We start from the raw sequence: 100,617 nt of genomic DNA, 5'->3' as shown, positions 1-100,617 counted from the left end.
TCGGGCGACATCCTGGTCGCCGATCGCGGTTTCTGCTCGTATGCCCACCTGGCGTTGCTCTGGCAGCAAGGCGTCTTCGTCGTGTTTCGCCTGCATCAGAAGCAACTCGTGGACTTTCGGCCACACCGCTCGGCCGCGCAGCCTGGCCGTGAACAGGGCCGGCCGCGTTCGACCCGGCTGGCCCGCTGCGGACACCAGGATCAACTCGTCCTGTGGCCGCGGCCCCAGAACGTGTCGCGGACGATGACGCCGGCGCAGCACGCGGCGTTGCCGGAGTACGTCGTGGTGCGGGAGCTGCGGTATCGCGTGACCACGCCCGGTTTCCGCACGCGGCAGGTCACGCTGGCGACGACCCTGCTGGATCCACAGCGTTATCCCGCCGCGGACCTGGCCGAACTGTACCGCCAGCGCTGGCAGGTGGAGACCAACCTGCGGCACCTGAAGCAGACGCTCGGCCTGGCCGTGCTAAAAAGCGAGACCGTGGCCGGCGTGGAGAAGGAAATCCTGGTCTTCGCGCTGCTGTACAACTTGGTGCAGAGCGCCATGGCCGCGGCCGCGGCCCGCCAGGGCGTGGCTCGTGAGCGGATCAGCTTCGTGGACGCGTTGCGGCACCTGCGCTGGCCGCTGGCGGCCACGGCTCCGCCGGAGCTCTGGGTCAATCCACTGCGGCCCGACCGTTACGAACCCCGCGTCCGCAAACGCCGCCCGTTGGAGTACCCGCTGATGAAGCAACCCCGCGCGGCCCTGCGCAAAGCCTTGCGGAAAAACAATGATGCAGCCTAAATTAATGCCATTCGGGACATTCTACTTTTCCCCAAGCACAAACGGCGAAAGTCCGAGCATCCCAATCTCACGCAGTTGGGCATATTCCGCACCTCCACCGCCACCAAGCGCGCACAAATTTCCACCCACCCCGCCATACACCGCCGTTTCCAGCCCCAACCTTCGCCCCCGCCGCCCGCGCCCCTATCTGTCCTAGGATGGACCGCGGTCGCCGCCCCGCTTCGGTCCCTGGACCCAATCCCGCGCACCGGCCGCCAATCCCCGCCCAACCCCGACAATCTCGCGGTCCGCGACCCCATGCTTGCCCCCGCAGCGCATACTCGCAATGTCGCACGACACTCGCGACCGCTCTTTGACAACCGATGCCGGCCAACTCCCGCATCGCTGCGTCGCTCCGTCGCTCCTCTGTTCCCTGTTCCCTGTTCCCTCCTCTTCGTGGCTGCGTGGCTCCGTCGCTTCGTCGCTTCCCTTCTGGCTGAGGGCCGACGGCTGAAGGCTGACGGCTTTGGGGTCCCGATGACGAAGAGTGCCAAATGGGCCGCGCGAAAAAAAACGCGCTTGGCACCCTTGGGCGGATAGCACCAGAATCGCGGTTCCGACTGCCGCTGCCGTAGGGGACATTCTGCTTTCTTGACCCGACTTTGTCGTGCGGGTGCCCGCGGGGCGGGGGTGCCCCGGCTTGACGCGCTGGCCATCTGCCGCGGACAATGAACGGGTTGTTGCAGCCGAATCCCCGGTTGACGCCGGGGAGCGGGGAACCCGACGCCGCGCCGCCTGAATGGCGTGGCCGGGGCGCAGGGATCGGTCGGTCCCGGGCCACTTTCAGGGCCTAGCCCGTCAGCTAACCTCGCAGGCCTGTGAAAGAGCACGACGCGCAGCTCTCCTGAGACAGCCGGTCGACCGACCGTGTGTTTCCCGGGCTCACGATTGTGCGTGGCTGGTGTTCCGTCTGCGCGTGCAGGAGCGCGCGGTAGGCGGGACAGCAGCAAGCGGTCATCCCCATGGAGCCCTCAGCTTCCCGCCCAGAACAGAAGTCTCAATCCACCACTCGACCCGGCGACCGGTCCCCTGGAAGGCAGCGTTGGCGCCGTGCACTGGCGATTGTCGGTCGCCGCGCTGCGCTGGCCGTCCGCGTGCCGCTGCGTCGCGTCGTGGCCGCTTGGTCGCGCCTGCGCCCGGCGCAACAGTTGACGCTCGGCTTCGCCTCGTATGCGGCGATCGGCACGGCGTTGCTCTGTTTGCCCTGGGCCCAGCAGAAGCCAGCGGGAGTCGTCGATCACCTCTTCACTGTCACCAGCGCCATCTCGACCACCGGACTGTCAACCGTCAGCGTTGGCGAGACGTATAGCTTTTTCGGAGAACTCGTCATCTTGGCCTTGTTCCAACTCGGCGGGGTCGGCTACATGACGCTCTCGTCGGTGATCATCCTGGCGCGGGGCAAGCCACTGTCGCAGGCGCGCACCGAGGTGCTGCGGGCGGGCTTCTCTGTGCCGCACTACTTCGTGATCTCGCGGTTCATCGTGCATGTGGCGGTGTTTACGCTGGCGATTGAGTCGATCGGTACGGCGGTCCTGTGGTGGCGGTTCAGCGCGCTGGGCCTGGCGCAACCACTCTGGTCGGCGCTGTTTCACACGGTCTCCGCGTTCGCGACGGCCGGATTCAGCCTGAACAAGAACAGCCTCGAGTCGTTCGCGGGCGACTGGATCGTCAACCTGACGATCGGAGTACTGTGCTATCTCGGCGCGATCGGGTTCATTGTCGTGCAGGACGTGTGGTACTCGCTCAAGTGGCGCGAGCACATGATCACTTTCACCTCGAAAGTGATTCTCACCATGACTGCGCTGGTCTTCGTGGTCGGGACCGTGGCGCTGTTCCTGATCGAGCCGAGCGTCAGCGCACTACCTTTCGGGCAGCGCCTGATGGTGTGCAGCTTCCAGGTGATGACGGCGTCATCCACCGCCGGCTTCAACACGATTCCGATCAGCACGCTCTCTGTGGCCACGCTCCTGGTGCTCTCGCTCGCGATGGTGATTGGGGCATCGCCGAGCGGCACCGGCGGCGGCATCAAGACCACCTGCGTCTCGGCGCTGCTGGCCAACTTGGGGAGCGTCCTGCGCGGGCGTGACCGGGTGCTGTGGCTGGGGCACGAGGTCCCGCTGATCCGCGTACTCTACGCAGTGGCCGCGACCACCCTCTACCTGAGTCTGCTCGCCGGCGGGGTCATCGTCCTTTCGCTCGTGGAACGGAGTGAGCTCCTGTCGCTCCTGTTCGAGGCGGCGAGCGCGCTGGGTACCGTGGGGCTGTCCCTGGGGATCACCGCCGATCTCTCGACGGCCGCAAAGCTCATTTTGGTGATACTGATGTTCGCCGGACGGTGTGGACCACTGACGCTGGGCTTGGCACTGCTACGACCGGACCATCCGGCGGGCAGTCCGCCGTGCGATGACTTGGCAGTCTGAGACCGTACGCTTGGGCTCACACCGGTTGTGGTCGTTTGGGTTCCGGACGAATCAACCGGGTGGTGCGACCGCAGTCGCCGTGCGCTACGGACAACTAGAACGCGGGCAGCTCCGGACGCGCGGTGGGTGTTATGGCGAGGCCTTCAAGCTCGACCAGCCAGGCCGGGCGGCAGATCGGTGCCACGACGACCTCGAGCGGCAAGTTGCCGCATCGAGCGCGCAACTGCTGCAGGACCGGCGCCTGGTCGCGCTGGTTGCGCACATACGCGATCAGCATGGCCAATGTGCTGAGGTCCGTTCCCGCGTTACGCAGCAGGGCCGACACGTTCTCCAGCGCACGCTCGAGTTGTCGCGACAAGTCGCCGGCGTGCAGGAGCCGGCCGGTGGCGTCGATGCTGGCCGTGCCGGAAATGAAGATGTGCCGGCGATCGCGATAGGCGACGGCCGTGCCGCGCTCGAAGGTGACCCCGTAGACGTGCGTCGGGCACATGTGGTCGGGGGCGGTCAGGAATTCGATCTGCTCCGGCCGGACCCCGGCCAGGGCGTACGCATCCAGCGTGACCGCGGCGCGTGGATCCGGGCCAGAGCCGGCGATGCCGGTGCTGGCAATGTAGTGCGTGCTGGGCGTCAGGCCGTGCTCGCGGAACAACATGCGTCGGCTGGCTGCGAAGGCTTCGTAGTCCGCATCGATGTCGCGGATGAAGAGCCAGGTGCGGATCACATGCCGCGCGAGCGCCAGGCGGCGCTGCCGCAGCAGGGCGGCGTACTGCGCGAAGACGTCGCGCGTCTGCGTGTCGCAGGTCGGTGCCGTTGGGGCCGACAGGCCGGTGGTCCAGCAGTGCGTCAAAGGCGGTCGTTGCCAGGTCAGCGTGGCGCCGTCCAGCCGCTTGTCGAGTGCCCCGCTCGGGTCGCTCGCGTGGTACGCCCAAAGTGCGATGCGGGCCGGCGGTGCTGGTGGTTGCTGAACCCAGGAGACAGCGCAGGGCTCCTCATGCCCGTCCCGAGATGCAAGCGGTTGCGCGGCCAGTGCCGCGGAATCATGCTCGAGCTCGTCGCAGAAGAAGCGCCGGAACAAGGCCGTGGCCGTCGTCAGTCCCAGTGTGGCCAACGCAGCGCGGTAAGCGTCCAGCAGCCAGTCCAACTGTGCCGCGAAAGAACCATCCGCGGTCGGGCGGACAAGCAGATGGTATTCATTGACGTTGTCGCTGCCGCGGAAGCAGGCAACCTGTGCGACGGCGGGGACGTCCGTGGGGCAATACTCCAAGTGCTCCATGCGCGTTGTCCCTGAAGTCCGACGCGCGGACGGCTAGGGCGCCACGACCTCGATCGGGATCGCCGGGAGGAATCCGCCGGAGACCCGCGACTTTTCCGCTCCCGCTTTCGGGTTCCGCCTCGGACGCGGGACCTCGACGAAAGCTTCGACAATGAGATTATCGGCAAACCCCGGCTGAACCACGTCGGCCTTCGCGCTCAACACGAGCGTCACGCCGTCGGGCTGGGGCGCCATGCTCTCCAGCGTGATGCCGGCCGGCGGGGTGTTGAGCTCGAGCTTCACGATCCGCTGCGACGCGCGCGCGGGCAGGCGGACTTCCACGCTGGCCGTGCCGCCGACGCTAATCCGCACGGGCGTGGCGTCGCCGGCGATTGTCCCGGCCGGAAAACGGTTGCCCAGCACGGCGACGACGAGTTGCTCGGCGGGCGTCAGGTGGCGATACAGGAACGCCTGCATCATGTCTTCGGCCGGAACAGCCGGGTGCCGGACCTCGGTCTCGTTGATCACGGCGCGGCCCTCCAGGTGCAGAACGATAAGCTCGTCGGACGGCTTGGCCGGCGCGGTCAACGTCATGCGGATCCGGTCGCGTCCGGCGGGGACGCGCGCCCCGCTGAGCTGAAACCCACGCGGGGCGCCGCGCAGCGTGATCTCGATGTCGCCGTTGAATCCATCCTTGCGCAAAGCGTACACGCAGATGGGCACGGTGCCGCCCGCGGGCACGTTGATGCTGGCGGGTGTGACGCGGAGCGCGAAATCCGGACTGGGCGGTCCCACGCGCAGCCGGTAGCCGTACGCCGGTCCACCTTGTCCCTGCGAATCGGTCAGTTGCACGAAGTACTCGCCGTCGGCGAGGAGCTTGAAGCGGAGATACGAATCGGCGCTGTGCGTGAGCAACCCCGCGTCCATGTAGAGCACGCCGTCCACCTGCTCGTGGTCATCGTTCCAGGCGAGCACGCGTCCCGTCGCGTCGGTCAGGCGCAGCAGGGAGTCCAGCGGCGAATTCAGCCGGCGGGCCTGCACTTCCGCGACCACCTCGTCACCCGCGCGGCCCTTGAATCGAAACACGTCGACGTCGCCCGGTGGCGCAATGCGCCCGTCCAGGATGCGCGGCAGGGTGACCAACTGCGCCTCCGTCGGCGTATCGTTCGTTTCGGCCTCCGGGCTGGCCGCGAGCTGGTCCACGGCGTAGGTCAGGCGGTTGGAGGCGCGCCGGCCCGTGCCCCAGTGTTTGTGTTGCGGACCCTCGGCGTCCGGCTGCGGGTCCAGGTACAGCCGATCGGTCGTCAGGTTCCAGCCGTCGATTGCGACGTAGCGTTTGTGCCCGGCGCGCGTGCCCAGCGGGAACATGGACGTGATGAACGGGTGCGCGCCTACGCTGATGCGATAAACAAAGTCCGCGCGTCCGCGATAGAGCGCGTCGCGGATTTCGACCTCGTACTCGCCGTCGGCGGCGATTTCATAGCACAGCACCGGGTCGGGATCGAAGCGGTAGTCGTCCGCGAAGGCAACTTCGTGACCCTCAGAGTCGTACAGTGCAACCGTGGCCTGGAACCAGCCCGGAACGGCGTCGGCCAGGTAGGGGATCAGCCGCCGGGCGGACGTCGCGATGACGAGCTGCTGGCCCGCCTGTGCGTGGAAGCGGAAGCGGTCGACGTCGCCGGGCATGACTTGACCGTTGAGGACGACAGGCAGCGTGAGCGGCGGCTCCGGCGGCAGAATCGCGGTCGCGCCGGGGTCGTTGCTCTCCAGTTCGATGGTCTCCGGCGCGGCCCCCACTTCAAAGACCATCGGGTTGGTCAGGCCCTGGCGCCCGCGCAGCCGCAGCTCGCGGTCACCCAGCGCGGCGTCGCGGTCGATCGTGACCTCGAGCAGCACCGACTCGGCGAGCTGCGCGTTGAATTGTCCCTTGCGCAGGTTGACCATGGCGTGCCGGATGTGCAGTAGCTCGCGCAGGCTTTTCTTGTCCAGGTCGTACAGCAGCGGGTGCTCGGGCAGGGCGGCCGGCGCTGAGGTGGCGGACTCCTCTCCATTCGCGCGTCGCGGGCGGTTTCCGCCGGGCAGCAGCAGTTCCCGCCAGGGTGGTCGGGGGCCGACGCGACCCGCAGCGCGCAGTTCGTCCCAGCGCTGCGCGATCAGTACCCGAAGCTTGCGGACGAGTGCTTCACGTTGCTCGGGCTGAATATTGATGACCGGTGGATACGTGGCGAGGACCTTGGCATGTACCCCAGCGCCCGTGAAGTGCGCGCGCGTGATGCTGCGCAGACTCTGGCCACCCACCGTGACCTGTACGACCGTGCCCCGGCGCCCGCCCGCGGGGTACAGATAGCTGATGTGTGGCTCACGGCGCTCCTGCTGGGCCAACGCCGCCGCACCGCACAGCCACAGCACTGCCAGGCATGCGTACCGGATACGACTCATATATTCATGATCTCCCGCAGCCGGCCGCCCGACGCCATGCCCTCGTCGGCGGGTGCCAGGACCGGCACGTCCAGTCCGCGCGCGTTCGGCAGCGGCCCGTCGGGATCAATCCCCAGCAGCTCGTAGAAGGTGCCGATCAGGTCTACGGGATGCACGGGTCGCGTGGCCACCGTCTCGCCGGTTTCGTCCGATGCGCCTACGACGTGCCCGCCCTTGAACCCGCCGCCGGCGACCACTGTGCTGAAGCACGGACCGAAATGGCCGCGGCCGCCATTCCACGGCGGCTCCCACTGGACGCGTGGCGTACGTCCGAACTCGCCGCCCCACCAGACGATCGTCGTCGCGAGCAGATCGCGGTCGGCCAGGTCCTGCAGCAGCGTGGCGAAGCCCTGGTCCAGCTCGGGCAGCTTGCGGCGCATGGTCTGAAAATGCTGTTTGTGCGTGTCCCAGCCTTTGTAGTTGATGGTTACGTAGGGCACGCCGGCTTCGACCAGGCGGCGCGCGGCCAGGCACGACTGTCCGAACGTGTTGCGGCCATAGCGGTCGCGCAATTCGTCCGATTCTTCCGCGAGGTCAAAAAGCTGGCGCGCTGCGCCGAACAGCAGGCCATAAGCGTCTTGGCCGCATTGGTCGAAAAGCGCGAACTCGGGATGACCGGGCAGGGCCGCGCCCAGCGTATCGAGCGCCTGCAGCAGCTCGCGCCGGCGTAGCTGGCGCTCGTCCGAGATCCCCGGCGCGATGATGCCCTCGACCGCGAAGCGCTGCTGATTCGGATCGCCGCCGGTGGCGAACGGCTTGTAGCGGTGCCCGAGGAAGCCGGCCTCCGAGAAACGTCCCTGCGGCTCGGTCAGCACGATATAGGGGGGCACGATGCCCGCGTAGCCGTGATCGTAGCCCTTGAACAGTGATACGACGGCGCCGACGCCGGGATAAACCAGCCGACCGGGCTTGCGCCCCGTTTGCACGAGGTAGGCCGCCGTCTCGTGGGCGTTCACGCCGTGCGTCATGCTGCGGATGATGGAATACTTGTCGGCCTGTTGAGCGAGCTGCGGCAACAGCTCGCCGATCTGGATGCCGTCCACGTTGGTGGGGATTGGCTTGTCCAGTGGGCCGCAGTAGTCGTAGCCCGCCTTGGGTTTCGGGTCGAAGGTGTCCAGGTGCGCCGGGCCGCCCCACATCCAGATCTGGATCAGCGCCTTGGCGGGCGCCGTCCGGGTTACCGACTGTGCCACGACGGGTCTGTTCCTCAGGCCCGCGATGCCGGCGGCGCCGAGCAGCCCCCAGCGCAGCAGCGTACGGCGCGTGAGCTCGCTCGCGGGAGACTTGGGATTCGTGCTGGCGGCTTGGTCGGCCACGGCGATCTGGCTCCACTCAATGCCGGTACAGGAATTCCTTCGTATTGATCAAGGCCCAGGCCAGGTCGTCCAGAGCCTGCCGGGGTTTCACGCGCGGCGTGTTGAAGTACGCCTCCGCGGCGCTCAGCTCAGCCGCTGTCGGCGCACGCGATAGCATCAGCAGGTACAAGGTGCGGACCGCGGCCCGCCGATCGCGCCCGCTGGACCTGAGGATGGCGCGCAATCGCTCGCTTTCCGCGATTTTCTTCTGGATGTGGCTCGAGTTGAGCAGGTGCAGCCGCTGGGCGTCGCTGGGCTGGTTGTTGCGTTCCGAGAACAGGCCCGAATCCCGCGCTGGCCGGCCGAACAGCTCGAGGAACGGACTGGTGATGCTGCCATCGGCCAGCGCGATGGTCCGCTCGCGTTCCGGGATATGCGTGAACGGTTCGGGGATCGCGCTGGAATAGCCCTCCGTCGCGCCGAACACCTGGTTCAGCGCGTCGATCAGCACCTCCGCGTCGAGCCGGCGGATCGGATAGCACGCGCACAGCCGCTCCGCGTCAGGGCTGGCAGTGCGGGGCTTCGCGGATTGCTGATAGGTCCGCGAGTTCAGGATCAGGCGGTAAACGTGTCGCAAGTCATAGCGGGCCTGGACCAGTTCCTGCTCCAGGCACGCAAGCAGCGCGGCGTTCACAGGTGGATTGTCCGGTCGGAGGTCGTCCGGTTCGTGGATGATCCCGCGGCCAAACAGCCAGGCCCAGATGCGATTCACGACTGCCCGCGCAAACCACGGATTCCCAGGCTGGATCAGCCAGTCGGCGAACACGCGGCGCGGGTCGCTGCCCGCCTCCAACCGCACCGCCGTGCCGTCCGGCAGAACCGCCGCGCGCGTTTTCGCCGGCGTCGGATCCAGGTAGACGATTTCTTCCTTCCACTCGGCCGTCGTCTTGTACGCGACGCGTGCGAAGAACACCTCCAGGTCCCGCCGGCGGTCCGCCGGCCAGTGCTCCACCCGCGTGCCCATGAACGTCAGCGCCACGGCGGCGGCGATCGTCGCCGGCTCGCGTCCCTGCAGCGCGCGGTAGAAATTCACGGGCGCCACGCGGAAGTTGCTGCCGCTGGACGTCAGGAGCTGACGGGCGAATTCATCGTAGGGCATGTTCCGCGCGAGCGCGTCGTGTACCCAGCGGTGGTACGCCTGCACCGCGTTCGGCCAGAGGTTGATGGGGAACTCCGCCTTGACCCGCAGCAGGTCGCACCATTTCAGCGACCAGTAGTCGGCGAATTCCGGGCGCGCCAGCAGCGCATCGATCAGCATGGCCCGCTTGTCCGGCCGCGTGTCCTCCAGGAACGCCGTCACCTCCGCCGGCTGCGGCAGCGTACCAATCACGTCCAGGTACACGCGCCGAACGAACACCTCGTCTGAGCACGGGTTGGCCGGCGTTAGGCCGCGCTTGGCCAGCACGGCGAGTACGTGTTCGTCGACCGCGTTCGCGGGGGTTGTCCAGTCCGTGCGTTCGTAGGGTGAGTCCCCGGATGCGGTCGCGGCCAGCATGCAGACCGCCGACACGGTCACGATGGTGAAGCGCAGACGCATGATCTGTGACCCAACGGGGCTCATAAGAGAGTAATCGGATGTTGCCGGCGATGCGAATGCACCCAGCCACCAGAAGCATAACGCCGGGCGCACGCGGCGATTGCGGCCGCGCAGGGGGGGCGAATGGGGGGCTGTGCATGCGGAGTCGCGCGGTACAATGTTGGTCGGTGCGTCCGGAGGCCACGTCATGCCAGTCCGGGCTGGCCAGTTCATGTCGCGCTGCGGATGGTACACGGGCGGACCTGGAGTTCCTGCATCCAGTGGGGGCCGGCGACTTCAGGCGCGACCTTGCCGCGTCGTGGTGGCCACCGCGTTACTGGTCGTTATCGGGCCGGAATGGTCGCTTCTGCCGCGCAGCGTCTGCGCGCAGGTGCCGGAGGTGCCCACCGACAGCCGGCCGGCTTCGCCGGGTGTGGCCACGACGCAGCCGGCGGCCACTCAACCGACCGCGGAGCTGCCGCTGGTGACGCGCGACGCCGATGGCCGGCTGGAGTGGCCCCGGCCGCGGGTGACCGACCGGCAGCGCGAGCGCGACGCCATGGTCGCCACGCAGATCGCCGGGGACGATGCCTTTCGCGATCCCGTCCGGGCTGAGCCCGTCCTGGCGGCGATGCGCGCGGTCCCGCGCCACGAATTCGTCCCCGATGAGCGGCGACGCAGCGCCTACGACGACACGCCGCTGCCGATCGGGCATGGCCAGACGATCTCGCAGCCGTACATCGTGGGGCTGATGACCGAGCTGCTCGATCTCAAGCCGGGTGCGAAGGTGCTCGAGATCGGCACGGGCTCGGGCTATCAGGCGGCGGTGCTGGCTGACCTGACGCCCTACGTTTATTCGCTCGAGATCATCGAGCCGTTGCTCAAACAGGCGGCGGAGCGGCTGGCGCGGCTGGGGTACAAGACGATCCAGACACGGTGCGCCGACGGCTACGATGGCTGGGCCGAAGCGGGGCCATTCGACGGCATCATCGTGACGTGCGCGGCCGGTCACGTGCCGCCACCGCTGTGGGACCAGCTCAAGCCTGGCGGCCGCATGGTGATTCCGATCGGCGGCGTGTACGAAACGCAGCGACTGATCGTGCTCACGAAGCAGGCAGACGGCGGGCGTCGCAGCCGGACGATCATCCCGGTACGTTTCGTGCCCATGACGGGCAAGATGCAGGCGAAATGAGGCCGGGGCCGGCGAGCCGGGCTGCATCCGGGGGCGGGGCCGCGCTCAGCGTGGCTGTGGCGCTGATCAGTGCGGGGGTCATTGCCTATGAAGTCGCGCTCATGCGCCGCCTGTTGCTCGAGCATTGGCACCATTTCGGGTACCTGGTCATCAGCGCGGCGCTGCTGGGTTTCGGGGCCAGCGGCAGTGTGCTGGCACTGGTCGAACGCCGCGTACGAGCGTGGCCGGCTCGGGCCCTGTACTGGCTGGCGTGCGGCCTGTTTGCGGCGCTCATGTGCATGCCACGAGTCGCGGCCGTCCTGCCGGTGAGCGCGCGTTTCATTCCGGGGGACTTGTGGCTGCAGGCGCGCTGGTGGGTCCTGTACTGGCTGGTGGTGCTTGTGCCGTTTCTGGTGGGGGCGCTGTTTCTCGGGGCGGCGCTGCTGACGGCAGGGGAGCGCGTGGGGCGCGTGTACGCCGGCAACCTGTTCGGCAGCGGCGCCGGCGCGCTACTGGCGGCGGCGCTGGGGGCCACGTGCGGCGCGGAGCAGGGATACTGGCCGGCCCTGGCCCTGGCGGGTGGCGGGGCGCTGGCTGCGGCGCTGCAGCGGCGGGCGCCGCGACACATCTGGCCCGTGCTCGTCCTGGCGGCAGTGGCGCTAAGCGCGGAAATCGTCTGGCCGCTGGTGCCGCGCTATGACGAGTACAAATACGCTGCCCACCTGCGGCGCCTCGCGGCGCAGGGCTCCGCACAACGCGTGGATCGCCGTGCCGATCCGCATGGCTACGTCGAGCTCTACGAAAGTCCGCTGTTTCACGACCTGCCGTTCCTGGCGCTGCGGGAAGCCCCGCCGCCGATGTACAGCTTGGTCGTCAACGGCGACCCGGCCGGCTCGGTGCTGCGCATCACGTCGGCGGAACAGGCCGGTGTGCTGGACGGCACGCTGATGGCGCTGCCGTATCGGCTGATCGAGGGCGCGCCGCGCGTACTGCTGCTCGGCGAAACGGGCGGCGCGAATGTGTGGCTCGCGCGGCGGCGGGAAGCGGTAGGCATCGACGTCGTACAACCCAATGCGGGCGTGGTCGCGCTGGTGCGCCGCTGGGGTGGTGGGGTGTACGACGCTCCGGCCATCCGCGTGATGGCTCAGGATCCGCGCCAGTTCCTTGCATCGCTGTCAGACTCGCGCTACGACCTGATCCAGATCGTCGCGCTGGAGGGATTGGGCGTCGGCAGCGCTGGCGTGCGGGGGCTGGCTGAGGATCATCTGGCGACGGTGGAGGGGCTGGCCGCGTGTCTCCGCGCGCTGCGTGATGACGGCTTGGTGGCCGTTGCCCGCGGTGTTCAGGAACCGGCGCGCGAAAACATCCGCCTGTTTGCCACGCTGGTTGCCGCGCTGGAGTCGATTGGCGTAACCGAGCCGGCGCGGCACATGATCCAGGTCCGCGACTACCTCGGCGTATGCACGCTGGCCGCGCGGTCGCCGTTGACCGATGCGCGCCGCGAAACGTTGCGGACCGCGATTCACGATTTCAACCTGACGCCGGTGTGGTACGACGGCTTGCCGCCTGACGAGGTCAACCAGCCGGACGCGTTGAGCGGTCCGCCCGGCGCGCCGGTGGACTGGCTGCATTTCGCTGCCGCGGAGATTCTGTCACCGCGCCGCGTACACTTCTTCGACGCGTGGTTGTTGAATGTCCGGCCGACGCACGATGACCAGCCGTTCTTCTGGGACTTCTACAAACCGGCGGCGCTGCCGGCGTTACGGGCGGCGTACGGCGATCTGTGGCTAACTCGGGCGGAGATCGGGCGGCTGTTCCTGTATGTCTCGCTGGTGGTCGGGACGGGCGCGGCGCTTCTGTTGGTTTTGGTCCCGCTGCTGATTTGGCAATTGCGCTGGCGCCGGGTTCGCACGCCAGTAGCGGACAACCCGGGAGGCGGCGCGACCGATGCGCCGCGCTCCGGCGTCGCACTGCTGGGAATGATCCTCTACTTCGCCGGCATCGGCTGCGGGTTCATGGCGGTGGAGATGGCGCTGATTAGCCGGGCGATTCACTGGATCGGCGATCCGGTCCGCGCGAGCGCGTTGGTGATCGGCGGGTTGCTGGTGGTCAGCGGGCTGGGCAGCCTCACGGGGCTGCGGCTCGTCCGGCGGCACCTGTGGCTGGCGCCGGCCGCGGTGGCTGCGCTGGTCGTCTTGTTGCGGCTGGTGGGCTGGGCGCCTGCTGCCGCGGCTTGGGAGGGGCTGCTGAGCTTACTAATTGTCGCGCTGGCGGCGGGGTTCTGCATGGGCCTGCCCATGCCGGCTGCGATACGTGTACTGGACCGGCAGCGTCCCGAGTGGGTCTGCTGGGGATGGGGCGTGAACGGCGTCGCGTCGGTCGTCGCGACTTCGGCGGCGATCGCCGTGGCGATGACGGCCGGCTATCGCGCCGTGGTCATCCTGGCCGCGGTGGCCTACGCCGTGGCTGCATTGGCGGCGGGCGGCGTGTGGTGCCGACCTGTCGTGTCGCCGCACGCGGCGCGGTAATCGCCAGCCGTGTCAGCCTCGCGCTGCAGCGCGCCGGGGCTGCGGCGCCGTGCCGGGCGTGGGTCGTCGATCCGATGCGGCCGCGGGCACGCGCTCCGCGCTGTGCTGCTCCACGAACGCCAGCACCTCCTGGAACGGTGTTGTCTCGAGCAGGCCGAACGCGGGGTGCGTGCGCAGCCTGGCCCGCGTGGTTGCCGGTGACGACAGACCGCAAAGAAACCGGGCGAGCTGCCGGGGCGTGGCCAGTGCGGCGTGCTTTTCGGCGCGGAGCGCGCGCAGGCGCGCTGCTTCCGGCTCGCGCACCGGATTCCGGTGTGTCAGCGGCAGCGGACGGGCGGCTTCACCGTCACAGCGCGCACAATGCCCGCAGGCGTTGCGCTTCTCGCCAAAGTACTCCAGCAGATGCTGCGTCAAGCACCCGTCATGTGCGGCCCACGCGCACACGCGGCGGATGCGCGCGACGTCGTGCTCTTCCCGGCGCATGAAGCGCGTGGCCAGCGCTGCTGCCAGCGCGGCACGGTCACTGGACCCGCGCGCCCGACGGTAGCCGTGGCGCAGTCCGGTGGCTTCCAGCACCAGGTCGCCTTTTTCCTCCAGGTAGCTGAGCGCTTTGACGATGCGCTCGCGCGGCTCGCCGAGCGTGCGACTGACCTCGTCGACCTCGAGCGTGAACCAGGTGCGTCCCTGGCGCGCATGCTGCAGGACGCCCCGCAGGAACGCGGCACGCTCCGCATCGAAGCCGCGCAGGATCTCCTGTGTCGGCCGCCGCGGCTGGAACTTGAACGTCGTGTAGAACGGCCCGGTGGCGTGGATCACGTGCTCGAGCTCCAGGTAGGCCAGCAGCGTTTCGACGACGAGGGGACGCACGTCGTACTGTTGTGACAGCTCGTCCACCGAGATGTCGAATTGCTCAGCGCCGTCCAGGAACTCGGTCAGCAGCGCGTCGATGGCCGCCTGCGTGGGTGTGTCGCCGTAGGAGAAGTTCTCGAGTGTCGTGACGTCGTCGGTGCAGGCGAACAGCTCGCACTGCGCCGGTGCCCCGTCGCGGCCCGCCCGCCCGATTTCCTGCATGTAGCTTTCGAGACCCTTGGGCAGGTTGTAGTGGTAGACGTGCCGAATGTCGGCCTTGTCCACGCCCATGCCGAACGCCATGGTCGCCACCACGATCATGTGGTCGGACGCCATGAACGCATCCTGCACCGCGTGGCGCGCATCGGCCTCCATCCCCGCGTGATACGCTCGCGCGGTGAACCCCGCCGCGGACAGGCGCTGCGCGACTTCCTCCGCCGTGCGCTGCAGCGTGACGTAGACGATGGTCGGCCCGGGCGGCTGCGCGCGCAGCCGCGCCAGGAGCAACTGCGGGCGCTCCTCGGCCGCGCACGGCGTCACGCGGAGCCGCAGATTCGGTCGGTAGAAGCCGGTATGGACGATGTTCTCGGCCGCAATGCCGAACTCACGGGCGATGTCGGCGGCGACCACGGGTGTCGCGGTTGCCGTCAGCGCGAGAACGCGCGCAACCCGGAGCTCCTTTGCCAGGCGGGCCAGCTTCAGATAGTCGGGACGGAAGTTGTGGCCCCACTCGCTGATGCAGTGCGCCTCGTCGATCGCGAGCAGCGCGATGCGACGCCGCTGCAGCAGGTGCACGAAGCGCTCGCTGCCGAAACGCTCCGGCGAAACGTACAGGAGTTTCAGCCGACCGGCGCCCAGGTCGCTGTACACGGCGCGCGCCGCCTCGTGGTTCAGGCTCGAATCGAGCCGGGCCGCTGGCACCGCGTGGGCCGTCAGGAACTCCACTTGGTCTTTCATCAAGGCGATCAGCGGCGAGATGACCACCGTGAGCCCGTCCAGCAGCAGGGCGGGCAACTCGTAGCAGAGGCTCTTGCCGCCGCCGGTGGGAAAGACCGCCAGCACGTTGTCGCCGGCGCACAGCCGCGTGACGACGGCTTCCTGGCCATTGCGGAACTGGTCGAAACCGAAGACGCGTTTCAATACGTCGCGCGCCTGGGCGGAAGCCGCCGCTGGAGCCGGCTCGCCACGCGGCGTCGCGCGATTGGCTGCGAACCCGGCCGAAGCGCCGTGGCCGGTGGGAGCAGCGCGGGCACGTGATTCGGCCGACCCGCGCTGGATGACGGCTGGGGTCAGGGCCGGGGCCGGGTTGGCCGTCGAACCGGCCGTCCGCGGTGCGCTTGGCCGGGCCACTCGTTCATGCACTCCGTCTGCCATGTACCATTCCCCGTACGCGCAAGGCGAAGCTCGTCCCCGGCAACGTCCAGGGGACCGGCGGGCCGCGCGCTGCCAGTTGGGTACTGCCCTCATCCGGCCCCGGGGACTGCATGCTAACAAAAACCTAATATAGCACGGAATCTGCGGACGTCAAGCGGATTTGGGAGTTCCTGTACGCAGGCGGACAAGCGACTTGCCGTATCCGGCGGCTGCGTCTCACCGAAACCATGCTTCGCGTGCACCTTCCGCCGCCAGACGCCGGTGTCGTGGGCGTTTTGCCGCGCGTCAGTGTCCTTGAGGCCCAGCAGGTGCGGCGCTATGCTGCGCGCGACTTCTGTCGCCACAACCACCCGGAACCCAGAGGAGCCACCCGCGATGATCAGCGCGTACCCGCTTCATGATCGCACGCCGTCCCACAGGCCGCAGCCCCGCGTGCGGGGAACAGGTTCTGCAACCGTGCTGCTAGGGTTGCTCTGGCTGGCGGGCGCCTTCGCGCCTGCCGGCGACCTCGACGATCTCGCCCGCCCGCAGGAAGGCCGCAGCAGGCGCGCCACGTCGTCGCATCGCCGCGGACCCGACGGCAAGTATGATCCGCACGGCGAACTTGATCCCGACAGCAATTCGGACAACCAGAGTGTGCCGCCCGGCGTGACCAAGGTCCTGCTCGACGAGCAGGGCCCCGGGGTCATCACGCACATCTGGATGACGTTCCTCGGCCCGGAGCCCCAGGACTGGGCAAAGAACGGATCCGCGAACCACCAGGAAATGCTGCTTCGCATCTACTACGACGGGCGCGAGCGCCCCGGCGTCGAGGCCCCGGTCGGTGACTTCTTCGCCAACGGATTTGGCCAGCGCCGCGCGGTCATTAGCGTGCCCGTAGTCGTCGAGGACGCCGACTCGTACAACTGCTTCTGGCGCATGCCGTTTCGCAAATCGATCCGCATCGAAATCGTGAATGAGAGCGAGAAGCCGATCAGCCTGCTGTACTACAACATCGACTGGATCAAGCTGAACACACTGCCCGATGACACGCCCTATTTCTACGCGCAGTACCGGCAGGAATACCCGGTGGTCGGCGGGCGCGACTACCTGATCCTCGAGACACAGGGCAAGGGCCACTACGTCGGCACCGTGCTCAGCGTCCGCACGCGCAGCCCGTCGTGGTTTGGCGAGGGGGATGAGAAGATCTATATCGACGGCGAGTCGAAAGCCTCCATCTGGGGCACGGGGACCGAGGACTACTTCCTCTCGGCCTGGGGCCTGCAGACGACCAGCACGCCGTACTTCGGAACGCCGTATTTCGACCAGTGGGGCGTGGTCGGCAGCCGCACCTGCGCCTATCGCTGGCACATTCACGACCCGCTGGTGTTCAACACCGGCATCAAAGTCACGATCGAACATTACGGCTGGATTTCGCCCGACGAGAACCCGGAGTACAAGACCCACAGCTGGAACGAGCGGCAGGACGACTATTCCAGCGTCGCCTTCTGGTACCAGCAGGGTGAGCCGACGTTCGCGGCCCGCGCCCCGCACGCCCGTGACCGCACCTTGCCCAACCTGGACACGATCTTCTACGCCGCCGATGTCCCCGGCGGTGTGCGCCACGGCGACGGCGTGACCGAGGTTCAGCAACTGCTGGGTTACACCAAGGGCCAGGTGCTTTACAGGCCGTCCCAGGTCGCAAACGCGTGGATCGAGATACCGTTCACCGTCGAGGAGAAGGCCCCGTTTCGCCTGCTCTTGAACATGACCCGCAGCAATGACTTCGGCCAATACCAGGCCACGCTCAACGGCGTCAAGCTCGGCGGCCCCCTGGACTTCTACAAGGCCGACACCGACAACTGGGAATACCACCTGCTGGATTTCTGGCCTGACCCCGGCGAGTACGTGCTGCGGCTTGAGTGTGTCGGCAAGCACAACGTGTCCACAGGCTACTACCTCGGCATCGAATCCGTGCGGCTCCGCGAACGGCGGCCACGGGTGCTGGAGTGGGGCCACGAGAAGGACCATGATTGGCGCCAGGGCCCCAAGTTGTACCAGTAGGGACGCATCACTCCGCGAGCGCGTCGTGGCCGCGTCTGACGCCGAGGGGCAGTGGTTGCGGCGGAAGCTCTGGCTGGTGAACCGCCGTCGGTCGCAGGAAGTTGGCGAACACCCACTGCCCCAGCGCCAGTCCGGCCGCGGCCACGTTGTCGTACTGCCAGTGAATCCCGCCGTAAACGCGGCTTCGACCCGCCTCTTCGGCCGCTTCCGACAACGACGTGAAGCTGCACCATACGCCCGGCAGGCTCTCGGACGCTGTGGTGAACGCAATGTTGTCCCGACCGAAAAATCCGCGGGGCTCGTTGCGCACGCGCTGCTGAACGTGCTGTGGCGGCTGGTATGCGTCGGAAACGGGGGCGTCGTGACCAGCGGCGTCCAGTCTGGGTTCGGCTGCGTCGCCGGGTTGCCATCCAGGTCCGCGCTGCGAATCGCGGTTACCGGTCGCCAGTGGCTGAAGTGGTACTTGTTGTCCCAACACAGGATCGACGCATCACCGGCGGTCAGGCCGAGGAGTGCGAACAGCCGCGCGTTCTCGATCAGCGTCAGACCGGCCTGCACCGACAGCTCCTGGGCGATCACCATCCAATGCGCGCATCGAATCCACCCGTGTTGCCAAGTCCGCGTCACGAGCGGTAGAAGCTCGGCGCGCGCGATTCTATGATGGCCTCGTGGCTTCCGAGGGCTTCCTGGGGACCGGTCTGTATCACCCGCATTTGGAGGTACGAAGGGGGGCGCTTCAGGGGTGTGCTTTCTGGGGGTTCGGCGGGGCAGCGTGCGACCTCCGGGGGCGTCAGCCGGTAATTACCGGGTGCCTTCCTCTTGGGGCCGCACCGCCCTACGCCGGGCGGGTACGCTAAGTCATGCGTTCGGCTACACTTACGTGATCGGAGTGACAGGATTTGAACCTGCGACCTCTTGGTCCCGAACCAAGCGCTCTAGCCAGGCTGAGCTACACTCCGTCTCGTCCCGCCCTTACGGACGGACTTCTCATCCTACCAGATTCCGGCCTCGACGCAAGGTCCGCGAGTCCTCCACGAACAGCGACCTGACGAGGTCGCCGGCGGGCCCGGACCGATATCGCGCGGCGGGCTGACGACCGCGGCGCCGGGCGTCGCCCCGCCCCGGCGGGCGTCACGCCGTCCCGCACCGCCGTGCGTTACGCCGTCCTGTCCCGCGGCGCGCCGCGCCGTCTTGCCCCAGCGTGCGACGAGCACTCACACGCCGGCGGCTGCGCACCGCATCACTGCAAATCCGCCAGATTTCGCTCGATCGACGCCAGCCGATCCTTCATCTCCGCCAGCCGCGCCCGCTCCTGCTCGACGACCGCCGCCGGGGCCTTGGCGACGAAACCCTCATTCGACAGCTTGCCGGCCAGTCGCTCGCTGTGTCCGCGCAGCTCGTCGAGGTCCTTCTGCAGCCGTCGGCGCTCGGCGTCCAGGTCCATCAGCCCGCGCAGCGGCACGTAAACCTCGACGCCGCGGAGCACCTGCGTCGCCGACTCCGGCGGCTTCGTCACGTCCGCGCCGATTTCCAACTGCTCGCAGCGGCCCAGCCGGCGGATCACCGCGATCTGGTCGCGCAGACCCTCGGATATCGCCGGATCGGTCCGCAGAACGGCGTGCGGAATCTTGCCGATTGCAGGCGTCTTCGCGGCGGCGCGGCTCGTGTTGATGCGGGCGAGCGTGTCGCGCAGGGCGCGGATGATGTCCTGCAATGCCTCCATCTCGCGTTCGACTTCGGGCTCGCGGCGAAAAGCGGACGCATCCGGCCACGCGGCCTTGATCAAAGCGGGCTCGCCGGGGCGGATTTCAGTTACGCCGCGCTGCGGGGCGCGCTCGTTGAGCTGCTGCCAGAGTGCTTCGGTGAGGAACGGAACGATCGGGTGCAGCAGGCGCAGGGCCCGGTCGAGCACGCAGGTCAGGACCTGCCGCGCGGCGTTGGCGGAATCGTCCGTGTGGACCTGCACGACGCCGGCGTCGTCCTTGCCGAACAGGCGCGGCTTGACGAGCTCGACGTACCAGTCGCAGAAATCGCTCCAGAAGAACGAGTACAGCGTGTTGGCGACCTCGCTGATCTGGTAGCGAGCCAGCCGGCGATCGACCTCGGCGATGCACCCGCCGAGCCGCGAGAGAATCCAGCGGTCTTCGATGGCGAGCTCATCGGGCCGCAGCGGCCGCGGCCAGCCGTTTCCATCTGCGGCACCGGAGCACTGCTCAAGAGCAGTGGCACCCTTGTTCCCTTGATCCCTCGATCCCTTGATCCCTTCTATGTTCGGAAATACAAACCCCGTCGCCGCCTGCCAGATCTTGTTGCAGAAGTTGCGGCCGAGCTCGAATTTCTCGCTGCTGTTGACCTGCCGGCCGTCGGGCAGCTTCACCGGCTTGACGGGCATGCGGACGTCCTGCGTCTCGGTGTCCATCTGGGCCATGGTGAAGCGGAGGGCGTCGGTGCCGTAAAGCGCGATAATGTCGAGCGGATCGACGCCGTTGCCGAGCGATTTGCTCATCGTCCGGCCCTGGCCATCCTGGATGATCGGGTGGATGTGGACGTGCTGGAACGGGACGCGCTTGGTGAAGTAGAGGGACGTGATGACCATGCGCGCGACCCACAGCGTGATGATCCCGCGCCCGGTGACCAGCGTGTTGGTGGGGAAGAAGTAGTCGAAGTCGGCGCGGGAGGGAGCGGGGGAGCGAGGGATCGAGGGATCGAGGCCCGCGCCCGGCGCAGGTCCTCCTTGATCCCTTGATCCCTCGTTCCCTTGATCCCTGTCGTCATGCGGCCACCCCAGCGTGCTGAATGGCCACAACGCCGAGCTGAACCAGGTGTCGAGGACGTCCGGGTCACGTTCCATTCCGATCGACTGCGCGAACGTCTCGAATTCTGCGATGAAATGGGGTGCTGGACAGAAATAGCTGTGTATTCGGGCCGAGTGAATTTCGAATACCCCGGCGTGGGGCGTGATTCCCCGCTCTGTCAGTACTTGGTGTGCCAACAGCCCCCCAGCAATGTATCGGTTCAGTTGCTCGGTAAGTTCGTGGCGGTCGCAGCGCTTGAGGAACGTGTCGACGGCCGTACCACGCAACGTCCACACCGGTATCCGGTGCCCCCACCAGAGCTGCCGGCTGATGCACCAGTCGCGCTTTTCACCGAGCCAGTCGAGATACATCTGCGCGTAGCGCGCGGGGAAGAACTGCACGCGGCCGTCGCGCACCGCTTCCATCGCCATCTCGGCCAGGTCGCCCATCTTCACGAACCACTGCTCGCTCAGCATCGGCTCGATCGGCGTCTTGCTGCGATCGCTGTGGCCGACCTCCGTCACATACGGCTCGATCTTCTCCATCAGCCCGAGTGCCTCGAGATCCGCCACGACCTTCTTCCGCGCGTCGTAGCGATCCAGACCCTTGTAGCTCCCGCCGTTCTGATTGATCTTCCCGTCCGGCGTAAGGATGTTGATCGCCGCCGCCTCGGGATGCCGTTGCCCGAACGCGTAGTCGTTCGGATCGTGCCCGGGCGTGACCTTCACGCAGCCGGTGCCGAACTCTTTCTTGACGAGAATGTCGTCGGCGATGATCGGAATCGCCCGATTCACGAGTGGCAGCAAGCAGTACCGCCCGATCAGGTGCTGATAGCGTTCATCGTCCGGATGCACCGCCAGCGCGGTATCACCGAGCATAGTCTCCGGCCGCGTGGTCGCGATCGTAAGGTAATCCACGCCCAGCCTGGCATTCGGCACGACGGCTTGGGCTAGCGCGGTGCGAGCGACGTCTTCCGGCAGACTACGGCCGACTCGGGGGTCGGCCGCTACGGATGCCGGGAGGATCGGGTAGCGGTAGTGCCACAGATGCCCCTTTACCGTCTCATGCACGATCTCGTCGTCCGCGACGGCGGTCTGCAGAAAGGCGTCCCAGTTCACGAGCCGCGTGCCGCGGTAGATGAGCCCGTCCTTGAACCAGCGGAAGAACACCTCGTACACGGCCCGCGCGCAGACTTCATCGAGCGTGAAGCGCGTGCGTTCCCAGTCGCACGAAAAGCCCATCCCGCGGAGCTGCGAGAGAATGCGCTCGCCGTACTGCTCTTTCCACTCCCAGATCTTCTTGACCAGCCCCTCGCGGCCGAGGTCGTGCCGCGTCAGGTTCTGCTCCTCCTTCAGCCGACGTTCCACGACCGCCTGCGTCGCGATGCCGGCGTGGTCCATGCCGGGCATCCACAGGGCCTCGTAGCCGCGCATGCGCGCGTGCCGCGTGAGGATGTCCTGCAGCGTGTTGTTCAGCGCGTGGCCGAGGTGCAGCGCGCCGGTGACGTTCGGCAGGGGGATGTCGATGACAAACGGCCGCTTGTCCGGATTGACGCGGGCGTGGAAGTAGTTGCCCGCCTCCCAGAACTCGTAGATCTCGCTCTCGACCGCATGCGGATCGTAACTGCCGCCGGTACTCATACGTGCTCCCTGGCGCCGCGGGCACGGATTCACGCGGCGCGTGAATACGACACCGCCCACGCCGAAACTCTCGCGGCTCGGCGCGGGTGCATCGGGTTGAGCTTCAAAAGACCCCTAGTTTATCCGCGACGGCGTACGGCGCAAACCGAAAGATTGGGTCAGGTGGCTGGCAACGGGGAGTACGCCGCATATTGGTTCTGGGGGACCGACCTCTGGTCGGTCATCAGACAGGCCGGAGGCCCGTCCCCCATAGTCCGGTGTCTCATGGCCGAACAGATCGCGGCAAAAGTTCACCGCGGCCGATCCTCCCGCAACGCCACCGGCGGCGCCAGGATTTCCGATAACACGAACGCCGTCCGCAGGTCCGTTCGATTGCGCAACATATGCAGGAGCTGCTGATGGGAGCCGGTCGGCACAGGGGCAGTCGGCTTTGGCGCGGGCCGCGCGACCAGGGTAGCTGCGCTCGCTATGGGCACCGGGGGTGCTTCCGGCATTACCTGCTGGACTTTGCGCTGCCGTACGCTGCGGCGCAGTCGCTCCGGCGTATAGACCTCGATGGTCGGCTCCGCCTGGGGACGGGTCGGCGGTGCCGGCCGAGCGATGGGGGGTCGTGGCATCGGTGGGCGCGGCGGAAGCGGCACCGTCACCATGAGTTCGGCCTCTGCTTCCCGCGGCGTGGGCTTGGGCTGCCTCGGCCGCGGGAGCGGAGCCGGCCGTGTCGGCGCCGGCTGCGATCGCTCCTTCTTGCCGGATTTCCAGTGCTGCGCCAGTGCCGCGAGGACGAGGATCAGTATGCCGAAGCCGAGCTTCAGCAGCTCCTCCGTCCCCGTTTCGTCGGCGGCGAGGCACCACGTTTCTGGAATCAGCGTCAGCATGTCTGCTATTCAGTCTTCGGCTTGCTCGGCTCGGCCGGCCCGCGCCCGGCGATGGAGTCGCGCATGCCCGTGTCCGCCTGGATGTTCTTCAGCCTGTAATAATCCATGATCCCGAGATTGCCGGAGCGGAACGCTTCGGCCATCGCCTTCGGAATCTCCGCCTCGGCGAGCACGACCAGGGCGCGGTTGGCTTCGACCTGGGCGCTGTTCTCCTGCTCCTGGGCGATGGCCATCGCCCGGCGCTTCTCGGCCTCGGCTTGGAACCGCTTCTTGTCCGCTTCGGCCTGGTCCGCCTGCAGGCGGGCGCCGATGTTGTCGCCCACGTCCACGTCGGCGATGTCGATCGAGAGGATCTCGAACGCAGTGCCGGCGTCGAGCCCCTTGTGGAGGACCGCCTTGGAGATGCGGTCGGGGTTCTCCAGCACCTCCTTGTGCGACCCGGCCGAGCCGATCGCGGACACGATGCCTTCGCCGACACGTGCGATGATGGTCTCTTCGGTGGCACCGCCGACGAGCCGTTGGATATTGGTGCGCACCGTCACCCGGGCCTTTACCTTGAGCTGGATGCCGTCCTTCGCGACCGCGTCGATCGTCGTGCGGCCGGCGGCCGGGCTCGGGCAGTCGATCACCTTGGGATTCACGCTCGTATGGACGGCGTCGACGATGTCGCGGCCGGCGAGGTCGATCGCGCAGGCCGTGCGGAAGTCGAGAGGAATCTTCGCCCGCTGGGCCGAGATCAGCGCCTGGATGACATTCGGCACGCGGCCGCGCGCGAGGTAGTGGTTCTCCAGGTCCTCGGTGGAGATGTCGGTCAGCCCGGCCTTCCACGCCTGGATCTTGGTCAGCACGATGACCGTGCTGTTCACCTTGCGCAGCCACATTCCCAGCAGCTCGCGCATGGCGATCTGCGATTTGGCGGACCACGCCGTCACCCACAGCCGGCCGAAATTCGCAATCAGCGCGAAAAACGCCAGCGCGATGATGACGATGATGATCCCACCGACGATCCACAGCCATTGGCCGGCCTCGGACTTGGCCGCCAGCAGAAGTAGTTCTGGCATACGGTCTCCCTCGTGTTGATGGGCCCTGGATCAGGCCGTGCCATCGTGCGGCAGCGGCTCGACCACGATCGTCATTCCGGCGCGGCGGATCACCTGCACGCGCCGACCCGCCTCGATGTATTCGCCCTGGCTCTGTACGTCAACCACTTCCTGGCCGAAACGCGCCTGGCCGCCGGGGCGGAGGTCACCAGTTACCACGCCCACGTCGCCCACCTGGGCCACGTCGGGATGCGCATCAGAAATTGCCAACGCCGCGCCCTGCGGGTTGGCCGAGATCACGCCGGCCACCATGCGCGAGCGAGGCAGGTAGCGCGCCACCAGCACCATGCCCACCATCGAGATGACGATGCTGCCGATAAGCACCTTCAGCCCGGTCACGAGACCGTCCCAGGTGCCCTGCAGGCTCGGCAGCGAGAACGTCGGCGCCTCGGGCTCCGCGGGCACGAATGACGCCAGCAGCGCCACAACGATCAGCAGAATGCCCAGGATTCCGGCGATGCCGAACCCGGGGATGACGAATATCTCGACCGCCAGGAGCACCGCCCCGATCACAAAGACGATGATGGTCCAGATGCTGGCGAGGCCGGCGGCGTAGGGGGCGGCCAGGAACACGACCAGGGCGATCAGGGCGGTTACGCCGGGCAGGATCAGCCCCGGCGACTGGAACTCCATGTAGGCCCCGATCATCACAATGACCAGTAGGATTCCGCGGATCAGCGGACTATTGAGCCACATCGCGAAACCTTCCCAGCCGGTCTTCTCGTACACCTTCGGTGTCGCGGCCAGGTCGAGCTTCTGCGACAGGTCATCGAGGCTGCTGGCGATGCCGCGCGCGAAGCCGAACGCGACTGCGTCGTATTGTGACATGGTCAGCAGCTCGTTGGCGCGGTCGACGGGCTGCGTCACTGTGATAACCTTGCCGGTCATGGCGTCCGTGTAGCTCTCGACCGGCTTCCAGGCGCGCTCGTCGGCCGCTACATCATCGATCAGCTTGGTCTTCTCGGCGGTGGTAACGAAACGCCGCTCTCCGGGATCGCTCACGTTCTCCAGCCACCAAACTTCCTCGCCGACGGCCACCATGGCCCGCGAGAGCAACTGGTCATAACCATTGCGCACGGCCGAGTCGCGGAATTCCTGGAGGATGGGGCTCTCGGCCTTGGCGCGTTCGGCGTCGCCGAGTTCGGTGACGCCGCCGACGGGCGTGACCATGATGGGCGCACAGTCGCCGATCGAAGACGAAGGGCTCATCCAAATCTCGCGGCAGGCCACCGAGATCATCGCCCCGGCGCTGTACGCCTCGGGATGGACCCAGGCTACGGTGCGGATTTCCGGCGGGAGATTCTTGATCAGCCGGCAGATGCCAAGGGCGCTGGTCACGGCGCCCCCGGGCGTGTCCATCTCGAAGATGATGGTCGTCGCCCCGTCGGCCCGCGCATCGGCGATTCGCCGTTCGAGGCTGTCGCGCATGATGTCATCGATGACGCCGCGGATCGGCAGCACGGCTCCGCGGCTGGGCCGAGTGGCCGGCTGTGCTGCCAGCGGGATGCTCAGCGCCAGCAGGACGCCCAGCAGGCCGCTGACCAGTAAGCCCCGCCGGAGCGGCGCGGACCGCCGGGCGAGGGCCTGACGTCGCCAATCTATCCGCATCGTGCCAACCTCCGTGCAATGCCGGCCGTGGTCGCTGCGCCGCGGCCCCGGACGCCGCGCTGCGGCAGTGTACCTCAATCATAGCCGGCGGGCGAGTCGGTTGGCGCGTGCCCCGCCGGCCCGGCGCGCGGAGCGACAGGGGCGGCCCGGGGTTCCCGAGCCGTCGGAATTTGCGCCGTCGTTATTCAATTCGCCGGACCAGTTACCCGATAACTCGGAGGAGAGTTTTTTCACGGCGAACCGCAGCAGGCCCAAGTGGAGAGCCCTATGCCACCGAGAAAGATGACTTCCCGCAGGAACTACGGCAAGACCTATCGCACTGGCAAGCGTTTCACCCGGACCACGACGAGCTATTCGTGCAACTCGCCGAAGTATCGGGGCATGCGGAACGAGTGCCAGTGGCGGATGGGTTCATACTGGAACGTCTACAGCCAGTTCACGGGCACCGGCCAGAAGACCATCATCTCGCCGACGACCGCGAACCGCTGGATGAAGTACATCAACAACGGCGTGCAGGTGTACAAGTTCACCAATCGCGATTTCTGCACCCACTTCGGCAACCGTTGGGCCTACACCAGCCCCACTGCGGCGTATCGCTATCTGCGGACCCGCTTTGGCAGCGCGATCAAGGATGTCACGCGCGGCAAGGGCAACTGCTGGCTGGTCGCCACGACCAAGACCCCGACGGCCCGTCCGTTCACCAACTACAACTGGAAGTAGTTCGGCCGGTCTGCCCGTCGTGCGGGCGGATACGCAGCATATCGAAAACACGGCCTGCTGTTTCGCCTTCAACGCGGCCTGTCATCGCGAGGTGACGGGCCGCTTTCCTTTGCGGTGGTATGGGCATCTTGCCCGTTCGTGCGACGGGCCGGACGCCCGTACCACCCTGCCGCTGAAACTGCATTGGCCCGGCAGAAATCAGCGCCCCCGCAGCGATACACGCAGCTCCGGATGCAGCACGTGCTGGCCGAACACGTTCTCGAAATCCACCCATAACGTGCAGGTGTCGCCCTTCACCGCCGGCAGCGTGACACGGAGCTGACGCTTGCCCAAGTCCAGCCGGAAGCGCGCCGCCTGCCCGTCCACACGGACCACGACCGAGTCCGGCAGAATGCGATTCTGATCAGCGCCCCACCCGCCGCGCGCGCTGAGGCCGTCATCCAGGCCGACGGTCGCTTCGCCGCCGCGCTTCGCCGCGCCATTGCCGGGCTCCAGCAGCGCCACGCGCGGCAGCCCGGCCTGCGCCCAGCGCGCCAGCCCCAGGAACAACCCGTACGCCTCGCGCCGGTTGTACACCGGATCCCGCAGGCGGCGTTCCTCTTCCGGGTTCGAATGAAACGAGGCCTCCGTCAGCACGGCCGGCACCTCGGCGAGGCGCAGCACCGCGAACCCGTTGCGATCGTAGACGGCGAAGTCGCTGAGCAACGCGCACTCGAGGTGGGTCTCCAGCCGCAGCGCGTCATTCAGGCCGGCCAGCAGAAAGCGCCCCGCCGCCACGCTGGCCGGATTGTCTCCCGCCGCGCCGTGATAGAACACGGACGTGTAGTTCGGCTCGGGCTTGTCATTCGCGTTGTGATGGATGGAGAGGAACAGGTCGGCGCGCAGCTCGTTGGCCACCGCCGCGCGCTGCCGGAAATCCTCCTTGTCCGGCAGGTCCAGGCTGCGGTCCTCGGTGCGCGTCAGCACGACCTTGGCGCCGACCGCGTCCAGGAATTCGCGCAGGAACTGCGCAACCCGCAAATTCACTTCAGCTTCCCGCAGGCCCGTTGGACCGCGCTTCCACGTGCCCCCCGGATCACGCTGCCCGACGTGCCCTGGGTCCAACACGATCTGCACGCCTTCCAGGAAGCGGGCGTAGGGCGGCACGGGGAACGCCGCCGGTGGATGCGTGGTCCACGGGAACTCCCGGGCGGGCGTCCGCAGCGGGTCCAGTGGTCGGAGCGTCTTCGCCCGGTGCCGGTCCAGCAGCGGCTGGCCAACCCACAGCAGCGCAGTCGCGACGATCGCGCCGCCGACCAGCGCCCCAATGAGGTAGGGCCAGGGCAGGAACCAGCCATCGCCGCGCCGCGCCTTCCGTGGCTTTCTGCGTCTGGGCACTTACCGATCCTCGGGCGCACGCTCTGCCGGCGAGGGCTGCGTCGCGGGACGTGCCAGCTGCGCCAACGTCGCCGCGATCGCGGCGTCAAGCTGCGGCTGGCGCGCCTGGGTCTCATCGGCCGGCGTCACGAGTACCTGGACGTCCGGCACGGCGCCATTATTCTCCATATCGACGCCCGCCGGCAACGTGTACCACCCGCGGCCGGGGATGCGCACCTGGGCGCCGTCGATCAGCGTGTAGCTGCCGGTGCTGATCACGCCACCGGCCGTACGTGCACCGACCAGCGGACCACGCCCCAGCGTCTTGAACGCGTGCGCAACAATTTCCGCGTTCGAAAAGCTCTGCTCGTTGCACATCATCGTGGTCGGCTTTGTCCACGCGTAGAAGATCAGCCGGTCCTGCGGATACCCGGGCTCGCCGCCACGTGGGACGGTGAACGCGTGCCGGCGTACGCTCAGGACCGCCATGACCCAGTCCGCCGTCCACCCGCCGCCGTTGTTGCGCACGTCGACGACGAGGCCGTCGCGGCCGTAGCCGGCGGCGTAGAGGTCGCGCTCGAAGACGCGGAAGGAACCCTCATCCATGCCGCGGATGTGCAGGTAGCCGACGCGCCCGCCGGAGTGCTCCTCAACGTACTTGCGGTTCTGCTCGACCCAGGCGTCGTACATGAGGCCCGCGAGCGCGCCGCTGGAGATCGGGCGAATGACCAGCTCCCGCGTCGCCGGCTGCGTAGCGGGTGCGGTCGCGGGCTGCGCCGCCGCCGATTCCGTCGGGCGCCCCGCTGCCGGTGCGTACTCGACCACCACCTCGTCGCCGACCGTGTTGATGAGGGCGGCGTCCAGCGCCTGCTCCGGCCCCACGGGCACGCCGTTCACCTTCAGCAGGACGTCGCCGGTCACCAGGCGGCTGGCAGCGCGATCGGCCGGCGTACGCGGGATCACCGTAGCCACCTTCAGCCCGGGTCCAGTATACGCCCGGTCGAGCTGGCAGCCGAGTTGCCCCACCTGCTCCTCGCCGCCGGCGCCCGGGCCGGAGATCCCCAGGTGCGAGGCATTCAGCTCGCCCAGCAGCAGCGTGAAGATCTCGTTGAATTCGTGGATCGTGCGCGTCTGCAATGCCAGCTCGCGGTACTTGCGGGCCAGCCCCGCCCAATCGAGCCCCTTCATGGTCGGGTGATAGAAATACAGCCCGAGTTGCCGCACGGCGTCGTCAAATTTCTGCCCGGCCTCCTCCGAGCGCACGATCGCCAGCTTGGCCTTGAAAGCATGCGTCTTGGCGTCGCTGCCGCTGTCGCTGCACGATTGCGGCACTCCGCCCCTCAGGTACAGCAGCCGCTTGCCGTCCAGCGACCAGCGCAGTCCGCGGGCGCCGTCGTTGACGATCCGCTTCGTATCCTTGCCATTCCACTTGACGGTGTAAACCTTCTCTTCGCCCTCATGCCGCGATGCGAAAGCCAGCGTCTGCCCATCCGGTGCCAGCGCGAAGGCGCTCTGATCACCGGGCAGCGTCGTCACGCGCCGAATACGCTGATAGCAGGTGGCGAGCTCGTATTCGTACTTCTGCGCCGGCTTTTTCCTGGTTTGTTCCTTGCCATCGCCGTCCGGCTTGTCGGGCTCTTCGAGAAAGCCCTTGAGCCACGCGCGCACCTTGCCCGCCAGCTCGCCCGCCGCGCTCTCCGGCGCGCCCGGCGCGCTGGTTGGGTTGGTCGCGGGCTGCGACTCCACCGGGCGTGATGTCGCCCCGCCAAGCGCGATCGGGCCGCTGGCAACGACTGACTTCGGCGGTTTGCGCTTCTTGAGCGCCTCGCCTTGCTGCTTGAAGTACTCGTCGTGTTCGACCGGGGCGCTCTCGTCGAGCTTGCGCGACAGGAACACGAGATACAGGTCCGTGTCAAAGCCGTCCCGTCGCGACGTAAAGGCCAGCACCTGCCCGTCGGCTGACCATTGGGGCTCGCCGTCGAAGTCGGGATGCTGCGACACGTTGACGTCCGGCTCGTGGCCGTCCGCCGGCCCGACCCACACGTCGGCATTCTCTTCACGATCCTCGCGCCGGTAGGCCAGCCAGCGGCTGTCCGGCGACCACTGGAACCGCGGGCGGCTCCAGCCGGTCAGGCGCACCTGCTCCTGGCCGCTGGCAAGGTCGCGCACGATCAGGTCGCCGCGCCCACGCACGAACGCGAGTTGTTTGCCGTCGGGTGAGATGGCCGGGTCGATCTCCACGGCCGGATCATCGGTGACCCGCTCGATTCGGAAGCGCAGCGAATCCGACAGCGGCTGCGGAGGCTGCTCGGCCGAAACGGCGCGGTAGATGTCCTCCTGGCCGGCCTGGTCCGAGACGAAATACAGCGCCTTGCCGTCCGGCGACCAGGTCACGTCGCGCTCGCGCGCCGCCGCCTCCGTCACGCGTCGTGTCGGCTTGTCCTCCTGCGTCTGCAGCACGAAGACCTCGCCCCGCACGACGACCGCGATTTCCTTGCCGTCCGGCGACGGCGCCAGCTCGTCCGCGTCCTTTGTAAATGTCCTCAGCTCCACGTCATTCTGCGGCGTATCGTCCGGCACCGTGATCCGCACCGCGCGCGCGAGTGCATCCCCGGGCGACAACACGTAGACCTTGTCCCAGTGCGTCAGCGCGAGTGTCCGGCCATCAGCGGCGAGCGAGAAATCGCGCACGTCTTCGCCGGTCATGTGCGTGATCTGCTCCGCCGGGCCGCCGTCCAGCCGCTGGCGCCAGACGTTCGCGCTGCCGCTGCGCTCGGACAGGAAGTAGAGCGTGCGTCCGTCCGCGTCCCATTGCGGATCGCGATCGGGGCCGTCGAAGTCGGTGAGCTGGGTAAACGAGTCGTCGGCGGTATTGTGGATCCACACGTCGGAGGCCGCGCTGCCCCGATAGCCGCGCCGACCCCAGAGTGTCGCGCCGCGAACAAAAGCAAACCGTGCGCCATCCGGGCTCAAACGCAGACTTGCACCGTGACAATCCAGGACGCGCCACGACTGCCCGCCGGCCGCTGGGACGCGGAACGGCCGCGGCTCGCGCGACATGTCGCCCTCACGCCGGGAGTGGAAATAGACCCAGGCGTCGTCCGGCGACCAGTCCGCGGGAATCTCGTCGCGATCAGAGAACGTCAGCCGCCGCAGAGCGCTGCCGTCGCGGTTCATTACGAACACGTTGTCGGCGCCGTGGCGGTCGGACGCGAACGCGAGGCGCGTGCCGTCACGCGACCAGACCGGACAGCGGTCATTAGCGGGATGGACGGTCAGCCGCGTCGCCGCTCCGCCGCCGCTGGGCACCGTCCAGATGTCACCCGCCCAGCAGAACGCAAGCGTGCCGCCGTCGGGGGCGAGCGCCAGGTGCCGGGCGAAGACCACTTCCGCCGCCGCGGCCGGCCGGGTCGCCAGCGCGCTCAGAACCGCCGCGCACAATGGCAGGGCACACGAACTTTCACGCATCCACCGCATGGACTCTCTTTCTCCCCGCGTTCGGGGGCGAGGCATCGTACCAATGCCCGATTGTATGCCGTAGGCCGGCGGCGCCCACCCGGCAAAGCGGGCAGCGCGTGGCCGGGCTGCCCGCCAGCGAGTATCCTTCTGCGTCTGGACTGCGGCGCCGTGTGGGCGGCGCGGCCTGGACTTGAGGACTCGGTATGGCAGTTTCACCCTCCGGCGGCGCCGCATCGCGCGTGCCGCTCTCGGTCCCGCCGCTGAACCTGGCTGGCCAGTTCGCGAGCATTCGTGACGAACTGATCACGGAATTGACCGCGGTCGCCACGTCCGGCTACTACGTGCTCGGCCCCAAGGTCACCGCGTTCGAGGAAGCCCTGGCGCGCTACTGCGGTGCCAGGCACGCGCTCGGCGTTTCGTCCGGCACCGATGCGCTGCTGCTGGCGCTCATGTCCCTGGGTATCGGCTCCGGCGACGAGGTCATCGTCCCCACGTTCACGTTCTTCGCCACGGCGGGCACCGTGGTCCGCGTGGGCGCCCGGCCGGTCTTCTGTGATATCGCGCCGCAGACCTTCAACATCGACGTCGCACAGGTGGAGCAACGCCTTACGCCGCGCACGCGGGCGATCATGCCGGTGCATTTGTATGGGCAACTCGCGGACATGACGCCGCTCATGGCGCTGGCCGAACGACACCAGATCCCCGTCATCGAGGATGCGGCGCAGGCGATCGGCGCGGCGGCGGCGGACGGGCGCATGGCGGGCACGTTCGGCCGCTTGGGTGCGCTGAGCTTCTACCCCACGAAGAACCTCGGCGCGCTCGGCGACGCCGGGGCGCTGCTCACCGATGACGACGCCCTGTTCGAGCTGGCGCGCAAGCTGCGCATCCACGGCAGCGGCCACACGTACTATCACGACCAGGTAGGCGGCAATTTCCGGATCGACGCCCTGCAGGCGGCCTTGCTGACCATCAAGCTGCGGTACCTGGAGCAGTGGACGCAGTTGCGCCGGGGGCGGGCGGCCCGCTACACGGAACTGCTGACCGAGGCGGGCGTCGCGCCGCTGTATGTCCAGCCGCCCCCGGAGATCACCGGTCGCCACGTGTATCACCAGTATGTGTTGCGGGCGCGGCAGCGGGACGAACTGGTCGAGTTTCTCCGGCAGCGTCAGATCGGGGCGGCCGTGTACTACCCGCTGCCCCTGCACCTGCAGAAGTGCTTCGGCGACCTGGGCCACCGGCCCGGGGACTTCCCGCAGGCGGAGCAGGCCGCGGCGCAGGTCGTGGCCCTGCCGTTGTACCCGGAACTGACGAACGCGCAGCAACAGGCCGTTGTAGACGCTGTTGTCGAGTTCTACCGCAAGTAACCCGTCCGTGGCGATTCGCCAACGACCGCGGGTGCCGGACGTTGTTGCCCACGTCCGGCACCCGCGTGGTGTCTCTCCGCAACTCTCCGCTACGGCCGGCCTACGGGCCGGTCAGCAGGCTGACAAACGGGTTGATGTCGGCGAAACCGACCTGCCCGTCGCCGTTGATGTCGCCGTTGGACACTGGGCAGTCGGGGTTCGCCGCCTGCCAGCCCGGCAGATCCGTCATGATCTGCACGAAGGGGTTGATGTCGGCGAACGTGACCTCGCCGTCGCAATTGAGATCGCCCGCGACGGTCGGATGCACGATGCCCCAGATCTCGACGTCGTCGATGTTCCAGCCCGGGTAGGTGACCGAGTAGTCGGTCGGCCCCATGCCCCAGCGGACGTAGACGGCCGCCTGCCGGTCGGCGACGGCGTGGATGTCATACGCCTGCGGGCTCCAGGCCGCCTCGTTGTAGCCCATGCCGAGGCTGTCCCAGACGCTCGTCCAGCTTGTCCCGTCGTTCGAGACGTCGATCGTAGCATGGTCATACTGCTCGACGCCCAGCCAGCGCCAGAAGCGCAGCTCCGCCGCCGTCACGTTGCCGAGGTTGATCGCCGTCGTGGTCAGGTAGCGCGCCGGGTGACTGTTGAGGTAATCGCCGCTCAGGTTGTAGCCGTACACGTTCGCGCCGCTGTACCCGCTGACCGGGTCGCGATTGTGCGTGCCCGCGCCGGCCGGGCTACCGAAGGCCCAGGCGCCCTCGGTGACCCAGCCCGGGTTCACATCGAGCGGGTAGCTGTGCACGAGTTCCGGCGTCGCCACGATGTCGATGGCGATTTGGCCCGGGTTGGAGTTGCCGCCATCCGGCGGGGTGCCACCGTCGTTGGCGACGAAGGTGAAGCTGTCCGCGCCCACGTAGTAGATGTTCGCGTCGTACTCCACCACCGTGCCGTGATTGACCAGCATGTAGGGCACGCCCTGGATCGCGCCCGCGCCGGGGTCGCGCAGCCGCCCGCGCGCCGGCAGGGCCGTGATGATGTAATCGAGCGTGGCCGGCGGGTTTGGCAGCCCGTCATCCACCGCGTGCAGCACCACGTTCAGAACTCCGCCCGGCTCCGTCACGAGGTTCTGCGACTGGGCGATGGGCGGGATCGGCCCGATATTGACCTGCAACTGGATCACCTTCTGATTGATGCGGCTGAGCGCGTCCGTGACCTTGAACGTCGGGGTGAAGGTCCCGGACTCCGTCGGAATACCGCTCAGCACGCCGGCGGGGGTCAGCGTCAATCCGTTCGGCAGGCGCGTGTAGGCGCCGCTTGTCGACACGCTCCAGGTCAGCGGCGGTTGCCCGTTGGTCGCCGTCAGCGTCACCGGATAGTACAGCCCGTTCAGCGTGGCGGGCGGCAGGCTGGTGGTCGTGATCACGGGCGCCGGATACATGACCAGGATGTCGACCGTGGCGATGTTCGAATCGCCACCGTCGGGCGGGGTGCCGCCGTCGTTCGCCTTGAACTGGAAGATGTCGGTGCCGTAGTACCCGGGAGCAGGCGTGTACAGCACCTGGTTGCCGTAGCTTACCAGGCTGTACGGCAGATCGCCGGCCTCGATCACGTGGCCGTTGCCGATGTCGGTCAGCGTGTTTCCGGCCGTCGGCAGCGTCGTGATGATGTAGGTCAGCGCGCCGGGCGGATCGGGCAGCCCGTCGTAGTCGGTCGCCAGCAGCGTCACGGTCAGCGGTGTCTCCACCGGGCTCTGCAAGTGCGCATCACGCGCCCGCGGCGCGCCGGAGCACATGCTCAGGGCCAGGCTCACCGCCTCAAACGCATCCACCATGCCCCAGCCGTAGTTGTTGTCCTTGCCCGTCGCGCCCAGGTCGTGGGCCGTGTCGTACAGGATCTGCTTGATCTCATCCACGCTCAGGTCCGGGCACGCCTGCCGCATCAGCACGATCACGCCGTTCACGTGCGGCGAAGCCATCGACGTACCGTCCCACCCGAACGATTCGTACCCGCCGCCGGGGACGGAGGAGCGCACCGCGACGCCCGGGGCGGCCATCTCGGGCTTGATCGCCGCGCTGCCGTTCGGCGTGCAGTGACTGGGCCCGCGGGACGAGAAACTCGCTACCGGCCACGACGAGTTGTTGGCATCGACGGCCCCGACCGCCAGGGCGTTGTAGCCGTTGGTGGCGCGATCCGCGGGGCGGCGGAGCGTTTCTGCCCCGGGGCCTTCGTTACCGGCCGAGAACAGCAGGACGATGCCGGCGGCCTCGCAGTTGTCGATGTAGCTCCAGAAATTCTGATCGCAGGGCGGATAACCGTGGCTGGTCGTCACGCCCCACGAGTTCGAGTTGACGGTCGGCACGTCCCAGACCGTGCTCGGGTTGCCGTCCGGGTCGATGATCCACTGGAACGCGAGCTTCGCATCGGCGACGGTCGTCGGGATGCTGACGCGGTCGATCACCGCCGCGTGGATCCACTGTGCCCCCGGGGCCACGCCGATCTGCTCGCCGGGCGCGCCGCCGCATACCGTGCCCATCGTGTGGGTACCGTGAGCGCCAAATGACTGCGGGAAGGTCGTGTTTGTCCGCGGGTCGAACCAGGCCCACTGCGGGTGGCCGGCGTACAGCGGGTCCAGGCCGCGCCACCGGCTGGCCAGTGCGGGGTGGTTGCCGTCCACGCCGGTATCCAGCGTGGACGTCAGCATGCCCTCGCCGGTGAAGCCCATCGCCCAGACCTCCGGGGCGCGGACCGCAACGACGCCGGTGACCGGCGTGCGCTGGCCCTCGTCGGGCGCCGTGGGGGTGTCGGGCTTCGCCGCCACCGGCGCGATCGTCTCGATCTCATAGTTGTAGTAAATGATCTCGACGTCGGGGCGCTCAGCCAGCAGCCGGATTTCGGCTGGCGTGGCATCCACGCGGAACGAGTTGTCGATCCAGTATGCCTGTACTTCGGTCGCGCGGCCGGCGCGCACGAGGTCATCCAGGTACGCGCTCAGTCCCGCCTGGGTCGCCTGCGCCTTCTCCTGCAACGCGCGCACGACCGTCTCGTGCCGCGCGGCGAGTGTCGCCCGGCTCTTGTTCAGGCTCGCGTTCAGGGCGGCGCCGTCCACGCGGTCTTTGAGGAATACGAGCGTCGAGACCGTCTCACCCGCCGCCTTGGACGCCATGATCTCGTCCAGGTTCGAATCGATCACCCCGCCGCGCGCCGCCGCGCTTGTCAGGGCCAACAGCGCGGCCAGGCCGCACAGCACCACGCACGTTCTCATACAACGTCTCCATCGTCCCCCTGCAACCGTGCCACACGCGCCAGAAGACTTGTCGGCGCCATCCCGCATCTTGCGCACACGCGCACTCTCACGACCCACCGGTCCCCGGCGTCCCGTATAAACGAGACCCGCCCGGGTCGACCGCCACTCAACCGAAATGGTGATCCGCGGTGGCTGCTTCTTGTCTCCTCCACTCCTGGGTCGGTCGCCACAGCGCCCGCGCCACGCGCCCGCTTACACCACCGCATTCAGTGTAGGCCGGTTGCCGGTCGCGTTCAAGCGGAAAGCCCGGCGCGGGCCTCGTCCAGCGTGGCCACCCCGCGGCCGTTGCGCTTGGCCCAGTACATCGCCTCGTCCGCCATGCGCAGCAGGTTCTCACTTGAGTGCGCCCCGTGCCGTTGCAGACCCGCAACGCCGGCCGACAGCCCCAAGCTGTGGGTCACGCCCTCGAGTGTTCGCGTCCATTGGGCAAACAGCGCTGCCAGACGCCGGGCAATTTCCACCGCCTGGCTCGGGGTCGTGTTCGGCAGCAGCAGCACGAACTCGTCGCCGCCGTACCGCACCGCCCGGTCGCTCGACCCCCGCACCATCGCCCGCAGGAGTGTCCCGACGAACGCCAGCACGCGGTCGCCGACCCGGTGCCCCTGCGTGTCATTGAGCTGCTTGAAACCGTTCAGATCGAAGAGCACTACGGACAGCTCCGCGCACGTGCGCCGGGCGGTTTCGAACGCCGTCGGCAACTCGCGCTCCAGCACGCGCCGATTGTCGAGCTGCGTGAGGGCGTCCGTGTCGGCGGCGCGCTCCGCCATCCGCTGCGCCTGCGTCGCGTGGTGCGTCAGCGCCGCGACGCGCGAGTCGATCGACTGCCGCAAGTCGTCCGCTTCGCTCTGCGTCAGGGCCAATTCGTTATGCAGGTCCGCGAGCGACGCCGCCAGGGCCTCGATTTCCCGCAGGGGCACGCCGTCCGCGTCCACGGCGCCGAGCGAGTCGCGATACAGTACCAGACGCCGATTGAGGTTTCGGATCGGTCGGACCACGCCGTAATGCAGCCACGTAAACGCCGCCAGCAATCCGGCGGCCGCCAGCACCACGGCCAGAACCAGATCGCCCACGCCCGGTTCGTCGATGCCTCCAAGTGCGCTCGGTGCGGTCGTGAGCGCCCCGGCCCCGACGGAGGCACTATCGCGGGCGATGGCGAGCTGCGCGGCAACGTCCCGGGTTGTCTCCGCCCGGACCTGCCGGATTCGCCAGCCGAGCGCGACGTACGCCGGCAACGCCACCGCGGCGATGACAATCGCGATGAGCAGCGCCCCGCGCGCAGCAAGAGTGCGGGGGACGAGCGCGCGCACGATTCCACGCCAAGCCAGCATCCCCCTTTACATCGGTTCAGAATCGAAATCGCGTGATCTGGAGAACCGCAGCGCTGCGCATAGCGGTAACGCTATGCGCCTGCTGCCGCCACCGGGGTTTCCTCGGATGTGGCCGGGCTGACCGGCGGGCGACGCAATGTGAGCGTCTCCATCGGCGGCAGGTCATCCAGGTCGGCAAGGCCGAACACGTCGAGGAACTTGCGGGTGGTCCCATAAAGGATCGGGCGACCAACGATCTCCGCGCGTCCGACGATGCGGATCAGGCCCATCTCGCGGAGGCGGTTGACCACCTCGCCGGACCCGACCCCGCGAATCGCCTCTATATCTGCGCGAATCACCGGCTGCTTGTACGCGATGATGGAGAGCGTCTCGAGCGCGGCCGCGCTGAGCCGCGTCTGCGCCTGCTGCCGATTGAGCTTCGCCAGCCAGGGGCGGTACTCAGGCAGGGTGAGCATCTGGTAGCCGCGCGCGATCTCCTCGATGCGGAACGAAAGACCCGCGCGGGCGTACTTCTCGTTCAGGTCGGCGACGTACCGCTGCACGTCGCGCGACGTGCCGATGCCGGCGAGTTCCGCGAGGCGGGCGGCGCTCAAGGGCGTGTCAGCAGAAAAAAGGAGCGCTTCGATAATTTGTGCGGGGGTGATGTCGGTGGGTGCGGGGGATTCACACACCGCGCTGCTCAGGGCTGGCTCCATCAGCGCGACGTCGGAACCACAGGCGGTCGCCAAGACATCGCCGTCGAGCATGGCGCATTCTTCGCGGTCCATCGCGGCTACCTCGCCATCCGTGACCAAGACCTCGCTTCGAAACCACACATATACTACCCCTGCTCGGACTCCGCGTCCAGAGGATTGTGCCCGGGGAGGCGCGACACACCGCGGATTGTGGTACCCTGCGGCGCAGCGCGGTCCGGCGGCCGGTGGAGCGGCCGTCGCCGCCGCGCCTCGTCCGCTGGAGAGACAGGGACCGATGCAGAACTTCCGCGTGGACCGGTTGGATTGCGAGCACGCCCAGTTGCTCGTGGTGGATTTCCAGGAACGGCTGCTGCCACAGATCGCCGAACATGAGGCCGTGCTGGCGCGGGCGGAGTGCATGATCCGCGCTGCCGTCGTCCTCGGCTTGCCGATTACCATCTCCGAGCAGTATCCAAAGGGCCTCGGCCACACTGCCCCCGCGCTGCTGGCGGCGGCCGAGGGCGCGACACGCCTCGAGAAGATGACGTTCAGCTTCTGCGCCGATGACGCCTGCCGCCGGCGTGTGTCGGCGGTGCTGCGGCCGCAGGTGCTGATCGTCGGTATCGAGGCGCACGTGTGCGTGCAGCAGACCGTCCTCGACCTGCTCGCGATGCAGATGCGGCCGGTCGTGCTCGCGGATGCCGTCGGTTCGCGCCGGCCGTTCGACCGCGATACGGCGCTCCAACTGCAGCGCGCCGCCGGCGCAACGGTCACCACGGTCGAGGCGGCGATCTTCCAGCTCGTGTACGAGTCGGGCACCGACCTCTTCAAGCGTATCCTGCCGATCGTGCGTTGAAATGACTACCCGCGTTGAACCACCCGACGACAGCGACCACGACTGGGACGAGCTGGATCCCGAAGGCCCCCAGGCGCGAGACCTGAGCCGCGACGACGACGAGACCGCCACGGTCCCGTGTCCGCATTGTCGTCGCCCCGTGCCGGATTTCGTCGACCGCTGCCCATACTGCGGCGACTGGATCGTGCAGTCCGCCGGCGAGCCGCGGCGGCGACACATCTGGCTCGTGCTGTGCGTCCTGCTGGCCGGGGCTCTGCTCCTGCTGTGGGGCATACGCTGAGCCGCCGCGCCCGGCGCGTGTACACGTTCCGGAGCGGCGTTACAATTCCGCACGCCAGTGACAAGCAATCGAAAGCAGGTGCCACATGCCGGATATTCAGGACCTTCTCGCGAAGGCTCGCGCCTTGGGTGAGGCGCTGGCTGCCCATCCGACCGTCAAAGCCCATCACGCGGCCCAGCGGGCCGTGCGTGCTGACGCCGCCGCGCAGAAGCTCCTCCAGGACTATCAGAGTCAGATCGCGCACATCCAGGAGCTGGAAGCGACCGGCCGCCCCGTCGAGGTCGCTGATAAGCAGAAGCTCAAGAGCTTTGAGACCCAGATGGCCGGGCAGGACTCGCTGAAGACCCTGATGCGCACTCAGGCCGACTACGTCGCGCTGATGGCGCAGGTCAACGGCGCGATCGACGGGCCGCTCGCCGCCCTGGCGACGCCGGAGAAGCCCGCGTGAGCACCGGCCCCGGCGAGTCGTCGCCGCTCGGGGCGGTGTTGCCGTGGCGGCCGAGCACCGTGGCCTGGTTCCTGGCGCTCTTGGGCTGGACCACGCTGTTGGCGTTCTACGATCTTGGTGCGGCGGTCCGGTTTGAGCCGACCGACGGCTGGGTCGCGCAGACCGCCCGCGAGATGTACACCGGCCCGGCGCCACGCAGCCTGATCATCCCTCGTTTCTCCGGCGAAACGCGCATGCAGAAGTCGCCCGGGCCGTACTGGGCGGTCATGCTGACAACCTGGCTGCGCGGGCAGGCCGCGGTGGACGAAGTCTCCACGCGCATCCCCAATGGTTGCGCAGCGCTGCTGATCGTCGTCACCGTGTTCTGGTTCACGCGGCGGGTGGCCGGAGAGCGCGCCGCAGTCTTCGCGGGCTTCGCGTCAGCCGCGAGCATACTCATACTTTATTGGTCGCATCGCGGCGCCAGTGACCTCGGTCTGGCCGCCCTGACCACGCTCTCGCTGGCGACGCTCTGGGTGGCCGCGGAGCAGGAGCCGCCGGGCCGCCGGCGCATCCTGCTCTGGTTCCTCGGGTACTTCGCCGCCGGCCTGGGCATGCTCTACAAGCTGCCGATGCCGCTGGCGATTGTCGGCGTGCCGGTGTTCTTGTATGTGCTCGTCCGGCGCCGCTGGCGCGTGCTTGTGGACCGCGTCCACCTGTGGGGTCTGCTGCTCTTCCTGCTGCCGTGGCTGCCGTGGGCCATCGCCGTCGTGATTCTCGAACCCACCGCGCTGGCGAAGTGGAAAGTCGAGTTCCTGGATCGCTTCACCGGGGACCTGCCCAACGTCGAAGGGCAGCGGGCGTGGTACTTCCACTTCGTATATCTGGTGCCGCCCCTGGTGTATTGCCTGCCATTTTCGCTTTCACTGCCCCAGGCCGTAGCTCGCGTCTTCCGCCGGCAGCCCGGTCTCGACCGGAATGCCGCGTTGTTTCTCGGGCTGTGGTTCGCCGGCCTGTTCGTGTTCTTCACGGTTTCCGCCGGCAAGGAGTACCGCTATTTCCTGCCGGCGCTGCCCCCGCTGTTGATGCTGCTCGGCGTCGAGCTGGCCGACTTCTTCAACCCGTCCCGCCCGGCGACGCCCGTGCGCGACCGCAACGTGGCGATGGGTGTGTGGATATTGCTGCCGCTGGCGCTGGCCAGCGGCGTCTTCGCGCTCCGCGCCTGGCACAAGCGGCAAGGGCAGTTCGAGGGCTTCACCTGGGCCGAAGTGTGGCAGCCGTACATCGTGGCGGTGGTCATTTTCAGCTTGGGCGCCGCCGTCGCGGCCTGGCTCTATGTGCGTCGGCGCGAACACGCGTCCTTCGGCGCGTTGGTCGGCACGATGTGGCTCACCTGGGCGTGGATCTGGTCCGCCGTGCTGCCGGTGTTCGTGGCGCAGCGGCCCTTCCTGGATTTCGCGGCGCAGTTGCGCACACAGCTCGATCCCGCGCTGATCCCGCGCCTGCGGCAGGTGGGCAGCCATGACGCACGTATCATCTGGTACAGCGACCTCCGCTTCCCGCGGGTCATCGATCAGCTCGCACTCCTGCGCGAGCAGAAGGGCCGCCGCGACCTGGACTATGAAATCCGCCGCACCGGCGAAGAGGTCATTCGCCTGCTCGACGGCGAGGTGCCCGCGCTGCTTGTCGCCACGGTGCCGGACTTCGCGCTGCTGCTGCTCAAGGCGCCTGGCGAGCTGGCAGCGGAGGGCCGCGCCATGCCGTCCGTGCACGTGTGGCTCCAGGCCCGCTGCGGCACGCTCGATCGGCAGTTCGTGCTTTTCGGCAACCGGCCGCCGCCGTTTCCGGAACCTGAATTGCGCGTGCCCGAGAAACTGCGGGCCCGGTTGGCGGCCGCGCAGGCCGTGGCGCCGCCCGCCTCGCGCCCGTCATCCGCGCCCACCACGGTCCCCATGGGGCCCGGCTGATGCTCGCGACGCTCACGCGACCGCTGCTGGAGGTCACCGAGGCGCCCACGCTGATCGTGGCCCTCGGGCGCGTGGCGATCTACGTCGCCGTGCGTTTCTGGATCCTCATCATCCGCTGCTTCCCGATCGAGATGAACCTGGGCACCGCCCGGCTGATGGGGCGCATCTGGTGGGGAGCCATGGCCCGGCACCGCGCGCGGGCCATCGACAACCTGCGCCCCGCGCTCGGCGCGCACTACGACGAGCGCCAACTGCGGCGCATTGCCCGCCGCTCGTTCGAGCATTTCGCCCAGCTTTACCTCGTCGAGCTGGCGATGACGCCGCGCGTGCTTAGCGAGTGGTCCTGGGCCCGCCACGTCGAACTCGACCACCTCGGACCGGCCCTGCGTGAGCTGCTCGCCGACCGCGGCTGCATCCTCATCACCGGCCACTTCGGCAACTTCGAGCTGCTCGGCTACACGATCTGCCGGCTGGGCCTGCCGCTCACCGCGGTCATGCGGCCGCTCGATAATCCGCTGTTGAACCGCTACCTGATGGACTCACGCGCGGCGGGGGGGCTCAGCCTGCTGTACAAAAAGGGCGTCACCGCCATCGCCGGCGACATCATCGACCGCGGCCACGCCCTGTGCTTCATCGCGGACCAGGACGCCGGTCGCAAGGGGCTGTTCGTCGAGTTCTTTGGCCGCCAGGCGTCCACCTACAAGTCGATCGGGCTGCTGGCCATGGCCAAGCGCGTGCCGATCGTCGTCGGCTACGCTGTTCGCGTGCGGCGCGGGTTCCATTACCGCATCGGCGTCGAGCGCATCATCCAGCCGGAGGAATGGGACACGCAGGCCGACCCGCTGCACTGGATCACGCAGACCTTCTCCTACGCGCTGGAAGCGGCCATCTGTCGTTGGCCCGAGCAGTACCTCTGGGTCCACCGTCGCTGGAAGCACCGGCCCAAGTCGGAATGGACCCCGTGCCCGGCGGCGAGCCCCACGCAAAGCAACGGGCCGTCGGCGTGACTGTGCCGACGGCCCGCGAATGCCGCTTAACTTTCGGCTTGGCCGCCTAGAACCGTCTGCGCATGCCGTACAGGGCGAGGGGCACGACCGCGAGGGGCAGCAGCGAGCCGCCGCCGCAGCCAACCGGAGCGACCACATTGCCCGTGTCATCCGCCGCGGAGTCGTTCAGATCGCTCTGCCGGGCCGCCTGCGCGCCCGCGCTGGCGGGCCCCACGTCGATCGTCACGGACGCGGTGGCGCTGAGCGGGCTGAGCCCCAGTGGCGGCTTGTCGGTGACCAGCAGTGCGAAATAGTACGTGCCTTCCGTCTGCGCCACCCAGGAGACGGCGATGCTATTGATGCCCAGCAAGGGCTGGAAGTCGTTCAAGACCTCGTCGGTCATCAGCGCCCCGCCGACTTCGTTGGTTTGACGCCACAGGTATGTGAGTTCGTCGTTGTCCGGATCCGAGGACAACGCCGCGCTGAGGTAGATGCGGTCGCCGACCTTCGCGCTGACCGTTTTCAGCGTCACCACGTTACCCTCGTCATCCGAGATGATCGCGCTGGGGCCCCGGTTCTCGCGGAGTTCCGCGACCACCGTGATGGTCACCGAGTCCAGCGACGGCACGGGGTTGACCCCGTCTTCCACCGCGACCCGGTACACGTACTCGCCGGGTTCCTCGAGGGTCACTTCGGCCTGGCTGGCCTCGTTGCTGGCGGCCGGCACCGGGTCGACGCGCTCCGGGCCAGAAATCCACTCCCAGGTGTAGACGAGCGTGTCTTTCTCGAAGACGTTCGCGTCATCCTGATCGAAGCCCAGATTCGTACTGTCGAACGAGCGGCTCGCATCCAGCGTCACGGTCGTCCCGGCCGCGACGAGCTGGTCCTGGCCGGCGTCCGCGAACGCGGGCGGGTTCGGCGGCACCAGGCTGGCGTTCTCCACCGCGAAGAGCGGGAAGCTCGCGCCGTCCCACTGGCCCGCCTCCGGGGATTCCGAGTTGGAGACGCGCACCTCGACCTCCCAGAACACGTCGTAGTCAATCAATCCGCGCAGTCGGCTCTGGTTGGCGCCGTTGTATTCGGGCACCTGGAGGATGAATTCCATCCGCACGGCGTTCTCGGGGGGCGGCGCCAAGGGGGGCGACACCCCACTCGAAACATAGCCATCCGTCGCGCCGTAAAGCGGCGGTGCGTCGGGCGGGCCGTAGGAGCCCCAGCCCCGCACGTAGCGGAAGAACTCCATGTCCGACTGGTTCTCCGCGTCTGCAAGGTCCTGGTCGACCAGGACCAGGCTCACCAGGACGACGTCCAGTTCCTGGGCCACCTCCGTAAACGGATCGAAGGGCACGGGATCCGCCCAGAGACCGGAGTAGAGCCCATACAGCCCGAAGATGCTGCTGGCCTGGTAGTTGAGATAGTCGCGACCACCGATGTAATGCGCGATCTCGAACTCGATGTCGAATATGTAGGGTGGAAACTCACCCGTCTGCCCGGAGGCCGGAACGCTCAGCGTGACGGCCGCCAACATCAGTCCCACCAGCGTGTACTTTCTCATGGGCATACCTCAGCGATACATCTTCGCCCAGCGTAATTCTAGCACCGCGCGGCAAGCGGCCGGCGCGCCCAGCCTACGGGGTGGCGTCCGTTGTCGTCGTCGTCGTGGCACCGATCGTCACGATGGCGAAGTTCCCATCTGCATCCGCCTGCTCGTTGAAATCGAAGGTGATGTTGTCACCCTCATAAAACTGATTGTCCTGCCGCGCGCCGCCACTGTTGAAAAACAGCCCGGGGCGGAAAGGGCTGCACTCGTAAACGTCGACCTGCGCCAGCGTCTTGAAGCCGCCGGTGCGCGTCGCGCCGGCGTACGGCGCGTCGGGATCGCCCACCGGGACCGCCGTGAGCGGCTCGCCGTTCCGCGAGAAATAGAACGCCACGCTCTCGCACGAGACCGGGGGCTGCGCGTACGCCAGCACGGCATCCGGCGAGTTGAGCGTGAGCGCGAACGTGGTCGGGGTCAGGGCGTCATTCTCGCCGCCGCCGGTCGCGCTGCGGAGCACGATGTGCGTGGAACCGCCGGTCCCGCTGCCGTAGTAGACGAAGGTGCCCACCGGCAGCGTGTGTGCGGTCCCGAGCCGCAGCTCCTGGGTCAACTGCACATATCCGTTCTGGAGTAGCGCGTCCTGCTGTTGGGCCGAGCGGATGCTGCTGACATTCACCCAGGCCATGAGCGAGACGTTCAGGTCGGCGCTGGTGTGGTTATTGCGGAGCGTGATGACCGTGTCGCGGCGAAACCGCCCGCTGGCCTCAGAGCCCGCCGTCCCCGTGCCGCCCCCGGAAGTGTCGTCCTGCGTGCCGGCGATCCCGTATTCCTCGGTGAAGGCCAGGAACGCGTTTTTGTCGTAGCTCTCCGAACAGGCGCTGGCCAGCAGCAGCGCCAGACCCGCGAGCATCAGATGCCGTAGCCGCATGGGTGCGGTCCTTTCTCCAGAGATCATCGGCGTCAGTCTCCGGTCCCGTACAGCAGATATACCTCGCCGGCCCGGGCGCGGTCGCGCGGGGAGGCCCGCACCGAGCCGAACACCAGGTCGCCCCGGCCGTCCCCGTCGACGTCGCCGGCGGGGCCGATGCCGATCGCGCGGTCGCCACCCTCGCCCAGTCCGGCGCCCAGGTAGTCGCCGCTGTTGCGGCCGATAAACACGGCGCCGGGCAGATTCTCCTGGCCCACGTCACGCAGCAGGAGCACGCCGGGGTCGGTCAGCGTGCCATCATCCTGCACGCTCTGTTGGGACGTGAGGTCCGGCGACCCGTAGATCAAGTACACGACGCCGCACCCCTGGCGGTCGACCTCATGGTACCCGTCGTAATCGGCGTCGAGTCGCACCGAGCGGTTGGGAGCGGCGATGAGGATGTCGGCATTGCCATCGCGGTCCACGTCGTCGACCCCACACACGCGGGCGCCCGCGAGGTCGCCCGCCTCCTCGCCGACGAAGATCACGCCCAGGCCCCGCGCGGGGACGTCGGTGTACCGGATCTCGTCCTGCGTGAGGTTGATCACCTCGCGGGAGCCGAAGAAGACCATGGCGCCGCCGGTGCCGTTGTTGAGCAGCGGGGAGCCGATCACCAGGTCGGAGAAGCCGTCGCCGTTGAAGTCGCGCGCGTTGTCCTGCGACTGGCCGAGGCGCTCACCCGCGCTGCCGAGGATTTGCACGCCGTCGAAGAGGCGCTGTGTGGCCTGCGAGGAGCTGTTCATGGGGAGGCCCAGCTCTTCGAGCTGCAGCTCGCCGCTCCACACCAGCTCGCGAATGCGGCCGAAGATCAGGTAGCAGGCGCCGGCCCCGTCGTTGGCCTGCGGGGCGCCGATCGCCAGGTCGAGCAGCCCATCGCCGCTGACATCGCCCAGCCCGACGGCGTTGCTGAGCCGGGCGCCGACCGCCGTCGACCAGAAGCGGAGCGAGCGGTCGGGCGTGGCGATGTGCACGTCGATGACGCGTTCGCAGGGGTCGGAGTCGCCCGGGTCGACCGTGTAGCCGGGGCTGAGGAAGATGTCATCCATGATGTAGTGATAGGGGCCGCCGTGCGGGATCAGGCGGTCGCCCGCGCTCTGCACCGAACCGGGGTAGTTGAACGCCGTGTTGGCCGGCGGGGCCTGGTCGTTGCACCAGGGATAGAAGCCGTCCTTTACGTCGTTGAAATAGACGGAAATCACGCCGCCGCCGGGCACGCTGGGGGCGGCGAAGGCGCTCACTTCGGGATCGCGGTTCGGGGCCGACATGATGATGGAGTCGAAGTCCCACGCCGAGATCGTTTCACCGAATTGGTCGCCGAAGCCCGCGCTCGAGAAGCGGCATCCCAGCCGCACAGAGCCGGTGTTCGGCGTACCGGCGACGCCGGCGAGGTGCTGGTGGAAGTAGGTGCCCGGGCAGCCGCCGGGGGCCGGCGGGGCCTTCGGGCCCACAAAGCCCTCGACGCAGGGGCAGGCCCCCTCCGCGAAGCACGGTCCGCACGACAGGGGTATGTGCGCCAGCGTGCCGAATTCCGCCAGGTTGAATACGTTCCGGCCGGGGAAGCCGAGGTCGGGGCGGAGCGAGGAGCCCGCCGCGATGACCACGGCCCCCGTGCGGAAGTAACCGTTGGCGTCGAGCGGGGCGATGTCGTCCAGTCCAGGACCGAATGTGAACGCGCCGATGCCGGCCGAGTCGGTGAACGGGATGCCGAACGCCATCTCGCGGACGCCGTCCGAGTCCCAGTCGGACAGCAGCGCGAAGCTGGTGATGCCGCGGCTGGGGCGGATCGGGTCAGGCACCTCGGGCACGCCGGTGTAGATTTCGCCGCGGAAGAGCGTGCCGGTGGAGTTGAGGCTGACCGTGCCGCTGAAGCGTTTGGCGCGGCCGTAGACCAGGTAGGCCTCGCCGGCCCCGGTGCGTTGCAAGTTGTACTGGTAGCGCGGCTTGCCGAACTGTGCGACGATGATGAAGTCGTCGAAGCCGTCGCCGTCGATGTCGCCAATGGACTTGACGAAGCTGCCGGCGTTGTCGCGCGGGTTGAAGCCCTCGAAGATCACCCCTTCCACGCCGGCGTTGCCCGAGGCCATGTCGCGCAGATCGTAGAATCCGGCGAGCCGTGCCCGCAGCCGGATCGTGCCGGGTGCGTAGAAGGGGAACGAGTTGGCGCCGTCCGACACGATCGCCAGGAAGCGGTACACGCCGGGCTCGAACTGCATGGTCGGCAGGTCGAAGGAGAAGGCGTCGCCGGTCTGCGACGTGCTATGGTACAGGAGCACCTCGTTGCCGTTGGGCTGGTCGTCAGGATCGAGGTAGATGTCGACCGTGTCGGTCGAGTCGGGGTCGGAAAGGTTCCAGGAGACGGTGAAGCGCGGGTTGATGGCTTCGGTCCGGTCAAACGCGAGGCTGCCGCGCGCGCTGAGGCCCTCCTGGTCCGCCAGCACCGTGAAGTACAGGACGGGGCGCTCGTCGATCGTGACCTGCCCGGGCGCGTAGGCGTAGGCAACGATCTCGCCGACCTCGAGCAGCACCACGCCGATGTTATACGTGCCTTGCTGCAGCGTCGTCGTATCGACCAGCGCGCTGGTGGTGGTCAGCGCCAGGTTCGCGTAGGCGACCGTCTCGTTCGCGTTGTTCGGATCTTCGTCCTCGTCGATGATCACGTCGATCACCGAGGTCCGCGTCCGCGCGAAGGCCTGCCAGTTCACCTCGACCTGCGTCCCGCCGGCGATCGACAGATCGCTCACCGGCGTCAGGACCGCGACGGACGGGGTGTCGCTCAGCACCGTCGTATCGCCCGTGCCGCCCGCGATGTACTCGAGGTTCGACGTCGTGTTGGGACACCCGCCCAGCAGTCCCGCTGCCAGCAGCGCCGCCAGCACCGCGCTTGCGCTTCGTTTTGCGTACTTCATCGCGCACTCCAACGCATTGCTCTCGCCAACCGGCCGGTCGTGCTCGGCCGACTACTCCAAGCGCTCGATATAGGCAAAAATCCGGTATCCCGAAGCCGATTCCGAGGACGTCTGCAAGGTGAAGGTCACGCCTTCGCCACAGTCGTAGTTCACGCCCTCGGTCAACAGTACGCCGAACGCGTCCACCTCGATATAGGGGGCCACGTCCAGAATGGCGGGGTCCGTCACGTCGTCGACCAGGAACACGCGCGCCCCGACCGTAGAGAGGTTGGACACATCGCCGAGCGTAGCTTCCTCGATCGGACAGATCAGCATCTGTGCGCTCTTGTCGTTTGGCGCGACCAGCGTGGTGTAGCTCTTCGCGTCGCCGTCGCCATCGCGGTAGGAGACCAGCATGCGCGCCCAGCGGTCGGTGTTGTTCTGCACGGCCATCAGCAGGCCGGGCGCATCGTCGGGCAGGGACGCCACGTCACCGGACAGCCCCAGGGACGACAGCAGGTTCGGGTTGAAGAGGTTGCTGATATTGCCCGTCAGCACCCCGCAGCCGCACAACAGCACGCCGACTGCCAGCCCGACGCCGGTCACCACTCGTCCACTTCGCACCACCATGCGCGCGCTCCTTCCGCGGGCGGTCAATTGCCCGGAATCACCCGCACCGAAAGCAGGAACTCCTGCTCGTCGCCCACGGTCACCTGCGATAGCCTGATCTCGATCACGTCACCGCACGCAAACGTCGACCCGGACACAAGCGGCGTCCCCTCGTACGCGACGGTGGCGACCGCGGCCTCCCCGTCCGCGACGTCGCTCAATGTGGCGGCGGTGGCGTCAATCGAGAAATCCGTCCCCAGGGTGCCCGGCGAAACCAGGCCGATCGGGCAGTCTAGCACTTCATTCTGGACCTCGCCTGCGGTCACCTCGGCGGAAAAGTTCTTCGCCCCGCTCGTCAGATCGGTGGCGTCGCTCGTCTTGTACGCATAGAAGGTGGCCGTGTAGCGCGTGTTGTTCACGAACGCGACCAGGATCGTGCCCTGCTGTGGCTTGACCGTTGCGGGGTCGAGGCCTAAATCGGCGGCCAGCCCCTCGGCGAACAGGTCTGCCACCAGCGCGCAGCCGCCGGCGGATGTTAGCAGGAGCCCGCCCAACAACCACGGCCAAACCCGCATCTGTGCCAGCCTCATCGAGAGCCTCCTGGCGCGCCTTTCACCGCGCGCCAACTGCGTCGCCTGCCAGCCCGAAAGCGCCGGCCGGGATTGCCCGCCCGCATCCCGCGATTTACCGCGAAACCGGGCACGCGGCAAGCCCGTTTCCACGGCGCGCCTCCGGTTCGGCACCACTTGTATTCTGACTGCCCGGCAAAATCCCAGAGTGTCTCGGAACCCGCGGCGTCGCCGCCCGCCCGAGTTATCGGTAGCTGCCGCGTTGACCGTCGCCTCACGCCCGTCGCCGCACCATGGCCACATCAGTAGGAAATCACGCTGAACACCGGCACGTCTCCCAGGCGCGCCCGGCCGCCCAGCTCCGCCAGCTCGATCAATACCGCCACGGCCTCGATCTTCGCGCCCGCGTCGCGCACCAAGGCACAGCAAGCCCCGAGCGTCCCGCCGCTCGCGAGCAGGTCGTCCACCACCAGCACCTTCTGGTTCGGCCGGAGTGCGTCCGTGTGCATCTCCAGCGCGTCCCTGCCGTATTCAAGGTCGTACTCCCGCCGTCGCGTCGCCGCTGGCAGCTTGCCCGGCTTGCGCACCGGGACGAAGCCCACCGACAGCACCTTGGCGACCGCGGTCCCGAAGATGAACCCGCGCGACTCGGCCCCGACCACCAAGTCGATGTGCTTGCCGCGGAACGGCTGGGCCATCAGCTCCACCGCCATCGCCAGCCCGGACGGGTCCGCCAGCAGGGGAGTGATGTCGCGAAACAGCACGCCCGGCTTCGGGAAGTCCGGCACCGCGCGGATCAGCCGTTGCAGGTCGGCCGCATCGGACACGGCCCGCCACGGATCTTTCTTCGTTGGCTCCATATAACTCACACTGCCACCCGCGGCCCCTGCCAGCAGACAGTCCACCTGCCGGCGTCGCGCCGCGGGCGCGCTCGCCAACCGCCACTCTCACCCCCCCCGATTCGTGCCGGCATCGTAGTCTGGCCCTCCCCAACCTGCAACGGCGACCCGGGGGATTTGAGCCCGGCCGGCGGCCCTGCCGATAGGGCCTTATGGCGCTCACGGCGACCGGCGGCGTGTGGTCGAACCCGCCGCCGCCCCGCGGCCCCCGGCACCGGGTTTCCATCCCGGCGGAGCACGCACGCATGCCCATCTGGTTCTGCATTCTGGCCGCGACAGCGTTCGGTGGGGCGCTGGTGGTCTGGCATGCGGTCAGCGAGGCCAAGCACACCAGCGAGCAGATGCTCGAGAAATATCAGCAGGTGCTCGCCCAGGCCCGCGAGGAGAAGGCCCGGCAGCTCGCCAAGGAGGCGGAAGAGGCGGCCGAGGCGGCCGAGGAAGAGGCCAGCTAACGTGCGGCCTCATCGACAGCGACCGATCACGGGGGTGGTACTCATCACAGGGGTGGTACGGGTGTCCCGCCCGTTCCCGGAACGGGCAAGATGCCCGTACCACCCATTCCACTGATTCCAAGGCGCTATTCCAAGGCTAGGCGATCACCCCGGATGACGCCGCGCCTACGGCGTCGCACGCCCCGGCTGGGTCGTCGGCGCGGGTACCGCCTCGCCTTCTGATCCTGAGTCCTCTGCGTGGGCCGCGCGGCGCTGGGCCCTGGTCGGAAGCGGGTCGAGTCGGGGTTTGAGGCGCTTTTCGAAGATCTCGTCGACTGGCGCCATCAGCTTGCGGCGCTCGACCGCCAGCGGCTCGAACGCCTTCTCGTGCTCGGCCGGCTTCAGCTCACGCAACGCCGCCGTCCGCTGCTCCAGGGCGGCGAACGCGTCCTTGTGTCGGTCCAGGTACGCGCGGGCCTGCGACTGGCAGTCCGCCAGGATCTGCCACGCCTTCTGTGCCTGGTCCTCGTTCAGTCGGAAGCGCGCGATGAAGCGGCGCGTATACGCGGTCCAGGCACTTTCCCAGGTCACCTGCACGGGCTGACTCGCGGACGCGGTGCTGGGGCGGCTCGTCGCGGGTGGGGTTGGGTATCCTTCGCGCTCGGCCCTCTCACGCAGCCGCTCCAACTCCGCCTGCACCGTCGGGCCGCGCTGAAGTTCGCCGCGATCGAGCCGCGCGAAGAACTCCTTCCGCGTGACGGCCTGCGTGCCGTCCCAGTACTGCACGCGCGGCGACACGGCGGGATCCTCGAAGATCAACTGCGTCCCAACCTCGATTCCGATGTCCGCCGGTGAGAGCGCCTGCGCATCGTCCGGTGAGTTGAATGTGGCCGACGAAACGTTGATCACCCGGAAGGGCTGCTGCCCGTCGAAATGGCCCTTCGCGTAGTACACAATCGACTCCGGAAACCATGCTTCGCCGAACTGCTTGAGCTGCGAGACGCTCCATGCCTCCACCACCCCGTCACGGATCAATTCGCTGCGGACGGCATTCCAGCCGTGCTTCGGGTCGATCCACCACCGCAGCCAGGAGCCGTGCACGTCGAGTGTTACCACGTGCAGACCGGCCTCCACTGCCTCGGCATAGCGCACTTCTGCGCCGACCCCCATGCGCAGCAACTCGTACGGGCTACGCGTTGACGGCGTCGGAGTCATCCCGGTCTGACGCACGTCGGCGACGTGAAACTGATCGGCCAGCTTGTGCGCCAGCGGAAAGACGTTCGCGCTGGGAGCCCGATCCACGTGGAATCACGTCTGGCTGTTCTGGTCCAGGAACCGTATCGGCCCCGTGTAGTCGCATTGCTCAACGGGCTTCCCTTCGGTGCCCCGCATGACGACGCCTTCCTCGTCGCCCCAGTCGACCATCGTGAAATCGTCCCCTGCGATCTGTCCGCTGTGGAAGCGCAGCCACCCCGGAATTGCCGCGGTGTCCGCCTGCTCCACCGACCATTCGATGCTCCCGGTGCGCAGGGCCTCCGCGGAGCGCGCCCGCAGATATTCCTCCAGCGCGGGCGGCACAGTCGTCGTCCACTCCGTTGGCGTCGGTGCAATCTGAGCGTTCCAAAGCAGAAGCGCACCCGCCAGCACCACAGCCATGTGTCACCTACCCCTTCACGTGATCCCACATTTGCGGAGGCGGATTCGACTTGCTGCTGCGTTACTGCCCCCGCCCGTGGCATTGCTTGTATTTCTTCCCTGACCCGCATGGGCACGGTTCGTTGCGGCCGACCTTTGGCTGCTCCCGCCGGATCGTCTGCGGCTTGCCGCCTTCGCCTTGCTGGCGCATCGCGGCGGCCTGGTCTTCCGCGGCGGCCGCGAAGCCCGCACCGGTCGCGTCTGCCTTCGCCGCCGTCATCCCGCCCGCGGACGCCGGCGCCACTGCCGCCGGCTTGGCCTCCGCATCGCCGAAGCCGGTGGCCGCCGCGCCGCCGATGCGGACCTTGAAGATCAGGTCCGTGACGCGCTCGCGGTTGTTCGCCAGCATCTCGTTGAACATGCGCGTGCCTTCGCGCTTGTACGCGATCTTCGGGTCCTGCTCGGCGTAGCCGCGCAGCCCGATGGAGTGCCGCAGCAGGTCCATCGAGTACATGTGGTCTTTCCAGACCGTGTCGAACGTGGTCAGCAGCACGTAGCGTTCGAGCTGCGTCAATTCGAACCGCAGCATCTCGTAGCCGCAGCGCTGCAACTGGCCGCGCACGTCGCCGTTGATGTCCAGCGGCTGGCTGTCGAGCACTGTGCCGAAGCGCTGACGGGCCCATTGCAGCAGCGCGTCGCCCTCGTGCTGGGCCACGGCCGCGTCGATCTCGGCGTCGAGCTTCCCGTTGTTGAGGTAGTCCGCGTTGACCGCCTTCAACTCGTGGAAAATCTGCTCCGGCGTCTTGCCCGCGAAGTGCTCGTAGGTCCAGCCGAGGCCGTACTTGCGCTGCGTCCACGCCGCGATGCGGTTGTAGACCTCGTTCACATTCGATCCGCCGCGCTGCAACGCGAAATCGATCACCGCCATCACGGGGTATTCGATCTCGCGCTGCCGGTACGCGGCCCGCATCTTCTCGGTGATCGTCCGCTCGGCGTCGTCGCGGTTCGCCGTCGCCAGCTCATCGAGCGGAATGTCCACCTCGAACTTCTCGCGCGCCCAGCGCACCAGCCGCGCCTTGCCGAACAGCGGATCGACGTATTGCTGGAGCGGCGAAAGGTCCGCCTCCTTGATCTTGCGTATCGCCGCCTCACTGAGCTGCTCGAGCAGCTCGTCCGGGTTCGCCTTGCGGATCTGGTTCTGTGTCAGGCTCAGCCCGTAGTGTGCCGCCCACGCCGCCAACCCGCGGACGTCCCACTCCTCGGGGTCCACGTCGGGGTCGATGTACTCGCCGAAGGTCCGCTGGAGGTTCTGCCGCGACTCGTAGCCCGCCAGGTCGCGCACCTGCGCCTGCAGCGTGTCGAGCTGCGCCGTGTCGAGCTTGTCGGCCTCCAACGCCACGCCCAGGTTCTGTGCGGCCCATTCCGCCACACACAGCGCCGGGAACTTCGGGTCGTAGTAGCGCTCGATCGCATCCGCGACCGACTCGTCGATCATCTCCCAGATCAGCTCGGACAGCCCCCGGCCTTCCACGACGCGCTGCCGCATGCCGTAGAAGGTCTTCCGCTGGTAGTCCATCACCTCGTCGTATTCGAGCAGGTTCTTGCGGATGTGGAAGTTCCGCTCCTCGACCTTCTTCTGCGCTTTCTCGATGCCCTTGTTGACGCGCTTGTCCTCGATCGCCATGCCCTCTTCGAACCCGAGCATGGTCAGCATCCGCAGCACCCACTCGCCCATGAACAGCCGCAGCAGGTCGTCCTCGAACGACAGGAAAAACCGCGAGCTGCCCGGGTCACCCTGGCGCCCGCACCGCCCGCGGAGCTGGTTGTCGATCCGGCGGCTCTCGTGCCGCTCGGTGCCCACGACGTGCAGCCCGCCCAGCGCCGCCACGCCCGGCCCCAGCACGATGTCCGTCCCGCGGCCGGCCATGTTTGTCGCGATCGTGACGTTGCCGACGAGCATTTTCTTCTTGCCGCGCTGCATCTCGTGCTGCTGGCCGGCCTTGGCGACGATCTCCGCTTCGCGGGCGTGGTTCTTTGCGTTCAGCACCTCGTGCTCGATGCCGTAGCGGTGCGACAGCGCCGCGCTGAGCTTCTCCGAGTTCTCGACGCTCACGGTGCCGACCAGCACCGGCCGACCGGCGATTTGTGCGCCCATCAGCTTGCGGTAGCCTTCGGCCAGCGCCTCGTTCGCGCCTTCGTGTTCGCCGTTGCCAAACGCCGCCAGCGTCTCGTCGATGACCCCGATCTGTCGCGCGATCTCGCTGGACTCATCGCCCGCCGCCAGCGCAGTGTTCGCCGTGCCCCCTTCGTGCCGCCGTGCTGCCGTGCCGCCGTGCCTCTGTCCTTGCAGCTCCGCCAAGGTCCGCCGCGCATGCTTGAACATGTCCAGCAGCGACTGCGGGTCGCTCGGCAGGCCGTCCTGCGAATACGCCCGGATCTCCTCCACGATCGCGTCGAACTTGTTGGCAACCGTCTTGTAGATCTTGTCGTTGTAGTCGATGCGCCGCACCGGCCGGTTCGTCGGGATCGCGATGACCTCGAGCTTGTAGATCTTCATGAACTCGTCGGCTTCGGTCATCGCCGTGCCGGTCATGCCGGCGAGCTGCGCGTAGAGCTTGAACAGGTTCTGCAGGGTGATCGTGGCGAGCGTCTGGGACTCCTGCTTGACGGTGACGCGCTCCTTCGCCTCGACCGCCTGGTGCAGGCCGTCCGACCACTGCCGCCCGTGCATCAGGCGGCCGGTGAACTCGTCCACGATGATGATCTGGTCCTGGTTGACCACGTATTCCTTGTCGCGCTGGTAGACCTTGTGGGCGCGCAGGGCGTTGTCGATGTAGTGCGGCCAGTTCATGTTCTTGCTGTCGTAGAATGTGCCGATCGACAGCTCGGCCTGGGCCGCCTTCGCCCCGTGCTCCGTCATGTGCACCGACTTGCGGTCCTCTTCAACGACGAAGTACTGCTTGTGGCCGATGGCCTCGGCTTCGTCAGATGACAGCCAGTACGGGTCCACGCGGAATTTCTTCAGCCCCTCCTTGTACTTCGCGTTGTTGGGGTCCAGCCCGAACCGCAGCGGGTCGGCCTCGATCTCCCCCAGCCGGCCGCGCGTCTCGCGGTTCGCCGCCTCCTGCTTCGTGATCAGCGCCCGGGCCACGTTGTCCGCCACCCGGTAGTTACTCACGTCGTCGTGCGCCGGGCCGGAAATGATCAGCGGCGTGCGCGCCTCGTCGATCAGGATCGAGTCCACCTCGTCCACGACCACGAAGTCCTGGCGGCCCTGCATCTGGTCGCGCGGATGGTGCTTCATGTTGTCGCGCAGGTAGTCGAACCCGAACTCGCTGTTTGTCCCGTAGGTGATGTCGCAGGCGTAGCCCTGCCGGCGCTCCTCGGCCGCCGGCCCCCACGTCTCCATGTCCGAGCTGATGTGCCCGACCGTCGCCCCCAGCAGCTCGAAGATCGGCCGGCAGAAATCAGCATCGCGCTTCACCAGGTAGTCGTTGACGGTCACCATGTGGACCTTCAACCCCTGGAGCACCTTCATGTAGTTCGCCATGTAGCAGACGATCGTCTTGCCTTCGCCCGTCCGCATCTCGGCGACGTTGCAGTCCTCCAGTACCTTCCCGCCGATGAGCTGGCACTCGAATTGCCGGTGGTTCCGCGCCCGCCGCGACGCCTCGCGCACGCAGGCATACGCCTCCGCGCGAATCTCGTCCGGCGTCGCACCCTCCGCGAGCCGCCGCTTGAACTCCGCCGTCTTGCCTTGCAGTTGCTCCGGCGTCAGCGCCTGGATCTGTTCTTCGAGGGGGCTGACCGACCCGCGCACAAAGTCGCGCAGGCCCAGGACGACGCGGTCATTGCGCGACGGCAGGAACTGGAACGCCAGCCAGCCGGTGTACCCGCCCCAGGCCACCACCATCATCGAGACCGCGACGGCGACCAGCTCGCGCCGCAGCCAGGCCACGCCCGTGCCCTCCGGTCCCAGCACGAGCAGCGTGACCAGGAGCGCCACCAGCACCGTCAGCGCAGCTTCGATGACCAGTCGCAGCCCCCCGCGGCGTGCACGATACCAGAACACGGCGGCCGCGCTGGTCGCCTCACGCAGGATATCCGTATCGCCGACGTTCAGCAGCCAATTCACGGCTTAACCTCGCCGCGGGGATGCGCCGGCACGATCAAGCAGGACCGGCGCGGCACGACACCGTTCCCACATTCCCATGTTCCCACGTGCTCACGGGTTATCCCTTGGCCCGCTCCAGGTATTCGCCGGTCCGCGTGTCAATACGTAGTTCCTCGCCCAGTTCGATGAACGGCGGCACGCGCACGCGCAACCCCGTCTCCATCGTCGCATCCTTCGTCTGGTTCGTCGCGGTCGCGCCCCGGACGACGGGCGGCGTGTCCACGACCTTCAACTCGACGACGTTGGGCAGTTCGACGGCCACGATCTTCCCATCGATGAACGAGACCGTGACCTTCTCGTTGCCGCGCAGGTACTTGTCCGCGTCGCCCATGACTTCGGCCGACGCCGGGAACTGGTCGAACGTCTGCTCATCCATCAGGATGAAGTCGTTTCCGTCGCGATAGAGGTACTGGTACGGCTTGGTATCGACGAACGGCGTCTCGACGCGGTCGTCCACGGACATGCGCGCATCGGTCACACGCCCGTCTTTCAGCGACTTCAGCTTTACCTGCAGGTAGCTGCGCCAATTGCCCTTGGAGACCCGCTGAATGTCGCTCACCGTGTACAGCGCGCCCTCATGCTGGATCACACGGCCCTTCTTCAGTTCGCTCGCCTTGATCATCGACTCATGCTCCAGATGCCGTCGCCTGGTCGCTGCCGCCGGCCTGCGGCCCAGTCCCGGCCGCGGTCCCGGGGGTCAGCGACGGCGCAAACCCGGACCTGCCGTCCGAAAGCTCATCAGTATAGCGGATCGGGACACCACTGGCGAATCACGCCTGCCCCAGGTCGCCCCCGCTGGCGCTGCCATCCGCCGGGCGTCCATGCCCGGGCTGGGAGCGCGGCCTGCTCCGGCCCACAGCTCATCCGCTCACGTTCAGCCCCAGCAACCGGGCGAATTCGTGCAGCGCCGCCGGGTGCGCCGGCCAGGCCGGCCCGCTCACCAGCTTGCCGTCGACCACGGCAATCGATAGCCCCGCGTCCGGTTCGACGTAAGTTCCGCCGGCGAGCTCCAGCTCGGGTTGGCACGCCGGGTAACACGTCATCCGCCGGCCGCGGCAGACGCCCGCCGCGGTCAGCAGTTGCACGCCGTGGCAGATCACTCCGATCGGCTTGTCCGTGTCGCAGAAGTGCCGGATGATCGCCAGCACACGCGGGTTGAGCCGCAGATACTCGGGCGCGCGTCCGCCGGGGACATACAGCCCGTCGTACGTCGCCGGGTCGACCTTTTCGAAATCGTAGGTCAACGCGAAGTTGTGCCCGCGCTTCTCGGAGTAGGTCTGCTGGCCCTCGAAGTCGTGCACCGCGGTCGCGACCGTCTGCCCGGCCGTCTTGCCCGGGCAGACCGCGTGCACGTCGCAGCCCAGCAATCGCAGCACTTGGTAGGGGACCATGACTTCGAGCGTCTCGACGAAGTCGCCGGCGAGCAGCAGGATTTTCTTGGCCATCGGAGGCACCTCGCTGGGTTCAGGCGCAACCGCCGCCCGGCGTGCGCCGCCCGGGGATCATATCCCCGCCGCCGGCCGACCGGGTAGGGTCGGCTTCGCAGGTTCGATGGGGAGTGACCGTCAGTGCCGCTGCCACCGGGGCGAGGGCATCGGAGGGTTCCGGCCAGCGCGGGACTTCACGGTTGCTGCGACCGCGCGTGTTCTGGCGTGTGGCACGGTCTGGCGCAGCCAGGCCGTCGTGTGCCGTCACCGTCATCCTGTGCCGGCCGCAATCAACCCGCCGCACTCCGGGCACCGCCCGCTGACGTTGCCGGTCAGGTCGTAGCCGCACCGCTCACAGAAACCGGGCCGCCGCCGTAGCCGGTCGCGCCACCACATCAGCCCTGTTGGTGCGGCGCAGGCCACGAACGTCACCCACAGGGGAATCTCAAAGCTCCAAGAGGGCCAATCCACATGGGCGCGTGGCCACCAGATCAGGCGCTCGTGCTGGAGCGAAGCAATGAGCGCCCGCGCCTCTTCCACAGAGCACGACCCAAGCTTCATCGGTGGCTGTATCAGCACACGTGAATCGTCGACTTGGCCGGGAACCTGCGGTGGCAGTGGACAGTGGGAAATGTTGATGGCTGCCTGATGGAAGCGGAGACGCACGTGGAACGGCAGTTCCGCCTGCCAGTAGTAGGGCGAGATGCAGTAATGCGCGAACGCCGCCCCGATGAGCACGCACAAGATCGTGCCCACCCACTTGCAGACTCGTCGCGTTCTGGAATGGTTCATCACTCCCATCTTGTACGCGGCGCTCGCATTGTGGTTGCTTGTTGCGACGCGCGTACACGCGAGCCCACCTGACGGTCTGGCTCATGGCTTAAGGCTTCGGCTCCCTCGGCAGCCGCCCTTCATCGTACGCCCGGCACAGCCGCTCGTACGCCGTCTTGTATGCCAGAAACCGCACGTGATGCTCCGCGCGCGACTGCTCGTCCGGCGCCTTGTCCGGATGCCACCGCTGCAAGACATCCCGCCAGACATGCTTGAGCTCCTCGCGCGTCGCGCTCGCGTCCAAGTCGAACAGCGCCAGCGCGTCCGCCTCCGGCAACTCCGCCGCCGCCCGGCACACCTGCTCCTGCACCACCTCGCGCTCCGCCGGCGCCGCCGACTCGCGCAGCCACTCCCAGTCCCACACGTCCGGCAGCAGCGCCCCCAGGCTCGACCCCATCACCGTCATGAACCGCCCGAACGGCTTGCCCTTGAGCCCCAGCAGCCCGTCCACGAACAGCCCCGTCGCCGCCGCGAACTTGCCCCCGACCCGCGCCGCCTTCTTCCGCTGCTCCGCCCGCTGGTCGCGCAGCAGTGGCGTCACGTGGTCGCGCCACACGTGGCGGAGAAAACGCCGAAACGCCTCGTTGTCCTGCGGCTGTGCCATCCGGCCACCTGGGCTGGGCGACAATTCGCCGGCGGGGAGCATTCACGACCGGCGAAATGGTTATATCATGCCCGCAACGAATTGGGCAGGAGTCCGGCAGGCGGCGAGTGGAGTGCACGCGTGGCAGCGGCGTGGCTGGCCCAGGTAGGCGCAAGCGGCACCGGCGTCGGCGCGCTCGGCGCCTGGCTCGTGACCGTCGTCGGGTTGGCCGTGGCCATCATCGGCCGGCGGCGGCTCGCACCGGGGGTCAGCGAAGGGCTGTTCGTCGCGGCGATCTGCGGCCTGCTGCTGCTCAATTTCGTCGAGTTCGGGCGAACGGCGCAGGCCATCTTCCTCCTGGCGGCGAGCATGGTCAGTCTCTCCGTCGTGTGGTTCGTGGTCGCAGTCTGGGTGGAACGCGAGAGTGGCCAGAACCCCGAGGCGGACGCCGTGTGTCGCCGCGCCATCCGCCGCAGCCTGGCGGTTCACGCGGCGACGGTCGCGGGGCTGCTCGCCGCGGCGGTGATGATCCTCGAGTCGGCTACCGAGGGGACATTGCCGCCGGGACTGATCTTGCTGTTGGCGCTGCTGTTGATCGTGGCCGGCGGCCTGTATGCGCGGCAACGTGGCGCGCTGAGCCGCTACGCGATCATGGGCGTGCTGTTGCTGCTGTTCTGGCTGGCGACGCCGCCGGAGATCACGATCGGGCACCGCCGGGCGCTGGTGCTGGCTGTTTTGCTCGGCGGGGCGGCGTGCCTGCTCGTTGTCGTGGCGGCCTTGTTGCGCGATTGGCAGAGGCGCGTGCGGCTCTGGCAGGCGAACCCGGAGCAGCTCACGAATCCGCCGCCGGCCCGCCGACGCCTGTACAGTGTGGTTCTGGCGGCGTGTGCGGGGGTGGGCGCGCTGGCGCTGCTCGTGCCGGACGCGGTGGTGACCCCGATCGGTCTGGCCCTGGCGGCGTACGCGGCGCTGACGATCGGGCATCGGTGGCGCTCGAACGCGGTGGGAGAATTCGGCCTGGTGCTGGTGGGGGGGATCGTGTTGACCGTCGTGCAGGCTTGGTTGCCGGCGGCGCCGGCGAACACGCTGCTGGGCTGGGCGCTCGCCGGCGTGTACCTGCTCTGGCTCGCGCGATTCTGGGAGCAGCAGCTCAACGCGGGGCAGCCGTGGACCACGACCGGTCGGCTGGTCCCGGCGGCACGCCGCCTCGGCTACGCCGCAGTGGGGGGTGAGGTTGTGTTCGCAGCGCTCTGGTACTTGACACCCGCCACTGACGGGCCTGGGGGCTGGTTGTGTGGCGTGACGGTGCTGCTGATGCTGCTGCATTGGTCGATGCTGGTCCGCGATGCCCAGATCCAATCGTCAGCGACCGCGGCGCTGGCGGCGGCACTCGCGCTGGTGGCCGCACTCGTGCCGGTTCAGCAGTTGCTGCGGGGCTGGGGAATGGAGCCGGCGCCGGCCGTGTTGCTGGCGGTCGCGGGGCTGGCCTTCGCGGTTCGGGCGACCCCCCGGGGCGCGTCCGCAGACGCCCGCTGGCCGGTGAATGCGTATGTCGGCGGGCTGATCCCCATGGGGGTTGCATACGCTTTGGTCTGTGCGGCGGTGCAACCTGTGAGTACGGAGACGGTATGGATCGCGAGTGCCGGCGTCGTGTTGGCGCTGGCGTGGCGCTGGTGGGCGTGGCGCGACGCCGGGCGCGTCGCATGACGTGCCCACAACCGGCGCACATGGTTGTTGTTCGCGGGCGATGGCGTCCTATAATGGCGGTCAACTTGCACGCCGGTCGAGCGGATCGGCCGGCTTCCCGAGCCGCGACTGACCGGGTCAGAGCGGGCTGACAGTCGCGTAATGGAGGCGGACATGACGGACAACGCGTCCGAGCTTCGCAGCGTGGCGTGGTCGCAGGCATTTCCGTTTACGCGTTTGTTCCGCACGGCACGGATGGCACTGGGCGTCAACCGCCTGCTGCTGGCCCTGGCGGGGATCGTGCTGGCGTATCTCGGTGGGCGCATCCTGGATCGCCTGTGGATCGGCGCCAGCAGCGGCGTGCTCGTCCAGGGTGGTGAGGGGGTGGTGGAGAACGAGCTGCAGATCTACACGCAGTTGCCGCGCAGTGAGTTTGATGTCTGGCGCAGCGCGGCACGCGGCGCGCACGAGGTGTCGGCCATCGCGGCCCTGCTGCACTCCGGCAAGGCGAAGACCCCGGAGGAGGCGCGCCAGACGCTGGCCGACCGCAAGCTGCGGGACGTGCTCGTTGACAAGGAATTCCGCAACGAGCTGAAATCGCTGCGGCAGGACGTTGACGCACGGCTCGCGGCTGGCTTCGAGACCATCGCCAAGGACACCAGCCTCAGCGCCGACGAGCGGAAGGAACGCCGCGCGGCGCTCGTGACTGCGGCGGATACGGTGCAGCGGATGCTGGCGGAGAAGGGGCGCGGCGTACCGGCCACGTCGGGGGCCAAGGCGATCGAGGCCATCGCCGCGACCGACACCCAGGACAAGGGCAAGTTGCAGGCCGAGCTGGTCAAGGCCACGGCGCGGCTGGCGGCCTTGCGCGAGGCCGAGGACCTGGCGCCGCGCGGGCCGTTCATCACGCTGCTGCGCCACGAGAACCACTGCCTGACGATGGCCGTCCGCGGCGCGTTCAGCGGCCGCTGGGGTCTCGGCGGCGGCGCCTACGATGCCCAGCCGTCGCTGTGCGGGAGCCTGGAGTCCGCCGCGCGCGGCGTTTGCTGGCTGTTCAATCAGAAGCCTTGCCTGGGCGTCTTTTTGGCGCTGTGGAACCTGCTGGTCTTCAGCCTGTTCGGCGGCGCAGTGTGTCGCAGCGCGGCGGTGCAGTCGGCACGGGACGAGAGCATCTCCGCGGGCGAGGCGCTGCGGTTCGTGCGCGAGCGCTACAGCGGCTTCGTGCTCGGGCCGCTGCTCCCGGTCGGCGTCGTAGTGCTGATCGGCATCTTCATGTTCCTGGGCGGACTGTTCGGGGCGATCGGCTATGTCGGCGAGCTCGTGACCGGCGTGTTCTATCCGCTGGCGCTGATGGGCGGGTTCGGCGCGGCGCTCATCGTGCTCGTGACGATCGTGGCCTTCCACCTGATGTGGCCGACGATTGCCGTGGAGGGCTCCGACGGCTTCGACGCGCTCTCCCGCGCGTGCAGCTACGTCGGCAGCCGCATCTGGCACGTGGGCTTCTACTGGTTCGTGCTGCTGCTGTACGGTGCGGCGTCGTTTGTGCTCGTGCGGGCCGTGGCCATGGTCACGCTGAAGCTGGCCCACAAGCTCACCGGCGTGGGGATGAATTTGATCAGCAGCGCGGAGCTGAGCGGCACGGGCAAGCTGGACGCCATGTGGAGCATGCCGGCGTGGTCGGACCTGTCGTTCGTACCCGGCCGGAACACGATGCCGCTATGGGGTTCGTTCTTCAACGGCCCGCTGGACGGCACGGAGTGGCTCGGCGCCTGGCTGATCGCGCTGTGGGTGTTCCTATTCGTCGGTCTGCTGGGCGCGTTCGTCCTCAACTTCTTCTTCTGCGGCAGCACGCAGGTGTACTTCCTGTTGCGGCGTGACGTGGACGCGACCGACTGGGACGAAATCTACTACGAGGAGCCGGAGGAGCCGGCGCCGGTCCCGACCGGCGAGAGCGGACCCGCGCCCCAGGTGCCGACGGCGCCGACTGAGCCGCCGCCGGCGGACAGCGCCGACGCGCCGCCGCAGAGCTAGTGTGCCCTCCCGCTGGAAGAGTGGCAGGGGGAGGGTGCTGAGAGTGGCGCTGAGGCCGGCATGACGGAATCCACCAGCGACCCTGGCAAGGACTTCGCCGCCCTGCGGGCCACGGGCGACCCGGTCGGCGCCAGCAAGTCGATCGGCATGGCATTCGTCCGGGCGCGCGACAAGCTCGCCCGGCACCTGCTCGCGGCGGGGGCGACGCCGAACCGAATCACCATCGCCGGCTTCCTCGTGACCTGTGCCGCGGGCTATTGCCTGGCGCGCGGGGCGTCCCACACGGTGCCCTACTTTGCCTCAGCATCCGGTCCGACGAGCTGGTGGCCCGCGCTCGCGGCGGTGTTCCTGATCCTGGCGGGGGCCTGCGACATGTTGGACGGGGCGGTCGCGCGCGTCGGCGGACTCGGCTCGCGCGCCGGCGCGGTACTGGACTCGTCAGTCGATCGCTTCAGCGACATGGCGATCTACATCGGCTGCTTCCTGCATTTCGCGCTGCACGCGCCCATGAACATCACGTACCAGGTGCTCGCCGTCGTGGCCCTGTGCAACGCCTTCCTGATCAGCTATGTCAAAGCGCGGGCCGAGAACGTCATCGACGATTGCTCGGTGGGCTACTGGCTGCGCGGCGAGCGCTTCGCCGCCGTGCTCATCGGTTGCATCGTCGGTCACGTGCCGGCCGTGCTGTGGCAGATGGCGATCTCGTGCTTCTTCACCGTCTGGCGGCGGATGGAGTACACGTACCACACGCTGCAGGCCGTCGATGCGGGTCGGCCGCCGCCGCCGCGCGGACCGGTCCCGGGCTGGCGCGGCGTGCTGCAGCTCTGGCGGCGCCCGCGGGGCTCCGTGGCGTACGACGTCGTCACGGGCGCGCACATCGCCTACATCATTTTCGCCCCCTGCCTCTGGCCGGCATTGCTCGGGACGGGCACCTACGCCGACCCGCTGCGCGGTTGGCTCGCCGGTTGACCGGCGGCGTGGAGTGGGGAATACTGTGTTAGCCGCGGTTCGGGTGGTCACAAGCTGGCCACGCGGCTTGGAGGCACGCTCATGTCTCGAATTGATACCTGTGGCGTCAGGGCTGCCGCGTGGGCGCTGGTTCTGGCTGTCGGGGCGGTGGGCGCGCTGGCGCAGGCGCCGCCGGCGACCACGGAACCGGCGACCCAGCCGGCCGGGCCGACGCCGATCATGGCCCGCGTGCTCGAAGTGCAGGGCGATGTGAAGCACGCCCCGCTCGATTCAGAGGACTTCCAGCCGTGCCAGGTCGATGAGGAGTACCCCCCGGAGACCGTGATCATCACGGGCGTACGCTCCTCGATCAAGTTCCAGGTCGGCAGCGACGACACCTACACGGCCCTGGTCATCGAGCCGGTGACGCGGGCCATCATCAGCGAGGCCTACCAGACGGCGGACACGAAGCGCGTGCGGATCGGCGTGGGCTATGGGCGGATGCGCGCCGGCGTCGCCGAGGGCGGCCTGAAGAGCGACTTCACGGTCGACAGCCCAGTAGCGACGCTGTCGAAGCGCGGCACGTGGGATTTCGGCCTGTTCTATGAGCGCGGCACCGACCGCTTCGAGATCTTCCTGCTCGACCAGGGGCTCGTGGACGCCTTCAGCAAGGTCACGGGCGAGCGCCGCCAGGTGCTGCCGCGCGAACTCGTCATGCAGACGATGCTCCGCTGGGCCGCGCAGGCCCAGATGCAGCGCAACGTGCCGATCGCGGACATGCTGGGCCAGAGCGATTACGCCGTCGCGTTCAACACGCTGTCCTCGAGCGGTCTTGGCGTTGTCGACCCGGGCGGCGGCCAGTCGACCCTGATCAATCTGTCGAGTACGGCGGCCCAGGCGCAATTCGCGGAACTGGCCCAGCGCAGCCTGCCGAGAACGCCGCTCGCGCGGGAGCAGCGCGCCCGGCCGGAGGGGTACTTCGGCACGGGGCGCGGCGATGACCTGATTCCGCTCATCATCGAGGCCAACTCGCCGCTGGCGCAGAAGGGGGCCGCCCGGCCGGGGACGTACACGTTCCGCCGGTCGGCACTCGAGAACTGGCTCGCGCAGCACGGGCGTCGCTAGTGCGGCATCTCAGAATTACGCCAACATGGGTGGTACGGGCATCTTGCCCGTTCCAACGACGGGCGGGACGCCCGTACCACCCCTCTGATGAGTTGCTTTCAACGAGGCAGCACACCAGCTGCGCGTTCCGCCGGGCCGCCGATCCGGAAGTCATATGCCCCTGAAATTCACCAAGCTGCACGGGCTGGGCAACGACTACGTCTACGTGAGTCTGTTTGACCAGCGCGTCGCTGATCCGGGCGCGCTGGCCCGCGCGGTCAGCGACCGCCATCGCGGCATCGGCAGCGACGGTCTGATCATCGTGGCGCCGCCGGACGTGCCCGATGCGCACGTGCGTATGATCATGTACAACGTGGACGGCACGCGCGGCGAGATGTGCGGCAACGGCATTCGCTGCGTGGCGAAGCTCGCGTATGACCACGGACTGGCGCGGCACAATCCGCTGCGTGTGCAGACCGACCGCGGCGTGCTCACGCTGGAGTTGCGGCTGGATGCGGTCGGGCGCGTGGCCGAGGTGCGCGTGGACATGGGCCCACCGATCCTCGAACCGCGCCAAATTCCGATCGCACTGGCTGGACCGCGCGTGGTTGGCTATCCGTTGCCACTGGCGGGGCAGACGCTTTCGCTGACGGCGGTGTCAACCGGCAATCCCCACGCGGTGTTGCTCGTGCCGGATGTCGCGCGCGTGCCGCTGAGCGATTGGGGGCCGCAGGTTGAATGCCACGCGCTGTTCCCGCAGCGGACCAACGTACACTTCGCCGAGGTGCTGAGCCCGCAGCGCCTGCGCATGATCACCTGGGAACGCGGCTCCGGCGCTACCCAGGCGTGCGGCACCGGCGCGTCGGCCGTGTGTGTGGCCGGCGTATTGAACGCGCTGACGGAGCGCGCGGTCACAGTCGAGTTGCCCGGCGGCGAGCTGCAAATCGAATGGGACGCGGCGACCGATCACGTCTTCATGACCGGTCCGGCGACCGAAGTGTTCACGGGCGAATGGCCGGAGTAGCTTGGCTACTGAAGGCCACTCAGGCCAATCGCCGATGCGCACGCGTACTCGCCGCTATGCGAAATCGAGATCAGCACCTGCGTGATTCCCAGCGTGCGTGCCAGCTCCGCGGTGGGGCCGGACAGCGTGACCAGCGGTTTGCCCAGCGGGTCGGGCAGCGTCTCGATGTCGGTCCAGTCGACCCCGCCGCGCCAGCCCGTGCCCAGCAGTTTCATCACGGCTTCCTTCACCGCGAAGCGGCCGCTGAGACGGATGGCCGGGTTCCTGCAGTCCAGGCAGTACGCGCGCTCCGACGGCGTGTAGACGCGCTTCAGGAAGCGCTCGCCATGTTCCTGCCAGATACGCGCGATGCGCGGGCAGTGCACGAGATCAACGCCGTGAGCGACGATCGGCATGTTGAGTCCCGTGGGCCGGTGCGAGCGGCCCACCGGAGATCCTGTCATGAACCGCGCTGACTCGGCAACGGCTGTGTCGTCGCCGGGTCGGCGAGGTCTTTCCGCTGAAACACGTAGACCGTTTCGAACTTGGGTATTTCTTCGACGAGGTAGTATTCCTCGTCGATCCACGGGCCCAGTTTGGAATCCGAAGGCGTCTTGTCCACCAGTCGGCCGTGCAGCCACTCGTATTCCTCGGCCTTGATGGTCAGAACAGCCGGCGGGTGCGCGCGCAGCGTCGCTTCGATCTCATGGAGTATAAAGAGCGCGCCGACCTGGCCAACCTTCTCCGTGGTTGTAAAGCGGCACGCGCTGATCCGCCGGGCCTCCAGGTATACGCCCGGCATGTAGCCCCAGCAGTAAATCTCGTCGCCGGGTCTGGTGAAGCGCTTCACGGCGTCACCGACCACTTCCCAGTGCGCGGCCTCGTAGCGACCCTCGCCGGTGAGCCAGGGATCGATCCGCGGCACCCAGACTTTCGACACTTCTTCAAACTGGAGCTTGACCGCGTCCTGCGCGAAATAGCCCATGATGACGAACGCCACCAGTACCCACGCGCGCTGCTGGAAACGGTGCAGCAGGTGCGACTCGGCCCGCAGCACGTTGATCAGATACGCGTTCATCAGCAGCAGCGGCGGGATGGTCGGCACGAGGTAATGCCGGAAGCCGGCTGGACTGACCAGCGCCCCGTAAAACGCCACGAAGAACCACGTCGTGAACAGGAACATCGGCAGCGGACACGCCGGCCCGATTGCCCGCAGCGGAGCCTCGATCTCCGGCGGGCGATGCTGCGGCCGCAGCCACCACAGGAATGCGTGGATCACCGCCGCCAGTCCCATCAGCAGCGGCAACAGCAGGATCGGCTTGGTGTGCTCACTCAGTAAAGACCACGTCACGATGTTGTACGGGAATCGGCTGTCGCCGGAGGCGAAATACAGCCGGTTGAACCCGAACGTGGCGAAACACGCTTCGGACAGCACGCCCTGGGCGGCGAGCACGGCCGCGGCCACGCCGACCGTCGTGCCGGCGCCCGCCACGAGCAGCACGCCGCGCTTGAGGCCGACGGCCACGGGCAATTGCCGCAGCGCCATCAGCACGATCAGGTGGAGCCCCATGCAGCCCCACGCGGCCAGACCCACCTGCTTGAACAAAAACGCAAGCCCGCACAGCAGCCCGGCCACGTACCACGTCCACCAGCGGTCGCGCGCCCAGCCACGCATGTAGAACGCGACCGCGCTCAGTTCGCACGCGACCAGAAACGTCTCCGTGCGATTGGTGCCGCCGGTGTAGTAGGCGTGGGTGAGGAAGAAGCTCAGGAAAATCGTGGCCAGCGCCGCCGCGCCGCGGTGGAAGTTCGTGGCGCACACGACGAAGAACGCCGTGTGGGCGATCACCAGCGCGGCGACGCACAACGCGATGACGCCATAGTAGCTGTCCAGCCCGACGAGGAACCCGAGTGCGTTCACCCAGTAGATGGCGGGGGGCTTGTTGTCCCACACGTCTTGGTAGACGGTTGCGCCGTGGGCGATCCGCCAGCCGTAATACCCGAACATCTGGTCGTCGACGACGTCGACGCGCCAGTAGGCGATGACCTGGGAGAGCGCGATCAGCGGCGCGATGATGACAACCATCACGACGATCAGCAGCCCAAGCGAAGTGCCCGGGGGGCGCGCGGGCTGCAGCGCGACGTGGACGTCAGCAGCGTTCTTCTTCGATGGCATGCGGGCTAAGAGTAACGCCGGAGGCAGCGGGAGTTAAGAGCGCGCAGGCCGCCAGGTCGGGCAGGCCCGCGCTTACTGCTTCAGCATGGCGCCCCGGCTTGGACGCGGCCCTGGGGCCGGCGGATCAGTGGGCCTTCAGCGCCGCCTGCAACCGGGCCTCGACCGTGGCCCAGTTGATCACTTCCATGAACGCCTTGATGAACTCGGTGCGCTTGTTCTGGTACTTGAGGTAGTACGCGTGCTCCCACACGTCGAGCGGCAACAGCGGCACCGCCCCCCACGCCCCCTCGTTCTGGTGCTTCTCCGCCTGCAGGATCAGCAGCCGCTGCACGGTCGGCTCGTACGCCAGCACCGCCCAGCCGCTGCCATGGACCTGGGCCGCCGCCGCCGAGAAGTGCCCCCGGAACGCATCCAGCGACCCGAAGTCACGCGTGATCAGCTTCGCGATCTGGCTGTCCGCCGGCGGATCGCCGCCGCCGTCCTTCTTCATGCTCGGCCAGAACAGCGCGTGCAGCAGGTGCCCCGACAGGTTGAACGCCAGGTTGCTCGTCGCCGCCCGCACGTGCTTGATGGCCTCGCCGCCCGTCCGGCGGATCTGCTCCAGCTCCGCGATCGCGGCGTTCGCGCCTTTGACGTAGCCAGCGTGGTGGATGTCATGGTGGAGCTTCATCGTCTGCGCGTCGATGAACGGCTCCAGGTCCGCGTAGTCGTACGGCAGCGGCGCCAGTTGATACGGCCCGGTCGCGCCGCCCTCGCCGGCCGGCTGGGTCTGACCCAGGGCGCGCCCCGCGCCGAACACCATCCAACCGCCGACCACCGCGGCGGTGCCGAGTACTTCGCGTCGAGACATTTCGGACATGGCTGCAACCTCGCTTGACCTTCGGCCTGTTATCGCACTCTCCTGGGCCTGCGCTACTGCGTGCAGTCGCGCGGCGCCGGAATCAGGCAGATGAACTCGAACGTCGCGTCCCCGACGTTCTGGAACTGGTGCTTCTCGTTCGCCGGGATCCAGACCACGTCACCCGGCAGGCAACGGCGGTCGCCCTGGTCACTCTTCACGACCCCCTGGCCGTGCAGGATCAGCACCTCGTGCTCGTAATCGTGCGCATGGTGCGGCGTGTGGCCCCCGGGCGCGACCTCGAAATGCCGCATGTGGAACACCCCGGCGCCGTCCGCCGGCCCGATCAGCATGCGCATCTTGACCTTCTCCGCGCCGGGCAGCGTCACGGCGTTCTGCTCGTGCTGCGCGATGGCTTTGACCTTCATGGGCAGCCTCATGGGTTTGTCGACGGTTGGCGCCGGTGGCTACGGGCCGGCGCGGACGATCCAGCGGTCGGTCACGCGCTCGTAGCTGACGATCTCAGCCGGCTTGAAAAACAGTTCGATCTCCTTCTGCGCCGTCTCCGGCCCATCGCTCGCATGGACCAGATTGTACTGCTGATCGAGCCCGAAATCGCCGCGAATCGTGCCCGCGGCGGCCTGCTGGCCGTTGGTTGCGCCCAGCAGGTTGCGGACGACACTGATCGCGTTCGGGCCTTCGAGCACCGCCACGATCACGGGGCCGCTCGTCATGAACTCGACCAGCGAACCATAAAACGGGCGGCGGCGGTGCACCTCGTAATGCTGCTCGACCTGGGCCCGCGGCGAGTGCTGCAGCTTCAGAGCCGCGATCCGCAGCCCCTTGTCCTCGAACCGCGTCAGAATGCGGCCCACGAGCTGGCGGTGGACCGCGTCCGGCTTGAAGATGATCAGCGTCCGTTCCATGCGTGCTCCCGAGCAGGTATCCTCAACGGCTCGGAATTGTAGCGTCCCCCGGCGCGGCGCACCAACCCGGCGGAGAACGGCATGCCACTGGCGAGCCAACACGGTGACGGCGCGACCACGCGCGGCCTCGTCGCGTGTGCTGGCGTGCTGCTGTTCATCGCGGGTTGCCTCGCGCCCGGGTCGGCGCTCTCGTCCCGCGAGCGCGAAATCGCCGGCGCAGCGCAAGCCATCCTCACGCTCGATCCGAACGCCGTGTGGACGGAGCAGTTCAACCGCCTGGTTTCGTACGGGCCGGCGAGCATCGCCTACCTTGTGCGGCAACCGGCCCTGACGCGACCGGCCGCCCCCGATGACCTGCGCGCGTTGTTGCACACCTCGCTCGTGCGCTTGCTGGCCGATCCCGCCACCGCGCCGCCGCACCTGTCGGCCAGTTGCCTGGAGACCTCGCTCGGGCTGCTGCACTTCGACCTGAAGGTGCAAGGGCAGGGGCTGGGCACGATTGTCATTACCGATCCGGCGGAAGTGTCCGCGTGGCACGCGCTCTACCCGGCGGATTTCGACCATGCGCGGGCGGCACAGATCGACGTCGAAGCGGATCGGCAGGCGCTGTGCGAATGGTGGCGGACGCGCGGCGCCGCAGGAGGGGCGGCCCGCCGACTGGAGCCACAGACCGCGCGCCTCTGGCGCGTCCTCGAGCGGCGTTACGCGGATACGTGGGAATATCAGCCGGAGCCGCGCACGATCCTCTGCGCGACGGGTCAGCCGGGCGGGACGCTGCTCGCGATTCCCACGGTGGATTACAACATCGTCCGGGCGGCGTGCATCTGGCTGGGCACGTCGGCGGACGCGGCGGTGGAGCGGCGACTGATCGAGTCGGTCGGGAGCCCGTCACCGGTGGTGGCTCAGAATGCGCGGTTTGCGTTGCGGTTCTCGCGGAACCCACAGATCCGGGCGGTGCTGGAGCGGTTTGACGCGCAGGCACGGGCCAAGCGGGGGTCGGAGTAACGCGGACGCGCGCGGGCCTGTGACTGCGTTGGGCACGGGGTGACGCACAGCGGGCGCCGGCCCTTGGGCTTGCCTCGAGGCGACCCAGGCGGTATCTTTCCTGGCTGACGGACGTACCGGGGCCCCGCCGCGGCGGAGCTTTGTGGGCGTGTGTCCGAGTGGCCAAAGGAGACGGGCTGTAAACCCGTTGGCTTACGCCTACGGTGGTTCGAATCCACCCGCGCCCAATTCAGCCTGCCAGATGTCGCTGGCCCACCGGCCTGCGGTGGTACCTCAGGCCTCCACTGTGTCCACCCCGCCCTGATCAAACGTGTACGCTCACAGCAGGCTGGCGAGAGACCACGCGGCTCACACTGCGTCCAGCAAGTGCAGCATGCCGACGACCCAGTACACACCGTGCAGAATCCAGATGCCGGCCACCAGCCACCACTGACCCGCCGGCCGCCGGCGCATGAACCCCACGCGCTTGCGGTAGAGCCACACGGCCGCCAGCCCCTCCAGCGGCCCCAGAAACATGGTGGCCCATACGCTCCAGAGGTGCGTCGGCGGAAGCCCTTCTCCCAGGCAGATGCCGTAGATCGCCAGCGCCAGGGCCAGGGTCATGAGCAACGGGGTCTTGGCGAGCAGGAAGACGCCGAAGCGCGCCTGCATCGACCCGACCGACAATTGCAGCGGCGCGCCGCATTCCGGACAGCGGTCGCCGGTCAGGTCGCGCAGGTTGTAGCGGCAGACGGGACAGGGCGTGTCGTGGCCAGCCAGAAATTGCGTCAGCAACGTGGCGCGCCCCGCTTCGTCCACGACGGGTTCACGAGCACTCATGCGCGCATTATGCGAGCCGGCATCCGGCGTGCCAACGGCGTGCTGAATCTGGAGCTACACGGCAAACTGCGATGGCTTCGCGCTCACGGTCGGTAGGGGGGCGGACGAGTATCCGTGCTGGTACTACAGCGAAGGCCGGTGGTGGTACGACAATTGAGCGGCATTGGCCTATGCCCTGACGGCAATCCGGGGACAGGTAATCCGGACATCATACCCATTTCTGGTTGACGTTCTGGCGGTGCGCGGCTGGTTCGCTCACTGCCGTTCGCGGTTCGGACGATGCTCCGTCGCCCTGCCGTTCCCACACTCCCACATTCCCACGCACACGGCAGCAGAATCCAGCAATCCGATCTCTCTCTTCGCCCTCCGCGCCCTCCGCAGCTATCCTGTCAAGGGAGGATTGCATGTCCCACGTGCCCGCATCGCGCGCCGCTGCCGCTCAAATTGTTACCTTGTTACCTGCGGACCTTGTGACGTCGTTCCTGCGGCTGACAGCTTCAACGTCCCAATAACGAAGTGTGCCAAGTAGGCCGCGCGAAAAGAAACGCGCTTGGCATCCTTGAACGGATAGCGCCAGAACCGCGGTTTTGTCAGCCACCACGCCGCTGCCGGGCGGCTTCCGCCATCACAATCGCGCCGGCGTGCGAGAGCGACAGCGACGACGGCTCGCCACGCGTCGGGATCGTCACGAAGCTGTCACACAGTGATCGCACCGCGCCGCTCAAGCCGCGCTTCTCGCCGCCAATCGCCAGCAGAACCGGCCCGGTCAGATCGACTTCGTACAGGCTGTGCCTCGCGCCCGCGATGCAGCCCAATAGTCGCACGCCGCGCCGCTGCAACTGCTGCAACACGTCCACGTCCTCGATCTGCGCCAGTGGCAGCCGCTCGTACGCCCCCGACGCCGGCCGCGCCACCTCTACCGGATCGAAGTCCCACAGGTGCTTCTTGATCAGGACCGCGTGCACGCCGAGCGCATCGGCGGTGCGCAGCGTGAAGCCCAGATTCCGCGCATCGTCCACGCCCTCCAGCAGCAGCAGCAGCGGCGGCGTTCGCAGATTGTCCACCAGCGCCAGCAGCTCGACCGGCGTCAGTCGCGGCTTGCCCGTGCAGAGCGCCAGCACGCCGCCATGAGTGGCGCCGTGTGCGAGTCCGTCCAGCTCGGCGTTGTCGGCATACCGGATCGGCACGCCGCGCTGGGTGGCGAGGTCGATCAGGTCGGCGAGCTTCTCGCGGTGCGCATCGTGGCGGATGAGGATGACCTGGAAGCGGCGTTGGAAGGCCTGCAGCGCGGCCAGGACGGATTGTCGGCCTTCCAGATGTTCCATGGGCACCAGTCTACGGCGAAGGGGGCGGAAGAGAACCACCAAGCCGCCAAGACACAAAGTGGAATCCAGCCCTGACGAACCCAATATCCGTCGCACCTTGCTGAGGGGCGCTTCGGGCTGGAGGGGGGCGGCTCGGCGGGGTTGGAGGGCGTGGTCCGGGGGTCGGCCGACCGCTTTTTTTGCCGCGACACCCCTTTTTCGTGGCGCCGATTACTAAGTAGTATTACTTAGTAAGGTCTCCAGGCCGAACGTCGAGAATGTCGTGTACCCGCCGAGGACGCCGATCAGCAGCGCGACGCGGTACTCCTCGCGAATCAGCACGCGGCCTGCGAACGCCGCCGTGAGAAACCTGATCAGCAGGCAGCCGCTGACGTTGACGATCAGCGTTCCCAGTGGAAAGCGCCCGTCGGCCGGCCGCTGCCCCCAGCCGCCTAGCGCGTACCGCAGCACGCCGCCCAGGCCGGATCCGACAAAAATGAGCACCAGCTTGTACATCGCGACTCCTACCACGTGAGCGCCGCGCAAATGCGGCATCGCATCGCGCGCTGAGCCGCGGCCTTCAGGCCGCGCGGAGCCACTGCGCGACGCGAATGTCGCGGCTCGGATACGGTGCGGTTTCAATGAGGCACTACACTACCGGGCAGGAGTCATCAGGCCCGGGGCCAGTTCAGGGCGAACTCCAGCGCCGCCCCTATTCTTCGTCGCTTGACCAACGTTGGAAATGCGCTCCCGCCCCGCCGTTGCGATGCGCTTGTCGCCGCCCGTACGATGCACGCCCACCAGCTTTTCGAAAGGGCAGGCCATGAAACGTTCGCACGGTGTCGGGCTCGTTCTATTTGCGTCGTCGTTCGTGATCCTGGCGGCGGGGCTTCAGCCCCCGTCCCGTCAGGGCGTCGAGTACGTACCCAAGCACCGCGACCCCGTCGAGGCCGAGATTGACGCGCGGGACCGGCAGGTTGCCGAGGCCCGCGACGCGGAAACGGCACGCATCCGCACTGCGCAGTCCGAGGCGGCGACCAAGACCGACGCCGAAGAGACCGAGCTGCGCGCCGTCTTCGCCGACGTGCAGAAACCCGCTGCGCCCGCCGACTTCAAGCCGGCGTTTCACTTTCCGCCCGTGCAGCAGTTCAACACCGGCAACTGCTGGGCCTTCAGCGCTTCGTCCTACTTCGAGTCGGAAGTCGCGCGTCTGAGCGGCCGCCAGATCAAGCTCTCCGAGATGTACACGGTCTATTACGAGTACATCGAGAAGGCCCGCCGCTTCGTGCAGCAGCGCGGCGACTCCTTCTTCAACTGCGGGTCCGAAGGCAACGTCGTCCTGCTCATCTGGCCACGCTACGGCATCGTGCCGGCGGAAGCCTACCGCGGCACGCTGGCCGCGGACGGGCGTTTCTCGGATGGGCCACTCCTCGCCGACCTGAAGGGCTACCTGGACTACGTGCGGGAACACGACCTCTGGGACGAAGAGCTGGTTGTCAACACCGTGCGGCTGATCCTGGACAAGCACATGGGCCGACCGCCGGAGCGCTTCACCTATGAAGGCGCCGAACTGACGCCGCTGCAGTTCCTGACGGATGTTCTGCGGCTGAAGTTCGACGACTACGTCTGCCTCATGTCGACGATGGCGACGCCATTTCACACGTATGGCGAATACAAGGTGTCGGCGAACTGGTGGCACAGTGCGGACTACTACAACGTGCCGCTCGACGAGTTCTACGGCGTCATTCAGCAGGCCGTGCGGCAGGGCGGCACGGTGAAGCTCAACGGCGACATCAGCGAGCCGGGCCTCAGCGGCCAGGACGGGCTGGCGATCATCCCGAGTTGCGACATCCCGCGCGCGTACCTCGACCAGGCGGCCCGCGAGCTGCGCATCGACAACAAGACGACCGATGACGATCACGACGTGCACCTGGTCGGCACGACGCGCGTCGGCGATTACGACTGGTTCCTGATCAAGGACTCGATGGCCGCGGCGCAGTGGGGGCCGTTCAAGGGCTACATGTTCTACCGCGACGACTACGTGCGGCTGAAGATGCTGACGTACATGGTGCACGTCGATGCGGTGCGAGCGGTGCTGCCGGACTTCACGCCGCGCGCGGTCTCAAAGCCCGAACAGGCTCAGTAGCGTGAGCACGTATTGCCGCAGCACGCGGTAGCCCATGAACGTGGGGTCGATCATGATCGTCACGCCGAGGCAGAACCAGTGCATGGTGGCCAGCCGGCCAAGCATCGTCAGCAGGTGTCCGGCGAGTGGGCGGCGCGGAGGGCGCGTGTCGCGCCTTGAGCGGCGGTCCAGCAGCCGGCGCACGCCGGCGTAGATCACCAGTGTGCCGCCGGTCCACACGCCCCAGCACAGGCAGCTCCACTGTAGGCCATGCAGCAGTCCGCAGTAGATGAAGACCAGCAGGACGCCGAGCGGGCGCGGGCAGCGTAGCGCCCGGAGCGGCGCATACACGTAATCGCGCAGCCACTGAAACAGCGTGATGTTCCAGCGATGCCAGAACTCGTACGGGTCGCGCGCCAGGAACGGCCGCCGGAAGTTCTCCGAGCCCACTACGCCGAACGTGAGTGATACACCCAACTGGATGTGGGCGCAACTGGACTCGAACAGGTATAGCAGGATTGCCGGGACGTGGATCAGCAGGAGTAGCTGGACGACGGTCAGGCGCTCCGGGTGCGCTAACAGGTCAGCCTGCTGGCGATCGAATTCCGGGGGCAGGTAGTGTGACCAGATGGCCAGGACGATCCGCGCCAGGATCAGCACGACAACGCCGATCAAGATGCGCAGCAGTCCGCGCCGGAGGCGCTCCAAGTTCCAGTTGGCACGTGCGGCGGAGAGCTGCGCATGAAAGCTGTGTGCCCGCTCGATCGGTCCATGGCGGAACTGCGGGAAGTAGAGCATGAACGTTGCGTACTCGAGGAATGCGAGCGGCGTCGCGCCCTCGCGCACGCGGGCCCAGCAGTACGTGATCAGCCGGAAGAACGTCAGCCCGATGCCGCTGAACAGCACATAGTACACGGGCGTGCCGACGGCTCCGGCGCCGGCAGTGTTGTACGGCACGGGCACCGGCAGCCGGAAGCACACCCAGTAGCCAAGTTGCAGCAAGCCGAGCGCGACGACGAAGCCGACGCTGCGACCGCGCGGCAGTCGGGCGACCGCTTCGACCACCACCCACCCGGCGAGGTTGATCAGTAGCAGTCCGGTGCCCAGGATTGGCCCGGCCACGACGTAGATCGCCGCGACGCTCGCAGCCAGAAAGACGCGCGACCCGTGCCGGGCGGGTAGCCACAGGTAGACTGGCAGGCAAACCAGAAAGAGCAGGGCGGGTAACGCCGTCAGACGTGACAGGCTCAGCAGCTCAATCACAGTCGGTGCTCGTGTGGAACCGTTCAACCGCGCAGGCCCGGTCGCCGCAGGTCGCGAGTGAGCATCATGCTACCCCATCCGCCGGACAATACGAGCGGAGCGGGCCTGATCGCTGGATGTTGCCTCGCCCCGCCGAGGGGAAGTCACCGCACTGTCCTCCGGGGCAGCGCCGGCACGGCTCGACCGGACACAATGGGCCGCGCTATCATAGAGGCAGGTAAACGCCACCCTGTCAACGTGAACGCCCAGGAACGCACCGAAAGGAAGCCGCCATGCCCAAGATCCTCGTTCTTTACTACTCCATGTACGGGCACGTCGAGTCGCTGGCCAACGCCATTGCGGAGGGTGCGCGCTCGGTCGCGGGCGCCGTGGTCACGGTCAAGCGTGTGCCTGAAACGCTGCCCGCGGATGTCGCCCGGAAGCACGGCGTGAAACTCGACCAGCCCGCGCCGGTGGCGTTGCCGGCGGAGCTGGGCGACTACGACGCCATCATCTTCGGCACGCCGACGCGTTTCGGGAACATGGCCGCGCAGATGCGGAACTTCCTGGACCAGACCGGCGGGCTGTGGGCGCAGGGGGGGCTCGTTGGCAAGATCGGCAGCGTCTTTACCAGCACCGGCACCGGCGCCGGCAACGAGAGCACCGTCATGAGCTTCGTCAACACGCTCATGCACCACGGCATGATCTACGTCGGCTTGCCGTACGCCTGCCCCGAGCTCGGCGACATCAGTGAGGTCAAGGGGGGCTCGCCCTGGGGCGCGGCGACGATCGCCGGTGCGGACGGTTCCCGCCAGCCCAGCGCCAAAGAACTGGCACAGGCGCGTTTTCAGGGCCGGCATGTCGCGATGATTGCGCAGCGGCTCAGCGCTTGAGATGCGCGCAGCCCAGCCACCGCGCTCGGGAATCGAAAGCCGGCCACGGTGTGGCACGGTGTTCAAGAAAGCGGGCGACCGGGCTCGAACCGGCAACATCCAGCTTCGAAAGACGGCCCACCCAATCGCCCGAACTTCCCGCCGGAAAGACACTCACTGCGGACGCGCCCGTTGTCCAGCCGTCACTCATGCTCTGTCAGGCGCGGCCAGTTTCTCAGTGGCAGCGTGGGTCGAAACCTGCGTCGTGATAGCCGATCAGAATGACGCCGACGACGTACCGCAATTCCCCAGGGCTCGCTTCCGCACACGAGAACAGCGGGTCATATAAGCCGAACGTGGGGGGGCTGTTGCCGTCGAAGAAGGCCACTTCCACGCCGAAACGACTGGGCCCCTCAGGGTTGGGGACGCTCTGCTGGTTGTAGTGACGCAGGATCTCATCGCGTCCGAGCCTGGTCGAGTGCATCTCCGCGACGGCGTAATCGCAGTGATTGCCGTTGCCGGCCAAGAGTCCCACTCGGCTGACGGATGCGAGCTTTGTCGTTTGCGCTGGCAGGGGCAACGACGACAGCGAAGTGCGAAGACGCGCAAGAAACCGATTGTGTCGATGGTAGTCGGAGCGAAGGTATACGACGACGATGGTTGTCAGGATCAGAACAACGACTGCTGCCCGGATGACCGGTTTCCAGCCTGACCCGGCTACCCGGGTTGCGCGGACCGCCGCCGCGTCTACTCCTGTTGCCGGCGCGAAGGCGTCACCGCATTCAGGGCAACGACCGCTCTCGTTTTCTCGCAGGTTGTAGCCGCAACGATGACAATTGATGGGCGTCCCGCACTCACGGCAAACGCTCGACGAATGATCATTTGTTGTTGCCCCGCAGTCGCAGACCAGTGGACGCCTCATACGCCCCACAAACAGCCACCAGCCGCCTCGCCCGATGTAGGCGGCGACCAAGCAGTAGATCGGGATGAGGACCATCCCCGCGCAGGCGCCTGGACCTCCGCCCGCAAAGACGACCTGTCCCAGGAGATTCGCGGCGATACCGATCGGCACGGTGACACGGAGCAGTGGGCGATCATGGCTGCGCAATCCGATGAAAAACGAAACCGCCATGGCAGCGAGTTGAATGACCAACGACCAGATGTCGCCCGAAACGCCGAGAAGGGTGATCATCCTGCGCCTCTCAACCTGGATCCCCGCGGCAATGAGCACGTCCCAGCTTCCAGCGCCAGCACGCCCGGTCCCGCACAGACATATCGAGCTACCCGTAGCCGTAAAGGACGTAGGCCCGTCCTGTGTCCTGGTCCCACAGGACGGTCGTTCCCTCTATCGGGTCGCCGCGCCACCACAAGATTTGGACGTTCTTGGGTAGCTCGACGTTCTGCCACTCGGCACCACCATGTCCAGCGAAACCACCGAATAGTTGACGCCAAACGGTGGCCCGCTCGTCCTGCCACCACTTTTCGTGGAAATCGTCCCGCTGGAAGGACCGGTGCGAGACCAGGCGCTGAAAGGTGTTGTCGTCCGCGTTGAATTGGATCAGCACCCAGATATCGGAAGGCGGTCCAGCGGCGAGGCTTCCAAGGTAATGCCCGTGGACCACGACAGAACGAACTGCGGCTGGTGGCTCGCAGCCAAAAGCCCTGCGAAAAGCAATCGCATCGGTCAGTTGCAGACGGGAGCCGATACCGCCACCGATCAGACAGGCAAGTGCGAGCCGCAGGAGCAGAAACCGCCTCGGACGGAAGAACAAGCGGTCTATGATGGCCGCGGCAACGACGGCGAGGATCGCCGCATACGCGGCCGCGAAGGTCGAGTTGCTTCTCGGCAACATGACGATGGCGGCCGAAGCGAGACCTGCCGCCGCGACAACGAGGAGGCGACGACCACGGCCTGATGACGGCGGTTGCGAGGGTGGGGCGGTCCTCTCGTTCTGCTGGGGCCCGGTGGACATACGACAATCCCTGTCGGCGTTCACGGCAGGCTGGCGCTTGGGCTGAAGTAGTATCGGGTCGAACTGACAGACGCAAGCTCATCCAGCCCAGTTGCGTGGCGGTGGGCCGTCCAGGCGGTCAGCTCCTCGACGCGGTAGGGGCGCTCGGTGTGCTGCCGTCATTGCCGCTGGATGGCGACCGGCCGAACGCCCAACAGCGGCTCGCAGCGGGTGCAGAAGATGTTTGCGTCCAGAATTCGCTTGTACCAATGCTTGTACCAACTTCTGGCCGAAACAGCACGCTCCCGGTATCTGCCGGCAATTTGACGGAAGATCGCAGTCTGGCCGGCGAGGCGTTAACTGCAACTGCTGGAACGAATTGCGCACAGCTGGCATCTTCTGGCGGAAAGCGGGCGACCGGGTTCGAACCGGCAACATTCAGCTTGGAAGGCTGATGCTCTACCAATTGAGCTACACCCGCAAATGCTCCGCATCCACCTAATGATACCCGCACCAGACCCGCGCGCGAAGGTTCTTGGCCTGCGAAATGCCGATGTGCGTCCAACATGCGGCTCAGAACGCTGCATGCTCTTCCCACCGGGCGTCACACTGCACCAGACCGCCGGCTGACGCAGAGTCGATCTGCCCGGCGCGGGGCTTCCCCAGGTTCGGTGACGTGCGATGGCAGACAAATGCTACGGACCGCTTCGTCCACAGCAACGGCGGTGGACAAGGCGGTCCGCGCTGCCGGCTCGATTCCGGCTCCTATCCGCCGATGATCTGCTGATAGAACTCCGGATCGAGATACTGAGGTTCGTAGGTCACGCCGCGGCTCGCCAGCTGGCCGACGAAGGCCCGCAGGTGGTTCTCCGAGCCACGCTCGAGGTTCTGATAGACCCGCTGGATGTCCTGGTGCGTCACGTCTTCGAGTCGATCGAAGAGGTCAACGATGTCGATTTCCTCGATCGTCGCGCCCACGGTCAACGCGTTGATCAGGGACTGGCTGCCCAGGGCGACCAAGTCGGTATAAAGCGTCTGGAAGTGCTCGGTCGCAAACTCGCCCACGCCCATCCCGGCCACGGGGTCGGGTACGTTGTAGCGCATCAGCAACGTCAGAATCGAGTTCATGTGCGTTTGCTCGCTCGCCGCGATGTTCGCGAAGATCGCGCTTTGCCACTGCGCCGCCAGCGTCAAGTAGACGTCGCGCGCGAGTTTCTCTTCCTCGCGCATGAAGAGCAGGCCATCTTGTTCCGCGGGGCTTAGCGGTCGCACGCGGGGCTGCTGGCTCGTCCCATTGATTGACATGCGGGCTGTGCCGCCGCCCGCCGCCTGGCACTGCTTGACCGTGATCCGGTTGGCGACCAGCACACCATCCTGCATCGTTCCGCATGCGGCCACCGTCATGCCGACCGCCAGATTCTCAAACGGGATCGTCTGGCCGTTCTGCTTGATCACGGTCTGTTCCGTGACCTGCACGGTCGTGTTGGCGACCACCAATTGCTGCGACTCGACGTCAATCGCGGTGATCGCGCCTTCGATCCGCACCCCGCCCATTGTCGAGGCCGCGCCGCTCGCCAGCAATGCGACCACCACCACCATCCAACTCGTGTGTCTCATGCCACGTCTCCTTCCATGAGGTGAGCGCTGCACGGATGCTCCACTGCGTCGGCAGGCACACCTTGTCAGAATCGCGTGCGATGGGAGACCACTCTCCACATCCCGACGTTGAACGCTTGGGATGGGCACTACCTGCGGGCCGTACCCGAATTCTCGTGTGGTATTTCCGGAATCTCCCCTCAGCACACACGCGGCACCTCAGCCCAATGGTGACGTGACCGGCGACGATCAGGCTGGCGGCGCCTTTGTTCCGCAGACGTGTCGTGGAATGTGTTCCTGCGTTCGGCGCAAACTATCACTGCAGCGCATTCCCTCGGAATGCGCTCGGGCTGTGCGAAGGCCAGAATCGCACCTGCGCCTGGCGCTGCCAGCGCAGCTCATCGTTCAGCAGTAGCTTCCTGCCTGCACGACCTTGTGCTCACGGTTCAACGGCCACCCCGCGGTGACCTCGCTCACGGACTGCCGGACTCGTGCCGCCGACGTCGCGCACGGCGCTGGCATTTCGGCCACCGCGATACCCACGACCACCCTGCTCGGATTGTTTGGTTGGTCGGGTCGCGCTCGCCCCGGCGACCCACGCGAACCCGAAGAGCAGCGCGGTCACGGCAACCAGGAAGCCGGCACCGTAGGCTGAACGCCGCCTCGCTGACGCCTGTCCAGGTGACGCGCCTGCCACTGGAAACCATCGCGCCACGATCGCGCAGACCCAGGTCCAGTGCAGGGCAACGTGCACGATGAACAGCACTCCCATGGCTACGGAGAGCCAGAAGTGAACGTCGCCCCATTCGTGCCGGGTGAAGCCCCAGAGCTGCACACCCTGACCGCCTCGGTTGCCCGGCGGCAAGACGAACTTGAGGAGCAGACCCGTTGCGGCCATCGCCAATACGACGAGTAGCGTCACCACATCGATCACAAAGTTGACCATCTGCATGCGTGCGGGGTGACGCGGCTGTTTCGTGGCCGGGGGGCGTTCAGTCATGGGCAGCTCCCGGATAAGAGGCCCTCAGACGGCTGCGGCGACCTGCGACCTGCGACCTGCGTCAGCGACCCCAGCCGTGGCGCCAGCCACCCTGACCACCGCGGTAGCCACAATATGGGCAGCACAGTGTGTTCCAACTGACACGACCGCCACCGCCGCGCATGCCGCCCCAGCCCATTCCGGCCTGATTGCCGCGGCCGGCAGGGCTGAGGCGCGCGCAACTTGCAGGGTCGCGGAGCCGCTGCCGCACTGGTTGGCTATCCGTTGCTTGGCAGTTGTAGGGATCGCCTAGCCGCTGACGCATTGGGCGCTGCACGCTGTCCGGAGTGCTACGCATCTGGTTTTTGCCATGCAGGGCTTGAACTGCCGCGGGTCCTCGTCCACCGCGACGATCCCGGCCCCAGGCGCTCCCGCCTTGGGCCTGTGCCAGGCTTACGCCCACCAATAGGACAAATGCGAGTACTGCTAGCCGTTTCATGGCCGTACTCCTTCCGATCGAGACGCAGGTGCCGTCGTGGCGGGCTCGCTGTGGCGGCCGGGTACGTCAAATCCACCGCCCGGCCCACGCCCGCGTCCAGGTCCGCGACCCGGCGGCGGACCACCGCCTCGTCGTTCACCTTCGACATTTTCCAGTTGGCCGTTGCGCCAGCGCCAACCGGCGCCTTCGCGCACACCGCTGGCGAAGCGGTCAAACAGGCGTCTCTGTTGCGCGGCAGTCAGATGCGGCCGCATCGCCACCAGATGGGTGGCTACCCTCCGCTCCAGCGCATCGTGCGCCGCGATCACGTTCTCGACCTGCTGCAGGATCGCCTCGCTGCCGGTGGCCGGGTCCTCAAGCATGGTCGCGAGGCGCTCGCGCTCCGCGGCCAGCTTTGCTTCGAGCGGTGCGCGGTCGGCGGCAAAACTGGCTTCGATTTCGCGCACACCGTCGGCCTGCTGCGCAGTCAACCCCAGCCAGTTTGTTACACTCTGCGCGGCGGCGGTTGCAGGCCCACCGGTCCAGGCGGGATGCCCCTGTTGCTGCAGGGCGTACGTCGCGAGATAGCTGCCCGCGGCACACGCCACCGCGATCATCGACAAGCCACCGTAGCGTCGCAGATTCATAACTGCCCCTCCCCGGCTTCGGCGTCGGCCGGCACGTCCTGGAGGACGGCGTAGAGCCCGGCCGGCGAGATATTTCCGATGTACTGCACCCCGAGCGCGTCCATGGCGGCTTCTTCGACCTCGGCACCGGCAACTGGTTGTGGGCCTGGTCGCGTGGGCTGCCAACGGTGGGCAGCACCATAGCCCGCGCCGACGCCGATCATGATCGCAGCCGCAACGCGAGAGACGCGCGCGACATTGGACCAGAACGGATGCAGCGCTACCGACGCCGCAGCCAACTTGCGCTCGAGGCCGGGCAGCAGCTCGCGCGCCGTGAATTCAGGAGTCCATTGACCGAGGGTGCGCCAGAGATCCGCCTGCCGCTCGTATCGTCTCTGGCACGTGGAACACTCCGCCAGGTGGCGTTCCACTTCCGCGCGGCGCGGGTCGGCGAGCTCATCGGCCGCCAACTGGATCAGTTCAGTCTGCCGCACGTGTTCCATAACCGGTTCTCCACACGTTTTGAACGATTCCCGCCGGGCACACCTGCGGCGAGAAACCGCCTGTCGCGCGTCCGGTGGCACCGATGACCGTAATCACTCTAACCTCATATCTGATAAGGACTTCCTCAGGTTCTCGTAAGCCCGGACCAGGCACGACTCGACGGCGCTTTCGCTCCAGCCCGTCGCGTCGGCAATTTCCTTGTGCGATAGCCCCTGGTAGCGGTGCAGGATGACCGCCAGACGCTGGCGATCCGGCAGCTCGGCCACTGCCTCCTGAACACGCCTGATTCGGTCCCGGCTCGCCAGCGTCGCCAAAGGCGGGTCAGCGCTTCCCGGCGTAGGCGCCGCGGCGCGCAGCCGTAGGTCGCGGGCTGCCTGGCGCCGCCGGTCCCAGCACAGGTTGGTGGCGAGGCGATAGAGCCAGGTTGTGAACTGGGCTTCCGGGCGAAAGGTGGCCGCAGCCCGCCAGACCCGCACGAAAACATCCTGGGCGACGTCCTCGGCAGCATCCCAGCGTCCCAGAAAGCGAAACGCGAGCCCGACCACTTTTGCTTGGTGTCGCTGAACGAGCGTACCGAGCGCGTCACGGTTGCCCTGTCCAGCCCGGGCCATAAGCTCGTAGTCCGTCAGCCCTTCAGATCCGGGTTGGGTCGTGTCAGGCGCCATGGGGGCTCGGCAAACCGTCTGGCTTTCGGAATCTGACCGCAGGGCATCCACCGCGGCGGCGTTGAATCGATGGTCGCACGGATCGTCCCAGGACGCAACGTGCAGGCGAGCCATTAACAGCTGGGTCGGGCGCGATACGAATTCGATGGCCCCCGGCGAAGGAGAAGCTGCGATGAAACGTGTTTTGTCTGCGCTGGTGCCGGCTCTTGTGCTCTGTGTGGCGGCCGGCTGTGATCTGACCGACGTGCCGTCGGACGCCAAAGCGGTCTTGACGGTACAGGGTGTCGACCCGGTTGCCGTCGGTGACCAACTGCAGACGCGGCTGCACCTGCGGCTGATGGATGGTTCCTGCACTGGCGACGGGAGCCAGTATCGGTATCAGAACCGCGGCGCCGGCGGGGGCAACGGCGGCAACGGTGTTGGCGGCCAGGGCGACGGCCAACAACTGCGTCTGCGGGACGGCAGTTGCGGCGATGTCGACGGCAAGTGATTTCAGCGCTGGGTTTTCGAGTGGAGGCTGTCCGGTGATCTGACTGGACCACCAAGCCACGGCCAGCGCGAGGGCGGAGCGGTGTGGCTAATTAGCGCGAGCCGAGGGCGCGCGGGGCGCGGGTCTGATTCTTGAAACGCCGCTGCAGGCGCCTATCATCGCCTAATAAGGGTGTTGCCGGCCGGGTCCGCGGAGCGCGGCCGCCCGGCGTCGAAGGGCCGAAGGACAGCCGAACGGACCGAGGGCGGCCAGGCCCTGTCGCGCATTCTTCAGAAACGCGCTGACCGGGACCTTGCACTTCCAGCGGCAGCAGCGCCGTCGCCAGCCCGGACACCCATCCGCACGAGCGAGAGGCGAAGCATGAAATCGCACAAGTGGTTGGTTTGCCTGGTAGGTGCCTGCCTGGCAACGGGCACACCCGCGCTGGGGGCCTGCATCAGCGACACCGACGGTGACGGCGTCTGCGACAACGTGGACCTCTGTCCGAACACGGTCCCCGGTGCGCCCGTCGACGCCGACGGCTGCCCTGCGATCATCCCCGGCGACTACGACCGCGACGGCGACGTGGACCCCGCTGACTTCGCATACCTGGCGGCGTGTCTGACCGGCCCGGATCTCGCGGCCGGCCCCGCCTGCCAGGCAGGCGAATTCGATTACGACTTCGACACCGACCTGGACTTGGCGGATTCCGCCGCCTTCCAGCGTTGCTTCAGCGGTGAAAATCAGCCCGCCAGCCCCGACTGCGCCAGTCACCAGGCGTACCTCCAGGACGGCTGCCTGCACGTCATCGGCACGGCCGCGAGTTCGGTGTTGGCGCTCCGCCTGCTGCCCGGCTGGCCGACGATCCTGCAAATCGATGTCGAGAACGACGGCACCGTCGACTTCAGCTTCGACCGCGGTCAGTTCACCTGCATCGTGATCAACGCAGGCAGTGGCCACGACACGGTCTGGATCGATGAGCAGTACGGCGCCTTCACGGACACGGAGGCGACCACGATCTACGGCGGGACTGGCAATGACACGCTGCTGGGGGGCAGTGGCCCGGAGACCTACTACGGCGGACCCGGGAACGATGACGTGTTTGTGGGCGCCGGCGATGACCACTTCATCTGGGAACCCGGCGACGACACGGATTTCATTGAGGACGTCGGCGGGTTCGACACCGTCGAGGTCCGTGGCGACGATGGCGCCGAGGAATGCACTGTAACCGCCAACGGCACACGCGTCCGCTTCGACCGCCTCAGTCCCGCTCCGTTCTTCCTCGACCTCGGCGGCTGCGAGAGCCTCGTCCTGAAAGCCAACGGCGGAGATGACACGCTCAGTTGCACGGGGAACCTGGCCGCCCTGATTCAGATCGCCGTTGACGGCGGCGGCGGCCACGACGTCTTGCTGGGCAGCAATGGTGCTGACCTCCTGATCGGCGGCGACGACAATGACTTCATCGACGGCAACCAGGGTAACGACGTGGCCCTGCTTGGGGCCGGCGATGACATCTTCCAGTGGGACCCCGGCGACGGCAGTGACACGGTCGAGGGCCAGGCCGGCACGGACGCGCTGCATTTCAACGGTTCGAGCGCCAACGAGACCATTACTCTATCCGCCAACGGGTCGCGCTTGCGCCTGACTCGCGATGTGGGCAACATCGTCATGGACCTGGACGATGTAGAACAGGTGGACGTGAACGCGCTGGGCGGTGCCGACATGATCAACGCAAACGACCTGTTCGGCACCGACGCCGCGCTGGTGAATGTCGACCTTGCCACGTTCGGCAACGTCGGCGACGCACAGGCGGATGCGGTCAACATCGTCGGAACGCCGGCGGCGGATGTGTTGAACATCTCGGCGGACGCAGGGTTCGTAGTCGTTGACCTGGCCGCCGATGTGCGCGTGCAAGGCTACGAGCTGAGCGACCAGGTTGTCGTGAATGGCGTCGGCGGCGACGTTGTGAACGTGAATGGCTCGGCCGGTCCGGACACGATCACGCTCACAGCGAACGGTACGCAGGCGCGGGTGGATGCGACCGGCTATTCCGCGGCGGTGGCCGTCAGCGGCGCGCTGTCGCTGACGATCAATGGACTGGGTGGCGCGGACACGATGGCCTGTACAGGGAATCTGGCGGGTCTGGCCATCCCGTTCACGCTGGATGGCGGCAGCGGCGACGACACGTTGCTGGGCAGCAATGGCGCTGACCTCCTGATCGGCGGCGACGACAACGACTTCATCGACGGCAACCAGGGTAACGACGTGACCTTGCTTGGGGCCGGCGACGATGTCTTCCAGTGGGACCCGGGCGATGGCAGTGACACGGTCGAGGGCCAGGCCGGCACGGACGCTCTGACCTTCAACGGCTCGGGTGCCGCCGAAACGCTGGATCTCTCCGCCAACGGCGGGCGGCTGCGTTTCACCCGCAACGTGGGCAGCATTGTCATGGACCTGGACGACGTGGAGCAGGTTGACGTCAGAGCGCTGGGCGGCGCCGATCTCGTCACCGTGAACGACTTGAGCCCTACCGACGTCGCCGACGTGAGCATTGATCTCGCCGGCACGCTCGGCGGCGGCACCGGCGATACGCAGCCGGATGCGATTACAGTCAACGGCACGCAGTTGCCTGACACGATCAACATTGCGGCCAGCGGCGGGACGGTGGTCGTTTCGGGGCTTTCCGCCACCACGCGGATCATGCACCCGGAGCCGGCCAACGACCAGCTCACCGTGAATGGTCTGGGGGGCGTCGACACCATCACGACCGGCCCGGGCGTGACCGCGCTGATCCTGGTGATCGTCAATCCGTAAAGGCCGCGCTGTCGGGCAAGGTTGTCGCGACCGCGTAGCCGTGCCACGTACGGCACGCGGTCGGAAAAGGAAGCGCCCCACGCTCATGTCCACGGGCGTGGGGCGTTTTCGTTGCTGTCTGAGCAACGACTCGGTGAAGTCGCCGGTCGCATGCGCGACGTGCGGACGCTCCTCCGTAGCGTGCTGAGCGTTTACACCAGACCCTGATCCATCATCGACGTGGCGACCTTCAAGAAGCCGGCGATGTTGGCGCCGTTTACGTAGTTGCCCGGCGTGCCGTACTCTTCGGCGGTCTTCCGGCAATTCTCGTGAATGCTGATCATGATGTTGTGTAGGCGCTGATCGACCTCTTCACGCGTCCACTGCAGACGCAGACCGTTCTGCGACATCTCGAGACCGCTCGTCGCCACGCCGCCCGCATTCGCGGCCTTGGCGGGTCCGTACAGGACCTTGCTCTCGAGGAAGACCTTAACGCCGGACGGGGTCGTCGGCATGTTGGCGCCTTCGGAAATGCAGAAACAGCCGTTCTTGACCAGGTTGTTGGCGTCGACTTCGTTGATCTCGTTCTGGGTGGCCGAGGGCAACGCGACGTCGCACTTGACCTGCCAGAGCGGGTTGTAGTTCTTCTTGGCGTCGATCTCTTCGTAGTGCGCCTTGGGGTACTTGTCCTTATACTCCTTGATGCGGCCGCGCTTGACGTTCTTGAGGTTCATGACGAAAGCGAGCTTCTCTTCGGTGATGCCCTCTTCATCGACGATGAAGCCGTTCGAGTCGGAAAGGGTAATTGGCTTGCCGCCGAGCTGAATGACCTTCTGGGTCGCATACTGCGCGACATTGCCCGAACCGCTGATCACGCACTTGAGACCCTTGAAGTTCTTGCCGCGCGTCTTGAGCATCTCTTCGGCGAAGTAAACTTGGCCGTAGCCGGTGGCTTCCGGACGAATGAGGCTGCCGCCCCAGTTCAGGCCCTTGCCGGTCAGCACGCCCTCGAACCGGCGAGTGAGCTTCTTGTACTGGCCGAACAGGAAGCCGATCTCGCGGCCACCGACGCCGATGTCGCCGGCGGGGACGTCGATGTACTCGCCGATGTGGCGGAAGAGCTCGCTCATGAAGCTCTGGCAGAAGCGCATGACTTCGCTGTCGGACTTGCCCTTCGGATCGAAGTCGGAGCCGCCCTTGCCGCCGCCCATGGGCAGGGTGGTGAGGGCGTTCTTGAAGATCTGCTCGAAGCCGAGGAACTTGATGATGCCCAGGTTGACCGAGGGGTGGAACCGCAGTCCGCCCTTGTAGGGGCCGATCGCGCTGTTGAACTCGACGCGCATCCCGCGGTTGACCTGCACCTCGCCGCGGTCGTCCTGCCACGGCACGCGGAACATGATCACGCGTTCGGGCTCGACGATCCGCTCGAGCACCTTGGCCTTGCGAAACTCAGGGTGTCGGTCAAGGACCGGCATGACCGACTCGACGACTTCGTGAACCGCCTGATGGAATTCCTTCTGCTCCGGATTCCGGGCGATCACCTCCTGCATGAAGGACTGGACCGTGCTAGCTGACATTCGGGGTTCTCCAGAAAAAACGGGTCGCCGGCGCACCCGCGGTGGGTGTGACTACCGGCCTCTCCACTGACCGGAGCAGGTCCACCCCGCTCTCGGGCCGGCGGCGCGCCGGCGGGGCTATCGGAGACAAACTGCGGTACGGTCGTGCAACCGCAGCAGGCATGGTGGCAATTGCCGGCACCCAGGGCCAATCCCCTGGGTCAATGAGTCCCGCAGGACCTCCGGTGGGGCGGTTTACGCCCGCTGGCCTCGCGCTGCGAGCCGGTCGAACTGCCCTGCGATCACAAGTTCCTCCGGTTCGCGATTTGCCATTCTGCCACGACTGGGCGTCCGCATCAAGAGCGGAACACATACGCCATGAAAGCCCGGCGCCGCGCGAGTGGCAATTACCGGTTGGCACCTGTCGACCTGTCGCGCGACATCCCCGCGCCGCCGCGGTCCCCGGGGACCCTCCGGCTGGGGGCGAGGGCGGTGGTCTTTCCGCTGGACGACGGGAGCCTTCCATCAAGCTGCGGGTGGCCGCCGAGCCCGCGCCAGGCGCGCATGACGCTCAGCAGTGCCGCCCTCCGCGCCGCCCGGCGTTCGCCCACGTGTGGCCACCGCGGCGCGGCCGCAACGCCTCAGAATCACTGCAACACCAGCAGTCCCGGCAGCTTGCCGTTCCCCGGCGGCATGGCCATCCGGAGTGGTATGGGAATCTTGCGGGGCGGTAGGGGCATCCTGCCCGTTCCTGCGACACGCAGGACGCCCGCGTCACCCTCTTTGGGGTCGCTCTCACTGAGGCTGTAAACCGAGCTGCGGCAACTCATTCACGAATCTGTCACCCAACAACGCCCTGATCTGCCGCGGATAATGCCGCGAAGAACCCCGCCCCCGGCGGCCACCCGCGTACCTGTTCCACCCAGGCATTGACACAAGCGGGGCGACTTTCTCACGAAGTCGCCCCGCGTGCCGTAAGTCGCTTGCTGCCAGACGGCAAGCCGCGGACTGGCCTGCGGACTATCCGCCGCCGGACAGCAACGCCACGAACGGGTTGATATCCTGGAACGACGGATACACGCCGTCGCCGTTGATGTCGCCGTTCTGCGCGTTGCATTCGGGGTACGTGGCCCGCCACGTACTGTAATTCGAGAGATACAGCACGAATGGGTTGATGTCCCGGAACGAGCCGGGCCCGTAGGTGCCGTCACAGTTCAGGTCGCCGAGCATGACGTCGCAGGCGTCGCCGCTGCCATCGCCGTCGGCGTCGAGCTGCCCCTGGTTGAATGCCGCCGGGCAGTTGTCACAGAGGTCGCCGAACCCGTCGTTGTCGCCGTCCGCCTGATCTGCGTTGGTGACTGCGGGACAGTTGTCGCAGACATCGCCGACCCCATCGCCGTCCATATCCAACTGGTCCACGTTTGGGATGTCAGGGCAGTTGTCGCAGACGTCACCGAACCCGTCGCCATCGGTGTCAGCCTGATCCGCGTTGGGCAGAGTGGGGCAGTTGTCGCAGACATCGCCGAACGCGTCGCCATCGGTGTCGGCCTGGTCCGAGTTCGACACTCCTGGACAGTTGTCGCACACGTCGCCTACATTATCGGCGTCGCTGTCCGCCTGATCGGCATTCGCCGCGTACCGGCAGTTGTCACACACGTCGCCGATTTCGTCACCGTCCACGTCGGACTGATCCCCATTGGCGGCCGCCGGACAGTTGTCGCACATGTCGCCGACCTGATCGTTGTCGGCGTCGGCCTGATCCTGGTTGCCGACCCACGGGCAGTTGTCATCTGCGTCCACGAATCCGTCGCCGTCCGTATCGAACTCGCATTCGTCGGGCACGCCGTTGTTGTTCACATCGGCCGACAGGCCGGCTGCGATGTCGCACAGGTCGCACGACGCGGTGTGGTTGCAGTCGCCGCCGACGCCGAAGATGAACGCGTCGCCGGCACCAGCAGCGCGCCCCGGAGTTGTGGACACGGCAACCCCATTGGACAGCGCGACGGACGCGCCGAACTGGTCCGCGGTCTCCGCCGCCGGTGCCGCGAGCTTCGTGAACAACAGCCACTCGCCATCCGTGTTGCGCGCGAACACGTACGTGGCGCCCGTATCGGTGCCCGAGTCGTCTTTGCGCGGCGCGCCGACCACCAGGCGATCCGCGCCAATGGCGACAGTGCTCCCGAAGTGATCGTCCGCCGCGGCGTCCGGCGCAGTCAGCTTCGCCTCAAACAACCAGCTCGTGCCGACGCGCCGCCACACATACACCGCCCCGGCGTTGCTGGCAGCGTCGTCCTCTCCGTCGGCACCGACCGCGAGCAGATCGCCGCTGAGCGAAACCGACACGCCGAAGTTGTCGCCGGAGAAGGCATCCGGCGCGACGAGTTCCGCTTCCTGCGGCCAGGTCGTGCCTTCGAGCCGGAAGACGTACACGGCGCCACCGCCCGGGCGATTGTGGGCGGCCACGACCAGCCGGTCGCTGCCCAATGAGACGGCGTTGCCGAATTCACTGCCCGCGCTGCCGCCAATGGCGTGCAGCTTCGTCTCCAGCACCCAACTCGTGCCCTGGAGACGATAGACGTAGGCGGAACCGGAGTTTGCGCCGACATCGTCGTCGTACGGCGCGCCGCTCAACAACCGCTCCGCGGTCAGATCGGCCGCCGTCCCGAAGCAATCGCCGGGCGCCACGTCCGACGGGATCACCCGCAACTCCGGCACCCAGGTGACGCCCTGGCGGCGATACAGGTACGCCGCGCCGGCATGGGGGAACGGATAGATGCTCCAAGGCGCCCCGACGGCGACCCAGTCTTCCGCGAGTGCCACGGCGTGGCCAAACCGCAACGCCGTCGTGTCTGTCGCAGACAGCCGCGTCGTGGCGGTCCAGGTGGTGCCGGTGCGCACGAAGACATCCGCCGAGCCCTGGCCCGTGCCCGGGGCGCCCGCAACCATGAAGCTCATGCTCGTTGTGGCGTACCCGTGGAAGATATCGCTGCCATGCCCGAAGTTGCCACCAGGGTCCTTGGGGTAGATATCGTCCGGGTCGAACGTGCAATCGCCGCGAATGGAGCTCACCGCGGCCCATGCATCGATCCGCTTCGGATTCGGCGGGTTGTTCGGGTCGTTGGGATCGGTGATGCACTCGTCGGTCGTCGCGACCGCCGTCTCTTTCAGCTTGTTGACGATCGTATCGACGGTCGGCGAGATGCCCCAGTACCAGCCGTAGGCGCCGATGACGAGCGTCGCGGCGCCGCTGCAATGCGGCGCGGCCTGCGATGTGCCGGTGTACGTGCTCGTCCCTCCACCCATGCCGGTCGACGTGATCAACCGCCCGGGCGCCGCGAGCGCGTTGCAGTGGCTGCGGTCCGTGAAACAGCACACCAGGTCGGCGGCGGTCGCGTCGTCGTAGCACACATAGTTGGGGTAGAAGTAGTACGAGCCACTGTCAGGCTCACGGCCGTAGTTGCCGTCATACACGGCGGCCACGGCGACGGCCGCCGACAGGCACGCGGGGGCGCACATCTTCGTGCAGTTGCCATAGTTGCCGCTCGAGGCGAATGTGACCGTGCAGTTGTTCTTCGCCGCCAGGATCGCCGTCTGCAGAAGCTGCGTGTACGTGCTGGCGTTGTCGCAGGGACAGCTCGTGTAGCGCGTGTCCGTCCCCAGGCTCATGTTGATTACGTAGGTGTGATAGTCCTCGGGGAAGTTGGGGTCGTTGGGATCGACGACGTAGTCCACGCCGGCGGCCCAGTCGCTGACCCAGCCGGAGCCGTTCGCGTCGAGCACCTTCACGGGCAGAATCATCGCGTTCGGCGCTACGCCGATCGGCGCGACCGTGCCCTTCGACGTGATGATCCCGGCGACGTTCGTGCCGTGCCCGTTGTTGTCCTCGGCGCCGGGGCCCTTGTTGGAGCCCTGGCCCAGGAAGTGATACGCGCCGTACGCGATGTGGTCGGACAGGTCCGCATGGTCGGTGTCGATGCCAGTGTCCAGGACCGCGACTGTGTAGCCGCCGCCCTTGAACCCCAGCGCCTGCACGTCGTCCGCGTTGATGAACGGGACGCTCTGGCTGAGCTGTGCATGGCCCTGCGCGTCCGGCCCGACGGCGACGACCTCGCTGTGCGTCGCCAGCTTGGCGAGCCCGGCGCTGTTCACGCGACCGGCCAGTGCGGCGAAGTTGCGGTAGCGGTACGCGACGTCGAGTTCGCCGGGCGCCATCCGGTCGAGGACGCGAGCCTGCGCCGCGGCGACGAGCGCTTGCTGCTGCGCCCGCTGCGCGCGGGGGAGGAAGGGCGTCGGTTTCAGGAGCACCAGGACGTACGCTGTTCCGTCGGGCGATTCTTCGAGTTCGCGGTGGACCGCGGGTTCGATGACCGCTTGGCTTGTGCCCGCAGTTGTTTGGGAGGCGGTCGCCGGGACAAGCGCGAGCGGCAGCCCCACAGTGATGACCAGTGCCAGGTTTTTCATGGCCAGGCCCTCGCATGGATGAAAAAGGCGTGTTGAGTGCGCGTGTCGCCCGGTCGATCCGCGCGATCCCCGCGCGCGCCTGCGACGCCTTATCACTCTCTCATTTCATCCCGCCCACCGTGCCCTGGTCGGGCGTCACCTGCCAAGCCCGCCACGGCGCATCACACGGGGCGGAGCCGGTTGCGCTTGGGAAATGCTCGCTACTTCTAGCGGCCCATACTTGAAGGATTCCTCAGGTTTGGTACCGCGTCAACTGCTGGATCGCTCGGTACGCCGTCCCGGGGATTCCACGACCCATATAGACGCGGCGCACGAGGTTCTGACACGGGCGCGGGCGGGGTCGACCGCGGTGCGGTGCACGTCGGGGGATGCGTGGCGAGACTACGTACTCGCATCGGGTGGCACGGTCGTGCGCGGTCCGGGAGTAGGAATGAACGGGGGCGACTCGGAACTCTCGCCGTCACCTGCAGCGGCGGCCGGTGCCGGCCCTTCGTGGTGGCTGAACCACACGCTGCCGAGCGTCTGCAGAAGTATGCGGATATCGAGCCCCAGGCTCCAGTTGCGGATGTAGTGCAGGTCGTGCTGGATGCGCTTGTGGAGCGACGTGTTGCCGCGCCAGCCGCGAATCTGCGCGTAGCCGGTCATGCCCGCCTTCATCTTGTGCCGCAGCATGTAGTTCGGGATCTCGTGCTTGAACTCGGCGATGAACTCCGGCCGCTCCGGCCGCGGCCCGACCAGCGACATGTGCCCCGCCAGCACGTTGAACAGGTTCGGCAACTCGTCCAGGCTCGTCCGCCGGAGAAACGCCCCGATCCGTGTGCGCCGGGCGTCGGCGGTCTGCGACCAGACCGGTCCGCCGGCCTCGGCGTCGGCGCGCATCGTGCGGAACTTGAGCATGATGAATTCCTGGCCGTCGAGCCCCATCCGGCGCTGCCGATAGAGCACCGGCCCGGGGCTGCCAAGCTTCACGAGCAGCGCGATCAAGGCCATGAGCGGCAGTGCGACGAGCGTGAACAGGCTGCCGACCACGAGATCAAAGGCCCGCTTGACGATCGCGTTCGAGCCGTACAGCGGCGTCTGGCGCAGCGACAGGATCGGCACGTTGTCGAGCTGCGACACGTTCGGCCGCATCGTGTACGCCGGGTTCATGTCGGGCACGAGCTGCACGTCGGCCATGGAGCGCGACAGGGCGGCGAGCACCTCATCCGTGCGGTGCGCTTGATTGCCCGGTAGGGCAATGAAGATCGAATCCACCGGATGGCGTTCGACAATCGCCGCCAGCTCGGTGAGCGGGCCGCGCACCGGGACGTTCAGCAGCGCGCCGGTCTGCTCGCGGTCATCCACGAAGTACGCGACCTCGATGCCCGTCCACGGGTTCTTGCGCAACGCCTGCAGCAGCCGCTGCGCCGCCCGGCCGCTGCCGACGATCGCCGCCCAACGCCGGTTGTAACCGCGCCGCCGCAGTCGCCGTGCCAGTCCGCGCACGCTGAGGCGGAAGAGCGCGAAGCACACGGAGCCGACGACGGCGTAGGTCGCGATGAAGCGGCGTGAGATCTTGTTGCTCTCGGGCAGGGCGTAGTCGATGAGCACGACCACGACGATCGCGACGAAGAACGCCTTGAAGATGTCACGCAGCTCGCGGCCGAGCCCTTCGCTGCGGCGCGGGCGGTACAGGTGCAGGCGATTGAAGATCAGCAGGTGGCCGAGCACGACGAACGGCAGCATCGGCAGGAACTTGTCGCCCAGCGCCGGTACGCCCTTGGTCGGATCCACGGTCAGCAGCGCGAAGCGCAGCCAATAGCTCGCGAGCCACGCCGCCGTGACGGCCAGCGCGTCGGCCAGCACCAGCAGGGTGATGACAACCTGGTTATGCTGCTTGAGCATGCCGCTGCATTATCGCGGGGCCCGGGTGCGGCGGAAAGGTACTGCGCCCCGACCTTCAGGCTGCGGACGCGATTTCGCGCATCACCGCCGCGATGAGCGGTTCGAGCGTCCCGGCGGCAAAGTCGAAGCGGCAACCGGCGGCGGCGAACAGCTCCGGCAGCGGGCGGCTACCGCCGAGCGCGAGGCCGTGCCGGTATTGTGCGATCGCCTGCGCGCGGTCGGCCCGCGCGTTGTGCCAGACCTGCAGCGCGCCGAGCTGAGCGATGCCGTACTCGACGTAGTAGAACGGCACCTCGTAGATGTGCAGCTTCTTCTGCCAGCCGTGCCGGTCGTGCGGTTCGAGCCCGGACATGTCCACTTCCGGCGCGTAGCGCCGGCACAGCGCCTGCCACTGGTCCTTCCAGCTCTCCAGGCCGGCGTCGACATGCGTGTACACGTAGTGCTGAAACGCGTCGATCATCGCCATGAACGGGAAGAAGGCGACGATCTTCTCGAAGAAGCGCCGCGTGGCGCGGCGCGTCTCGGCCCCGAAGAAGGCATCGGTGTAAGGTAGCGCGAGGCACTCCATGCCCATCGACGCCACCTCCGCAAACTCGATCGGAGCGCTGCGATAGGCGAAGAGTGGCTCGTTGCGGCAAGCCCAGGTGTGGAACGCGTGCCCGCCCTCGTGCAGCAGCGTCCGCACATCCGTCTCCGTGCCGACCGCGTTCATGAAGATGAACGGCAGCCGCCGCTCCGCGAAACTCACCTGGTAGCCGCCCGGCGCCTTGCCCTTGCGGCTGGCCAGATCGAGCACTTCCCGTGCGCACAGCGTGTCGAAGATCTTGCCGAGCTCGGGATCGACCTGGTGAAAGATCCGGCTGCACCCGGCGGTCAGTTGGTCCTCGTTCTCAAACGGCCGCAACGGCGGACAACCGTCCGGATCCACGGACATGTCCCAGGGGCGCAGCGTCGTGAGGCCGAGCTTGCGGCGGCGCTCCGCGGCGAGCTGCCCCGTCGCCGGCACGCAGACGCGTTCGATCGCGGCGTGAAACGCCAGGCAATCCTCGGGCGTATAGTCGAAGCGCTCCATGCTGCGGAACGCATACTCGCGGAAATCGCGGCAGCCGGCGTTGCGCGCGATCCGGTCGCGCAGCCCGACCATCTGTGCGTAGATCTCATCCAGGCGGCCCGCATCCTGCAGAAAGCGGTCGGCGGAAAGCTGCCAGGTGGTGGTGCGCACCTGGCGGTCCGGTTCCTCGAGATAGCGGGCCATCTGCTGCAGCGTCTGCTCGCGACCGTCATACATGCAGGTCATCGCGGCCGTCGTCATCTGGTACTCGGTTTTGAGCTTCTGGTCCTCGACGAGCAGCGGGATGTTCTCCTCGCGATACAGCTCAATCGCGTTGCGTACGCTGCGCTCCAGCACTTCGTAACGCCGCTTCGGCAGCGACAGGTGCTCGGCTGCCACCGCGAACCGGCGGCGCAGCTTGTCGCGCCACGGCTCGGCCTGGGGCTGCACGTGCTCGATGAACTCCAGGTAACGCTGCTGCCGTTCGGCATCGTCCGTCTGGCAGGTCATCGCCGTGTAGCGCCGCGTGCCTTCCTCCTCGAAACAGGCTTCGAGCTCGCTGACGTCGAGCAGCCACTTCTCGAGCGCGACTTCGCTGGCGATCTGCCGCTCGGCCAGTTCACGGAAGTACGGCTCGGCAGTGCTCCACGTGCCGAAGTCGGCGCCGGCAGCGACATATTGGCGGGGGAATTCCGGTTGGGACGGAGCGTGCGACGAATTCGCCATGGATGACCTCAGCGCTGGCTCGCGCGGCAGCAATCGCATAGTGCATTATGGAGATTCAGCGCCACGCGGCAAGCGCATGCGCAGCTCAGTCGCCGCGGAGTTCGCGCAGCACGGCGTCGTACAGGTGGCCGTTGGTGGCCAGCGCCTCGCGTGCCCGATGTGTTGTCTGCCCCGTCCAGTCCGTGAAAGTCCCGCCCGCTTCCGTGACGACCGGCAGCAGCGCCGCGTTGTCCCAGATGCTCATCACCGGGTCGAGCACGACCTCGGCCCGGCCGGTGGCCAGCAGGGCATAGCCATACGCGTCGGACCAGCCGCGGTCGGTGTAACACGCCGCCCGCAGACGCTCGAAGGCTGCCGCGCGTCCGTGTGCGGCCATCAACTTGGTCGACGTCACGACGAGACGGGCCCGCGCGAGGTCCGTCACGCCGGAGACCCGCGCTGGCCGACCGTTCCACCGGCAGCCCAGCCCGCGGGCGGCGTGCACCGTTTCGCCCAGCGCCGGTAGATGGATGACGCCCACGACCATCTCACCTTCCCACTCCAACCCGACGAGCACGCTGTAGAGCGGCACGCCGCTGATGAACGACTGCGTCCCGTCGATGGGATCCAGAATCCAGCGGGCCGGCGAACACCCCCGCGACTCCCCGAACTCCTCGCCGAGGATGCCGTGCGTCGGGAAGGCGTCGGCGATGCGCCGGCGGAGCAGCTCTTCGGCTTCCCGGTCGGCGATCGTAATCGGGGTATTATCGGCCTTCATTTCCGCGGGCGTGTCCGCGTTGAAGTAACGCAGCGTCAGACGCCCGGCCAACTGCGCGCTTTCAATCGCGAAATCCAGGATGCTCTGCAGCTCACGCGGCTTCATGCACTCGTCTCTTGGGTGGCGTCGTCAAGCGGCGCGACATTGTCACGGAACCGTCCAGGCACGCAAGCCGGACGTCGTCGCGGGCGGCGGCAAATCCGCGCTGACCATTGCTTGCCGGGGGGCGGTTCGTGGTATGATGCAGGCTGCTGTCAACGGCGCAGAACGTACGCGGAGGGTGAAGCGCGCTGGTCCGGACAGACGAGTTGCGGGATGCCCGCCACGGGCGGACTCCCGGGCAAGGCTGTCTTTTCCGGCCATAAGAGACATCCAAGTATATATGGTTGTTTTGCTGCCGAGCGACCGATGAAGGTATACAGCCGTCGGGCTCGCAGCTGTCCCGGTTCGTCCTGGTCCTATGGAAGGAGCACCTCCATGCCGAAGTCGCGGATGTACCACTGTATCGGAACCGTCGTGCTGGCGGTCGCGTGCCTGGCGACCACCGGCGGCGCACACGCCGACACCTGGCTGCAGGTGGATGCGCACGGCGCCGTGACGCTCAGCGAGGCGACGCCCACCGCACCAGCCGTCACCGTTACCGTCGCGGATCGCAGCGGGCTTTCCGGTCTCACGGTGGTGGCCGCGACGAGCGGCGTTGCCCTGCAGCGGCACGAGCAGAAGGCCGGCCAGTTCGTCGAGCTGACTTGGCCGGAAGCCTCGATCAGCGGTGAAATCGGCATGCCGGCGCTGCCGGTCATTCGGCGCCTGTTCGTCGCGCCGGCGGGCGCAAGCGTATCTGTGAGCTACACCACTGGTCCAGCCATCATCGTAGACACCCGGACGACGCAGATGCCCGGCTGGGTGCTGCCGGTGCAGCCGCCGATCGAGAAGGTCCCCGGCGCGCGTGAGAACGCCCAGTTCGTGTTCGACCCCGCGGCCTATGCAGCCAATGTCGAGTATGCCGCCGAGCGCGTGGTAATTGAGGAACTGGGCCTTGTTCGCGGCCAGCGCCTGTGCCTGCTGGAAATCCGGCCCATATCGCACAATCCGGCGGCCGGGACGTTGACGTTCTGGCCCGAAATCGTGGCCGATGTGAAATTCGCCGGTGGCTTCATGCCGGATGACGCGCTGAATCCGCTGCCGGGCCTGGGCAGCATCATCCTGAACCCGGAAGTGCTGCCGAGCGTGACTTCGCGCGGTACGGGCAACTACCTGATCGTCGTCGCGAGTGCGTACCAGACGGCGATTAACACGTTTGCCGCGGCGAAGGCGGCCCAGGGTTACACGGTTTCGACGTGGGTCTCGACTTCGGCCAGCAATACGGTCATCAAGAACTACATCGTCAGCCTGTGGGGCACGGCCAGCGCGCCTGATTACGTCCTGCTCGTTGGTGACACCGACACGATTCCGCACTGGACCGGCGGCGGCGAGGGCTCACCGGCCACGGACATTCAGTATGGTTGCATGGACGGCTCGACCGACTGGTACCCCGACATCGCGATCGGGCGTTTTCCGGTCCGCAACGCGAGCCAACTCCAGGCGATCGTCGACAAGACGCTGCTGTGGGAAAACGGGCCGCTACCAGACCCGGATTACGTCAAGCGCGCCGTGTTCATGGCGTCCAACGACAATTACACCGTCAGTGAAGGCACGCACAACTGGGTCATCCAGAACTACATGGTCCCCAACGAGATCGTGTCGGACAAGCTGTACTGCCACACCTACAACGCGACCACGCAGCAGGTGCGGAACGCGTTCAACAATGGCCGCTTCTTTGGCATCTACAGCGGCCACGGCGCGGAGACCTACTGGGCGGACGGCCCGGTGTTCTACGCCAGTGACGTGAACAATCTGACGAACGTGGGCATGTATCCGTATGTCTTCAGCTTTGCCTGCGTGACGGGTACCTACACGATCGACGAGTGCTTCATGGAGACCTGGGTCCGCGCCATGAACAAGGGCGCCGTGGTTGCCATCGGCTCCTCGGTCAACAGCTACTGGACCGAGGACGACGTCCTGGAGAAACGCCTCTTCGACTCGATTTATGACGAAGACGATAGCGTGGTGCCCGAAGCCGGCCCGGTCCTCAACGACGCCAAGATGCGCTACCTCGCGCAGATGGGCTCCGGCAGCACGACCCGCCGCTACTTCGAGATGTACAACATCATGGGCGACCCGGCCATGCCGTTCCCGGGCAACTGCTCGGACGCCGGCACGGCGATGCTCGATAGCGCGAAGTATGCTTGTGAGGACAGCGCGAGCATCCGCGTCGGCGATTGCGGCCTGAACACGAACGACAACGTTGTCGAGACCATCACGGTCCCCGTTGCCTCGAATTCGGAGCCGGCGGGCGAGTTGGTGGTGTTGACCGAGACCAACGCGAACTCGGCCCTCTTCGAGGGTTCGATCGCGCTGAGTGCGACGAACGCCGCCGGGGTGCTGCAGGTCAGTGCGGGCGACACGCTCACATTGACCTACATCGACGCCGACAACGGCCAGGGACAGCAGGTCACGGTCACCGCGACCGCCCTCGTCGATTGCACGCCGCCGACCATTACCAACGTCCACGCTGCCGACATCCAGCCGCGCAGCGCGGTCATCACCTTCGACTGCGACGAGCTCGCCAGTGGCACCGTCCGCTACGGCCTGAGCTGCAGCGCGCTGAACAACACCGCCACGGGCGGCCTGGCCATGTCGCCGACGATCAGCCTGAGCGGCCTGACCGACGACACCACCTACTACTACAAGGTCGAAGCGGCCGACGAGGCCGGCAATCTCACGATCGATCCGACCTGCTACAGCTTCACCACGCCGGAGGTGCCGGACTTCTTCACCCAGCTCTTCAGCGGCGACAACGACCTCGACTACCAGAGCCTGGTCTTCACCCCCAACGGCTCGACCGACTTCTACCACG

Annotated in this window: 73 protein-coding genes and 3 tRNA genes; 25 read left to right on the top strand and 51 right to left on the bottom strand. The window is 67.2% G+C overall.

What is annotated here, in order from left to right:
- Together KA383_18600 and KA383_18595 are read left to right on the top strand one after the other, a co-directional pair.
- A partial coding sequence (locus KA383_18600) for a transposase (protein ID MBP7748128.1) occupies positions 1-783 on the top strand: 783 nt, incomplete at its 5' end.
- 1,133 nt (positions 784-1,916) lie between these two features.
- Positions 1,917-3,242 (top strand): potassium transporter KtrB, encoded by a 1,326-nt coding sequence (locus KA383_18595; GenBank protein ID MBP7748127.1) that lies wholly within the window; start codon positions 1,917-1,919, stop codon positions 3,240-3,242.
- Between the two features lie 94 nt (positions 3,243-3,336).
- On the opposite strand, the gene KA383_18590 is transcribed toward KA383_18595, so the two are convergent.
- From KA383_18590 to KA383_18575, 4 genes are read right to left on the bottom strand one after another with little or no spacing between them, the layout of a single operon-like run.
- The gene (locus tag KA383_18590) at positions 3,337-4,515 is read right to left on the bottom strand and encodes a translation initiation inhibitor (GenBank protein ID MBP7748126.1); all 1,179 of its coding nucleotides are present in this window, start codon (positions 4,513-4,515) and stop codon (positions 3,337-3,339) included.
- Between the two features lie 33 nt (positions 4,516-4,548).
- Positions 4,549-6,933, bottom strand: coding sequence for a pre-peptidase C-terminal domain-containing protein (locus tag KA383_18585; GenBank protein ID MBP7748125.1), 2,385 nt, complete (start codon positions 6,931-6,933; stop codon positions 4,549-4,551).
- Positions 6,930-8,288 (bottom strand): DUF1501 domain-containing protein, encoded by a 1,359-nt coding sequence (locus tag KA383_18580; protein ID MBP7748124.1) that lies wholly within the window; start codon positions 8,286-8,288, stop codon positions 6,930-6,932. Before KA383_18580 ends, KA383_18585 begins: the two co-directional genes overlap by 4 nt.
- A gap of 16 nt (positions 8,289-8,304) precedes the next feature.
- The gene (locus KA383_18575; GenBank protein MBP7748123.1) at positions 8,305-9,864 is read right to left on the bottom strand and encodes a DUF1553 domain-containing protein; all 1,560 of its coding nucleotides are present in this window, start codon (positions 9,862-9,864) and stop codon (positions 8,305-8,307) included.
- A 538-nt stretch (positions 9,865-10,402) separates the two neighbouring features.
- On the opposite strand from KA383_18575, the gene KA383_18570 reads away from it, so the two are divergent.
- A complete protein-coding gene (locus KA383_18570; protein MBP7748122.1) occupies positions 10,403-11,035 on the top strand; it encodes a protein-L-isoaspartate(D-aspartate) O-methyltransferase in 633 nt (210 codons plus the stop codon).
- Positions 11,032-13,542 carry a hypothetical protein gene (locus KA383_18565; GenBank protein MBP7748121.1) on the top strand — a complete coding sequence of 837 codons (2,511 nt, stop codon included), beginning with the start codon at positions 11,032-11,034 and terminating at the stop codon, positions 13,540-13,542. The genes KA383_18570 and KA383_18565 overlap by 4 nt, the downstream gene beginning before the upstream one ends.
- A gap of 12 nt (positions 13,543-13,554) precedes the next feature.
- On the opposite strand, the gene KA383_18560 is transcribed toward KA383_18565, so the two are convergent.
- Positions 13,555-15,765 carry a RecQ family ATP-dependent DNA helicase gene (locus tag KA383_18560; GenBank protein ID MBP7748120.1) on the bottom strand — a complete coding sequence of 737 codons (2,211 nt, stop codon included), beginning with the start codon at positions 15,763-15,765 and terminating at the stop codon, positions 13,555-13,557.
- A 456-nt stretch (positions 15,766-16,221) separates the two neighbouring features.
- On the opposite strand from KA383_18560, the gene KA383_18555 reads away from it, so the two are divergent.
- Entirely contained in the window at positions 16,222-17,808 is a 1,587-nt protein-coding gene (locus tag KA383_18555) for a DUF2961 domain-containing protein (GenBank protein MBP7748119.1), read from the top strand.
- Positions 17,809-17,815: 7 nt separating this feature from the next.
- On the opposite strand, the gene KA383_18550 is transcribed toward KA383_18555, so the two are convergent.
- The 6 genes from KA383_18550 to KA383_18525 all read right to left on the bottom strand — a co-directional run bounded on the left by KA383_18550 (position 17,816) and on the right by KA383_18525 (position 25,826).
- Complete coding sequence (locus KA383_18550) at positions 17,816-18,118, bottom strand: hypothetical protein (GenBank protein ID MBP7748118.1); 303 nt, start codon at positions 18,116-18,118, stop codon at positions 17,816-17,818.
- A 574-nt stretch (positions 18,119-18,692) separates the two neighbouring features.
- A tRNA-Pro gene (locus tag KA383_18545) sits at positions 18,693-18,767 on the bottom strand.
- Between the two features lie 281 nt (positions 18,768-19,048).
- Entirely contained in the window at positions 19,049-22,243 is a 3,195-nt protein-coding gene (gene valS / locus KA383_18540) for a valine--tRNA ligase (protein ID MBP7748117.1), read from the bottom strand.
- Positions 22,244-22,533: 290 nt separating this feature from the next.
- Positions 22,534-23,118, bottom strand: a complete 585-nt coding sequence (locus tag KA383_18535) for a hypothetical protein (protein ID MBP7748116.1) — start codon at positions 23,116-23,118, stop codon at positions 22,534-22,536.
- 5 nt (positions 23,119-23,123) lie between these two features.
- Positions 23,124-24,179 carry a flotillin-like protein FloA gene (gene floA / locus KA383_18530; protein MBP7748115.1) on the bottom strand — a complete coding sequence of 352 codons (1,056 nt, stop codon included), beginning with the start codon at positions 24,177-24,179 and terminating at the stop codon, positions 23,124-23,126.
- Positions 24,180-24,209: 30 nt separating this feature from the next.
- Entirely contained in the window at positions 24,210-25,826 is a 1,617-nt protein-coding gene (locus tag KA383_18525; GenBank protein ID MBP7748114.1) for a hypothetical protein, read from the bottom strand.
- Positions 25,827-26,093: 267 nt separating this feature from the next.
- On the opposite strand from KA383_18525, the gene KA383_18520 reads away from it, so the two are divergent.
- On the top strand, positions 26,094-26,546 hold the full coding sequence (locus tag KA383_18520) for a hypothetical protein (GenBank protein MBP7748113.1): 453 nt from the start codon (positions 26,094-26,096) through the stop codon (positions 26,544-26,546).
- Positions 26,547-26,744: 198 nt separating this feature from the next.
- Here KA383_18520 and KA383_18515 read toward each other — a convergent pair whose 3' ends face one another.
- Both KA383_18515 and KA383_18510 read right to left on the bottom strand, forming a co-directional pair.
- A complete protein-coding gene (locus KA383_18515) occupies positions 26,745-27,923 on the bottom strand; it encodes an N-acetylmuramoyl-L-alanine amidase (protein ID MBP7748112.1) in 1,179 nt (392 codons plus the stop codon).
- Positions 27,924-31,379 carry a PD40 domain-containing protein gene (locus tag KA383_18510; protein ID MBP7748111.1) on the bottom strand — a complete coding sequence of 1,152 codons (3,456 nt, stop codon included), beginning with the start codon at positions 31,377-31,379 and terminating at the stop codon, positions 27,924-27,926.
- A 185-nt stretch (positions 31,380-31,564) separates the two neighbouring features.
- Here KA383_18510 and KA383_18505 point away from each other — a divergent pair, with 185 nt between their 5' ends.
- The gene (locus KA383_18505; protein ID MBP7748110.1) at positions 31,565-32,725 is read left to right on the top strand and encodes a DegT/DnrJ/EryC1/StrS family aminotransferase; all 1,161 of its coding nucleotides are present in this window, start codon (positions 31,565-31,567) and stop codon (positions 32,723-32,725) included.
- Positions 32,726-32,825: 100 nt separating this feature from the next.
- Here KA383_18505 and KA383_18500 read toward each other — a convergent pair whose 3' ends face one another.
- The 3 genes from KA383_18500 to scpB form a co-directional block, all read right to left on the bottom strand.
- Positions 32,826-35,975 carry a S8 family serine peptidase gene (locus tag KA383_18500; GenBank protein ID MBP7748109.1) on the bottom strand — a complete coding sequence of 1,050 codons (3,150 nt, stop codon included), beginning with the start codon at positions 35,973-35,975 and terminating at the stop codon, positions 32,826-32,828.
- Positions 35,976-36,250: 275 nt separating this feature from the next.
- Positions 36,251-37,345 carry a GGDEF domain-containing protein gene (locus KA383_18495; GenBank protein MBP7748108.1) on the bottom strand — a complete coding sequence of 365 codons (1,095 nt, stop codon included), beginning with the start codon at positions 37,343-37,345 and terminating at the stop codon, positions 36,251-36,253.
- A gap of 71 nt (positions 37,346-37,416) precedes the next feature.
- The gene (gene scpB / locus KA383_18490; GenBank protein MBP7748107.1) at positions 37,417-38,112 is read right to left on the bottom strand and encodes an SMC-Scp complex subunit ScpB; all 696 of its coding nucleotides are present in this window, start codon (positions 38,110-38,112) and stop codon (positions 37,417-37,419) included.
- 202 nt (positions 38,113-38,314) lie between these two features.
- Between scpB and KA383_18485 the strand changes: the two genes are divergently transcribed.
- From KA383_18485 to KA383_18465, 5 genes are all read left to right on the top strand, one after another.
- On the top strand, positions 38,315-38,875 hold the full coding sequence (locus KA383_18485; protein ID MBP7748106.1) for an isochorismatase family protein: 561 nt from the start codon (positions 38,315-38,317) through the stop codon (positions 38,873-38,875).
- Position 38,876: 1 nt separating this feature from the next.
- Complete coding sequence (locus tag KA383_18480) at positions 38,877-39,155, top strand: hypothetical protein (protein MBP7748105.1); 279 nt, start codon at positions 38,877-38,879, stop codon at positions 39,153-39,155.
- An 85-nt stretch (positions 39,156-39,240) separates the two neighbouring features.
- Positions 39,241-39,603, top strand: a complete 363-nt coding sequence (locus tag KA383_18475; GenBank protein MBP7748104.1) for a YlbF family regulator — start codon at positions 39,241-39,243, stop codon at positions 39,601-39,603.
- A complete protein-coding gene (locus KA383_18470; GenBank protein MBP7748103.1) occupies positions 39,600-41,549 on the top strand; it encodes a glycosyltransferase family 39 protein in 1,950 nt (649 codons plus the stop codon). The genes KA383_18475 and KA383_18470 overlap by 4 nt, the downstream gene beginning before the upstream one ends.
- Positions 41,549-42,556, top strand: a complete 1,008-nt coding sequence (locus KA383_18465; GenBank protein ID MBP7748102.1) for a lysophospholipid acyltransferase family protein — start codon at positions 41,549-41,551, stop codon at positions 42,554-42,556. The genes KA383_18470 and KA383_18465 overlap by 1 nt, the downstream gene beginning before the upstream one ends.
- Positions 42,557-42,602: 46 nt before the next feature.
- Here KA383_18465 and KA383_18460 read toward each other — a convergent pair whose 3' ends face one another.
- The 6 genes from KA383_18460 to KA383_18435 all read right to left on the bottom strand — a co-directional run bounded on the left by KA383_18460 (position 42,603) and on the right by KA383_18435 (position 49,965).
- Entirely contained in the window at positions 42,603-44,090 is a 1,488-nt protein-coding gene (locus KA383_18460) for a hypothetical protein (GenBank protein MBP7748101.1), read from the bottom strand.
- Positions 44,091-44,163: 73 nt separating this feature from the next.
- Positions 44,164-45,003: a hypothetical protein gene (locus tag KA383_18455; GenBank protein MBP7748100.1), complete on the bottom strand. Its 840-nt coding sequence runs from the start codon at positions 45,001-45,003 to the stop codon at positions 44,164-44,166.
- A gap of 32 nt (positions 45,004-45,035) precedes the next feature.
- Complete coding sequence (locus KA383_18450; protein MBP7748099.1) at positions 45,036-47,948, bottom strand: FG-GAP repeat protein; 2,913 nt, start codon at positions 47,946-47,948, stop codon at positions 45,036-45,038.
- Between the two features lie 51 nt (positions 47,949-47,999).
- Complete coding sequence (locus KA383_18445; protein ID MBP7748098.1) at positions 48,000-48,557, bottom strand: hypothetical protein; 558 nt, start codon at positions 48,555-48,557, stop codon at positions 48,000-48,002.
- Positions 48,558-48,580: 23 nt separating this feature from the next.
- Positions 48,581-49,126, bottom strand: a complete 546-nt coding sequence (locus KA383_18440; GenBank protein ID MBP7748097.1) for a hypothetical protein — start codon at positions 49,124-49,126, stop codon at positions 48,581-48,583.
- Positions 49,127-49,407: 281 nt separating this feature from the next.
- Positions 49,408-49,965 carry an adenine phosphoribosyltransferase gene (locus KA383_18435; GenBank protein MBP7748096.1) on the bottom strand — a complete coding sequence of 186 codons (558 nt, stop codon included), beginning with the start codon at positions 49,963-49,965 and terminating at the stop codon, positions 49,408-49,410.
- Between the two features lie 284 nt (positions 49,966-50,249).
- On the opposite strand from KA383_18435, the gene KA383_18430 reads away from it, so the two are divergent.
- Positions 50,250-50,456, top strand: a complete 207-nt coding sequence (locus KA383_18430; GenBank protein ID MBP7748095.1) for a hypothetical protein — start codon at positions 50,250-50,252, stop codon at positions 50,454-50,456.
- Positions 50,457-50,621: 165 nt separating this feature from the next.
- Here the strand turns inward: KA383_18430 and KA383_18425 are convergent, their stop codons facing one another.
- From KA383_18425 to KA383_18395, 7 genes are all read right to left on the bottom strand, one after another.
- Positions 50,622-51,737: a hypothetical protein gene (locus tag KA383_18425; protein ID MBP7748094.1), complete on the bottom strand. Its 1,116-nt coding sequence runs from the start codon at positions 51,735-51,737 to the stop codon at positions 50,622-50,624.
- A 6-nt stretch (positions 51,738-51,743) separates the two neighbouring features.
- A complete protein-coding gene (locus KA383_18420; GenBank protein ID MBP7748093.1) occupies positions 51,744-52,091 on the bottom strand; it encodes a hypothetical protein in 348 nt (115 codons plus the stop codon).
- A gap of 61 nt (positions 52,092-52,152) precedes the next feature.
- Positions 52,153-56,205, bottom strand: a complete 4,053-nt coding sequence (locus KA383_18415) for an SEC-C domain-containing protein (protein MBP7748092.1) — start codon at positions 56,203-56,205, stop codon at positions 52,153-52,155.
- A 97-nt stretch (positions 56,206-56,302) separates the two neighbouring features.
- On the bottom strand, positions 56,303-56,866 hold the full coding sequence (gene efp / locus KA383_18410) for an elongation factor P (GenBank protein MBP7748091.1): 564 nt from the start codon (positions 56,864-56,866) through the stop codon (positions 56,303-56,305).
- Between the two features lie 238 nt (positions 56,867-57,104).
- Positions 57,105-57,689 carry a DJ-1/PfpI family protein gene (locus KA383_18405; GenBank protein ID MBP7748090.1) on the bottom strand — a complete coding sequence of 195 codons (585 nt, stop codon included), beginning with the start codon at positions 57,687-57,689 and terminating at the stop codon, positions 57,105-57,107.
- A gap of 252 nt (positions 57,690-57,941) precedes the next feature.
- Positions 57,942-58,463, bottom strand: coding sequence for a hypothetical protein (locus tag KA383_18400; protein ID MBP7748089.1), 522 nt, complete (start codon positions 58,461-58,463; stop codon positions 57,942-57,944).
- 88 nt (positions 58,464-58,551) lie between these two features.
- Positions 58,552-59,106, bottom strand: coding sequence for a J domain-containing protein (locus KA383_18395; protein ID MBP7748088.1), 555 nt, complete (start codon positions 59,104-59,106; stop codon positions 58,552-58,554).
- Positions 59,107-59,226: 120 nt separating this feature from the next.
- Here KA383_18395 and KA383_18390 point away from each other — a divergent pair, with 120 nt between their 5' ends.
- The 5 genes from KA383_18390 to KA383_18370 all read left to right on the top strand — a co-directional run bounded on the left by KA383_18390 (position 59,227) and on the right by KA383_18370 (position 65,878).
- On the top strand, positions 59,227-60,792 hold the full coding sequence (locus KA383_18390; protein MBP7748087.1) for a hypothetical protein: 1,566 nt from the start codon (positions 59,227-59,229) through the stop codon (positions 60,790-60,792).
- A 153-nt stretch (positions 60,793-60,945) separates the two neighbouring features.
- Positions 60,946-62,802: a hypothetical protein gene (locus KA383_18385; protein MBP7748086.1), complete on the top strand. Its 1,857-nt coding sequence runs from the start codon at positions 60,946-60,948 to the stop codon at positions 62,800-62,802.
- A gap of 60 nt (positions 62,803-62,862) precedes the next feature.
- Complete coding sequence (locus KA383_18380) at positions 62,863-63,771, top strand: CDP-alcohol phosphatidyltransferase family protein (GenBank protein MBP7748085.1); 909 nt, start codon at positions 62,863-62,865, stop codon at positions 63,769-63,771.
- Positions 63,772-63,852: 81 nt separating this feature from the next.
- A complete protein-coding gene (locus tag KA383_18375; protein ID MBP7748084.1) occupies positions 63,853-64,875 on the top strand; it encodes a hypothetical protein in 1,023 nt (340 codons plus the stop codon).
- Between the two features lie 160 nt (positions 64,876-65,035).
- Positions 65,036-65,878 carry a diaminopimelate epimerase gene (locus KA383_18370; GenBank protein MBP7748083.1) on the top strand — a complete coding sequence of 281 codons (843 nt, stop codon included), beginning with the start codon at positions 65,036-65,038 and terminating at the stop codon, positions 65,876-65,878.
- 5 nt (positions 65,879-65,883) lie between these two features.
- Here KA383_18370 and acpS read toward each other — a convergent pair whose 3' ends face one another.
- From acpS to ndk, 5 genes are all read right to left on the bottom strand, one after another.
- Complete coding sequence (gene acpS / locus KA383_18365; GenBank protein MBP7748082.1) at positions 65,884-66,273, bottom strand: holo-ACP synthase; 390 nt, start codon at positions 66,271-66,273, stop codon at positions 65,884-65,886.
- A 44-nt stretch (positions 66,274-66,317) separates the two neighbouring features.
- Entirely contained in the window at positions 66,318-68,033 is a 1,716-nt protein-coding gene (locus tag KA383_18360) for a glycosyltransferase family 39 protein (protein ID MBP7748081.1), read from the bottom strand.
- 124 nt (positions 68,034-68,157) lie between these two features.
- Complete coding sequence (locus tag KA383_18355; protein MBP7748080.1) at positions 68,158-68,892, bottom strand: superoxide dismutase; 735 nt, start codon at positions 68,890-68,892, stop codon at positions 68,158-68,160.
- Between the two features lie 53 nt (positions 68,893-68,945).
- Complete coding sequence (locus KA383_18350) at positions 68,946-69,299, bottom strand: cupin domain-containing protein (GenBank protein ID MBP7748079.1); 354 nt, start codon at positions 69,297-69,299, stop codon at positions 68,946-68,948.
- Positions 69,300-69,338: 39 nt separating this feature from the next.
- Positions 69,339-69,797, bottom strand: a complete 459-nt coding sequence (gene ndk, locus KA383_18345; GenBank protein ID MBP7748078.1) for a nucleoside-diphosphate kinase — start codon at positions 69,795-69,797, stop codon at positions 69,339-69,341.
- A gap of 81 nt (positions 69,798-69,878) precedes the next feature.
- Here ndk and KA383_18340 point away from each other — a divergent pair, with 81 nt between their 5' ends.
- Both KA383_18340 and KA383_18335 read left to right on the top strand, forming a co-directional pair.
- On the top strand, positions 69,879-70,802 hold the full coding sequence (locus KA383_18340) for a hypothetical protein (protein ID MBP7748077.1): 924 nt from the start codon (positions 69,879-69,881) through the stop codon (positions 70,800-70,802).
- A gap of 144 nt (positions 70,803-70,946) precedes the next feature.
- Positions 70,947-71,029: transfer RNA gene (locus KA383_18335), tRNA-Tyr, on the top strand.
- Between the two features lie 121 nt (positions 71,030-71,150).
- Here the strand turns inward: KA383_18335 and KA383_18330 are convergent.
- The 3 genes from KA383_18330 to KA383_18320 all read right to left on the bottom strand — a co-directional run bounded on the left by KA383_18330 (position 71,151) and on the right by KA383_18320 (position 73,441).
- Complete coding sequence (locus KA383_18330; GenBank protein ID MBP7748076.1) at positions 71,151-71,621, bottom strand: hypothetical protein; 471 nt, start codon at positions 71,619-71,621, stop codon at positions 71,151-71,153.
- A 590-nt stretch (positions 71,622-72,211) separates the two neighbouring features.
- Positions 72,212-72,946, bottom strand: coding sequence for an RNA methyltransferase (locus KA383_18325; protein MBP7748075.1), 735 nt, complete (start codon positions 72,944-72,946; stop codon positions 72,212-72,214).
- Positions 72,947-73,159: 213 nt separating this feature from the next.
- Positions 73,160-73,441 carry a CrcB family protein gene (locus tag KA383_18320; protein MBP7748074.1) on the bottom strand — a complete coding sequence of 94 codons (282 nt, stop codon included), beginning with the start codon at positions 73,439-73,441 and terminating at the stop codon, positions 73,160-73,162.
- A 307-nt stretch (positions 73,442-73,748) separates the two neighbouring features.
- Between KA383_18320 and KA383_18315 the strand changes: the two genes are divergently transcribed.
- Positions 73,749-75,071 carry a peptidase C1 gene (locus KA383_18315; protein ID MBP7748073.1) on the top strand — a complete coding sequence of 441 codons (1,323 nt, stop codon included), beginning with the start codon at positions 73,749-73,751 and terminating at the stop codon, positions 75,069-75,071.
- Here KA383_18315 and KA383_18310 read toward each other — a convergent pair.
- Complete coding sequence (locus KA383_18310; protein MBP7748072.1) at positions 75,048-76,313, bottom strand: hypothetical protein; 1,266 nt, start codon at positions 76,311-76,313, stop codon at positions 75,048-75,050. The two genes, KA383_18315 and KA383_18310, sit on opposite strands and share 24 nt — an antisense overlap.
- Before the next feature lie 272 nt (positions 76,314-76,585).
- Between KA383_18310 and wrbA the strand changes: the two genes are divergently transcribed.
- The gene (gene wrbA / locus KA383_18305; GenBank protein ID MBP7748071.1) at positions 76,586-77,185 is read left to right on the top strand and encodes an NAD(P)H:quinone oxidoreductase; all 600 of its coding nucleotides are present in this window, start codon (positions 76,586-76,588) and stop codon (positions 77,183-77,185) included.
- A gap of 214 nt (positions 77,186-77,399) precedes the next feature.
- Here wrbA and KA383_18300 read toward each other — a convergent pair whose 3' ends face one another.
- The 8 genes from KA383_18300 to KA383_18265 form a co-directional block, all read right to left on the bottom strand.
- The gene (locus KA383_18300; protein MBP7748070.1) at positions 77,400-78,356 is read right to left on the bottom strand and encodes a hypothetical protein; all 957 of its coding nucleotides are present in this window, start codon (positions 78,354-78,356) and stop codon (positions 77,400-77,402) included.
- An 88-nt stretch (positions 78,357-78,444) separates the two neighbouring features.
- Complete coding sequence (locus KA383_18295; protein MBP7748069.1) at positions 78,445-79,137, bottom strand: hypothetical protein; 693 nt, start codon at positions 79,135-79,137, stop codon at positions 78,445-78,447.
- 387 nt (positions 79,138-79,524) lie between these two features.
- A tRNA-Gly gene (locus KA383_18290) sits at positions 79,525-79,597 on the bottom strand.
- Between the two features lie 284 nt (positions 79,598-79,881).
- Complete coding sequence (locus KA383_18285; protein ID MBP7748068.1) at positions 79,882-80,733, bottom strand: DUF2202 domain-containing protein; 852 nt, start codon at positions 80,731-80,733, stop codon at positions 79,882-79,884.
- Between the two features lie 418 nt (positions 80,734-81,151).
- Positions 81,152-81,712 carry a DUF4405 domain-containing protein gene (locus KA383_18280; GenBank protein MBP7748067.1) on the bottom strand — a complete coding sequence of 187 codons (561 nt, stop codon included), beginning with the start codon at positions 81,710-81,712 and terminating at the stop codon, positions 81,152-81,154.
- Positions 81,713-82,186: 474 nt separating this feature from the next.
- Positions 82,187-82,786: a periplasmic heavy metal sensor gene (locus tag KA383_18275; GenBank protein ID MBP7748066.1), complete on the bottom strand. Its 600-nt coding sequence runs from the start codon at positions 82,784-82,786 to the stop codon at positions 82,187-82,189.
- A gap of 26 nt (positions 82,787-82,812) precedes the next feature.
- Complete coding sequence (locus KA383_18270) at positions 82,813-83,298, bottom strand: zf-HC2 domain-containing protein (protein ID MBP7748065.1); 486 nt, start codon at positions 83,296-83,298, stop codon at positions 82,813-82,815.
- Between the two features lie 93 nt (positions 83,299-83,391).
- Positions 83,392-83,964, bottom strand: coding sequence for a sigma-70 family RNA polymerase sigma factor (locus tag KA383_18265; protein ID MBP7748064.1), 573 nt, complete (start codon positions 83,962-83,964; stop codon positions 83,392-83,394).
- Between the two features lie 172 nt (positions 83,965-84,136).
- Here KA383_18265 and KA383_18260 point away from each other — a divergent pair, with 172 nt between their 5' ends.
- Entirely contained in the window at positions 84,137-84,454 is a 318-nt protein-coding gene (locus tag KA383_18260; GenBank protein ID MBP7748063.1) for a hypothetical protein, read from the top strand.
- A 360-nt stretch (positions 84,455-84,814) separates the two neighbouring features.
- Complete coding sequence (locus KA383_18255) at positions 84,815-87,247, top strand: hypothetical protein (GenBank protein MBP7748062.1); 2,433 nt, start codon at positions 84,815-84,817, stop codon at positions 87,245-87,247.
- A 191-nt stretch (positions 87,248-87,438) separates the two neighbouring features.
- Here the strand turns inward: KA383_18255 and gdhA are convergent, their stop codons facing one another.
- The 5 genes from gdhA to KA383_18230 form a co-directional block, all read right to left on the bottom strand.
- A complete protein-coding gene (gene gdhA / locus KA383_18250; GenBank protein MBP7748061.1) occupies positions 87,439-88,803 on the bottom strand; it encodes an NADP-specific glutamate dehydrogenase in 1,365 nt (454 codons plus the stop codon).
- Positions 88,804-89,802: 999 nt separating this feature from the next.
- Positions 89,803-93,243: a S8 family serine peptidase gene (locus KA383_18245; protein ID MBP7748060.1), complete on the bottom strand. Its 3,441-nt coding sequence runs from the start codon at positions 93,241-93,243 to the stop codon at positions 89,803-89,805.
- 381 nt (positions 93,244-93,624) lie between these two features.
- Positions 93,625-95,127: an undecaprenyl-phosphate glucose phosphotransferase gene (locus KA383_18240; protein ID MBP7748059.1), complete on the bottom strand. Its 1,503-nt coding sequence runs from the start codon at positions 95,125-95,127 to the stop codon at positions 93,625-93,627.
- A gap of 55 nt (positions 95,128-95,182) precedes the next feature.
- Positions 95,183-96,904: a M3 family oligoendopeptidase gene (locus KA383_18235; GenBank protein MBP7748058.1), complete on the bottom strand. Its 1,722-nt coding sequence runs from the start codon at positions 96,902-96,904 to the stop codon at positions 95,183-95,185.
- 85 nt (positions 96,905-96,989) lie between these two features.
- On the bottom strand, positions 96,990-97,766 hold the full coding sequence (locus KA383_18230) for an inositol monophosphatase family protein (protein MBP7748057.1): 777 nt from the start codon (positions 97,764-97,766) through the stop codon (positions 96,990-96,992).
- A 372-nt stretch (positions 97,767-98,138) separates the two neighbouring features.
- On the opposite strand from KA383_18230, the gene KA383_18225 reads away from it, so the two are divergent.
- Positions 98,139-100,617: hypothetical protein (locus KA383_18225; GenBank protein MBP7748056.1), on the top strand; the 2,479-nt coding region annotated here is incomplete at its 3' end.

The sequence above is a fragment of the Phycisphaerae bacterium genome (genome assembly GCA_017999985.1).
Taxonomy (GTDB): domain Bacteria; phylum Planctomycetota; class Phycisphaerae; order UBA1845; family Fen-1342; genus JAGNKU01.
The sequence above is the reverse complement of the archived record's forward strand: the minus strand, read 5'-3'. Positions and strand labels throughout refer to the sequence as shown.

Coding starts and splice junctions, on each gene's coding strand:
- KA383_18575 (MBP7748123.1), bottom strand. CDS start 9,864: ATGCGTCTGCGCTTCACCATCGTGACCGTGTCGGCGGTCTGCATGCTG.
- KA383_18360 (MBP7748081.1), bottom strand. CDS start 68,033: ATGCCATCGAAGAAGAACGCTGCTGACGTCCACGTCGCGCTGCAGCCC.
- KA383_18315 (MBP7748073.1), top strand. CDS start 73,749: ATGAAACGTTCGCACGGTGTCGGGCTCGTTCTATTTGCGTCGTCGTTC.
- ndk (MBP7748078.1), bottom strand. CDS start 69,797: ATGGAACGGACGCTGATCATCTTCAAGCCGGACGCGGTCCACCGCCAG.
- KA383_18510 (MBP7748111.1), bottom strand. CDS start 31,379: ATGCGGTGGATGCGTGAAAGTTCGTGTGCCCTGCCATTGTGCGCGGCG.
- KA383_18430 (MBP7748095.1), top strand. CDS start 50,250: ATGCCCATCTGGTTCTGCATTCTGGCCGCGACAGCGTTCGGTGGGGCG.
- KA383_18355 (MBP7748080.1), bottom strand. CDS start 68,892: ATGTCCGAAATGTCTCGACGCGAAGTACTCGGCACCGCCGCGGTGGTC.
- KA383_18255 (MBP7748062.1), top strand. CDS start 84,815: ATGAAATCGCACAAGTGGTTGGTTTGCCTGGTAGGTGCCTGCCTGGCA.
- KA383_18480 (MBP7748105.1), top strand. CDS start 38,877: ATGACTACCCGCGTTGAACCACCCGACGACAGCGACCACGACTGGGAC.
- KA383_18350 (MBP7748079.1), bottom strand. CDS start 69,299: ATGAAGGTCAAAGCCATCGCGCAGCACGAGCAGAACGCCGTGACGCTG.
- scpB (MBP7748107.1), bottom strand. CDS start 38,112: ATGGACCGCGAAGAATGCGCCATGCTCGACGGCGATGTCTTGGCGACC.
- wrbA (MBP7748071.1), top strand. CDS start 76,586: ATGCCCAAGATCCTCGTTCTTTACTACTCCATGTACGGGCACGTCGAG.
- valS (MBP7748117.1), bottom strand. CDS start 22,243: ATGAGTACCGGCGGCAGTTACGATCCGCATGCGGTCGAGAGCGAGATC.
- KA383_18265 (MBP7748064.1), bottom strand. CDS start 83,964: ATGGCGCCTGACACGACCCAACCCGGATCTGAAGGGCTGACGGACTAC.
- KA383_18330 (MBP7748076.1), bottom strand. CDS start 71,621: ATGAGTGCTCGTGAACCCGTCGTGGACGAAGCGGGGCGCGCCACGTTG.
- KA383_18450 (MBP7748099.1), bottom strand. CDS start 47,948: ATGAAGTACGCAAAACGAAGCGCAAGCGCGGTGCTGGCGGCGCTGCTG.
- KA383_18300 (MBP7748070.1), bottom strand. CDS start 78,356: ATGATCACCCTTCTCGGCGTTTCGGGCGACATCTGGTCGTTGGTCATT.
- KA383_18520 (MBP7748113.1), top strand. CDS start 26,094: ATGCCACCGAGAAAGATGACTTCCCGCAGGAACTACGGCAAGACCTAT.
- KA383_18565 (MBP7748121.1), top strand. CDS start 11,032: ATGAGGCCGGGGCCGGCGAGCCGGGCTGCATCCGGGGGCGGGGCCGCG.
- KA383_18230 (MBP7748057.1), bottom strand. CDS start 97,766: ATGAAGCCGCGTGAGCTGCAGAGCATCCTGGATTTCGCGATTGAAAGC.
- KA383_18535 (MBP7748116.1), bottom strand. CDS start 23,118: ATGCTGACGCTGATTCCAGAAACGTGGTGCCTCGCCGCCGACGAAACG.
- KA383_18295 (MBP7748069.1), bottom strand. CDS start 79,137: ATGTCCACCGGGCCCCAGCAGAACGAGAGGACCGCCCCACCCTCGCAA.
- KA383_18385 (MBP7748086.1), top strand. CDS start 60,946: ATGACGGACAACGCGTCCGAGCTTCGCAGCGTGGCGTGGTCGCAGGCA.
- KA383_18260 (MBP7748063.1), top strand. CDS start 84,137: ATGAAACGTGTTTTGTCTGCGCTGGTGCCGGCTCTTGTGCTCTGTGTG.
- KA383_18525 (MBP7748114.1), bottom strand. CDS start 25,826: ATGCGGATAGATTGGCGACGTCAGGCCCTCGCCCGGCGGTCCGCGCCG.
- KA383_18235 (MBP7748058.1), bottom strand. CDS start 96,904: ATGGCGAATTCGTCGCACGCTCCGTCCCAACCGGAATTCCCCCGCCAA.
- floA (MBP7748115.1), bottom strand. CDS start 24,179: ATGCCAGAACTACTTCTGCTGGCGGCCAAGTCCGAGGCCGGCCAATGG.
- KA383_18340 (MBP7748077.1), top strand. CDS start 69,879: ATGCCACTGGCGAGCCAACACGGTGACGGCGCGACCACGCGCGGCCTC.
- KA383_18275 (MBP7748066.1), bottom strand. CDS start 82,786: ATGATCGCGGTGGCGTGTGCCGCGGGCAGCTATCTCGCGACGTACGCC.
- KA383_18465 (MBP7748102.1), top strand. CDS start 41,549: ATGCTCGCGACGCTCACGCGACCGCTGCTGGAGGTCACCGAGGCGCCC.
- KA383_18325 (MBP7748075.1), bottom strand. CDS start 72,946: ATGGAACATCTGGAAGGCCGACAATCCGTCCTGGCCGCGCTGCAGGCC.
- KA383_18460 (MBP7748101.1), bottom strand. CDS start 44,090: ATGAGAAAGTACACGCTGGTGGGACTGATGTTGGCGGCCGTCACGCTG.
- KA383_18280 (MBP7748067.1), bottom strand. CDS start 81,712: ATGACTGAACGCCCCCCGGCCACGAAACAGCCGCGTCACCCCGCACGC.
- KA383_18240 (MBP7748059.1), bottom strand. CDS start 95,127: ATGCTCAAGCAGCATAACCAGGTTGTCATCACCCTGCTGGTGCTGGCC.
- KA383_18380 (MBP7748085.1), top strand. CDS start 62,863: ATGACGGAATCCACCAGCGACCCTGGCAAGGACTTCGCCGCCCTGCGG.
- KA383_18375 (MBP7748084.1), top strand. CDS start 63,853: ATGTCTCGAATTGATACCTGTGGCGTCAGGGCTGCCGCGTGGGCGCTG.
- KA383_18440 (MBP7748097.1), bottom strand. CDS start 49,126: ATGAGGCTGGCACAGATGCGGGTTTGGCCGTGGTTGTTGGGCGGGCTC.
- KA383_18445 (MBP7748098.1), bottom strand. CDS start 48,557: ATGGTGGTGCGAAGTGGACGAGTGGTGACCGGCGTCGGGCTGGCAGTC.
- KA383_18475 (MBP7748104.1), top strand. CDS start 39,241: ATGCCGGATATTCAGGACCTTCTCGCGAAGGCTCGCGCCTTGGGTGAG.
- KA383_18570 (MBP7748122.1), top strand. CDS start 10,403: ATGGTCGCCACGCAGATCGCCGGGGACGATGCCTTTCGCGATCCCGTC.
- KA383_18455 (MBP7748100.1), bottom strand. CDS start 45,003: ATGCGGCTACGGCATCTGATGCTCGCGGGTCTGGCGCTGCTGCTGGCC.
- KA383_18245 (MBP7748060.1), bottom strand. CDS start 93,243: ATGAAAAACCTGGCACTGGTCATCACTGTGGGGCTGCCGCTCGCGCTT.
- acpS (MBP7748082.1), bottom strand. CDS start 66,273: ATGCCGATCGTCGCTCACGGCGTTGATCTCGTGCACTGCCCGCGCATC.
- KA383_18395 (MBP7748088.1), bottom strand. CDS start 59,106: ATGGCACAGCCGCAGGACAACGAGGCGTTTCGGCGTTTTCTCCGCCAC.
- KA383_18435 (MBP7748096.1), bottom strand. CDS start 49,965: ATGGAGCCAACGAAGAAAGATCCGTGGCGGGCCGTGTCCGATGCGGCC.
- KA383_18400 (MBP7748089.1), bottom strand. CDS start 58,463: ATGAACCATTCCAGAACGCGACGAGTCTGCAAGTGGGTGGGCACGATC.
- KA383_18285 (MBP7748068.1), bottom strand. CDS start 80,733: ATGAGACACACGAGTTGGATGGTGGTGGTGGTCGCATTGCTGGCGAGC.
- KA383_18590 (MBP7748126.1), bottom strand. CDS start 4,515: ATGGAGCACTTGGAGTATTGCCCCACGGACGTCCCCGCCGTCGCACAG.
- KA383_18560 (MBP7748120.1), bottom strand. CDS start 15,765: ATGGCAGACGGAGTGCATGAACGAGTGGCCCGGCCAAGCGCACCGCGG.
- efp (MBP7748091.1), bottom strand. CDS start 56,866: ATGATCAAGGCGAGCGAACTGAAGAAGGGCCGTGTGATCCAGCATGAG.
- KA383_18405 (MBP7748090.1), bottom strand. CDS start 57,689: ATGGCCAAGAAAATCCTGCTGCTCGCCGGCGACTTCGTCGAGACGCTC.
- KA383_18495 (MBP7748108.1), bottom strand. CDS start 37,345: ATGCTGGCTTGGCGTGGAATCGTGCGCGCGCTCGTCCCCCGCACTCTT.
- KA383_18485 (MBP7748106.1), top strand. CDS start 38,315: ATGCAGAACTTCCGCGTGGACCGGTTGGATTGCGAGCACGCCCAGTTG.
- KA383_18585 (MBP7748125.1), bottom strand. CDS start 6,933: ATGAGTCGTATCCGGTACGCATGCCTGGCAGTGCTGTGGCTGTGCGGT.
- KA383_18500 (MBP7748109.1), bottom strand. CDS start 35,975: ATGAGAACGTGCGTGGTGCTGTGCGGCCTGGCCGCGCTGTTGGCCCTG.
- KA383_18420 (MBP7748093.1), bottom strand. CDS start 52,091: ATGGCTGTGGTGCTGGCGGGTGCGCTTCTGCTTTGGAACGCTCAGATT.
- gdhA (MBP7748061.1), bottom strand. CDS start 88,803: ATGTCAGCTAGCACGGTCCAGTCCTTCATGCAGGAGGTGATCGCCCGG.
- KA383_18505 (MBP7748110.1), top strand. CDS start 31,565: ATGGCAGTTTCACCCTCCGGCGGCGCCGCATCGCGCGTGCCGCTCTCG.
- KA383_18320 (MBP7748074.1), bottom strand. CDS start 73,441: ATGTACAAGCTGGTGCTCATTTTTGTCGGATCCGGCCTGGGCGGCGTG.
- KA383_18270 (MBP7748065.1), bottom strand. CDS start 83,298: ATGGAACACGTGCGGCAGACTGAACTGATCCAGTTGGCGGCCGATGAG.